Source organism: Vibrio sp. L85 (genome assembly GCF_963871815.1).
GTDB classification, from domain to species: domain Bacteria; phylum Pseudomonadota; class Gammaproteobacteria; order Enterobacterales; family Vibrionaceae; genus Vibrio; species Vibrio harveyi.
Genome location: NZ_CAWMYL010000012.1, coordinates 115,344 through 209,705, shown reverse-complemented (window position 1 = coordinate 209,705; position 94,362 = coordinate 115,344). Strand labels below are relative to the sequence as shown.

86 protein-coding genes, 1 tRNA gene and 1 other RNA gene (1 of these 88 cut by a window edge) are annotated in these 94,362 nt (G+C 45.7%); 59 read left to right on the top strand and 29 right to left on the bottom strand.

Translation table 11 applies throughout. From position 1 onward, the window contains the following. The first annotated feature begins 76 nt into the window (after positions 1-76). The 4 genes from AACR11_RS03030 (at position 77) to AACR11_RS03015 (ending at position 2,430) form a co-directional block, all read left to right on the top strand. Positions 77-153 (top strand) — tRNA-Trp (locus tag AACR11_RS03030). A gap of 446 nt (positions 154-599) precedes the next feature. Further along, entirely contained in the window at positions 600-932 is a 333-nt protein-coding gene (locus AACR11_RS03025; RefSeq protein WP_005445267.1) for a DUF1904 domain-containing protein, read from the top strand. A gap of 12 nt (positions 933-944) precedes the next feature. Next, on the top strand, positions 945-1,784 hold the full coding sequence (mepA, locus tag AACR11_RS03020; protein WP_005445269.1) for a penicillin-insensitive murein endopeptidase: 840 nt from the start codon (positions 945-947) through the stop codon (positions 1,782-1,784). Between the two features lie 337 nt (positions 1,785-2,121). Beyond that, positions 2,122-2,430, top strand: a complete 309-nt coding sequence (locus AACR11_RS03015; protein WP_005445270.1) for a hypothetical protein — start codon at positions 2,122-2,124, stop codon at positions 2,428-2,430. A 41-nt stretch (positions 2,431-2,471) separates the two neighbouring features. Here the strand turns inward: AACR11_RS03015 and AACR11_RS03010 are convergent, their stop codons facing one another. The 3 genes from AACR11_RS03010 to rdgC form a co-directional block, all read right to left on the bottom strand. Further along, positions 2,472-2,726 carry a YfhL family 4Fe-4S dicluster ferredoxin gene (locus tag AACR11_RS03010; RefSeq protein ID WP_005445273.1) on the bottom strand — a complete coding sequence of 85 codons (255 nt, stop codon included), beginning with the start codon at positions 2,724-2,726 and terminating at the stop codon, positions 2,472-2,474. A 2-nt stretch (positions 2,727-2,728) separates the two neighbouring features. Beyond that, positions 2,729-4,129 (bottom strand): prephenate-dependent tRNA uridine(34) hydroxylase TrhP, encoded by a 1,401-nt coding sequence (gene trhP, locus AACR11_RS03005; protein ID WP_005440369.1) that lies wholly within the window; start codon positions 4,127-4,129, stop codon positions 2,729-2,731. 166 nt (positions 4,130-4,295) lie between these two features. Then, positions 4,296-5,210: a recombination-associated protein RdgC gene (rdgC, locus tag AACR11_RS03000; RefSeq protein ID WP_005445276.1), complete on the bottom strand. Its 915-nt coding sequence runs from the start codon at positions 5,208-5,210 to the stop codon at positions 4,296-4,298. Positions 5,211-5,434: 224 nt separating this feature from the next. On the opposite strand from rdgC, the gene phoB reads away from it, so the two are divergent. The 3 genes from phoB to AACR11_RS02985 are packed head-to-tail and all read left to right on the top strand — an operon-like array spanning position 5,435 to position 8,428. Further along, complete coding sequence (gene phoB, locus AACR11_RS02995) at positions 5,435-6,124, top strand: phosphate regulon transcriptional regulator PhoB (RefSeq protein ID WP_005424836.1); 690 nt, start codon at positions 5,435-5,437, stop codon at positions 6,122-6,124. 40 nt (positions 6,125-6,164) lie between these two features. Then, positions 6,165-7,463: a phosphate regulon sensor histidine kinase PhoR gene (gene phoR / locus AACR11_RS02990; RefSeq protein ID WP_005445279.1), complete on the top strand. Its 1,299-nt coding sequence runs from the start codon at positions 6,165-6,167 to the stop codon at positions 7,461-7,463. Continuing rightward, positions 7,463-8,428 carry a PstS family phosphate ABC transporter substrate-binding protein gene (locus tag AACR11_RS02985; protein WP_029789222.1) on the top strand — a complete coding sequence of 322 codons (966 nt, stop codon included), beginning with the start codon at positions 7,463-7,465 and terminating at the stop codon, positions 8,426-8,428. Before phoR ends, AACR11_RS02985 begins: the two co-directional genes overlap by 1 nt. 34 nt (positions 8,429-8,462) lie before the next feature. On the opposite strand, the gene ppx is transcribed toward AACR11_RS02985, so the two are convergent. Both ppx and ppk1 read right to left on the bottom strand, forming a co-directional pair. Beyond that, positions 8,463-9,968: an exopolyphosphatase gene (gene ppx, locus AACR11_RS02980; protein ID WP_029789221.1), complete on the bottom strand. Its 1,506-nt coding sequence runs from the start codon at positions 9,966-9,968 to the stop codon at positions 8,463-8,465. Continuing rightward, a complete protein-coding gene (gene ppk1, locus AACR11_RS02975) occupies positions 9,952-12,042 on the bottom strand; it encodes a polyphosphate kinase 1 (protein WP_029789220.1) in 2,091 nt (696 codons plus the stop codon). The genes ppx and ppk1 overlap by 17 nt, the downstream gene beginning before the upstream one ends. 211 nt (positions 12,043-12,253) lie before the next feature. Here ppk1 and AACR11_RS02970 point away from each other — a divergent pair, with 211 nt between their 5' ends. Genes AACR11_RS02970 through phoU form a run of 4 tightly spaced genes read left to right on the top strand, consistent with a single transcriptional unit; the run spans position 12,254 to position 17,711 of the window. Continuing rightward, entirely contained in the window at positions 12,254-14,458 is a 2,205-nt protein-coding gene (locus AACR11_RS02970; protein WP_029789219.1) for an ABC transporter permease subunit, read from the top strand. Between the two features lie 27 nt (positions 14,459-14,485). Next, positions 14,486-16,159: a phosphate ABC transporter permease PstA gene (pstA, locus tag AACR11_RS02965; protein WP_009697661.1), complete on the top strand. Its 1,674-nt coding sequence runs from the start codon at positions 14,486-14,488 to the stop codon at positions 16,157-16,159. A 2-nt stretch (positions 16,160-16,161) separates the two neighbouring features. Beyond that, entirely contained in the window at positions 16,162-16,980 is an 819-nt protein-coding gene (gene pstB / locus AACR11_RS02960) for a phosphate ABC transporter ATP-binding protein PstB (protein ID WP_029789218.1), read from the top strand. 32 nt (positions 16,981-17,012) lie between these two features. Continuing rightward, positions 17,013-17,711, top strand: a complete 699-nt coding sequence (gene phoU, locus AACR11_RS02955) for a phosphate signaling complex protein PhoU (RefSeq protein WP_005440349.1) — start codon at positions 17,013-17,015, stop codon at positions 17,709-17,711. A gap of 3 nt (positions 17,712-17,714) precedes the next feature. On the opposite strand, the gene AACR11_RS02950 is transcribed toward phoU, so the two are convergent. From AACR11_RS02950 to AACR11_RS02925, 6 genes are all read right to left on the bottom strand, one after another. Beyond that, positions 17,715-18,194: a hypothetical protein gene (locus AACR11_RS02950; RefSeq protein ID WP_009697662.1), complete on the bottom strand. Its 480-nt coding sequence runs from the start codon at positions 18,192-18,194 to the stop codon at positions 17,715-17,717. Between the two features lie 53 nt (positions 18,195-18,247). Continuing rightward, positions 18,248-18,886 carry a YadA C-terminal domain-containing protein gene (locus AACR11_RS02945; protein ID WP_005445292.1) on the bottom strand — a complete coding sequence of 213 codons (639 nt, stop codon included), beginning with the start codon at positions 18,884-18,886 and terminating at the stop codon, positions 18,248-18,250. Positions 18,887-19,024: 138 nt separating this feature from the next. Then, entirely contained in the window at positions 19,025-19,957 is a 933-nt protein-coding gene (locus AACR11_RS02940) for a LysR family transcriptional regulator (protein ID WP_005445294.1), read from the bottom strand. 9 nt (positions 19,958-19,966) lie between these two features. Next, on the bottom strand, positions 19,967-20,743 hold the full coding sequence (ppk2, locus tag AACR11_RS02935) for a polyphosphate kinase 2 (RefSeq protein WP_005445296.1): 777 nt from the start codon (positions 20,741-20,743) through the stop codon (positions 19,967-19,969). A gap of 66 nt (positions 20,744-20,809) precedes the next feature. Continuing rightward, a complete protein-coding gene (locus AACR11_RS02930) occupies positions 20,810-21,553 on the bottom strand; it encodes a copper homeostasis protein CutC (RefSeq protein WP_009699460.1) in 744 nt (247 codons plus the stop codon). Between the two features lie 275 nt (positions 21,554-21,828). Next, complete coding sequence (locus tag AACR11_RS02925; RefSeq protein ID WP_005445301.1) at positions 21,829-22,437, bottom strand: peroxiredoxin C; 609 nt, start codon at positions 22,435-22,437, stop codon at positions 21,829-21,831. A 200-nt stretch (positions 22,438-22,637) separates the two neighbouring features. Between AACR11_RS02925 and AACR11_RS02920 the strand changes: the two genes are divergently transcribed. The 3 genes from AACR11_RS02920 (at position 22,638) to aceA (ending at position 27,259) form a co-directional block, all read left to right on the top strand. Further along, positions 22,638-23,543 (top strand): hydrogen peroxide-inducible genes activator, encoded by a 906-nt coding sequence (locus AACR11_RS02920; RefSeq protein ID WP_005440336.1) that lies wholly within the window; start codon positions 22,638-22,640, stop codon positions 23,541-23,543. A gap of 606 nt (positions 23,544-24,149) precedes the next feature. After that, positions 24,150-25,778, top strand: coding sequence for a malate synthase A (aceB, locus tag AACR11_RS02915; RefSeq protein ID WP_005424786.1), 1,629 nt, complete (start codon positions 24,150-24,152; stop codon positions 25,776-25,778). 167 nt (positions 25,779-25,945) lie between these two features. Continuing rightward, positions 25,946-27,259 carry an isocitrate lyase gene (gene aceA / locus AACR11_RS02910; RefSeq protein WP_005440333.1) on the top strand — a complete coding sequence of 438 codons (1,314 nt, stop codon included), beginning with the start codon at positions 25,946-25,948 and terminating at the stop codon, positions 27,257-27,259. 101 nt (positions 27,260-27,360) lie between these two features. On the opposite strand, the gene AACR11_RS02905 is transcribed toward aceA, so the two are convergent. Together AACR11_RS02905 and AACR11_RS02900 are read right to left on the bottom strand one after the other, a co-directional pair. Continuing rightward, a complete protein-coding gene (locus AACR11_RS02905) occupies positions 27,361-27,807 on the bottom strand; it encodes a CBS domain-containing protein (protein WP_114145690.1) in 447 nt (148 codons plus the stop codon). A 234-nt stretch (positions 27,808-28,041) separates the two neighbouring features. Continuing rightward, entirely contained in the window at positions 28,042-28,263 is a 222-nt protein-coding gene (locus AACR11_RS02900) for a hypothetical protein (protein WP_017818882.1), read from the bottom strand. A gap of 260 nt (positions 28,264-28,523) precedes the next feature. Between AACR11_RS02900 and AACR11_RS02895 the strand changes: the two genes are divergently transcribed. The 7 genes from AACR11_RS02895 to AACR11_RS02865 all read left to right on the top strand — a co-directional run bounded on the left by AACR11_RS02895 (position 28,524) and on the right by AACR11_RS02865 (position 36,491). After that, on the top strand, positions 28,524-29,693 hold the full coding sequence (locus AACR11_RS02895; protein ID WP_029789216.1) for a trypsin-like serine protease: 1,170 nt from the start codon (positions 28,524-28,526) through the stop codon (positions 29,691-29,693). A gap of 235 nt (positions 29,694-29,928) precedes the next feature. Further along, complete coding sequence (gene queA, locus AACR11_RS02890) at positions 29,929-30,981, top strand: tRNA preQ1(34) S-adenosylmethionine ribosyltransferase-isomerase QueA (protein ID WP_009699969.1); 1,053 nt, start codon at positions 29,929-29,931, stop codon at positions 30,979-30,981. Between the two features lie 207 nt (positions 30,982-31,188). Beyond that, positions 31,189-32,325 carry a tRNA guanosine(34) transglycosylase Tgt gene (gene tgt / locus AACR11_RS02885; protein WP_009697666.1) on the top strand — a complete coding sequence of 379 codons (1,137 nt, stop codon included), beginning with the start codon at positions 31,189-31,191 and terminating at the stop codon, positions 32,323-32,325. Positions 32,326-32,502: 177 nt separating this feature from the next. After that, positions 32,503-32,832, top strand: coding sequence for a preprotein translocase subunit YajC (gene yajC / locus AACR11_RS02880; protein WP_005424903.1), 330 nt, complete (start codon positions 32,503-32,505; stop codon positions 32,830-32,832). A gap of 21 nt (positions 32,833-32,853) precedes the next feature. Continuing rightward, complete coding sequence (gene secD / locus AACR11_RS02875; protein WP_005447728.1) at positions 32,854-34,710, top strand: protein translocase subunit SecD; 1,857 nt, start codon at positions 32,854-32,856, stop codon at positions 34,708-34,710. A gap of 14 nt (positions 34,711-34,724) precedes the next feature. Continuing rightward, positions 34,725-35,672 (top strand): protein translocase subunit SecF, encoded by a 948-nt coding sequence (gene secF, locus AACR11_RS02870; RefSeq protein WP_005447727.1) that lies wholly within the window; start codon positions 34,725-34,727, stop codon positions 35,670-35,672. A 480-nt stretch (positions 35,673-36,152) separates the two neighbouring features. Further along, positions 36,153-36,491, top strand: a complete 339-nt coding sequence (locus AACR11_RS02865) for a hypothetical protein (protein WP_033001357.1) — start codon at positions 36,153-36,155, stop codon at positions 36,489-36,491. A gap of 71 nt (positions 36,492-36,562) precedes the next feature. On the opposite strand, the gene suhB is transcribed toward AACR11_RS02865, so the two are convergent. After that, complete coding sequence (gene suhB, locus AACR11_RS02860; protein WP_005447724.1) at positions 36,563-37,366, bottom strand: inositol-1-monophosphatase; 804 nt, start codon at positions 37,364-37,366, stop codon at positions 36,563-36,565. Between the two features lie 231 nt (positions 37,367-37,597). Between suhB and trmJ the strand changes: the two genes are divergently transcribed. From trmJ to AACR11_RS02755, 21 genes are all read left to right on the top strand, one after another. After that, the gene (gene trmJ / locus AACR11_RS02855) at positions 37,598-38,317 is read left to right on the top strand and encodes a tRNA (cytosine(32)/uridine(32)-2'-O)-methyltransferase TrmJ (RefSeq protein WP_009697671.1); all 720 of its coding nucleotides are present in this window, start codon (positions 37,598-37,600) and stop codon (positions 38,315-38,317) included. 125 nt (positions 38,318-38,442) lie between these two features. Further along, a complete protein-coding gene (iscR, locus tag AACR11_RS02850; RefSeq protein ID WP_005381720.1) occupies positions 38,443-38,949 on the top strand; it encodes a Fe-S cluster assembly transcriptional regulator IscR in 507 nt (168 codons plus the stop codon). Between the two features lie 28 nt (positions 38,950-38,977). Then, positions 38,978-40,192, top strand: a complete 1,215-nt coding sequence (locus tag AACR11_RS02845) for an IscS subfamily cysteine desulfurase (protein WP_005447719.1) — start codon at positions 38,978-38,980, stop codon at positions 40,190-40,192. Positions 40,193-40,229: 37 nt separating this feature from the next. Then, positions 40,230-40,613: a Fe-S cluster assembly scaffold IscU gene (gene iscU, locus AACR11_RS02840; RefSeq protein WP_005424883.1), complete on the top strand. Its 384-nt coding sequence runs from the start codon at positions 40,230-40,232 to the stop codon at positions 40,611-40,613. A gap of 73 nt (positions 40,614-40,686) precedes the next feature. After that, positions 40,687-41,010 (top strand): iron-sulfur cluster assembly protein IscA, encoded by a 324-nt coding sequence (iscA, locus tag AACR11_RS02835; protein WP_005424893.1) that lies wholly within the window; start codon positions 40,687-40,689, stop codon positions 41,008-41,010. Positions 41,011-41,065: 55 nt separating this feature from the next. Continuing rightward, a complete protein-coding gene (gene hscB, locus AACR11_RS02830) occupies positions 41,066-41,581 on the top strand; it encodes a co-chaperone HscB (protein WP_005447715.1) in 516 nt (171 codons plus the stop codon). A gap of 21 nt (positions 41,582-41,602) precedes the next feature. Next, on the top strand, positions 41,603-43,456 hold the full coding sequence (hscA, locus tag AACR11_RS02825; protein ID WP_029789213.1) for a Fe-S protein assembly chaperone HscA: 1,854 nt from the start codon (positions 41,603-41,605) through the stop codon (positions 43,454-43,456). Positions 43,457-43,469: 13 nt separating this feature from the next. Next, a complete protein-coding gene (gene fdx / locus AACR11_RS02820; protein ID WP_005424889.1) occupies positions 43,470-43,808 on the top strand; it encodes an ISC system 2Fe-2S type ferredoxin in 339 nt (112 codons plus the stop codon). A 44-nt stretch (positions 43,809-43,852) separates the two neighbouring features. After that, positions 43,853-44,047 (top strand): Fe-S cluster assembly protein IscX, encoded by a 195-nt coding sequence (gene iscX / locus AACR11_RS02815; protein WP_005424887.1) that lies wholly within the window; start codon positions 43,853-43,855, stop codon positions 44,045-44,047. A 172-nt stretch (positions 44,048-44,219) separates the two neighbouring features. Beyond that, positions 44,220-45,518 carry an aminopeptidase PepB gene (gene pepB, locus AACR11_RS02810; protein WP_029789212.1) on the top strand — a complete coding sequence of 433 codons (1,299 nt, stop codon included), beginning with the start codon at positions 44,220-44,222 and terminating at the stop codon, positions 45,516-45,518. Positions 45,519-45,618: 100 nt separating this feature from the next. Continuing rightward, the gene (ndk, locus tag AACR11_RS02805) at positions 45,619-46,044 is read left to right on the top strand and encodes a nucleoside-diphosphate kinase (RefSeq protein WP_029789211.1); all 426 of its coding nucleotides are present in this window, start codon (positions 45,619-45,621) and stop codon (positions 46,042-46,044) included. Between the two features lie 210 nt (positions 46,045-46,254). Next, entirely contained in the window at positions 46,255-47,382 is a 1,128-nt protein-coding gene (locus AACR11_RS02800; protein ID WP_079325528.1) for a bifunctional tRNA (adenosine(37)-C2)-methyltransferase TrmG/ribosomal RNA large subunit methyltransferase RlmN, read from the top strand. 419 nt (positions 47,383-47,801) lie between these two features. Continuing rightward, positions 47,802-48,767: a cytoskeleton protein RodZ gene (rodZ, locus tag AACR11_RS02795; RefSeq protein WP_029789210.1), complete on the top strand. Its 966-nt coding sequence runs from the start codon at positions 47,802-47,804 to the stop codon at positions 48,765-48,767. Between the two features lie 5 nt (positions 48,768-48,772). Beyond that, the gene (gene ispG / locus AACR11_RS02790) at positions 48,773-49,891 is read left to right on the top strand and encodes a flavodoxin-dependent (E)-4-hydroxy-3-methylbut-2-enyl-diphosphate synthase (protein ID WP_005424674.1); all 1,119 of its coding nucleotides are present in this window, start codon (positions 48,773-48,775) and stop codon (positions 49,889-49,891) included. A 55-nt stretch (positions 49,892-49,946) separates the two neighbouring features. Beyond that, positions 49,947-51,215: a histidine--tRNA ligase gene (gene hisS, locus AACR11_RS02785; protein ID WP_005447704.1), complete on the top strand. Its 1,269-nt coding sequence runs from the start codon at positions 49,947-49,949 to the stop codon at positions 51,213-51,215. Positions 51,216-51,341: 126 nt separating this feature from the next. Next, complete coding sequence (locus tag AACR11_RS02780) at positions 51,342-51,956, top strand: YfgM family protein (RefSeq protein WP_009697674.1); 615 nt, start codon at positions 51,342-51,344, stop codon at positions 51,954-51,956. Between the two features lie 12 nt (positions 51,957-51,968). Continuing rightward, the gene (gene bamB, locus AACR11_RS02775; RefSeq protein ID WP_005447701.1) at positions 51,969-53,129 is read left to right on the top strand and encodes an outer membrane protein assembly factor BamB; all 1,161 of its coding nucleotides are present in this window, start codon (positions 51,969-51,971) and stop codon (positions 53,127-53,129) included. 181 nt (positions 53,130-53,310) lie between these two features. Then, positions 53,311-54,807, top strand: coding sequence for a ribosome biogenesis GTPase Der (gene der / locus AACR11_RS02770; RefSeq protein WP_009697676.1), 1,497 nt, complete (start codon positions 53,311-53,313; stop codon positions 54,805-54,807). A gap of 94 nt (positions 54,808-54,901) precedes the next feature. Then, the gene (locus AACR11_RS02765; RefSeq protein WP_029789209.1) at positions 54,902-55,771 is read left to right on the top strand and encodes a metal-dependent hydrolase; all 870 of its coding nucleotides are present in this window, start codon (positions 54,902-54,904) and stop codon (positions 55,769-55,771) included. Between the two features lie 294 nt (positions 55,772-56,065). After that, a complete protein-coding gene (locus AACR11_RS02760) occupies positions 56,066-57,070 on the top strand; it encodes a GGDEF domain-containing protein (RefSeq protein ID WP_017818888.1) in 1,005 nt (334 codons plus the stop codon). A gap of 72 nt (positions 57,071-57,142) precedes the next feature. Further along, positions 57,143-57,367 (top strand): zinc ribbon domain-containing protein, encoded by a 225-nt coding sequence (locus AACR11_RS02755; protein ID WP_074051091.1) that lies wholly within the window; start codon positions 57,143-57,145, stop codon positions 57,365-57,367. On the opposite strand, the gene xseA is transcribed toward AACR11_RS02755, so the two are convergent. Then, entirely contained in the window at positions 57,364-58,695 is a 1,332-nt protein-coding gene (gene xseA, locus AACR11_RS02750; RefSeq protein WP_029789208.1) for an exodeoxyribonuclease VII large subunit, read from the bottom strand. The genes AACR11_RS02755 and xseA overlap by 4 nt on opposite strands. Positions 58,696-58,926: 231 nt before the next feature. Between xseA and guaB the strand changes: the two genes are divergently transcribed. The 5 genes from guaB to AACR11_RS02725 all read left to right on the top strand — a co-directional run bounded on the left by guaB (position 58,927) and on the right by AACR11_RS02725 (position 66,430). Further along, positions 58,927-60,390 carry an IMP dehydrogenase gene (gene guaB / locus AACR11_RS02745; protein ID WP_005447694.1) on the top strand — a complete coding sequence of 488 codons (1,464 nt, stop codon included), beginning with the start codon at positions 58,927-58,929 and terminating at the stop codon, positions 60,388-60,390. Positions 60,391-60,516: 126 nt separating this feature from the next. Continuing rightward, a complete protein-coding gene (gene guaA / locus AACR11_RS02740; protein ID WP_005447693.1) occupies positions 60,517-62,070 on the top strand; it encodes a glutamine-hydrolyzing GMP synthase in 1,554 nt (517 codons plus the stop codon). Between the two features lie 164 nt (positions 62,071-62,234). After that, positions 62,235-63,758 (top strand): Na+/H+ antiporter NhaC family protein, encoded by a 1,524-nt coding sequence (locus tag AACR11_RS02735; protein ID WP_029789207.1) that lies wholly within the window; start codon positions 62,235-62,237, stop codon positions 63,756-63,758. Between the two features lie 201 nt (positions 63,759-63,959). Then, on the top strand, positions 63,960-65,654 hold the full coding sequence (locus AACR11_RS02730) for a chitinase (protein ID WP_079325524.1): 1,695 nt from the start codon (positions 63,960-63,962) through the stop codon (positions 65,652-65,654). A gap of 182 nt (positions 65,655-65,836) precedes the next feature. Further along, positions 65,837-66,430, top strand: a complete 594-nt coding sequence (locus AACR11_RS02725) for an acetate uptake transporter (protein WP_005447690.1) — start codon at positions 65,837-65,839, stop codon at positions 66,428-66,430. Between the two features lie 125 nt (positions 66,431-66,555). Here the strand turns inward: AACR11_RS02725 and AACR11_RS02720 are convergent, their stop codons facing one another. Continuing rightward, positions 66,556-68,103, bottom strand: coding sequence for an alanine/glycine:cation symporter family protein (locus AACR11_RS02720; RefSeq protein WP_005447683.1), 1,548 nt, complete (start codon positions 68,101-68,103; stop codon positions 66,556-66,558). A 307-nt stretch (positions 68,104-68,410) separates the two neighbouring features. Further along, complete coding sequence (locus AACR11_RS02715) at positions 68,411-69,667, bottom strand: D-amino acid dehydrogenase (protein ID WP_029789206.1); 1,257 nt, start codon at positions 69,665-69,667, stop codon at positions 68,411-68,413. A gap of 104 nt (positions 69,668-69,771) precedes the next feature. Here AACR11_RS02715 and AACR11_RS02710 point away from each other — a divergent pair, with 104 nt between their 5' ends. Then, on the top strand, positions 69,772-70,668 hold the full coding sequence (locus AACR11_RS02710; protein WP_029789204.1) for a LysR substrate-binding domain-containing protein: 897 nt from the start codon (positions 69,772-69,774) through the stop codon (positions 70,666-70,668). Positions 70,669-70,797: 129 nt separating this feature from the next. On the opposite strand, the gene AACR11_RS02705 is transcribed toward AACR11_RS02710, so the two are convergent. After that, a complete protein-coding gene (locus AACR11_RS02705) occupies positions 70,798-72,447 on the bottom strand; it encodes a mechanosensitive ion channel family protein (protein ID WP_029789203.1) in 1,650 nt (549 codons plus the stop codon). Between the two features lie 201 nt (positions 72,448-72,648). Between AACR11_RS02705 and AACR11_RS02700 the strand changes: the two genes are divergently transcribed. The 7 genes from AACR11_RS02700 (at position 72,649) to sufE (ending at position 79,690) form a co-directional block, all read left to right on the top strand. Continuing rightward, positions 72,649-73,917, top strand: a complete 1,269-nt coding sequence (locus AACR11_RS02700) for an O-acetylhomoserine aminocarboxypropyltransferase/cysteine synthase family protein (protein ID WP_009697684.1) — start codon at positions 72,649-72,651, stop codon at positions 73,915-73,917. A gap of 228 nt (positions 73,918-74,145) precedes the next feature. Then, positions 74,146-74,517, top strand: coding sequence for a Fe-S cluster assembly scaffold SufA (gene sufA / locus AACR11_RS02695; RefSeq protein WP_005447677.1), 372 nt, complete (start codon positions 74,146-74,148; stop codon positions 74,515-74,517). A gap of 48 nt (positions 74,518-74,565) precedes the next feature. Then, on the top strand, positions 74,566-76,041 hold the full coding sequence (gene sufB / locus AACR11_RS02690) for a Fe-S cluster assembly protein SufB (RefSeq protein ID WP_029789202.1): 1,476 nt from the start codon (positions 74,566-74,568) through the stop codon (positions 76,039-76,041). A 6-nt stretch (positions 76,042-76,047) separates the two neighbouring features. Beyond that, a complete protein-coding gene (gene sufC, locus AACR11_RS02685; RefSeq protein ID WP_005447675.1) occupies positions 76,048-76,794 on the top strand; it encodes a Fe-S cluster assembly ATPase SufC in 747 nt (248 codons plus the stop codon). Further along, the gene (gene sufD / locus AACR11_RS02680; protein ID WP_029789201.1) at positions 76,769-78,049 is read left to right on the top strand and encodes a Fe-S cluster assembly protein SufD; all 1,281 of its coding nucleotides are present in this window, start codon (positions 76,769-76,771) and stop codon (positions 78,047-78,049) included. The genes sufC and sufD overlap by 26 nt, the downstream gene beginning before the upstream one ends. Continuing rightward, entirely contained in the window at positions 78,046-79,269 is a 1,224-nt protein-coding gene (gene sufS, locus AACR11_RS02675; protein WP_029789200.1) for a cysteine desulfurase SufS, read from the top strand. Before sufD ends, sufS begins: the two co-directional genes overlap by 4 nt. A 13-nt stretch (positions 79,270-79,282) precedes the next feature. Further along, positions 79,283-79,690, top strand: a complete 408-nt coding sequence (gene sufE / locus AACR11_RS02670) for a cysteine desulfuration protein SufE (protein ID WP_005447670.1) — start codon at positions 79,283-79,285, stop codon at positions 79,688-79,690. A gap of 19 nt (positions 79,691-79,709) precedes the next feature. On the opposite strand, the gene AACR11_RS02665 is transcribed toward sufE, so the two are convergent. Then, entirely contained in the window at positions 79,710-80,096 is a 387-nt protein-coding gene (locus tag AACR11_RS02665) for a hypothetical protein (protein ID WP_223295799.1), read from the bottom strand. Positions 80,097-80,299: 203 nt separating this feature from the next. Between AACR11_RS02665 and AACR11_RS02660 the strand changes: the two genes are divergently transcribed. Both AACR11_RS02660 and AACR11_RS02655 read left to right on the top strand, forming a co-directional pair. Then, entirely contained in the window at positions 80,300-81,628 is a 1,329-nt protein-coding gene (locus AACR11_RS02660; protein ID WP_029789198.1) for an aspartate aminotransferase family protein, read from the top strand. Then, positions 81,622-82,467 carry a 3-keto-5-aminohexanoate cleavage protein gene (locus AACR11_RS02655; protein ID WP_029789197.1) on the top strand — a complete coding sequence of 282 codons (846 nt, stop codon included), beginning with the start codon at positions 81,622-81,624 and terminating at the stop codon, positions 82,465-82,467. Before AACR11_RS02660 ends, AACR11_RS02655 begins: the two co-directional genes overlap by 7 nt. Positions 82,468-82,767: 300 nt before the next feature. Here AACR11_RS02655 and AACR11_RS02650 read toward each other — a convergent pair whose 3' ends face one another. The 6 genes from AACR11_RS02650 to smpB form a co-directional block, all read right to left on the bottom strand. After that, positions 82,768-84,135, bottom strand: coding sequence for a Na+/H+ antiporter NhaC family protein (locus AACR11_RS02650; RefSeq protein WP_005447666.1), 1,368 nt, complete (start codon positions 84,133-84,135; stop codon positions 82,768-82,770). Positions 84,136-84,314: 179 nt separating this feature from the next. Then, positions 84,315-84,890: a DedA family protein gene (locus AACR11_RS02645; protein WP_029789196.1), complete on the bottom strand. Its 576-nt coding sequence runs from the start codon at positions 84,888-84,890 to the stop codon at positions 84,315-84,317. 145 nt (positions 84,891-85,035) lie between these two features. Beyond that, positions 85,036-87,078 (bottom strand): FUSC family protein, encoded by a 2,043-nt coding sequence (locus tag AACR11_RS02640; RefSeq protein WP_029789195.1) that lies wholly within the window; start codon positions 87,076-87,078, stop codon positions 85,036-85,038. Positions 87,079-87,177: 99 nt separating this feature from the next. Beyond that, positions 87,178-88,071, bottom strand: a complete 894-nt coding sequence (locus AACR11_RS02635; protein WP_029789194.1) for a LysR family transcriptional regulator — start codon at positions 88,069-88,071, stop codon at positions 87,178-87,180. 137 nt (positions 88,072-88,208) lie between these two features. Next, positions 88,209-88,576: a transfer-messenger RNA gene (gene ssrA / locus AACR11_RS02630) on the bottom strand. A gap of 68 nt (positions 88,577-88,644) precedes the next feature. Further along, the gene (smpB, locus tag AACR11_RS02625; RefSeq protein ID WP_005440253.1) at positions 88,645-89,130 is read right to left on the bottom strand and encodes an SsrA-binding protein SmpB; all 486 of its coding nucleotides are present in this window, start codon (positions 89,128-89,130) and stop codon (positions 88,645-88,647) included. 118 nt (positions 89,131-89,248) lie between these two features. Here smpB and AACR11_RS02620 point away from each other — a divergent pair, with 118 nt between their 5' ends. Both AACR11_RS02620 and AACR11_RS02615 read left to right on the top strand, forming a co-directional pair. Then, positions 89,249-89,692, top strand: a complete 444-nt coding sequence (locus AACR11_RS02620; protein WP_005447659.1) for an SRPBCC family protein — start codon at positions 89,249-89,251, stop codon at positions 89,690-89,692. After that, on the top strand, positions 89,682-90,038 hold the full coding sequence (locus AACR11_RS02615) for an RnfH family protein (RefSeq protein WP_005447657.1): 357 nt from the start codon (positions 89,682-89,684) through the stop codon (positions 90,036-90,038). Before AACR11_RS02620 ends, AACR11_RS02615 begins: the two co-directional genes overlap by 11 nt. A 135-nt stretch (positions 90,039-90,173) precedes the next feature. Here the strand turns inward: AACR11_RS02615 and bamE are convergent, their stop codons facing one another. From bamE to nadK, 4 genes are all read right to left on the bottom strand, one after another. After that, entirely contained in the window at positions 90,174-90,533 is a 360-nt protein-coding gene (gene bamE, locus AACR11_RS02610; RefSeq protein ID WP_005447656.1) for an outer membrane protein assembly factor BamE, read from the bottom strand. Positions 90,534-90,782: 249 nt separating this feature from the next. Beyond that, positions 90,783-92,447, bottom strand: coding sequence for a DNA repair protein RecN (gene recN / locus AACR11_RS02605; protein ID WP_005447655.1), 1,665 nt, complete (start codon positions 92,445-92,447; stop codon positions 90,783-90,785). A gap of 168 nt (positions 92,448-92,615) precedes the next feature. Next, complete coding sequence (locus AACR11_RS02600; protein WP_005447654.1) at positions 92,616-93,803, bottom strand: DUF3103 domain-containing protein; 1,188 nt, start codon at positions 93,801-93,803, stop codon at positions 92,616-92,618. A gap of 242 nt (positions 93,804-94,045) precedes the next feature. After that, on the bottom strand, positions 94,046-94,362 hold the 3' end of the coding sequence (gene nadK / locus AACR11_RS02595) for an NAD(+) kinase (RefSeq protein WP_005447653.1). It continues 568 nt past the right edge of the window; 317 of the gene's 885 nt are visible here — the last part of the coding sequence; its start codon lies beyond the right edge, outside the window; its stop codon occupies positions 94,046-94,048.

The following is a 94,362-nucleotide window of genomic DNA, read 5'->3' as shown; positions in this document are numbered from 1 at the left end:
CACGCCGGGGGTCGCGGGTTCGAGTCCCGTCCGCTCCGCCACTTATTCGAGAGTCGTCTCATTAAACACGAATTACAGGGGTGTAGCTCCAATTGGCAGAGCAGCGGATTCCAAATCCGCGTGTTGGGAGTTCGAATCTCTCCACCCCTGCCATATTTAAGGCTCTAGCAGAAATGCTAGAGCCTTTTTCGTATATGAAGGAAAGAGTACCAGTCTAGCTGGAAGAGTAGCAGATTCCCCTAATGCCCAAATAGTGCGTGTTGGGAACTGAGCCGCCAGCCTGCTTGGTAGCAAGCCATATCGAATTTCCGGAGTGCCGGTCCAATCTACCCCTGCCATCTTGTAAAGCCTCAGCAGAAATGCTGGGGCTTTTTTCGTTTTTGTCTTTTCAGACTAACTCAGAGTGCTTGCTCGATAATTTACTCGAATCTGTGAGTTGCCAGCCTAGTTCTTCTGGGATCTTCTAAGTCTTCAACAGAAGTCCTGCAGCTTCTCCGCATCTTCGTTATTTAAAGTGAGTGTTGCTAGAAGCTAACGTGATAAGAGGTCGACTTCCTGTTATTATCGGCGCTGAATTCTAATAATTAGGAAGCAAGTCTATGCCACATCTTCGATTTAGAGCGGTCGAGCCACAAGCGGTTCAAGCGCTATCAAAACCACTTACTGACGAACTACAGCCTCTTATGGACTGCCCTCGCGAAGATTTTACGTTCGAATATATCTACAGTACATTTTTCAGCGAAGGTGAAGTAAGTGCTGCTTATCCTTTTGTTGAAGTTTTATGGTTCGATCGCGGTCAAGAAACGCAGAACAAGGTTGCAAAAGCAATAACTCAACAAGTACGTGGTATTGTGGGTGAAGATATCGATGTTGCGGTAATTTTCTCTGCACTCTCTCCTAAAGGCTACTATGATAATGGTGACCACTATTAAGGAATGAGCGTGATGAAGCTGAGTCTTTCTTTTTGTTTAAGTTTTCTATTCTCAGCTTCTCTTTATGCAACTCCGTGGGAGCAGGTCTCTGGTCCCACAAATAACACTTCTTCCTCTATCGGCAGTTATGCCAATGGCTGTCTAGACGGCGCATCTCCACTTCCTTTGGATGGTATTGGTTACCAAGTGCTACGTAGCAAAACGAAGCGTTACTATGGGCACCCACATACGATCAGTTTCATTCAAGAACTAGCAAAAAAAATGAATCAAGATTTAAGCACAACGTTGTTGGTTGGTGACTTGTCATTGGCTCGTGGCGGGCGTTTCTCTTCTGGACATTCTAGTCATCAAACAGGTTTAGATATCGATATCTGGTTGCGTCTAGCCGATGAACCTTTGTCGTACAATGAGCTCCAGCTGCCTAAACCAATGAGCGTAGTTGATCTTAAAAAATATAAGATTTTGGAAAACCGTTGGGAAACTCGACACTTTGAATTGATTCGTAGCGCAGCGCAAAGTGAGGGTGTAGCTCGTATTTTTGTTCACCCAGTGATAAAAGAGCAACTTTGTAAGCAGGAAGGGGGAAAAGACAGGGGGTGGTTACGCAAAGTTCGCCCTTGGTGGGGGCATCATTATCACTTCCACGTTAGATTAAACTGTCCGGAGTCGAGTGCTAACTGCATCAACCAGGCTCCTCCTCCAGTGGGTGATGGTTGTGGAGCTGAACTTGCGAGTTGGCAACCTAAAGCTACGCCACCTCCCGTGGCTAAAAAGACAGTCAAAACGACGCCCAAGCCTAAGAAGAAAAAGATAATGCCTGCACAATGTCAGCCATTGCTTACTAAGAAGTAAAGGGTAATTCCTTCCTATCAAGCTGCGATTAAACCTACTAGGTATCTCCATTATGAAACTGGAGAAAGATCATTCTTTTGTCTACAGTGAATAATACCAGTATAAAAACTAACCTAATTAGTTTTGGTGGCATATTACAGAAATCTAAATTAAACAAAGGGTTATGTGGTTTTTCTTGTGGTTATAACTCTGGTTTTACAAAGATCTTTTCGTCGCGATTCTCTGGTTTCTTAGCAATATGTCTGTTGGTTGGTGAAAGACAAATGGCAACGCAGACAAGTGTATTGAGGTGGGGATGGAGACTTTCCCCATCTAAGAGTTAATCAAGGACAAAACCATGACTATGATTTGTGCAAAAGAATTTGCAGAGTGGTTAAGACACAGATTTAGCAGTGAGAATAAGGGAGTCTATCTGACTCGAGAGGATGTTAATCACCTGACAGGACGTCAGCGTCTTGACCCGGGATTTGTTAATGATGTGCATTACGAACTAATGCAATATGGGATGGCTTTCGTTACGGATACGAGTCGAGAGAATTTCTATTTGATACCTGTCTCACAAGCTGAAAATTGGCGTGAAAGGCTAGAGTATCATTTCGAGAAAGAGCTCTTCTGCAACATTATTCCTATCGAGAAATCAGGTTAAAAAAAGGTTCAACTTTGAGCGCAAAGTTGAACCTCTTTCAATTACGCTAGCCCTTGAATAATCACGAACTTCTCTAGCAATTGCTCTTCAGTCTCGACATGATTTGGGTCGGTAATAATGCACTTCGTAATTGGACACACCGACTGACATGTTGGTTTTTCGTAGTGACCTTTACACTCTGTACATAGAGCAGGGTCAATTTCGAAAATGCTGTCACCCATAGTAATTGCACCATTAGGGCACTCAGGGTCACACATGTCGCAGTTGATGCACTTATCGGTAATAAGTAGTGCCATGATTACTTACCAGTTGGGTTACGGGTATCCTGACCTGCATTTAAGTTACGCATCAACAGACCGTATTCCAGATCCATGTCTTCTGGAACCGGGATAAATACAAAGTGACCGTTACCTTTTGCGTCTTCAATTGATTCTGACTTACGGTTTTCCATCGCTTCTAGCGTGAAGATTACGTTGCCTTTTGGCGTCATTAGCTCAAGGCTGTCACCAACGATGAACTTGTTCTTCACTTCAACTTCTGCCATGTCACCGCGACGTTTGCCAGTGAATTCACCAACAAATTGTTGTGCGTCAGATACAGAGTAACCGTAATCGTAGTTCTGGTAGCTGTCGTGAGTGTGACGACGTAGGAAACCTTCTGTGTAGCCACGGTGAGCTAGGCTTTCTAGCGTACCCATTAGGCTCTCATCGAATGGACGACCAGCAACTGCGTCATCAATCGCTTTGCGGTAAACCTGAGCAGTACGTGCACAGTAGTAGAATGACTTGGTACGGCCCTCGATCTTCAATGAGTGAACACCCATCTTAGTTAGACGTTCTACGTGTTGGATTGCACGCAGGTCTTTCGAGTTCATGATGTAAGTACCGTGCTCGTCTTCGAACGCCGCCATTTTTTCTTCTGGACGGTGACTTTCAGAAAGCAATACCACTTCGTCAGTTGGTTTGCCGCGACCGATAGTGGTTTCTGGGCGTTCGTCTGCGACTTCGATTGCTTGAGCTTCGTTTGGATCGAACGCTTCAACAATTTGACCGGCGTCGTTTTCTTTACCTTCTTCGACTTTATATTCCCAACGGCATGCGTTAGTGCAAGTACCTTGGTTAGGGTCACGCTTGTTGATGTAACCGGACAGTAGGCAGCGACCAGAGTAAGCCATGCATAGAGCACCGTGAACGAAAACTTCTAATTCAGTTTCAGGACAATGCTCGCGAATTTCTTCGATTTCTTCTAGAGAAAGCTCACGAGAAACGATCACGCGCTCAACACCGTTAGCAGCCCAGAATTTAACAGTTGCCCAGTTTACTGCGTTCGCCTGCACAGACAGGTGAATTGGCATTTCTGGGAACGCTTCGCGAACCATCATGATGAGACCTGGATCAGACATGATAAGTGCGTCTGGACCCATTTCTACCACTGGTTTAAGGTCACGGATGAAAGTTTTAAGCTTAGAGTTGTGCGGTTGGATGTTGCATACCACGTAAAGCTTTTTGCCTAGGGCATGCGCTTCGTTGATACCGATTTGTAGGTTTTCGTGGTTGAACTCGTTGTTACGTACGCGAAGGCTGTAGCGAGGTTGACCAGCGTATACTGCATCTGCGCCGTAGGCGAATGCGTAACGCATGTTTTTAAGGCTACCTGCTGGAGATAGTAGCTCTGGTACGAATGCTTTCTCTGTTGTCATTGCTCAATTCTCTTAATATCTGATCACAAGTCAGGCCAATTCCACCTCATGGAAATGGGGCGCAAATTTTACGTCAAAATGTGACCTGTGACTAGGAGAATTATGTTTTAGATAAACAAACGCCCTCAAAAAAAGTGAGGGCGTTATGGTTAATCTTTGTACGAAATTAAGCGTTAGGGTTTGGCAGACCGCCCAATGCTTCGTATAGATTTGGTAGGAAAGCGCTGAACTCGCCACACATTAGAGAGAAGTCTGCGTCGAAGCGAGCAGCCTGATCTTCGCGTGGGATATCATCGTTTTGGTCTTTTAGTTCATCAGAGAACTTCAGACGTTTGATGCCAGAATCTTCTGCCATGATGAATTCGATACGATCTTGCCAGTTCAGTGCTAGCTTAGTCACCACTTTATCTGCAGCGATGTGGTTGCGGATTTCATCGGTTGTAAGCTCTTGCTTCTTACAACGAATCACGCCGCCTTCTTCTAGCACAGACTTAAGCTCTGCTTCGTCCATCATTGTGATGCCTTGTGGTGTATCACCAGTTTTTACCCATTCAGTTAGAGTTGTTTCGATCGCAACTTCTGGGATTGCTGGTACAACAGGCAGGCTACCCATTGTCTTACGTAGTAGTGCCAATACGTCTTCTGCTTTTTTGTAGCTGCTTGCATCAACAAGGATGAAGCCTTCTTTTGGCATAATCAGCACGTAAGTGTGGCTGCTACGGCTGAACGCACGTGGCAGGAGGTCCATTACGATGTCATCTTTCAGGTTGTCTTTCTCTTTCTTTTTAAGAGGACGACCTTCCTGTGCTTCCATTGCTTCTACTTTTGCATTTAGTGAGTCTTTGATCACTGAAGCAGGCAGCATTTTTTCTTCTTTCTTAGCGCAAATCAGAATGCGGTTTTCAGAAACGTGCGTCATCATGTCGCCATTTCTACCCATCGCGCTAACCCAGCCAAACTTTTGCTTATCTTGGCTTCCACAAGGGGTGAATCGGAACTCGGCTAGTTGAGTTTCCAGTTGATCGGCGTTGAAGTTAACCTCGCGGTTAACGCGGTATACCAGACAGTTTTTAAACCACATAAATCTTCTCTAGGCTTGATGACAAGGGACTAATCATAGGGAATTTTCCCGGCGTTGTCCTAATTGAATTGAAAAAGATCATGATGAATCTCAAAAGAAAGTTATATGAAAATTTGTTTTCAAAGGTCACAAAAGTGTCATAATTGGTAGTAATAATGCTTATGCATAGAGGGGCGCTTTGTCCTTTAAATTCATTAGCTCAACTAACATAAGGTTATTCAATTATGTCTAGAAGGATTCTGGTTGTTGAAGACGAAGCTCCGATTCGTGAAATGCTATGCTTCGTGCTTGAACAGAAAGGTTATCAAGCAGTAGAAGCAGAAGATTACGACTCTGCGGTAACCAAACTGGCTGAACCCTTCCCGGATTTAGTGCTACTAGACTGGATGCTACCAGGTGGCAGTGGTATTAACTTTATCAAACACATGAAGCGCGAAGAGTTAACTCGCAACATTCCCGTTGTGATGCTGACAGCTCGTGGTGAAGAAGAAGACAAAGTGCGCGGCTTAGAAGTTGGCGCGGATGACTACATCACCAAACCTTTCTCACCAAAAGAGTTGGTTGCTCGCCTTAAAGCCGTCATTCGCCGCGTAACACCGACTGCGCTCGAAGATGTGATTGATGTACAAGGTCTGAAGTTGGATCCTGTTTCTCACCGTGTGACCGCAAATGATGAAGCGGTTGATATGGGACCAACAGAGTTCAAAATGTTGCACTTCTTCATGACGCACCAAGAGCGTGTTTACAGTCGTGAACAACTACTAAACAATGTTTGGGGCACCAACGTGTATGTAGAAGACCGTACCGTTGATGTACATATTCGTCGTTTGCGTAAAGCGCTTGAGGCCGCAGGTCACGACAAACTCATCCAAACCGTTCGTGGCGCAGGATACCGTTTCTCGACGAAGGCATAACATCGCTAGCAGCTTATCAATACCATTTCTGGAGTAATGAGTGGTTGAAAGATTGACTTGGAAAAAGCTGGCCTGGGAGCTGGCTTTTTTTTACACCCCTTGGGTGATAATAGGTTGGATATTCGGTTATATGCCGTGGTTGCTTTTGGCGGCCACGGCTTTGCAGCTTGTATGGCATTTGCATAATCAGGTGCGCTTGTCGGCTTGGCTGTGGGATGAAAAGCGTCTTACGCCACCGTCAGGTAGTGGCAACTGGGAATCGTTATTCAACGGTTTATACCGATTGCAACAACGTCAGCGTCGTAAGCGTAAAGAGCTTACCAATTTGATTCGCCGTTTCCGTAATGGTGCTGAATCGCTGCCGGATGCGGTGGTGGTGTTTCGTGCTGAAGGTAACATTGTGTGGTGTAACAAGCTCGCGCAGCACCTTTTGGGTTTCCACTGGCCGGAAGATTCTGGGCAGCCTATTTCTAACCTTATTCGTACTCCAGATTTTATTAAGTACATCAACAAGCAAGACTTCTCAGAGCCGTTAGAAATGCGCTCACCATTGAATGTCGAGCGAATGTTGGAACTGCGTATCGTGCCATATACTGAAGGCGAACACCTGATGGTGGTACGTGATGTGAGCCAACTTAAACAGCTTGAAGGTATGCGTCGTAACTTCTTCGCTAACGTATCTCATGAGCTTCGTACACCGATGACGGTACTTCAAGGCTACCTTGAGATGACGGAAGATCCAGACATGATTGTTGGCCCGATGTGGACCAAAGCGCATGGGGTGATGACAGAGCAGCTTAACCGCATGAACAGTTTGGTGAATCAGCTTCTGACGCTGTCTAAGATTGAAGCGGCACCTATGCATGAGTTGGAAGATGTGGTCAATGTCCCTAGCATGTTAGAAGTGCTAGAGAAGGAAGCGGTAAGCCTAAGTGGTGATGATCAGCATCAGTTGAAGTTCGACGTGGATTCTAGCCTGCGTGTGCTCGGTGATGATGACCAACTGCGTAGTGCGATCTCTAACTTGGTGTACAACGCAGTGAAATACACACCACCTGGTGCACACATAAACGTACGTTGGTATCAAACCGCACAAGGTGCTTGCTTAGAGGTGGAAGACAGCGGTGATGGTATTGAGCCACAACACTTACACCGATTGACCGAACGTTTCTATCGCGTCGATAAAGCTCGTTCACGAGATACCGGTGGCAGTGGTCTTGGCTTAGCCATCGTGAAGCACGCGTTGAGCCACCATGACTCTCATCTCGAAATTTACAGTGAAGTTGGTGTCGGCAGTAAGTTCTCCTTCATCCTACCTAGTCGTTTAGTGGTGAAGTAATGAGTGTCGTATCCAAAGCAATTAAGAAAATCACTCTAGCCACGCTGATGCTTTCCTGCGTGGCTGTTGCACAGGATAAACCGCTGCCGAATTATCAAAAGACGACTGGCATAGCCGGTAACTTATTGTCTGTCGGCTCAGATACGTTAGCAGGCATGACTACGCTTTGGGTGGAAGAGTTTAAATCTATCTACCCGAACATTAATGCTCAGGTACAAGCGTCTGGCTCATCGACTGCGCCACCGGCGTTAACAGAACAAACTGCGCAATTCGGTCCAATGAGTCGCTCAATGCGTATGCGTGAGATCGAAGCATTTGAGCGGGTGCATGGTTACAAGCCAACGGCGCTTCGTGTTGCGATTGATGCGATTGGTATTTTTGTGCACCAAGATAATCCAATCAAAGGGCTTAATTTCCATCAGTTGGATGCGATGTTTTCCGCGACTTTACGCTGTGGCGAAAGTGAGTTCATCACCAACTGGCGTGAGTTAGGCATCAAAGCTGAGTGGGCGAAACGTAATTTGCAGCTGTTTGGTCGTAACTCGGTATCGGGTACGTACGGTTATTTTAAAAGTAATGCCTTGTGTGGCGGTGATTTTAAAACTCGTGTGAACGAGCAACCGGGATCGGCGTCAGTGGTGCAGTCTGTGGCATCAACGATCAGTGGTGTAGGTTATTCAGGCGTAGGCTATCGCGTGGCGGGTGTTCGTTTAGTCCCAATTGCGAAAACAGGCACAGATTACGTTAGCCCTGTGCGTGAAAATATCATTTCAGGTAAGTACCCACTATCGCGCTACCTCTATGTATACGTGAATAAACATCCGGACTATCCGTTAAGCCCAATTGAAGCTGAGTTCATTCGCTTTATGTTCTCAGCTCAAGGGCAAGCGCTGGTCGCGAAAGACGGTTATGTTCCCATTACTGCCGATTTCGCTGCAGAGGAATTAAAAAAGGTCGGTTTATAAGCCGACCTTTTTCTTTATCTCATTGAGTTCGTAGTTAGAAGTTCAATGTCCATCCTGCGCTTTCCCAGCGTTGCTGTTCTTCCTGCAAATCTGCATCGAGCAGTTTGTTATTCTCCAACCAATCTTCCTCTGCGCAAGTAAGTACCCACTTATCTTCTTCTATCGATAATGTCAGCTCTGGTAGCGGGTCATCATTGCGTTGACCGTTGACCACAATGGCTAGGCGTAGAATTTTAATTAAGTTGATGATGTCACTCTCTTTGTAGAGGTTGAACTCTGGGAACTCATTCAACTTGAAGGATTTACGTTGGAAGCGAGCTAAGGTCGCCAATACCAATTGCTGTTCGCGGTTAAAGCCCGGTAAGTTGGAGTGCAGAAGAATGTAGAATGAATGACGATGGAAACCGCGCAGACTGATGCTCAAGCCGACTTCATGCAGCAAAGCCGCCCATTCCAGTAAATCAAACAACTCACTTTTCTTCTTGATACCTAGTTCAGAACGAACATTGCACAGCATCTCTCTTGCATGACCTTTTACGCGTGCAGCGTGTTCGATATCAACGCGATGCTGTTTTGCTAGGTTTTCTGTGGTGCGCATACGAATATCAGAACGAGCGAAGCGTTCTTCCATCTCGTAGAGCAGACCTTCACGTAAGGCACCATCCGAGAAGAACATCTGGTTGATTTTTAGTGATTGGAAGATGGCAGATAAAATGGCTACACCAGCGGCAAAGACTGGTTTACGTTCGTCGGTCAGACCAACTAGTTCAATATCATCAATGGACTCAAATTCGCACAATGTGTCGATGAGCTTACCCAAACGCTTATTGGTGATCAGCCCATCTTCATGACCCAATCCAATCAAGACTTCACGAATCGCTTTAATCGTACCAGAAGAGCCGAGGGCAATATCCCAGCCTTTCTTGCGGTATTTTGCAGCAATGGACTCCATGCGTTGCTCTGCGGCGAGAATCGCTTTGCTGAAGTTCTTCCGTGACAGTTTGCCATTATTGAAGAACTGCTCGGTAAAACTCACACAACCCATTTGCTTACTGTTGAGAAGCTCTGGCTCAAACTCTTGACCAATGATCATCTCGGTACTGCCGCCACCGATATCGACAACTAACTTGGAGTTAGACTCCGCTTGGGTGTGCGCGACGCCGAGATAGATGAGGCGAGCTTCTTCCTCGCCCGGAATGATTTCAATTGGGAAAGGCAGCACCTCTTTGGCTCGTTTTATAAAGAGGTGGGCGTTGTTAGCACGCCTTAAAGTGTGGGTGGCTGCAATTCTTACGTTTGAAGCTTCAAAGCCTTGCAAGCGTTCGGCGAACATTGCGAGGCACTCAAGACCTCGCTCCATTGCAGCATGGCTAAGATTGAGCTCTGAATCGAGTCCGGCAGCTAAGCGCACTCGCTGTTTATGGCGGCTGACTAATTGCAGGTCACTTCCAACAACTTTCGCCACCACCATATGGAAGCTGTTCGACCCAAGGTCAATGGCTGCGATATGGCGTACATCTTGTTCAAGTATCTGAGGCATCTGCTTTTTGTTTTCTTGTTTGCTTCTCTATATTTTTAAGATAGTCGTAGATGGCAACTTGTGAGCGAACTTTTTTACGATTACCTCGCGGCACGTAGCTGTTGCTCATCTCTTTATCTATCAAACGAGCCTTTACTGTATCGGTAAAGTGAATGTTAGTTATATCAATAATACGCTGTTTCAAACGTGGATCACGAACCGGAGCGGCAACTTCTATACGATGATCGATATTTCGCGTCATCCAGTCCGCTGATGAAATATAAACCTGCGGGTCGCCATCATTATGGGTGATCACGACACGAGGGTGCTCAAGGAAGCGATCAACAATACTGATGATGCGAATGTTCTCGCTCACGCCCTCAATACCCGGGACGAGTGAACACATACCGCGGATGATCATATTGATTTTCACCCCGGCATTGCTTGCCCCATAGAGTTTATTGACGATGCCCTTGTCGACTAAGTTGTTCACTTTGATCGTCAGTGCTGCTTTCTTGCCAGCTTTTGCGTTGGCAATCTCCCCATCAATCAGACGGTAGAGTTGTTTACGCGAATTGCGTGGTGAAACGATGAGATGATTAAACCTGACTGGGCGATATGGATTCTCGATATAGCCAAACACGTTACGAACTTCATTGGTGATTTCCTGATCTGCGGTTAGCAGAGCAAAGTCGGTGTAGATACGTGCGGTTTTCTCGTGGAAGTTACCTGTTCCTATATGCGCGTAACGTACGATTTCACCTTCTTCGCGGCGGCTGATCAGGAGCAGTTTTGAGTGAATTTTCAATCCCGGCGCACCAAAGATAACGTGCACGCCCGCATCGGTGAGAACTTTTGACCACTCGATATTGGCTTCTTCATCAAATCGGGCTTGCAGCTCCACCACCACAGTTACGCTTTTGCCATTGTGGACTGCATCGATCAGTGAGTTCATCAAGCGTGAATCTTTGGCAACGCGGTAAATGTTAATCTTAATTGCCAATACTTTAGGATCGAAGGAAGCTTGGCGAACCAGTTCAGATATGTGATCAAAGGTGTGATAAGGGTAGTAGAGCAAAATGTCTTTGGCTTTGATCGCATCGAAACTGTTGGCATAGCCTTCGAAGTCGGCACATTTCATCGGTGGCATGGGTTTGTTTTCTAGGTACTCACGACCAACATTTGGAAAGCCAATGAAGTCTTTAAAGTTGTGGTAACGACCACCGGGAATCAAACTGTCGTAGTTGGAGATTTGCAGTTTGCTGCACAAGAAATCGAGCATCTCTTGCGGCATTTCACGCTCGTAAACAAAGCGCACTGGCATAGCGGTTAAGCGTTGGTTCACCCCTTCAGACATCTGTTCGAGCAAGCTGTATTCGATCTCTAGGCGCAAATCGTATTCGGCATCGCGGGTCATCTTCATCGCGTAGCCATTTAGCTCGTCATAATCGAAGAAGCCTTTAAACAGCTCATCCAGACAGTAACGGATGATGTTGTCGAGCAGAATGATGGTCTTGCGACGTTTGCCTTTTTGCTCCGGAACCATAACGAAGCGGGGTAGGTGGTCAGTTGGGATTTCGAGTAAAGCGTATTGGGAATGATCGTCTTTGCGCAGATCAACGGTAATGTAGGCGTATTCGTCTTTAAGAAACTGCAACACATCGATGTCATCTTTAATCAATAGCGGGGTGATGTGTGGCATGACTTCTTTGCGAAAGTACTTGGTGATCCAGCGCTTTTGGGTGTCATCTAACTGGTTTTCGTTAACCAAGAAAATGCGGCGTCGCGCCATTTCGCGGATCAAATCACCGTACAGTTCGTCAAATTGTTCGTTAAGCCTCAATGCTTTGGTTTGCATCTTAGTTAACAAGTGCTTAGAGTTATCGCTTCCACCTCGTTCTTGGCTGATCAAGATCCGACGTTTTACGTCTGCAAAGCGAACCTTGTAGAACTCATCTAAGTTATTGGAAAAGATCCCCAGAAAACGAATACGTTCGATTAGGGGGACGGTTTTATCAGCGGCTTCTTGTAATACTCTCTCGTTAAAAGACAACCAACTAAGTTCTTTTTCTATATAGAGTTTTTCTGCGCTCATAACCTTACCTAGCCTAAAATGAAGTAAATCCGCACTCATCTGTGGGATAAAAAAGATGAGCCTGAACATTATGAGGTTTACGTTACAGATTTATTTCATAACACGGTCTGCATAAGAGTTGTATTCTTTTCAGTTGTTTAATGTGATCTGTAATATAATTGTCATCTTAACGACATATTCTAGTACTAAGTCAAAAAGGGTAGAGAGATCAATGGCACAAGCCGAGTTTTCATTGCAGGAAAAAGATAAAAAACGATTGATCAAAGATCGTTTGGTTCGATTTGCAGTGACATCCGGTGGTGTAGGCGTTCTTGCTGCTCTTGTGTTGATCTTTGTTTACCTTGCAATGGTGATCATCCCTCTGTTTTCTGATGCAGAGATCGAAACCAATTATGCCGCTCGTGCTACCCAAAGCGGGAAGCCACTCGCAATTTCCGTTGATGATTACTCTCAAATCGGTTTGGTGTTAACCCAATCCGGTGAAGTGCGTTTTCTTCCTCTCGATGATTCCAGTAAACCTGCGCTGTACACTCAGCAAATAGCCAACAACCCAGTGGCGTTTTCTCAGTCTGCACCGGGGTTAGGTTGGTATGGTTTGGTTGATGACCAAGGTAAAGCGCACATCTTCAAGCCGGAATTTAACGCTACGCTGCGTGAAAACACTCGCCCACCAGAAGTCGTGCCGTTTCGAACTTCAATGGACATGCAACTGACAGATGCATCCGATCCAGTTAAGAAGTTTGTTTTTAGTGCTTCTACGCAAACGCCAACCCTTGTTTGGCAAACACAAAGTGGCGTGCTAAAAGCGCGTTGGCAAGTTCCTCAATTATTAGATGCATCGCCTGTTACCCATGATTACACCTTCTCTTCAGGTTTTGATGCGCCAGACCAAATGCTGCTGACGCCAGATGGCAATAACCTTTACTTGCGCAATGGTTCAGAGCTGATTGTCTTGGTGAAAGGTGACAATAAGTTCTCAGTGCGTGAAGTGATCGATCTGACTCAGGGTGATAAAAAGCACTCTGTGAGAACGATGGATTTGTTGGCTGGGGCGTATTCTCTGCTTGTTACGCATAACGATGGTCGTGTATCGCAATGGTTTGATACGTTGCAGGGCGATCAGCGAACTTTGACTCACATTCGTGACTTTAAGTTGGCGTCTGAGCTGAAGTATTTACTTCCCGATTCACACCGCAAAGGTTTCTACAGCTTTTACACCAACGGTACGTTGCAAAGCCACTACACCACCAGTGAGAAATTGGTACTGTTTAAGCGTGCCTACAAACAAGCGCCAGTGATGGCAGGGATGTCGAATAACGAGCGCTACCTGATAACATGGCAAAACGACGAATTGAATGTTGCGTTTGTTGATAACCCGTACCCAGAAGTCTCTCTGTCTTCTTTATGGCAAAAGGTTTGGTATGAAGGTTACCCAGAGCCTGAATTTGTGTGGCAATCCACCTCAGCCAGTGATGACTTCGAGGCGAAATTCAGCTTAGTGCCAATTGCGTTTGGTACTATCAAGGCGGCGATGTTCGCGATGCTTTTCTCGGTACCGCTGGCTGTACTGGGCGCAATTTATACCGCTTACTTTATGTCACCACGTATGCGTCGCGTGGTGAAGCCATCAATCGAATTAATGGAAGCTTTGCCTACGGTTATCATTGGTTTCCTTGCCGGACTTTGGTTCGCCCCGATTGTGGAAGACCATTTGATTACCGTCGTGGTGATGCTGTTTGTTTTGCCTCTGAGCACCATGGTGATGGGCGGTCTATGGGCATTGATCCCACAACCGATACGTAATCGCCTTCCTAACGGGTGGCATGCTTTGGTATTGATGCCTTTGCTTCTGCTGTTGATCGGTTTGGGTGTGTGGGTATCACCAATGCTTGAGCAAGCCTTTTTTGGCGGGGACATGCGCTTGTTTCTGACTGACCATGGCATTGGCTTTGACCAACGTAACGCGCTGGTGGTTGGTTTGGCTATGGGCTTTGCGGTTATTCCAACGATTTTCACCATTGCCGAAGATGCGATTTTCTCTGTGCCGAAACACTTATCGGATGGTTCATTAGCACTTGGCGCGACGCCATGGCAAACGCTGATTTATGTGGTTCTGTTAACAGCCAGTCCGGGGATCTTCTCGGCAATCATGATGGGACTTGGTCGCGCTGTGGGCGAAACCATGATTGTATTAATGGCGACGGGTAATACACCATTAATGGATTGGAACGTACTAGAGGGTTTGCGTAGCTTGTCGGCGACCATTGCGGTTGAATTGCCAGAGTCGGAAGTAGGCAGTTCGCACTACCGATTGTTGTTCCTATCGGCATTAATTTTGTTTGTCTTCACCTTTGCGGTGAACGCCTTGGCGGAATGGGTTCGTCAAAGACTAAGAGATAAATATCGTGCGTTGTAATCAGTTAACGAAAGAGCGAGTAATAGCGTGTTAAATTGGATTCGTTCTGGCGCACCTTGGATTTGGTTAACCGGGGGAGCGGTAAGCATCAGTCTGCTTTCTGTCCTCGGTTTATTGCTATTGATTGGCTGGAAGGGGCTTACTTACTTCTGGCCTGCGCCACTTTATCAATGGAATGTTGCTGCGCTGACTCCGGTGCAGGGCGAAGTGCTGCATGAAAATTCGATTCTGGTTGGTCAGGTTTACGAGCGCAGCTTTGTGCCAAGAAGTTACCTACCAGAAGAAGCGGCGAATAAACTCGCGGATGACGAAGAGTTTGCGACGCGCCTAAACATCAAAATTGCCAACCGTGAATTGTACCCAGCGGACTTTATTTCTGTGTTGAGAATGCAGTTGGATGATCCAACTACGCCGGGCGAATGGGCAGTGATTGAACGCAGCAGCGGTGGCTACTTCTTCGGTAAGTTTGTTGCCTTCCAAGATGGTAACACGCGTTACGAAAATGACATTCAAAAGCTTTTGGATCAAAAGCTCGATGATGCCGAAACCTTGCATCACGAAATCGACATGCTGGTGGATGACCAAGTAAAAGACTTGGGATGGCAGTTAGAGCAGCTTCGCTTAGATAAACGTAAGCACGAGCTTAACGACACCATCACTGAAGACTTTTTAGCAAACAACAGTCAGCGTAAAGCAGAAATTGAAGCAGAGTTAGCCAAGCTAGACATGCAACTTGACGGGCTGCGCTTGGGCTTCTCTGATTATGCGCTGATTGTCGAAGACATGACTGGGACTCAAGTTTCGATTCCATTAGAAGACATTTTGGACTACTGGTATCCAAACCAAATGTCACTGCCTGAAAAGGTTGCCCATTGGGGAAAGCAGGTTTGGAAGTTCTTATCCGAAGACCCTCGTGAATCGAACTCAGAGGGTGGTGTTTTCCCAGCGATTTTCGGGACGGTTTTCTTGGTTATCATCATGTCGATCATCGTAATGCCATTGGGTGTGATTGCGGCGATTTATTTGCATGAATATGCCAAGAATAATGCCCTAACTCGGGTGATCCGTATTGCGGTGATTAACCTTGCAGGTGTTCCTTCTATCGTTTACGGCGTATTTGGTTTGGGCTTTTTTGTTTATACCATTGGTGCCTCAATCGATAACCTGTTTTACGCCGAGCGATTACCTGCTCCAACCTTTGGTACGCCGGGCTTGTTGTGGTCTGCATTGACGCTAGCAGTCTTAACGCTACCTGTGGTGATTGTTACCACAGAAGAAGGTTTAACCCGTATTCCGAGCTCCGTTCGTCATGGTTCGTTAGCCTTGGGCGCAACGCAGTTCGAAACGCTTTGGCGTGTGGTTTTGCCTATGGCAACCCCTGCGATAATCACTGGTTTGATTCTTGCGATTGCTCGCGCTGCGGGGGAAGTGGCGCCATTGATGCTGGTGGGGGTCGTGAAGTTAGCTTCTAGCTTACCGGTGGATGGGCAATTCCCTTACGTGCATTTAGACAGAAAATTTATGCACCTAGGCTTCCACATTTACGATGTCGGATTCCAGACCTCTAATATCGAAGCTGCGCGTCCGTTGGTTTACGCGACTTCCTTCTTACTCGTGACGGTTATTGTCGGACTAAACTTAACAGCAATCAGTATTCGTAATAATCTGCGAGAGAAATACCGAACTTTAGGACAAGATTAAGCATGTTTAACTTTGATAATACATTGGGTTATGAGCCGCCATTGGATGTGCACAACCTGACGGATGAACAAACGGCTATCTCGATCGAGAACCTTAATCTTTTCTATGGTCAGGCTCAGGCGCTGCATGATATCTCCATGCGCATCCCTAAAGGACGCGTAACCGCATTCATCGGACCGTCAGGTTGTGGTAAATCCACATTGCTGCGTTGTATCAACCGAATGAACGATTTAGTCGAAGGTTGTAAGGTGACAGGAAAAGTACGTTTGCACGGTAAGAATGTGTACAACCCAAGTGTGGATGTTGCCATGCTGCGCCGCCGAGTAGGCATGGTATTCCAGCGCCCAAACCCATTCCCTAAGTCAATTTACGAAAACGTGGTTTACGGTCTTCGTCTACAAGGGGTGAAGAACAGTCGCATGTTGGACGATGCGGTCGAGCGTTCACTGCGTTCTGCGGCATTATGGGACGAAGTAAAAGATCGTCTACATGAAAACGCATTTGGACTTTCTGGTGGCCAGCAGCAGCGTTTGGTGATTGCACGCGCCGTTGCGATTGAGCCAGAAGTACTATTATTGGATGAACCGACATCGGCGTTGGATCCAATCTCAACTTTAACTATTGAAGAGCTTATCAACGAGCTCAAGACTCAATATACTGTGGTTATCGTTACCCATAACATGCAACAAGCAGCGCGCGTCAGTGACCACACTGCATTCATTCATATGGGTAAGTTGATTGAATACTCGGATGCGGATTCGATCTTCACCTCTCCAATGAAGAAACAAACCGAAGATTACATTACCGGTCGTTACGGTTAAGCCGCGACCTTTCAAGGATTAAAAGGAAAGCCATGCACTTTGGACGTCATATCTCAGGACAATTTAACGTAGAGCTAGAATCGATTCGTACCCATGTACTCACCATGGGAGGCTTGGTAGAACAGCAGTTGTCGTATGCTATTCAAGCCTTGCACAAGGAAGACATCGAACTGGCGCGTAAAGTTGTGCGTGATGATCACAAAGTTAATGCGATGGAAGTGTCGATTGATGACGCTTGTACTCGCATCATTGCTAAGCGTCAGCCTACAGCAAAAGACTTACGCTTGATCATGGCTATCATTAAGACCATCACAGATCTTGAGCGCATTGGTGATGTTGCAACACGTATTGCCTATGTGGCGATTGAAAGCCCATCATCGAAAGAGCGCCAATTCCAAGTCTCGTTAGAGCCTTTATGTCGTCAAGCAATCCAAATGTTACACCAAGTGCTTGATGCGTTTGCTCGTATGGATGTAGAAGCCGCAGCAGAAGTACACAAGCTTGATGATAAGTTGGATGCGGAATACGAAGCGGTGATTCGTCAGTTGATGACTTACATGATGGAAGACCCGAAAAACATTCCACATATTCTGCAAGTGATGTGGTCGGCGCGAGCCATTGAACGCGTGGGTGACCGTTGCCAAAATATCTGTGAATACATTATCTACTTCGTGAAAGGAAAAGATGTACGCCATCTAGGTGATCAAAGCATCGATGACGTATTGAAGTAAGTCTTAGAGGCGCAAACCAAAGCCTAGAGAAAAGTTAATGGCAGTGTCTGTGTAGGTGTGTGTTTTATCGTTCATGAAAACGTCTAAATCCGCACCTGCTCGAACTGATAATATTGGGTTAACTTGATATACGTAAGCGCCACCAATACTCAATCCGTTCGCATCTCTTCGTTCATTGCGATACGTTCCATCGTACTGCGCTAATCCTAAGCTCGCTTGAAATCCCATCTGTGGTTGATGACCAAATAAGTGTTGAAAGCCAATACGGTAGGCGTCAATGGTTTCATCATAATTACCGCTCTTATAAGTAATCTGAGAGTAATCAAAATACAGCGCATCAAAGCCCGCAATATCGGTCGCCCCCAATTGGATACCTGCCCCTCGAAATGAGCCAATTTTAACTTCTGGAGAGACATAAATACCTGAAGCTTGGACACTAATAGGAGCGAGAATAAGGGCAGCGAGAAAGAATTTGCGTTTCATAGAGTTACCTAAATAAAAGCCTTCCTTGGCTATGAACTTATTGAGTGCAGTTTTTACTTAAAGCTAATTTGAACACCAACGCCGCCAGCAACGTCAGATGAAGAATATTTGCCTGATGATTCATAGTGGAATGTGCCTGACAGGCTTACTTGATCACTTAGACCGTACGCACCACCAATCGCTACTGCTTCTTTACTACCAGAAAAACCCACACCGGCACCGATTGCCAGTTCACCATTGGTTGCGTAAGGGCGAGCGTTGGTCACTGCGTGTAGACTTGCGCGAATACCATCCATTTGTTCTGCTTGTTGGTTTAAGCGGTAGTCGTATTCTGCGGCTAAGCCTTCTAAGTGGTTCAGGCGGTCATCCGTCGGGTTATTTTCAATAGGGTTTGATGGCAGTTGCGGTGTTGGACGCTCTGGGACTTCAGGAATACCGTTGTCTGGTTCAGGAAGCGTTGGGTGCTCTGGTGCTGCTTCGATTGGTGGTGTTGGTGATTGATCTGGATGTGGACGATCTGGCACTCCAGGAACACCGTTATCAACTTCTGGTAGAACAGGTTGCTCTGGCACACCTTGAATTGGGTTGGTTGGAATGCCTGGGTGTGGACGATCCGGGATAACAGCTGCAATTGAGCTGAAAGAAGCAAGAAGGGTGCAAGCAGCGGTAAGCTTTACAATTTTTTTAGTCATGTCTGAACTCTCAATAAGTAAACGAGGGACAGCATCCTTACTGTAAGCAATCGCTTTTTGTCATTTCCCTTAAAAGCAGGGCTATCTTATTGAGAAGTATGATTTATGACTAAATGGCTATCATTATCTCAGTGATAATCAAATCTTATCACCCTGTGATTTTAGGCCTTGTTGAATAAGCTCTGTTAACCATTTTACTAGTGGGTTATTCCGGTTTCTCACATGCATATGAGCGTGAATAGACTTCATTTGTGGTTGACCATCAATCGTGACATCAACGGCTCTTAATCCCGGAAATTGCTCTACCGGAAGTAAATTGGAGTGAGGTAAATACATGTCGGTGTGTTTGACGACATCAAGTATTGCAGAGACCATTTCTGAGCGAAAGCCAATGCTGTGTTCAATGCCCATTTCGGTAAGAAGCTCAGATGCGTAACTGAACTTGTCGTTCCAACCTGGGGAAATCAAAGAAGCAATTGGGTATCCGCCAAGATCATGTGGCTCAACATGAGTCTTGGTGATTGGGTGATCTTCACGGACAAAAATACGCCCTTTCAAATCCAGTAGCTTCGGCGTGTAGATCTCTTTATTGGTCAGAAGTAACTCGTAATTTACTCCCATCAGTGTTTCACCTTTCAAGATCTCATCAACCGTGCTGTTCGACCAACCAACTAATTCAAGTTGAGCATTAGGGGCTAACGCTCTCATTTGTTCGAAGAGGAAACCGGGCAAGCAAGTCATTGTGATTGGTGCCAGTGCAATTCGAATTTTGTTGTCCACTTCGGCAGGATCAAACTGATGAGAGCGATTAACTGCGGCAGCTAAACCATCGAGATGGGGGGTAATATCATTGGCAAGAGATTCGGCGAACGGTGTCGGTTCAAGACCAGTTTTGACCTTCACAAACAGCTCATCATCGAAGTGATTACGTAGCTTTTGTAATGCCTGACTGATCGCTGGCTGAGAGACAAACAAGCGCTGTGATGCTTTACGCATGTTTCGCTCTTGCATCAAAACCATAAAGGTCTTGAGCAGATTCAGGTCAAGGGTGTGAAACAGGTCTTTCGCCATGATACATCTCTAATATTTATCAGGAACGAAGGTTTGATCGTCGATAGGCGCACGGACATAACCTTCTTTATTCAACTCTGGCAATTCGATAACTGGATGCTCAAGTTCTTCGTATTCGACTTGACTAAGCAGATGGCTGATACAGTTCAATCGAGCTTTCTTTTTATCATCAGAAGGGACTACCCACCAAGGACAGTTTTTCGTATCTGTGTAGGCAAACATCTTATCTTTTGCCTCTGAATATTCTGCCCAGCGATTGCGTGATTCCAAATCCATTGGGCTGAACTTCCAGCGTTTAATTGGGGTGTTGATGCGTTCTAGAAAGCGCTTTTCTTGCTCTTCATCGGAGACCGAAAACCAGTACTTAATTAAGATGATGCCAGAGCGCTGAAGCATGCGTTCAAACTCCGGGCAAGAACGGAGAAACTCTTCATATTGATCTGGGGTACAAAAGCCCATGACTTTCTCTACGCCGGCACGGTTGTACCAACTGCGGTCAAACAGTACGATTTCTCCAGCAGCAGGCAGGTGTGCCACATAACGCTGGAAGTACCATTGTGTTTTTTCTTTCTCTGTTGGGGCGGGAAGGGCTGCGATACGGCAGACACGAGGGTTGAGTTTTTCAGTGATGCGTTTGATGGTGCCACCTTTGCCAGCGGCGTCACGTCCTTCAAAAAGTACCACGACTTTAAGCCCTTTGTGTTTGACCCACTCTTGGAGCTTAACCAACTCAATTTGCAGTTGTTCTAGTGCTTCTTCGTATTCCTTTTTCTTCAGTTTCGCCATGTATCCTCCCGTCCTTAGTTATCAATATGTTAGCACTCAATAACCAAAGACGGGATTTGAAAGCTCTTAATTGAGAGCTGTTACCATGTTCGCGATAGCATCGGTGTTGGTGACTGGAATCGAAAAATCATCTATATCGGCAGCGCCCATTTTGCTTTGCTCGGCAATAAAGGTCATGTGACTTGGGCGAGTTGTCTTGCCAGATAAATGCACTTCAGTGATTTTGGCTTGTTCAACGATCTGACCAACATTGTCCGCATTCACACCGGCGCCCGCCATGATCGCAATGCGTCCTTGTGCTTGTTCAACTAAGGTTTTAAGCACATCGATACCTTGCGGCGCCGAAGGCGCAAGACCGGAGGTTAAAATACGTTCACAACCTAAGCTGATCACTTCTTCTAACGCTTTTTCAGCGTCGCGACACTGATCAAAGGCACGATGGAAGGTCACGCCTAAGCCAAGCGCTTGAGCAAATTCACACAGCGCAGTTGCGTACGGCATATGAATATTGCCGTCTTGAGTGAGCACGCCGAGTACGACACCATTCAAGCCTGCTTGTTTAGCGGCTTCAATATCCCAACGCATCATTTCGATTTCTTCCTCACTGTAGAAGAAGTCGCCTTGGCGAGGGCGAATCATCGCGTAAACCGGAATAGTAGAGCGTTTAGCGACTTGCTGCATAAAGCCATAGCTTGGGGTTAAGCCACCCAATGCAAGTGAAGAGCAGAGTTCGATGCGGGTTGCACCACCGGCAATCGCGTTGTGGAGAGATTCAATGTTATCAATACAGACTTCAAGCTGAGTGTTCACTAGGTTGTCCTGAATTATTGTAATTACAGCAAATACTAGCAGGACGAAAGGGGAGAATCTGTACTGAGATGGAGGGAAATAGAGGTAAACTTTTTGCGTGATGCTTGCCTCTTTTGCTTTTCAAAAATGCAGATAAAAAGAAAGCCCAGAGTGAACTCTGGGCTTTTTTATGACTTTACTTAGACTGATTGGCGTTTGCGGTTTTTCCGCTATAGCTTTTTGCTTTATATATACATCCAACCAACACGCCCGTTGAGCTTGGGCTATGTAGTCTATTACTTGCTTAGGTCGTCTGCGTGCTCAGATAGGAACGCTGCAACACCTTTTGGAGATGCGTCCATACCTGCTTTACCTTCTTCCCATTGTGCAGGACATACTTCGCCGTGCTTCTGGTGGAAGTTTAGTGCATCAACCATGCGTAGCATTTCGTCGATGTTACGACCTAGTGGTAGATCGTTAACTACTTGGTGACGTACAAGACCTTCTTCGTCGATTAGGAAAGAACCACGGAAAGCAACGCCTGCTTCTGGGTGCTCTACATCGTACGCTTTACAGATTTCGTGTTTAACGTCAGCAACTAGAGGGTATTTAACTTGACCGATACCGCCATCTTCGATAGCAGTGTTACGCCATGCGTTGTGAGAGAACTGAGAATCGATAGAAACACCGATTACTTCAACACCTTTAGCTTGGAAATCAGCTAGACGGTTGTCGAATGCGATTAGCTCAGATGGGCAAACGAAAGTGAAATCTAGTGGGTAGAAGAATACTACTGCTTTCTTACCTTTAGTGAATTCTGCAAAGTTGAAGTTTTCAACGATTTCGCCGTTACCTAGAACAGCTGCTGCAGTAAAGTCAGGGGCTTGACGACCTACTAGTACCATTTTTTTGCTCCTAAAAAATTTGGTTTGATCCAAACCTACATTCAGTTATTTAGGTTTGGTCCTTGTTTGTGCGAGACAAACTATAGTACAGATTGTAGTATTGAAAAAAGCGAAATAAATAGATTGAGTTCATCGAAAAAAGCGATAATAACGAAACTATTATCTCGATCACTGGAACAGCAATAGATACAAATAGAATTATGAATAAATGGCCTAGCTTGAAGCAGTTACACTATTTGGTCACTCTGCATGAAACTCGACATTTTAGTGATGCTGCTGAGCGTTGTTTTGTCAGTCAATCTACCTTAAGTAAAGGCATCCAAAACCTTGAAGAGTTGATTGGTTGCCCGCTTTATGAAAAGAAAGATAAAAAAAGCCCATTAGTTTTCACCCAAGCTGGTGAGATGGTGGTGCAACATGGTCGAGAACTGCTCGCTAAAGGGCAAGATCTTGTTGAACTGGGGCGTCTATGCCAAGGCGATGATATGGAAGGGCAGCTTAAAGTAGGCTGTATTCCGACCATTGCTCCGTTCTTATTGTGCGACCTTGTTCAGGAGGTGAACTACCGCTTCCCTCAATTAAACCTTCTATTAAGAGAAGACACGACGACTAACTTGCTGCAAGCACTTCGCCACGGTGAGTTGGACGTGTTGATTCTGGCTCTGCCTGTAGAGATAGAAGGAATGGAAAGCCGAGTAGTGGGACAAGACCCGTTCCGCATGGTGATCAGTGCCAATCAAGCGGATTCCGTTCCTGTGCCGATCCGTTATGCAGACTTGCCAGATGAATCCGTCTTCTTATTAGAGAAAGAGCACTGTCTTACAGAGCACGCGGTTTCAGCATGTAAGTTGACGGACAAAGAGAAGATCAACCCATTCACCGCAACCAGTCTTCATACATTGGTGCAAATGGTAGCGAATGGTCTGGGCACCACGTTTATTCCGCAAATGGCGATTGATCATGGTTTGCTACATAACCAGAACTTAGTGGTGATCGACCCTCCTGGTCAGCAAGCGTATCGCGATATTGGTTTGGTTTGGCGTCCGAGTTCGTCACGATCAAACACTTTCAATCAATTGGCAGAAGTCGTCTCTGAACTGCTTTAGCTATTAGTATTAGCCTGCTACTCCCGATCTAATATCAAAAAGCGCACTGGAAATAGTGCGCTTTTTAGCATTTTATTCTGCGCGTGAACTTTGACTTGTAAAATTTTACAGATGAACTTTCATGAAGCTTTCATAAAATAGTGAAATTTCACAATGTTAATTTTACACAACTGCCTATGTAACGCGTTTAAGTCGCGTTTGATTTCCTCTTCCTAGCCCTTGTGAATACAAGGATTTTTCTCTTGCCTCACTATTCATACACTTGTTTGAATTCAAAAATGACCTGTAAAATTAATGTAATTTAATTACGTAATAACTTACAAATTAAACTCAAAAATCAAACACTTGTTTGATACCGAATAAAACTTTGAATTTAACGTTTTGTTTACTTGAGGGGTTTCGCTTAAACCTTTGTTGAGTTAGCTTAATTAAAGGCTTGTAAGACTTATGTCTAGATTGAAAAAGCAATTCAGGTTGCGCAATGTATAGACACAACGAAGCGAAGTGAACACCAAATCGAAGGATGTAATTTGTTGTTCATAACTTACAAATGTAGCTTTAGGCTGACTGCCCAAGATGGATAAAGCACGTTAAGGATGAATGATTATGCTTGCTCAGACAGAACAAAAAACACAACAACTAAAGCAAACCCAAGGCATGCTTGAGGTGAATGGAGTCGTTGCTCCTGAACATCAAGCAATTTTCCCTGTTGAAGCCCAAACCTTTTTATCTCTACTGTGTGAAAAATTTGCCGGACGTGTTGAACAGTTGCTGGAAGCACGAGAAGAGAAGCAAGCACGCATCGACGCTGGTGAATTGCCAGACTTTCTACCAGAGACACAAGACATTCGTGAAGGAAGCTGGAAGATCCTTGGAATCCCGCAAGATCTGCAAGATCGCCGAGTGGAGATTACAGGACCGACTGATCGCAAGATGGTGATTAACGCACTGAATGCGAATGTAAAAGTGTTCATGGCAGACTTCGAAGATTCGATGTCCCCTGCGTGGAGTAAAGTGCTGGATGGTCAAATCAACCTGCGCGACGCTGTTAATGGCACTATCAGCTACACCAACCCTGGCAATGGCAAACACTATCAGCTGGCAGAAGACCCTGCGGTGTTGATCTGCCGTGTTCGCGGACTGCATTTAAAAGAAAAACACGTAACGTGGCACGGTCAGATCATTCCAGGTGCGCTATTCGATTTCGCTCTGTACTTCTACAACAACTATAAAGCGCTACTGAAAAAGGGAAGCGGTCCTTACTTCTACATCCCGAAACTGCAATCGCATCATGAAGCGAAGTGGTGGAGCGAAGTGTTCCATTTCACCGAAGAGTATTTCGGTTTGGATACAGGTACCATCAAAGCGACAGTGCTGATTGAAACCTTACCAGCCGTATTCGAAATGGATGAGATTTTGTTCTCTCTGAAAGAGCACATCGTTGGTTTGAACTGTGGTCGCTGGGATTACATCTTTAGCTACATCAAAACACTGAAAAACCACCCAGACCGCGTACTTCCGGATCGCCAAGTGGTGACCATGGATAAGCCATTCCTCAACGCTTACTCAAGATTGTTGGTGCGTACCTGTCATAAACGTGGCGCATTTGCGATGGGCGGCATGGCAGCCTTTATTCCGGCTAAAGACCCACAAGAAAACCAAAAAGTACTGGATAAGATCCACAACGATAAATCGCTAGAAGCTAACAACGGTCATGACGGTACTTGGGTTGCTCACCCAGGGTTGGCAGACACCGCAATGGAAGTATTCAGTGCCACACTGGGGCAGCGCACCAACCAATTGGACGTGAGCCGCTCAGAAGACGCACCAATCACCGCCGCAGAGCTGCTTGAACCGTGTGAGGGTGAGCGCTCAGAAGAAGGTATGCGCCACAACATCCGCGTTGCGCTGCAATATATCGAAGCTTGGATTTCTGGCAACGGTTGTGTGCCGATTTACGGGCTGATGGAAGACGCAGCAACGGCAGAAATCTCCCGTGCTTCTATCTGGCAATGGATTCAACACGGCAAGTCGCTCGACAACGGATTGAAGGTCACTAAAGAGCTGTTCGAACTCTATCTGAAAGAAGAGATTGAAGTCGTGAAGCAAGAAATTGGCGAGCAGCGTTACCAAGCAGGTCGATTTGAAGAAGCGGCAGACTTGATGGCAAGGCTCACCACAAGCGATGAACTGACCAACTTTTTAACCATTCCAGGTTATGACTACTTGGATTAACCCAAAGATTTAGAACACTCAATTTATTGAACTAATACATGTTTATTTAACTAATACGTGTTTGTTTAACGATTACGTGAAAGATTCGAGGCAGATAAGGATGTACTGCCTGAGAACGGAAAACTCAACGCACATGCACAAGTGCACATTATAAGAGGGATAGACCAATGACTAACTTAACTCGCCGCCAACAAATTGAAGCTCTGGAAAAAGATTGGGCAACCAACCCACGCTGGAAAAACGTAAAGCGTACTTACACAGCAGAAGAAGTGGTAGAACTGCGTGGCTCTATGGTGCCTGCGAACACAATTGCACAACGTGGTGCTGACAAACTTTGGTCACTGGTCAACGGTAGTTCAAAGAAAGGCTACGTAAACTGTCTTGGTGCACTGACGGGTGGTCAAGCCGTACAGCAAGCAAAAGCAGGTATTGAAGCGATTTACCTATCAGGTTGGCAGGTAGCGGCGGACAACAATACCGCTTCGACGATGTACCCAGATCAATCTCTGTACCCAGTAGATTCTGTACCGTCGGTAGTAAAACGCATCAATAACTCATTCCGTCGTGCAGACCAAATTCAGTGGTCAGCAGGTAAGTCACCAGAAGACGAAGGCGGTATTGATTATTTCCTACCAATCGTAGCGGATGCGGAAGCAGGCTTTGGTGGCGTACTGAATGCTTACGAGCTAATGAAATCGATGATCGACGCAGGTGCGGCAGGTGTTCACTTTGAAGACCAACTAGCATCTGTGAAGAAGTGTGGCCATATGGGCGGTAAAGTACTGGTTCCAACTCAAGAAGCAGTGCAAAAACTGGTAGCAGCTCGCCTAGCAGCGGACGTTGCTGGCACGACAACACTGGTAATCGCACGTACCGATGCAAACGCAGCAGACCTACTAACATCTGACTGTGACCCATACGATAAAGACTTCATCGAAGGTGAGCGTACTCAAGAAGGTTTCTACCGTGTACGTGCAGGTATCGACCAAGCTATCTCTCGTGGTCTAGCTTACGCGCCATATGCAGATCTAATCTGGTGTGAGACAGCAACGCCATGTCTAGAAGAAGCACGCAAGTTTGCAGAAGCGATTCATGCAGAGTACCCAGACCAATTGTTGGCATACAACTGTTCGCCTTCATTCAACTGGGAGAAGAACCTAGACGCAGAAACCATTGCTAAGTTCCAACAAGAGCTGGCTAACATGGGCTACAAGTACCAGTTCATCACGCTAGCTGGTATTCACAACATGTGGTTCAACATGTTCGAACTGGCACACGCTTACGCACAAGGCGAAGGCATGCGTCATTACGTTGAGAAAGTTCAGCGTCCTGAGTTTGAAGCGGCAGAAAAAGGCTACACGTTCGTAGCGCACCAACAAGAAGTTGGTACGGGCTACTTCGATAGAATGACCAATACAATCCAAGGTGGTAACTCATCAGTGACAGCACTGACAGGTTCTACTGAAGAAGACCAATTTTAATCATCATAGAGTCGACTATTACTACGTTAGTAATGACATCTTTGAGCGGCGATTGAGCCGCTCTTTTTTTGTCTACGATTCGAGAAAAACGTAGTGGCGTATTAATCCGCTTCCATTTCTTCCGGCTCGGTTTCTTCTTGCAGCTCTAACAAGTTAATTGCAATAGTCACAAAGTCTGTATCAGTGATGATGCCGACCAAGTGACCTTTATTGACCACTGGCAAACAGCCGACTTTATGCTTTTGCATATAGATTGCGCTTTCTTTTAAACCTGCCCTTGGTTCGGCAGTCATGATGTTGGTGTGCATCATTTGGTAAAGCGGAGTATCGAGGGTAAAAGATTGTTCTGCCTCATCTGGGTGCAAGCAGGATTCTTGTGCGGCAAGAATATCGCGTTGAGTCACCAAGCCTTTTAAGTGTTTATTGGCATCAACAACCGGAATATGTCGAATATCAAGCGCGTCCATCATACTTTTTGCGTCACGTAATGTGTGCTCACGCAGCAAGGTATGAGGGTTGCGAGTCATCATGTCTTCAACCTTGATCATAGAGACCTCCAGCGGCATTGTCCTTCTCTTAAATATAGAGAATATTTTGCTGTATATCTGGGAGCTAACTCGTTTTTCACTAATAAAATAATACGATTAGATGGAGATCAATCAGAGGTGAAAATGGACTGGTGTTTTCCATAAATCCAGCTACTCATTTAGGGCGATGTTAGGATGTAAGCGCTACCATAAATAACCAAAGCTAAGGCGTTGAAACCTTAGCTTTGGTTACTCTTAACGTTGCTTGAAATGCACACAGATAAGACCATACGCTTTCGCATCGACACAGCGACCAATGTAGTGTTTACCAGGTACGTTCACAGCGCAGTGGCGAGGGACTTGTTTTAAGGCACAAGCTTGTTGCTGAGCTCGAAACAAATTTGTTCTCTCATCGCCAAAACTGCTGGCAGAAAACAACAATATTGAAGCACTCAAAGTGGCTAGAAAGGTCTTCATACTTACCTCAATTTATCATCAAAGAGCGTATCGCTCACTCTCAATATAGTCGCCCTTATCTCTATTGATAAGTTTGTTTTTAATTGGTAGTTGCAGGGTGGAAACTCAATGCGAGTCAGTTTGCACTTTTGACTGATAAGGTGTGTAGACCGCAGTTAATCCAATGAATTGAATCGCACATTTTTACTTGCTTGATTTTCCAAGATAAGCCTGTGGAAGAAGATACGCTCAGGCTTACCAGATTGAAGATAACAACCTAAATGAAACGAACAACGTGTAACAAACTCATTGCGCTGACAGTAGCGGCATTCAGCATGCAATCTGCTCAGGCAATTGTGCTAGGAGATGAGCAAACCGACCCGGTAGATCGCGTGACTTTACGAGCAAGTAACATGGCAGAGTTCCCGTTGTGTGGCGGCACTATGCTGACTGAACGATGGGTGTTGACTGCGGCACACTGTGTGGTGATGGGGCAGGGAACCAACGAAGCGAGCTACTATGTGACTCCGCCGGGAGAACTGTCGGTGAATGCCAACGTTTATGAACTTAACTCTGCTGGGCTGGATAACTTCTATCCTGTGTCTCACGTTGTGGTTCACCCCGACTACACGCGGATTTCAAAGGCTGAGATTGACAGCAATGGCAATGTGAAACCTATCAAAACGGGTTTAGACTCAGACATCGCGTTATTGTATCTCACACGCCCAGTAGCAAATGCACGCTTTGCTGACTTAGCGAATAAAACTGATATGGAGAATATCGAAGCGCGTCTGGCAGCGGATTGGAACGATAACGACCTGACCAATCAACGTGTCGAAAACGTGCAAGTATTTGGGTGGGGAACCACTCAGCCGGATGCATCTGAACCTTCCAATACGCTCAAAACTACCATCAGTACATTTTTACCTATCGATAAATGTTATGAGCGTTTAGAAATTGGCAGCAGTTTTCCGGGGATCATTGATTCCAGAGAGAACCAAACCAAAATCTGTACACTACCAACGAAAAACCGAGTGTTAGAACCGGATAGCCATACTCAGTATGGCAACTCCGCGTGTAAAGGTGATAGTGGTGGTCCGCTGGTGGATGTGGCGACGGGCAAACAGATTGGAATTGTTAGTGGTGCGCCTCTTATTCTGCCTACGTGTGGCTCTTTGACGATCCCAAGCTTCTACACCAAAGTGAGCCAATATTACGATTGGGTGCAGTCTTACATCACCGCCGGTGGCCCACCGAGCAGTTACATCATTGAGCCGAATTTCATCAAAGAAGCGAATAGTGGAAGTGGTGGTGGGGAAGAGGAGTGCCACGATGGCATTGCGACCAACAATTGTGATTTCAGAGGTTCTGAGGACGACGGTGGTAGCCTAGGCGCTTGGCTATTCGGCTTATTGGTTCCACTGGTGTGGGCGCGCCGACGCAAAAGTTAAACGATCAACGACTGATAAACATTTTAAAAAGCAGCGAACTTCGCTGCTTTTTTTATGCGCGTCTGTTTTGCGTCTTTCACGTTTTATTACACTCTTGGTGAAAGCTTTTACAGTCAATCTAGGGGGATTTGCTTGCTATTGCAGCATGTAAACATATACTAGTCTGCTGCGAAAAACTCGTCGCAATTTTATCGTCGTCTTTGACGTGATTTGACCAATAGATAAGACAAGTAACATGCAAGTATCAGATTTCCATTTCGACCTTCCAGATGAACTCATCGCTCGCTACCCTCAACCAGAGCGTACCGCTAGCCGACTGCTGCAAATGGACGGCAATACTGGTGAACTTATTGATGGCACGTTTACCGATGTGCTGGAGCAGGTTCAAGCCGGTGACCTAGTGGTTTTCAACAATACTCGCGTGATTCCTGCGCGTTTGTTTGGTCGTAAAGAATCAGGCGGTAAGCTAGAGGTGTTAGTGGAGCGCATGCTCGACGAGAAAAGCATTCTGGCACACGTTCGTTGTTCGAAATCGCCAAAACCAGGTACAACGATCTTTGTTGGTGAAAACGATGAATACTCAGCACAAATGGTCGCTCGTCATGATGCACTGTTTGAACTGAAATTTAATTCTGATAACACGGTACTAGAGATTCTGGAAGAAATTGGTCACATGCCACTTCCTCCATACATCGACCGTCCAGATGAAGACGCGGATAAAGAGCGTTACCAAACGGTTTACAACCAAAAGCCTGGTGCGGTTGCTGCGCCAACGGCGGGTCTTCACTTTGATGATGTTCTGCTTGAAAAAATCAAAGCGAAAGGCGCTGAGTTTGCATACGTTACTTTGCATGTGGGAGCGGGTACGTTCCAGCCAGTTAAAGTGGATGACATTAATGATCACCACATGCACGCAGAATACGTTGAAGTACCACAAGACGTAGTGGATGCGATTAACGCAACTAAGGCGCGCGGTGGTCGCATCATCGCTGTAGGTACAACGTCTGTTCGCTCACTAGAAAGTGCAGCGCAAGACGCGCTTAAGAAAGGCACAGAACTGGTTCCATTCTTTGGCGATACTGAAATCTTTATCTACCCTGGTTACGAGTACCAGCTGGTGGATTGCTTGATCACCAACTTCCACTTACCTGAATCAACCCTGATCATGTTGGTAAGTGCGTTTGCAGGTTACGAGAACACCATGAATGCTTACAAGCACGCGGTGGAAAACAAATACCGTTTCTTCTCGTACGGTGATTCAATGTTTATTAAAAAGAAGACCGCATAATGTTTTGACCCCTCTCTAGCCCTCCTCTCAAAAAAGGGTGAGGCTAGGAGGGGGAGAAAGTTAACGATTTACGAGTGCTAGCAGTAAGCTAGGAAATAAAGTGGAATCTCTGCTTTGTCTCTCGCACGGAAAAGCGACCGCTCCTTAAAATAGGGTTTACCACCCTGGATAAATAGTCAGACTGTTTCTCTGACACCCGGAGGCATCGTGAAATTAAAATTCGATCTTAAGAAGAAAAACGGCAATGCACGTCGTGGTCAATTGACCTTCGAACGTGGCACTGTTCAAACTCCTGCGTTCATGCCAGTAGGTACTTACGGTACCGTTAAAGGCATGACACCAGAAGAAGTGAAAGGTACTGGTGCAGAAATCCTGCTAGGTAACACTTTCCACCTATGGCTACGTCCTGGTCAAGAAGTGATGAAAATGCACGGTGACCTGCACGATTTCATGAACTGGCACGGTCCTATTCTTACCGATTCAGGCGGTTTCCAAGTATTCAGTCTAGGAAAAATGCGTAAGATCACTGAGAAAGGTGTTCACTTCCGTAGCCCTGTAAACGGTGACAAGATTTTCATGGACGCGGAAAAGTCGATGGAAATCCAAAAAGACCTAGGTTCTGACATCGTAATGATCTTCGACGAGTGTACGCCATACCCGGCGACACACAACGAAGCGAAAAAATCGATGGAAATGTCACTACGCTGGGCACAACGCTCACGTGATCACTTCAACAAACTAGAAAACCCGAACAACCTATTTGGTATCGTTCAAGGTGGTGTTTACGAAGATCTACGTGATGTGTCTATCAAAGGTCTGACAGAAATCGGCTTTGATGGTTACGCAGTTGGTGGTCTTGCAGTAGGCGAACCGAAAGAAGACATGCACCGTATTCTTGAACACACATGTCCACAACTTCCAGAAGATAAGCCTCGTTACCTAATGGGTGTAGGTAAACCGGAAGATTTGGTTGAAGGTGTTCGTCGTGGTATCGACATGTTTGACTGTGTAATGCCAACGCGTAACGCGCGTAACGGTCACCTATTTGTGACTGGTGGTGTGATCAAGATCCGTAATGCGAAACATAAAACGGATACAACTCCGCTAGATCCGCATTGCGACTGTTACACTTGTCAGCACTACAGCAAATCGTACCTTCACCACCTAGAGCGTTGTAACGAAATCCTAGGTGCTCGTCTGAACACTATCCACAACCTACGCTACTACCAGCGTCTGATGGAAAGCATTCGTAAGGCGATTGATGAAGATCGTTTCGATGAGTTTGTTACTGAATTCTATGAGCGTCGTGGTCGTGAAGTGCCACCGCTTGCAAAAGAGCAGTAATTGACAGATTAAAAGAATTAAAGCCTTTGGCATGTTGCCAGAGGCTTTTGCTAATAAAGTAGGCTAACGTACGTTATTTTTGAGAAGGTGATCTCTATTACTTAATCTCAAACTTGAATCTAAATTACGAAAGCCCAACTTGTTGGATTATCAATAAAATATAATGAGGATGTTTTAATGTTTATTTCTCAAGCTCACGCAGCAGCAGAAGGCGCACCAGCAGGCGGCGGTTTTGAAATGCTAATCATGCTAGGCATGTTCGCGGTGATCTTCTACTTCATGATCTACCGTCCGCAATCTAAGCGTGTTAAAGAACACAAGAACCTAATGTCTTCTATGGGCAAAGGTGATGAAGTTCTAACAAGCGGCGGTCTAGTGGGTAAAATCACTAAGATTGCTGAAGACAACGATTTCATTTCAATTGAGCTAAATGCAAACAATGAAGTTGTAATCAAGAAAGACTTCGTAACTGCAGTGCTACCAAAAGGTACGCTAAAGTCTCTATAAAACAGCTAAAGGATCCTCGCTGTGCTAAACCGTTATCCATTATGGAAGTACTTGATGGTATTTTTTGCCATCATCACCGCTGCGTTGTACGCACTTCCAAATATCTACGGTGAAGATCCGGCTATTCAAGTTACAGGGGCGCGTGGCGCCTCTGTAGATATGTCAACGCTGGATGCTGTCACCAAAGCTCTTGATAAAGAGCATCTCTCTCATAAATCCATTGCTCTCGAGAATGGATCAATCCTTGTTCGTTTCAATGACACTGACACTCAAATCAGTGCCCGCGATATCATCAGCGAAGCGCTTGGCAAAGATAAAATTGTTGCACTAAACCTTGCTCCATCTACGCCAGATTGGCTAGAAGCAATCGGTGCGTCGCCACTTAAGCTAGGTCTTGACCTGCGCGGTGGTGTTCACTTCCTAATGGAAGTTGACATGGACGCGGCGATGGAGAAGTTGGTTGGTCAACAAGAAGAAGCTTTCCGTAGCGAACTTCGTGAAGCTAAGATCCGTTACCGTGCAATCCGTCCTTCTGGTACAGAAGGTGTGGAAGTACTGCTACGTAATGAGGAGCAGCTAGCGGAAGCGAAAGCAACGCTAGAAAAGAATCACCCAGACATGAACTTTGTCGACTCTGATTCTAATGGTCGTTACGCGTTGATTGCCACCTTTACCGAGCAACGTTTACAAGAGATACGTAACTACGCAGTTGAACAAAACATCACGATTCTTCGTAACCGTGTTAACGAACTGGGTGTTGCTGAACCATTGGTTCAACGTCAAGGTGCTAGTCGCATCGTAGTTGAGCTACCAGGTGTTCAAGACACAGCTCGTGCGAAGGAAATTCTAGGTGCTACAGCAACACTAGAGTTCCGCGAAGTTGACGATAAAGCTGACCTATCAGCGGCGGCAAATGGTCGCGCGCCAGCAGGTAGCGAAATCAAGATGGACCGTGATGGTCGCCCAGTTGTGCTTAAGAAGCGCGTTATTCTTGGTGGTCAAAGCATCACGGATGCAAGTTCAAGTGTTGATGAATACGGTCGCCCACAAGTTAACATCTCGCTAGACAGCGAAGGTGGCAACAAAATGTCCGCGTTCTCTAAGAAGAACATCGGTAAGCTAATGGCTACCGTGTTTGCAGAATACAAAGACAGTGGTCGTCGTACGCCTGAAGGCAAAGTTATCCTTGATAAGCATGAAGAAGTTATCAACCAAGCAACGATTCAATCGGCTCTTGGTCGTAACTTCCGTATCACGGGTATCGACTCTGCAGCAGAAGCGCACAACCTAGCACTTCTACTTCGTGCTGGTGCACTAATCGCACCGATCTCTATCGTTGAAGAACGTACCATTGGTCCATCAATGGGTCAGCAAAACATCGATATGGGTATCCAAGCATGTATCTGGGGTATGGTTGCGGTAATGCTGTTTACGCTGCTTTACTACCGTGGCTTCGGTCTGATTGCTAACATTGCATTGATGGCAAACTTGGTTCTTATCATTGGTGTAATGTCGATGATTCCAGGCGCTACCATGACGTTGCCAGGTATTGCCGGTATCGTCTTAACCGTCGGTATGGCGGTCGATGCGAACGTGCTGATATTCGAGCGTATCCGTGAAGAGCTTCGAGATGGACGCAGTCCTCAGCAAGCGATACACCAAGGTTACGCAAACGCATTCAGTACCATTGCCGATGCGAACATCACAACGCTTATCACTGCAATCATTCTATTTGCAGTGGGTACAGGCGCAGTGAAGGGCTTCGCGGTAACACTATCTATCGGTATCTTAACTTCAATGTTCACCGCTATTGTGGGTACACGTTGTATCGTGAACCTGATTTACGGTGGCAAACGCGTTGATAAATTGTCGATCTAAGGCTGGGAATTAATATGTTTCAAATTCTAAAAGCAGAAAACACGATCGGCTTTATGCGTTGGTCGAAAGTCGCGTTCGTATTCTCCATCTTTATGATCGCTGCTTCTATCTTCACGCTATCAACCAAATGGTTGAACTGGGGTCTAGACTTTACTGGTGGTACGCTAATCGAGGTAGGTTTTGAACAACCTGCAAACCTTGAAGAAATTCGCGCAGCACTAGATTCAAAAGGCTTCGGCGATGCGACAGTTCAAAACTTCGGTAGTGCTCGTGAAGTGATGGTTCGTCTTCGTCCACGTGACGACGTTTCAGGTGAAACGCTAGGCAACCAAATCATTGGTGCGATCAAAGAAGGTACTGGCGAAAGCGTAGAAATGCGTCGTATTGAATTCGTAGGTCCAAACGTTGGTGATGAGCTAACAGAAGCGGGCGGTCTGGCGATCCTTGTATCGCTAATCTGTATCCTGATTTACGTATCGATGCGATTTGAATGGCGTCTAGCGGCTGGTGCGGTAATGGCACTGGCACACGATATCATCATCACGCTGGGTGTATTCTCATTCCTACAAATCGAAGTTGACCTTACCATCGTAGCGGCGCTACTAACGGTAGTCGGTTACTCGCTCAATGATACCATTGTTGTATTCGACCGGATTCGTGAAAACTTCCGTAAGATGCGTAAGGGTGAACCTTCGGACATCATGGACGCTTCAATTACTCAAACATTGAGCCGTACTTTGATTACGTCTGGTACGACGTTGTTCGTGGTAATTGCACTGTTTATGCAAGGTGGTGCGATGATTCACGGCTTTGCAACAGCGCTATTACTAGGTATCACTGTTGGTACTTACTCTTCTATCTACGTAGCATCAGCGCTAGCGCTAAAACTGGGCATTCAGAAAGAGCACTTGATGCCACCTCAAGTAGAAAAAGAAGGTGCAGAGTTCGACGAGATGCCATAAGGCAGATTGAGAACCGAAAACAAAAACCGCTGAGCAGTCAGCGGTTTTTTTTATGCTTGATAGATTTGATTGTTTCACTTTTCTTTGAAGTATTTCCAGCTTGAATTGTAGTTTTTTGATTGAGTTGAATATCGGAAGTATGTTCAACAATTTCGGGGGGAAATAATGTCAAGGCAAGCTGAAATAAAAGTACAGTTACTGAAGTTTGTAGAGATTTCTTACAAACACTATAAAGGCGTTACCACCAAGCTAGTTACTGGGCAGGTAAATGTCCGAGAGCTTTTAGAGCAGTGCGAGTGGGGGCTTTGTAAGTACAGATTTAAGCCGAGTAAAATTGATCAAGCGCTCCGTGAAGCTTGGGTTTAGTTGATGATGCTAAATAGAATTCTACCTATTCCGGTTTTACTCAGTGTTTCAGGGCCCTGCATAGCAAGCCCACTCCACGATACTTACCTTGATATACGCAATAATTTATACAAGATGCAGTATATCGAGGTGGTAGAAGCTATGGCAGGACCAAACCTATCGATTGAAGAGCTAAATAGTATTAAATCTCACCCAATAAAATTTGGTCATCAATTTCCATTTTTATCATCCATCCCATCAAGTTTGGTTACGGAGCTGTCTTACTTTGAAGCATACAGTGAGGATGGAGGCGTTGGGTGTCTTTCCGTTAACGGATTTGGAGATGTATACCAGCCAGTCACGGTTTCGTTGCAGTTTCTAATGAATGAACAAGTATGGAAGGTTAAGCACGTAAAAATAGACCACTTACCTGACTACGACCGTTTCTATAAACAGGCAGATTGTTCGATATAAAAAAGCCCCGCTCAATGAGCGGGGCTATTCAAAAGTCATCAGCGTGACGGGCTTAGTATGACTTCAGAATCTTACTTAAGGATCGCGCTGTTGCCGTTTTCGCGAACGTGCTTAAGGATAGATTTCACGCCACGAGCACTAGAAGCAACAATGTTACCAGACTTCATGTAGTCAGTACCGCCAGCGAAGTCAGTTAGGATTGCGCCAGCTTCACGAGCGATAAGCTCACCTGCAGCCATCTGCCAAGGTTTTAGACCTAGCTCAAAGTAACCATCTACACGACCAGCTGCCACATAACATAGGTCAAGAGCAGAACAACCGCTACGACGGAAGTCAGCACACTCAGTGAATAGAGAACCTACGATCTTGATGTAAGACTCAGAGTGTTGCTTCTGTTTGAATGGGAAACCAGTCGCAAGAACAGTACCGTGTAGGTCTTTAAGTTGAGTAACACGGATACGAGCGTTGTTTAGCTGAGCGCCAGCACCGCGCTGTGCAGTGAATAGCTCGTTTTGCATTGGATCGTATACACAAGCCACTTCAGTTTTACCTTTGAAGCGAACCGCGATAGATACTGCGAAAGTTGGGTAACCTTTTACAAAGTTATTAGTGCCATCCATTGGGTCGATGATCCATTGTACGTCTTTATCTTTACCTTCGATAAGACCAGCTTCTTCAGCAACGATGCAGTGCTCTGGGTAAGAGTGCTTGATAGTATCGATGATGATAGCTTCTGCTTCTTTGTCTACATTAGTAACAAAGTCATTAGTGCCTTTTAGCGTAGATTCAATTTTATCTGTGTTTTCTAATGATTTAGCAATGTGATTGCCTGCCTTTCGCGCAGCGCGAATAGCAATGTTTAGCATTGGATGCATACGAATTTCCCAACGGATGTTAAAGAACAATTTAAAGCGGCGGCGAGTATACCAGAGTCAAACGAAAAGGGAAGTGGTTATTTTTTGTGCGCAAGCAAAACGAGTTGTGACAGCTATGTCGATAGAGAAGAAAACAATTGATGAGAATGCGAATAGAAGCCCGCTTCACTCTAGGGTGTATTAGAAAATTATGATAATATCCCTCGGTTTTAATTCAGGTAGCAAACACAGATGTTGGATCAAGTAAAAATCGTACTCGTCGGAACTTCTCATTCAGGCAACATTGGCTCGGCAGCTCGAGCAATGAAAGTCATGGGTTTAAGCCAACTAGTATTGGTTGATCCGCAATGTGAAGTCGATGATCAAACCCTTGCGCTTGCTGCTGGTGCTGGTGATATTGCTCAAAATGCCACTGTAGTAAGTACGCTTGAAGAAGCCATTGAAGATTGTGGTCTTGTTGTGGGTTCAAGTGCTCGCTCACGTACACTTGAATGGCCAATGCTTGAGCCACGTGAGTGTGGAGAAAAGTTTGCAGTTGAAGGGCAAAAGCACCCAGTCGCATTGGTCTTTGGTCGAGAAAGAACCGGTCTAACGAATGATGAACTGCAAAAGTGTCACTATCATGTTTGCATTCCTGCTAACCCTGAATACAGTTCGCTTAACTTAGCGATGGCCGTCCAAACGTTGAGCTATGAAGTTCGCGTTGCACACCTCAACCTAGAGCAAAGCCAATACGCCCCAAGTGAGCCTGAAGAGTATCCACGTCATAAAGAGCTAGAAATGTTCTTTGAGCACCTTGAAAAGGTGATGGTTGATACCCAATTTATCAACAAAGAACAGCCGGGTCAGGTGATGAACAAGCTGCGTCGTTTGTACTCACGTGCACGACCAGAAGCGCAAGAGTTGAATATTCTGCGCGGTGTTTTGACGGCGATCGAAAAGAAACTCTGAACAAATAATAACCACTTTAGGTGTAAGGATGAATACCTGACTAAAATAGTCAAATAAATACTTGACCGTTTTAGTCAGGTATGGAAAAATCCTAATCATTACAAACCATGTGGATACGGTGTGGTATGAAACTTACATCTAAAGGAAGATATGCGGTGACAGCCATGCTGGATGTGGCACTGCATTCGCAACAAAACCCAGTACCTCTTGCAGATATCTCAGAGCGTCAAGGGATCTCGCTCTCATACTTAGAGCAGCTTTTTTCAAAATTGCGTAAAGCAGGTCTTGTAGCCAGCGTTCGTGGTCCTGGTGGTGGTTACCGACTTGGAGCAGACGCGCACAGCATTGCCATTGGCACTGTGATTGCCGCGGTTGATGAGTCAGTAGACGCAACCAAATGCCAAGGCAAAGGCGATTGCCAGGGTGGTACTCGTTGCTTAACTCACACCCTATGGCGTGACCTGAGCTCTCGTATTAGTGACTTCTTGAATAACATTACGCTCGGTGAGCTAATGACAGACAATGAAGTTTTAGAAATTTCTGATCGTCAGGACATTGATCTGGCGGTAACTCATGGGCTTTCAAACAAAAATACAACCGCCGCGCCCATCGGTGTAAACGTCCGCTCTTAGCGGTCAGCATTTTACATTGGAGTAGAGAATGAAACTGCCGATTTATCTTGATTATTCCGCTACATGTCCAGTAGATCCTCGTGTTGCTGAAAAAATGGTTCAGTACATGACAATGGATGGCACATTTGGCAACCCAGCTTCGCGTTCGCACCGTTACGGCTGGCAGGCAGAAGAAGCTGTAGATACTGCTCGTGAGCAAATTGCTGACCTTCTAAATGCAGATCCTCGCGAAATCGTATTCACATCTGGTGCGACAGAGTCTGACAACCTTGCTATCAAAGGTGCAGCACATTTTTACTCTAAGAAGGGTAAACACGTAATCACTTGTAAAACAGAGCATAAAGCGGTTCTTGACCCATGTCGTCAACTAGAACGCGAAGGCTTTGAAGTGACTTACCTAGAGCCAGAATCAAACGGTCTGATCGATCTAAACAAACTTCAAGCAGCGATGCGAGAAGACACTGTTTTGGTATCAATCATGCACGTTAACAACGAGATTGGTGTAATCCAAGACATCGCTGCAATCGGCGAACTATGTCGTGAACGTAAGATTGTGTTCCACGTGGATGCGGCACAGTCTGCGGGCAAACTGCCAATCGATGTTCAAGAATTGAAAGTTGACCTAATTTCACTGTCTGCGCACAAAGTATACGGTCCTAAAGGCATTGGCGCACTTTACGTACGTCGTAAGCCTCGTATCCGTCTGGAAGCGCAAATGCACGGTGGTGGTCATGAGCGTGGTTTCCGTTCGGGTACACTTCCAACTCACCAAATCGTGGGTATGGGTGAAGCGTTCCGTGTAGCGAAGGAAGACATGCAAAAAGATTACGATCACGCGCTAGCACTTCGTAACCGTCTTTTAGATGGCGTTAAAGATCTAGAAGCAGTAACGGTGAACGGTGATCTTGAACAGCGTGTTCCACACAACCTAAACGTGAGCTTTGCATTCGTAGAAGGTGAATCTCTACTGATGTCACTGAAAGACCTAGCAGTATCTTCTGGTAGTGCTTGTACATCAGCGAGCCTAGAGCCATCTTACGTTCTTCGTGCACTTGGTCTAGACGACGAATTGGCGCACAGCTCAGTACGTTTCTCATTTGGTCGTTTCACGACTGAAGCAGAAATTGATTACGCAATTGAACAAATCCGCGTTGCAGTGACTAAGCTACGCGACATGTCTCCTCTATGGGATATGTACAAGGAAGGGGTTGATCTGAGCACTGTTGAATGGGCTCACCATTAATCTCACGGACTGAATAGAGGATTCGAGGTAATTTATCATGGCATACAGCGAAAAAGTAATTGATCACTACGAGAACCCACGTAACGTTGGTTCGTTCGATAAAGAAGACCCATCAGTAGGCAGCGGCATGGTTGGCGCACCAGCTTGTGGTGACGTAATGAAGCTTCAAATCAAAGTGACGCCAGAAGGCATCATTGAAGACGCGAAATTCAAAACATACGGTTGTGGTAGTGCAATCGCTTCAAGCTCACTAGTAACTGAGTGGGTAAAAGGCAAGTCTATCGACGAAGCGGCATCTATCAAAAACTCTGAGATTGCAGAAGAGCTAGAGCTTCCACCAGTGAAAGTTCACTGCTCAATCCTTGCGGAAGACGCAATCAAAGCAGCGGTTGCTGACTACAAGAAAAAACACCAGGAATAATTATTCCGTATATAATGGGAGCCCTTGAAATGCTCCCATTCCAAAACGTAATTTAGACAGACTAAGGTGCAGTATGGCCATCACAATGACAGAATCAGCGGCAAGTCGCGTAAAAGCATTCCTAGATAACCGAGGTAAAGGTATCGGTTTGCGTCTTGGAGTGAAGACGACAGGCTGTTCCGGCATGGCTTACGTTCTTGAGTTTGTTGATGATCTAAACGAAGAAGATGAAGTTTTTGAACTGTCGGATGTAAAGATCATCATTGATAAGAAAAGCCTAGTATACCTAGACGGTACTGAGCTGGATTACGTTAAGGAAGGGTTGAATGAAGGTTTTGAATTCAACAACCCTAACGCGAAAAGTGAATGTGGTTGTGGTGAAAGCTTCAACGTCTAATTGACTGTCCTTCTGGGCAAGCGAGTCCAGAAGGCTTTACTAGGACCCGATCTTAATGAATCACTTTGAATTATTTGGGCTACCAAGTCAGTTTCAGCTGGATGGTAGCCTTCTTTCTTCTCAGTTCCGAGAACTACAAAAACGCTTCCACCCAGACAACTTTGCGACTGCCTCAGAGCGTGATCGCTTGATGGCTGTTCAAAAAGCAGCGCAAATCAACGATGCGTATCAAATACTTAAGCATCCAATCTCTCGCGCTGAATACATATTGGCAGAAAACGGCACAGAAATTCGTGGTGAGCAACAAACCATGCAAGACCCGATGTTCCTAATGGAACAAATGGAACTGCGTGAAGAACTGGAAGATATTGCTGACAGCTCTGATCCTGAATCAGCGCTTTTTGACTTCGATTCTAAGGTCAGCAAAATGTACAAACAGCATTTGGCGAGTGTAGAACAAGAACTTGACCAAGGTCTTTGGGCGGAAGCTGCAGACCGAGTTCGTAAACTCAAATTCATTGCCAAGCTAAAGAACGAAATTGAACTGGTTGAAGACAAGCTCCTCGGCTAGTTAGCGCGACAAGGACCCATCATGGCATTACTTCAAATCGCAGAACCGGGCCAAAGCTCGGCACCTCATGAGCACAAGTTAGCAGCGGGTATCGACTTAGGTACTACCAACTCTTTGGTTGCGTCTGTTCGCAGCGGTGACGCAAAAACACTGAAAGACGATCAAGGTCGTAGCATTTTGCCTTCTGTGGTGAACTACGCACAGGACTCGGCTTTAGTTGGTTACGAGGCAAAAGCAAAAGCAGAGCAAGAACCAGAAAACACCATTATTTCGGTAAAACGTCTGATTGGTCGCTCACTAAAAGACATTCAAGCTCGCTACCCATCTTTGCCTTACCAATTTAAAGAAAGCGACAACGGTCTGCCTATTTTGCAAACTGCGCAAGGTGACAAGAACCCGATTGAAGTGTCTGCCGATATTCTTAAAGCACTAGGCAAACGTGCAGAAGAGACACTCGGCGGCGAGTTAGCTGGCGTGGTTATTACTGTTCCTGCTTACTTTGATGATGCTCAACGTGCTGGTACAAAAGATGCGGCGAAATTGGCGGGGCTTCATGTGCTACGTCTGCTTAACGAGCCGACAGCTGCAGCGATCGCTTACGGCCTAGACTCTGGTCAAGAGGGCGTGATTGCGGTTTACGATCTAGGTGGCGGTACGTTCGATATCTCCATCCTACGTTTGTCAAAAGGCGTATTTGAAGTATTAGCAACAGGTGGTGATTCTGCGCTAGGCGGTGATGATTTTGACCACCTATTAGCGGATTACCTAATGGAGCAAGCTGGTCTAGAAGCGCCGCTTTCTGCTGAGAAAAACCGTGCACTACTGAACATTGCAACAGCAACTAAGATTGCTTTCTCTGAGCAAGACAGTGTTGATGTTGATGTATTTGGTTGGAAAGGTTCTGTGACTCGCGAGCAGTTCGAAGATCTGATTCGTCCGCTAGTGAAGAAAACCCTGATGTCTTGCCGTCGTGCATTGAAAGATGCGGATGTGGATGCGGAAGACGTACTTGAAGCGGTTATGGTTGGCGGTTCAACTCGCACATTGCTTGTTCGTGAAATGGTAGGCGAATTCTTCGGTCGCACACCACTGACAAGCATTAACCCAGATGAAGTTGTTGCAATCGGCGCGGGTATTCAAGCAGATATCCTAGCGGGTAACAAACCTGACTCTGAGATGCTGCTTCTGGACGTTATTCCTTTATCTCTTGGTATTGAAACCATGGGCGGCTTGGTTGAGAAAATCATTCCACGTAACACCACTATTCCTGTGGCTCGTGCGCAAGAGTTTACGACGTTCAAAGATGGTCAAACGGCAATGAGCGTGCACACCGTACAAGGTGAACGAGAAATGGTGGATGACTGTCGTTCACTGGCTCGTTTCTCATTAAAAGGCATTCCACCGATGGCGGCTGGTGCTGCACACATTCGCGTGACGTACCAAGTGGACGCTGATGGTCTATTGTCTGTCACCGCGATGGAAAAGAGCACGGGTGTTCAAGCTGAAATCCAAGTGAAACCTTCTTACGGTCTAAGCGATGATGAAGTCGCAAACATGCTTCGTGACTCGATGACTTACGCGAAAGAAGATATGCAGGCTCGTGCGTTGGCTGAGCAGCGCGTAGAAGCGGATCGTGTGATTGAAGGCTTGATTGCAGCGATGCAAGCTGATGGTGATGAACTACTATCAGACCAAGAGAAACAAGACCTAGTTAAAGTGATTGAAGCGCTGATTGCACTGCGCAACGGCGAAGATGCAGACGCCATCGAGCAAGGCATCAAAGACACCGACAAAGCAAGCCAAGATTTTGCGTCGCGCCGTATGGATAAATCAATTCGAGCTGCACTGTCAGGTCAGTCAGTTAATGATATATAAGAGATAAGTAGTTATGCCTAAGATTATTGTATTACCGCACGAAGATTTGTGCCCAGAAGGTGCAGTGTTGGAAGCAAACACTGGTGACACTGTTCTAGATGTTGCACTAAAAAACGGTATCGGTATTGAACATGCATGTGAAAAATCATGTGCATGTACAACTTGCCACGTGATCATTCGTGAAGGTTTTGACTCGTTAGAAGAGAGTGAAGAGCTAGAAGATGACATGCTAGATAAAGCATGGGGTCTTGAGCCTGAATCTCGCCTTGGTTGCCAAGCAAAAGTAGCGGATGAAGATTTGGTTGTTGAAATTCCAAAATACACGCTAAACCACGCGTCGGAAGATCACTAATACTATCTCCCCAACATAGGGGCGAAGCAAAAGGAAGATGAGCAATGAAATGGACAGATTCTCGCGATATCGCGATTGAGCTTTGTGACAAGTTTCCCGACTTAGATCCTAAAACCGTACGTTTTACCGATCTTCACCAATGGATCATGGAGTTGGATGAGTTTGACGATGAGCCAAACCATTGTAATGAAAAGATTCTAGAAGCGGTTATCTTGTGCTGGATGGACGAAGCAGACTAATGCTCAATTCGGCGGTAAAACGCAGCAGAGTTAACAATTCTCACTAAAAAAAGCGGACCTTTAGGTCCGTTTTTTTATCAAGTTGACATTTTTACCCTACATAATGCTAACATCCGTTAGTTATTAAAAAAGAAGAGGCGTAGGCAACGCCGTTATAAGACAAGGAGAAACCATGTCTACACAGATGTCTGTATTTCTTAGCCAAGAACCAGCGGCACCACATTGGGGCGACAAAGCACTGCTTTCTTTCGCTGAGAATGGCGCAACCATTCACCTAGGTGAAGGTCACGATCTTGGTGCGATTCAACGTGCAGCGCGTCAACTCGATGGCCAAGGAATTCGTTCAGTTTTACTTGCTGGTGATAACTGGGATTTGGAGAGCGTTTGGGCATTCCACCAAGGTTACCGCAACCCGAAAAAACACGGCACACTAGAATGGGGTGAGCTTTCTGAGCAAGATCAAGCAGAGCTTCACGCTCGCATCACTTCTACGGACTTTACTCGCGATATCATCAACAAAACTGCAGAAGAAGTGGCGCCACGTCAATTGGCAACCATGGCAGCTGAATTCATCAAATCTATCGCGCCACAAGGTACAGTAACGGCTCGTATCGTTAAAGATAAAGATCTGCTTTCTGAAGGTTGGGAAGGTATTTATGCCGTAGGTCGTGGCTCTGAGCGCACATCGGCAATGCTGCAACTTGATTACAACCCAACAGGCGATGAAAACGCACCAGTCTTTGCATGTCTAGTAGGTAAAGGCATCACCTTTGATTCAGGTGGTTACAGCTTGAAGCCATCAAACTTCATGACAGCAATGAAAGCGGATATGGGCGGTTCAGGTACGATTACTGGCGGTCTTGGTCTTGCTATTCTTCGTGGTCTTAATAAGCGTGTAAAGCTTATCCTTTGTTGTGCGGAGAACATGGTCTCTGGTCGCGCACTTAAACTGGGCGACATCATCACTTACAAAAATGGTAAGACCGTTGAGATCATGAATACCGACGCAGAAGGTCGTTTGGTTCTTGCTGATGGTCTTATTTACGCAAGTGAGCAAAACCCTGAACTGATCATTGACTGTGCGACCCTAACGGGCGCAGCGAAGAATGCACTAGGGAACGATTACCATGCATTAATGAGCTTTGATGATGAGCTTTCTCATCAAGCGCTAACGGCGGCAAACCAAGAGAAAGAAGGTCTGTGGCCACTGCCTCTTGCTGATTTTCACCGTGGCATGCTGCCGTCAAACTTTGCTGACCTATCTAACATCAGTTCTGGCGATTACTCACCTGGCGCAAGTACAGCTGCAGCATTCTTGTCTTACTTTGTCGAGGATTACAAGAAAGGTTGGTTGCACTTTGACTGTGCAGGCACGTACCGTAAGTCAGCGTCTGATAAGTGGACTGCAGGCGCAACAGGCATGGGTGTTCGCACACTTGCTCGTTTCTTGAACGAACAAGCAGCAAAATAAGACTTTTACCAGTGCAGACACCCCGTCTGTACTGGTATAACTAAGAGAGACGCAAGTCACTCATATAAAACTATTATTACAAGTACAAAAAGGAAACTTTATGGCTCTAGAAAGAACGTTTTCAATTGTTAAGCCCGACGCTGTAGAACGCAACCTGATTGGTGAAATCTACCACCGTATCGAAAAGGCGGGGCTACGTATCGTTGCTGCAAAAATGGTTCATCTGACAGAAGAACAGGCGAGCGGTTTTTACGCAGAACATGAAGGCAAACCTTTTTTCCCTGCACTGAAAGAGTTCATGACATCTGGTCCTATCATGGTTCAGGTTCTTGAAGGTGAAGGTGCAATCGCACGCTACCGTGAGCTAATGGGCAAAACAAACCCAGAAGAAGCAGCATGTGGCACTATCCGTGCCGATTACGCACTAAGCATGCGCCATAACTCTGTTCATGGTTCGGATAGCCCTGAGTCAGCAGCTCGTGAAATCGAGTACTTCTTCCCAGAGTCAGAGATTTGCCCTCGCTAATCTTGTACTAATTTGCTTCCTAAGCCTCGGATCTTTCCGGGGCTTTTTCTTATCTGTTACTTAGAAAGAATGAATGATAATAATTGGCTAAAATTTAATCATTAAGATTTTAATGCCTTAGCGAAGTCGGGGTCTTACAGCCCTTGTTGTAGCTGCATAAAGGCTGTACAATTCGCGCCCTTATTCTTGTTTCAGTCATTGAGAGGCAACATGACCACTGAAAAAATCAATCTACTCGACTTTGATCGCAAGGGCATGCGTCAATTTTTCGCGGAAGAGCTAGGCGAAAAAGCGTTCCGTGCTGATCAGGTTATGAAGTGGATCTACCATTTCGGTGTTGATGACTTCGATAACATGACGAACATCAACAAGAAACTACGTGAAAAACTGCAGTACAAGTGTGAAATCAAAGCACCAACGGTAGCAGAGGCTCAACATTCTTCAGACGGCACAATTAAGTGGGCGATGAAGGTGGGTGACCAAGACGTAGAAACGGTCTACATCCCAGAAGATGACCGCGCAACATTATGTGTGTCTTCTCAGGTTGGTTGTGCGCTGGAGTGTAAGTTCTGTTCAACCGCTCAACAAGGTTTCAACCGTAACCTAAAAGTATCTGAAATCATTGGTCAGGTATGGCGTGCTGCACGTGAAATCGGCTTACAGAAAGAAACGGGTCGCCGTCCAATCACTAACGTAGTGATGATGGGGATGGGTGAGCCACTTCTTAACATGAAGAACCTTATCCCTGCGCTTGAAATCATGCTTGATGATCTTGGTTTCGGTCTTTCTAAGCGTCGAGTTACCGTATCAACGTCAGGTGTTGTTTCTGGTCTTGATCAGATGACCGGTAAAATTGATGTAGCATTGGCGATTTCTCTTCATGCACCAAACGACAAGCTACGTAGTGAAATCATGCCGATCAACGACCGTTGGGATATCCAAGATTTTCTCGCGTCTGTTCGCCGTTACATCGCGTCTTCAAATGCTAACCGCGGTAAAGTTACGGTAGAGTACGTGTTGCTTGATCATGTGAACGATGACATGGACCACGCACGTGAGTTGGCAGAGCTGATGAAAGATACGCCATGCAAGATCAACCTGATTCCATTTAACCCGTACCCAGGTTCACCTTATAAGAAACCAAGTAACTCACGTATTGACCGTTTCCAAAAAACATTGATGCAATATGACTACACCGTAACGGTTCGTAAAACACGTGGTGATGATATTGATGCTGCGTGTGGTCAGTTAGTCGGTGATGTTATTGACCGTACGAAACGTACCGCAGCTTTAAAAGCAGCACGTGGTGCTGAAACTATCGATGTAAAAGCGGTTTAAGACGCCAAGAATAAAGAAATAGCCAGAGCCTTATGCTCTGGCTATTTTGTTTATTACAAGTGGATTGTCATTTGATGCTGACAGACTGAACGGTGCTAATTTTACTTTGCTGTGTCAATTTTTGGACAAAAGCTTGAGCTATCTGTTAATTTGAGAGCAAAGAGTTTTTGTCTTCGTTAAACATTCGCTTATCATGGTGAGTGAAATATAACTACGACATTGACTATTCTCAGTATTTTTTCCAATACGCTTTGCTGAACCATTGCAAGACGAGCATTCTTACTCTGACTACTGAGAATTTCTAAAAGATTATTTTTGGTTAACGCGTTTAGGCTAGCTATCTTTAAGTGAGGCTTAATTAGAACAAAAACGAAAATAAATAACTGCGTTAGCCACCAAACAGATTAAATACCGCCATTATGACAGAACACGAAAAGACTAATGAAGTGCCGCTTTCTATGGAAGCAGGCACAATACTAAAAAACAAACGCGAATCTTTAGGCATGACTCAGAAGCACGTTGCTGATCGCCTTAGACTTCGCGTTTCTGTTATTGAAGACATTGAAAACAATCGATTTGAAGAACAACAGGTCACGACATTCACGCGTGGCTATTTGCGTTCGTATGCAAAGCTTGTTGGTCTTGATGAAAAGATTGTTTTGGCAGCTTTAGAGCAAACATCTGAAGTTCATGTGAAGCCGCAAGAAACAGAGATGCAAAGCTTCTCTCGTAAAACCAAGCACGAGAAACACAACAGCCGAATTATGTTGCTGACTTGGGCAATCGCGATCGTGATTACCGGTATCTCCGCGGCATGGTGGTGGCAAAACCAACAAGAGAATAGCCTTACACAGTTGAGTTCTGAAACGGCAGAAACAGAACATATTGCCAATGATGCTGATATCGATCAGATGAGCGCAGATGAGCTAATCGCAAGCACTCCAGCTGAAATTGCTCCTGTATCTGCTGCGCCAGCGGTTGTTTCTGAAGCTGATACGACAATGAGCGCGACTGATGAGGGGATGGCTGAGTCAACAGTAATTCCGACAGCTGAAGCTGTTGAGGAAACCGCTCAAGAGCCAGTTGCGGTTATCGAAGATGCTCAAGCGGCAGAAGAGCCAGTAATTCCAGTTATTCCAGAAGGCATGACGTTACTGACTATGAAATTTAAAGCTGATTGCTGGATTCAAGTTAAAGACGCAAACGGCAAAACACTGGTAAGTGGTACTCGCAAACCGGGTCAAGATGTAGAACTTGCCGGAAAAGCACCGTTTAAAGTGATATTAGGCGCACCTGAAGGCGTAACAATGACATTTGCAAGTGAACCTGTCGACCTTTCTGGGTATACTTCAGGCAAAGTAGCTAGATTCACTTTACCGTTATAAATATTATGCAACACGAATCTCCAATTATTCGTCGTAAATCGACGCGTATTTATGTGGGTGATGTGCCAATTGGTGATGGTGCACCAATTGCTGTACAGTCAATGACAAACACTCGCACGACTGATGTGGAAGCCACAGTCGCACAAATCCGAGCATTAGAAAAAGTGGGTGCAGACATTGTACGTGTTTCTGTTCCTACCATGGATGCGGCGGAAGCCTTTAAGCTTATCAAACAGCAAGTGTCAGTGCCGCTCGTTGCGGACATCCACTTCGACTACCGTATTGCACTGAAAGTGGCAGAGTACGGTGTTGACTGTTTGCGCATTAACCCAGGTAACATTGGCAACGAAGAGCGTATTCGTTCGGTTGTTGATTGTGCCCGTGACAAAAACATCCCAATCCGTATTGGCGTCAACGGTGGCTCTTTAGAAAAAGATCTGCAGATGAAATACGGTGAGCCAACGCCAGAAGCATTGGTGGAATCGGCGATGCGTCATGTGGATCATCTAGATCGCCTTAACTTTGACCAGTTCAAAGTTAGTGTGAAAGCGTCGGATGTATTCCTAGCGGTGGATTCATACCGCCTATTGGCAAAGCAGATTGACCAGCCACTACACCTCGGTATCACCGAAGCTGGTGGTGCAAGAGCTGGTGCTGTGAAGTCATCGGTTGGTCTTGGTATGCTTTTAGCTGAAGGCATCGGTGATACGCTACGTATCTCGTTGGCGGCAGATCCGGTAGAAGAGATCAAAGTTGGCTTTGATATTCTTAAGTCTCTGCGTATTCGCTCACGTGGTATCAACTTTATTGCCTGTCCAAGCTGCTCACGTCAGGAATTCGACGTGATTAACACAGTAAACGCATTGGAAGAGCGCCTAGAAGACATCATCACACCTATGGATGTGTCTATCATCGGCTGTGTCGTAAACGGCCCAGGTGAAGCTGAGGTTTCACACCTAGGTCTGGCAGGCAGCAACAAGAAGAGCGCATTCTACGAAGACGGCAAACGTCAGAAAGAGCGTTTTGACAACGATGATCTAGTGAATCAGCTAGAAGCGAAAATCCGTGCGAAAGCATCTGTATTAGATCAAGCTAACCGCATCGATATCAAACAAGAAGATTAATCTCATAACTTGAGCACACTAAGTGTGCTCGGGTTACTAAGCGACGGTAATAATTGTGGCAAAGAAAATCCAAGCAATCCGAGGCATGAACGATTGCCTTCCAACTCAGTCTCCGCTGTGGCAAAAACTTGAAAACGCAGTAAAAAGTACTGTGAGCGCATACGGCTATAACGAAGTGCGCATGCCAATCGTTGAAGAAACAAACCTATTCAGCCGTGCGGTTGGTGAAGAGACTGATGTCGTTTCAAAAGAAATGTACACTTTTGATGATCGTAACGGAGACAGCCTAACACTTCGCCCTGAAGGTACGGCGGGTTGTGTGCGTGCATGTATTCAAAACAGTCTGATCAACCGTGACGAACAGCGTCTGTGGTACATGGGACCTATGTTCCGCCATGAGCGTCCGCAGAAAGGTCGTTACCGTCAATTCCACCAGTGTGGTGTTGAGGTGTTCGGTCTAAATGGTCCAGATGTTGATGCTGAGCTTATCATGATGACTGCACGTCTATGGCGTGAGCTGGGAATCAATGAGCATGTTCGTCTTGAGCTTAACTCTATCGGTTCTCAAGAAGATCGCGCAGACTACCGCACGGCACTGGTTGCATTCCTTGAGCAACATATCGACGTGCTAGACGAAGATTGTAAGCGTCGCATGCACACGAACCCACTGCGAGTTCTGGATACGAAGAACCCTGATGTTCAGGCTATTTTAGGTGATGCACCTCGCCTTTCTGAGTACTTAGGTGAAGAATCTAAAGCACACTTCGCAGGTCTATGTGAACTTTTAGACGCTGCAGGTATCGAATACACAGTTAACGAGCGTCTAGTTCGTGGTCTGGATTACTACAACCGCACGGTATTTGAATGGATCACTGAGAGCCTAGGTGCTCAAGGTACAGTATGTGGCGGTGGTCGTTACGATGGTCTTGTAGAACAATTGGGTGGCAGTGCAACACCAGCCGTTGGCTTTGCTATGGGTCTAGAGCGCCTTGTACTGATGCTAGAAACGCTAGAGCTAACAGACGTTCGTCGCAGTGTAGATGTTTACGTTGTGACAGCAGGCGAAGGCACAATGATGGTTGGTATGAAGCTAGCAGAACAGCTTCGTGAAGCTATTCCAGGCGTTCGTGTGATGAGTCACTTCGGTGGTGGTAACTTCAAGAAACAGTTTAAGCGCGCAGATAAAGTCGGTGCTGTAGTAGCATTGGTTCTGGGCGAAAACGAAGTTGCAGAAAACACCGTAGTACTAAAAGACTTGGTGGGTGGTGAGCAAGAGACTTACAACCAAACAGAAGTTGCTGAGAAGATCGCAGCACTGATTTAAGTCTTTTAATAAGCTAAAGATTAAAATCCTAATTCGTAATAGTAAGGCTCCCAAGATAGGAGCCTTTCGACGAAATAGGAACAATGGCAGCCTCGCTGTCATTTACATGTTTTAAGAGGACAGGAAGTGGAACTTTACGATACTGAAGAACAACAAGTTGAAGCCATTAAAGACTGGTGGAAGGAAAACGGCAAAGCCGTCATCATCGGTGCGGTTGTTGGTTTAGGTGGTCTATTTGGCTGGCGTTACTACCAGGATTCTGTGATTCAGGCGAGTGAAGCAGCTTCTCAAAGCTACACAACAGTAATGAACGCCCTGCAAACCAAAGGTGCAGACGCACAAGCAGATATTCAAGCGTTCATCGACTCAAACAAAGTTAAAGAATACTCAGTACTTGCTGCGCTTCAGTTAGCAAAAGTACAAGTAGATGCCAAAGATCTTTCAGCTGCACTTGAGCAACTTAAGTGGGCTCAAAGCAACACTAAAGATGCCGCGCTAACTCCACTTATCAGCTACCGTATTGCGCGTATTGAAGCAGAAATGGGCAACTTTGACGCTGCAAATGCAGAACTAGGCAAAGTAACTGACGCTGCATGGACGGGTCGTATTGCAGAACTTCGTGGTGATATCGCTCTTCGTCAAGGTGACAAAGAGGCAGCATACACGGCATACACTGAAGCTCAACAAGCTGCAGATGCTAGCCCTGCACTACAAATGAAATTGGACGACCTGGCGAAATAAGGACCGCATTGGATGAAAAGAGTCTTTAAGAAAGCCTTGTTAGGGGCATTAACAGTGGGAATTCTGGCTGGTTGTGCTGGCGAGGAAGATACCATTGTCATGGCTCCATTGCCTCAGGTAGACAGTCAGTTTACGCCAAGTGCGGAATGGTCAACGTCGATTGGTGATGGCGTAGGTCATTATTTCTCGAAGCTGTCTCCTGTTGTTGCTAACGACACATTGTTTGTTGCAAGTCGTGATGGTCTAGTCAAAGCATTAGATCCAGAAAACGGTAAGCTCAAATGGCAAACTGATCTAGAAGAAGATGTGATTGCACGCCTTTCTGGTGGTATCACAGCTGCGTATGAACACCTTTACATTGGTTCTGAAAATGGTGAAGTGATTGCACTTGACCAAGAAACCGGTGATATCATCTGGCGTATCGAAGTAGGTGGTGAGGTGTTAGCGAAACCCGTCGCTGACTCTGGTTTGATCATTGTAAATACTAGCCGAGGCACTTTGATTGCTTTGGATGAAAGTACTGGTGAGCAACGCTGGGCGCTGAGCACAGAAGTTCCAAACCTAACGCTGCGTGGCGATAGCACGCCAACGGCTATTGGTGGTGGTGTATTCTGGGGGACAGCAAACGGTCGACTAGCTGCGGCAATTGTTGAACGTGGTCAATTGATCTGGCAACAACCAGTAGGTACTCCAAAAGGTGCTACGGAAATCGATCGTCTTGTAGACGTTGATTCTTCACCGATTGTACTGGGCGGCACTCTTTTCACTGTTGGTTACAACGGTCAACTTATTGCAATCGACTTACGTTCTGCAAATCCAATTTGGAAGCGTAACTACTCGTCAGCAACTGATATTGCTACAGACGGTAGCCGTATCTTCGTGATCACAGAAAAAGATCACGTAGTTGCAGTAGATGCACGCAGCGGTACAGAGCTTTGGGAAAACAGCAAGTTGGAATACCGCCAGCTTACTGCCCCAGTGATTGTTGATAACTATCTAGTGGTAGGCGACACATTAGGTTACCTACACTGGATGGATCGTTCGACTGGCGAATTCGTTGCACAACAATATGTCGATGACAGTGGTTTTGCTGTTGGTCCGACACTATTGTCTGATGGTTACGTGATTACAACTCGCAATGGCGATGTAAAGAAACTAACCATCAACGAATAATATCGTGATATAATTCACATTCGGCTCCTGGCTGGTAACAGTTAGGAGCCGTTTTGTTGTTTGAAATTTTTATTTATTAACCGTTATTCCTGACGTGGTTATAGGTAAAAAGCTGGTTTGATTTGGCATCAAGCAAGTCGTTACCTATAACTACAGAAGAAAGATTATTGTAGAGGTTGTTATGGTACCTGTTGTTGCTCTTGTGGGGCGTCCGAACGTAGGTAAATCTACACTATTTAACCGATTGACACGTACGCGTGATGCGTTGGTTGCGGACTTCCCTGGCCTAACGCGAGACCGTAAATATGGCCAAGCTCGCCTTGGCGAAGAACATGAATTCATCGTTATTGATACCGGCGGTATTGATGGCACGGAAGAAGGTGTAGAAACAAAGATGGCGGAACAATCGTTAGCAGCGATTGATGAAGCTGACGTAGTGCTATTCCTTGTTGACGGTCGTGCTGGATTAACACCATCTGATGAAGCGATTGCCGCGCATCTGCGTAAAATCGAAAAACCAGCAATGCTGGTAGTAAACAAGATCGATGGTATTGATGCTGATGCTGCTTGTGCCGATTTCTGGCAACTTGGTGTTGATGACATGTACCAAATCGCTGCGGCACACGGTCGTGGTGTGACAGCATTGTTGGAACGAGCGTTAGCGCCATTTTTCGATGATCTTCTAGCAAGCGAATCTGAAGAAGGTGAGATTGAAGATCTGACTGAATTCGAAGATGAAGAGCTAGCGATTGAAGATTACACCGAAGAAGATGCTGAAGCGGAGTTCAAACGTTTGCAAGACCAGCCAATCAAATTGGCAATCATTGGTCGTCCTAACGTTGGTAAATCAACACTAACAAACCGTATTCTTGGTGAAGAGCGCGTCGTGGTATACGACATGCCAGGCACCACTCGTGACTCTATCTATATCCCAATGGAACGTGATGGTCGTGAATACGTGTTGATCGATACTGCAGGCGTACGTCGTCGTGGTCGTATCAACGAAACAGTAGAGAAGTTCTCTGTTGTTAAAACACTGAAAGCCGTAGAAGACGCAAACGTGGTTCTATTGGTTATCGACGCGCGCGAAAACATTTCTGATCAAGACTTGAGTCTACTTGGCTTTGCATTGAACGCAGGTCGTTCAATCGTACTAGCCGTGAACAAGTGGGATGGTCTAGATAACGAAGTGAAAGAGAACGTGAAGAAAGAACTCGACCGCCGTTTAGGTTTCGTTGATTTTGCACGTATTCACTTTATCTCTGCGCTTCACGGTACAGGCGTTGGTCACTTGTTCGAATCGATTCAAGAAGCGTACAAGTCAGCAACGACACGCGTTGGTACTTCTGTTCTAACTCGTATCATGAAGATGGCAACAGACGATCACCAACCGCCAATGGTCCGTGGTCGCCGTATCAAATTAAAATATGCGCACGCGGGTGGTTACAACCCACCAATCGTAGTTATTCACGGTAATATGGTTCGCGATCTACCAGATTCGTACAAGCGTTACTTGATGAACTACTTCCGCAAGTCTCTGGAAATCATGGGTACACCAATCCGTATTAACTTCCAGAACAGCGATAACCCGTACGAGAACCGTACAAACAAGCTGACTCTTTCTCAAGAGCGTAAGCGCAAACGTATGATGTCTGCAGTGAAGAACCGCAACAAGTAATCGCCTAAGATTTTATGAATACCCAAGTTTCGACTTGGGTATTTTTTTATAAGCAGATTTTTGCTCGAACCAATGCATTAGAAGTATGACTAACATGACGATCACAGCTACCAAAACTCGCTTCTGTCATCAAACTTGGCAACTGGAAGCACCAGTACAACTTTCTCACTCCACTGAAGAAGTCACTTACGTTGTTACTGAGGAGACCCCTTTTCATCCTGTCAGCCACATTTGGCCAGATCATCCTGCTGACAAAGGCACACTAACTATTAAGGGCATGAGCTTTGAAGTGGTCGATTGCCAAGTTGGTGCGGTAGAACTTGCGAGTGGAAAGTTGTTCGTCGGTACTGAAATTCCGGTAAAACGTGATACGGAAGGGTGGGTGTTTGTTGTGGTACATGTGTTGCCACGTACAGAAGCTATTGCCGTTGGTGACGCTGCATTACTAGAAGTAGATAAGGAATACCAACTGTCACTGAGTCGTGGTCATAGTGCTGGGCACATCGCATACCTTGCGCTCAACAAGGTACTTGCACAAAACTATTGGCGTAAAGATGCAGATCGTAAAGACCCACATGGTAATTATGACTTCAACAGCTATGCCCAAGAGACCAGCTTTGTTACCTCAGATAAATGTCTGGATACCTATCGTTTAGGTAAAACACTCCGTAAAAGGGGGTTAAACAGTGCAGATATGCTGTCTGACCTAAAAAGCATCGAACAACAGGTGAATGTTCTGTTGAGAGATTGGCTAAAAAGGGACGTTGCGATCACCATCGATTGCCATGGTGAACACCTTACCGATTCACGTTACTGGCAGTGTGATTTAGGCGAAGGTGAAATCGCTGTCATCCCTTGTGGGGGAACGCATGCGAGCCATTTGAATGACTTTGGTTCTATCCAAGTAACATTGGTGGAGATAGACTCACAAACCATCGAAATGCACACCGATGTAATTCGCTAATTTAGCTTTTTGATCCTTTTATTATATTCTGTTTTATTGTTTTGTTGCTCGGAAGTGTGGTTTTAAGTTCTATTTTAAATTGAAAGACAGAATATGTAACTTATGCTTTCGGTGTGTGGTTATATAAATATTCTTTTAAGGGGTGATCGCTGATCAAAAGGGTAATATCCGATGATCAGCATGCGATCTTTTATAGTGCCGCGTTCGCATAATGTGAGTTAGTTACCTGTGTCATATTAATAGATTTATTATATTTCAGGTTAATAAACATAATAACGATATGATTACGCCATTATGGATAAAGATAGACTGTTAGATGCTCACCGAGCAGTCAATCGTCTTTTAGGTAAGCTTGCTCTGGGAATGGAACGCGATAGCCTCAACAATGAGGTTATTAAGTTAAGTGAACACCTATTCGGTAAGAGGCAAGCTTCCATACTTCGATTGCACCCCGATACCAATACATTGCACTTGGAATTTGCTCCGCATTTACCTGATTTCTACAACCAAGCTATTGAAGGAGTCCCCATTGGACCAAAGGTCGGGTCTTGTGGTGCTGCTGCATTCTTAAAACAAACTGTGGTTGTTAGCGATATCGATCATCATGTTAACTGGGCACCTTTTCTTAAACTCACTCAACAAGCCCAACTTCATGCGTGCTGGTCAGTGCCGATTATTGCATCGGATGGTCATGTTCTGGGGACATTTGCTATTTACAGTAACGCCCCTTCCAAGCCTCACCCTTATGAACTTGAAGTGCTCGAAATGCTAGCTGCTTTGTATGCCATTGCGCTAGAGAAATACCGTTTAGAAGAACAGCTTCATTTTCATGCCAGTCGAGATCCTCTCACGCACTGCTTTAACCGTCGTGCTCTGTTGTCAGAAGTTGACCGGAAAATAAACGGTAAATGTGGTCGTAATGCCTTAGTCGCCTGTTTCTTCGTTGATATTGATGAGTTTAAGTATATTAATGACCGATTTGGTCATGAGACTGGTGATCAAGTTTTAGTACTAGTAGCTGAACATTTAAAACAAGCTTTTCGCTCTTGCTCGGTGATCGGACGTTACGGTGGTGATGAATTTGTCGGTTTTTGTTGTTTCCCAGATGAGCAGACCTACTTTCACTTTGTTTCTCGTTTAGCGGATGAGCTTAATCAGATTTACCAATTAGAAGAATATCAAGTCAAAGCCAGCATTGGCGCTTCTTGTAGTACAGCTAGTGAGCGTGCAGTGTTGCAGCAGCTTATTCAACAAGCTGATGTTGCTATGTATCAGAACAAGCGTGCTAAGCGAGCGTGATAAAGATCAAGGCGTTAAGCTGGCTTATGATTAGACTGTAAGTCAGTGAATTGAAGTTATTTAGAGGAAGTTATGCAACCAAATATTTGCCCAACTTGCAACGTAGAACTGGAATGGACTGGGCAATATCACTGTAATCAGTGCGACTCAGATTATAAGAAGGTAGGGTTTTGCCCAGATTGCGATGCGGAGTTAGAAAAACTACAGGCTTGTGGTGCGGCAAACTATTTCTGCAATAGTTGTAATGAACTCAAATCGAAATCACGTGTTCGATTTGAGTTTCAAAAAGTCAGTTAATTAACCGTTGAGCGAAGCTCACCATCAGATAAGCGGGTGACTAAAACGTCGCCCGTTTTTACATCCTTTGCTTGGGTAACAACCTGACCTTGCTCAGTCTGAGTAATTGAGTAGCCACGTTTTAGTGTTGCCAGTGGGCTTACCGTATCTAGCTTCTCTGCCGCGATTGCCAGTTGGTGACGCATAGTCAGTAACTTGCGAGCCATTGCATCCATTAGCTTTTGCTCAACGCGGTCAAGCTTCGACTTCTGCTCAGCCAAATGTTTTACTGGTGAGTTCAGTTGTAGGCGATGATGTTTGCGTTCTACCGCTTGTTGGCGTGTCGTGATGAATCGTTGCATCGCGCGTTGTAGGCGCATGTCCAACTCATCAAGTTGTTGTGTCTGGCGCTGCAATTGATAGCTTGGGTGCTGGCGCTCTAAACGATGCATTAATCGAGCGGATTGCTGTTTCTGTTGTGCCAGGTAGTAACGCATTGCACTGGCTAGCTTATGTTGGCGAGTCACCAAAGCTTGATCTTTGTGGCTGTTATCGCGGCTTACCAATTCAGCCGCCGCTGATGGGGTCGGTGCCCGCATGTCAGCGACAAAGTCAGCAATCGTCACGTCAACCTCATGACCAACTGCACTGATGATAGGAATTTGGCTTGCAGCAATAGTGCGAGCAAGGATTTCGTTGTTAAAGCACCAAAGGTCTTCTAACGAACCGCCACCACGACCAACAATCAATACATCACATTCGTCACGACTGTTTGCACGGCCGATTGCCTGCGCAATTTGAATCGCGGCTTCTTCACCTTGCACCATGGTTGGGTAAACCACCACGGGTAGGGAAGGATCACGACGTTTCAATACGTCTAAGATGTCGTACAGTGCTGCACCGGTTTTTGAGGTGATCACACCAACGCGTTTTGGGTGCTCAGGTAAAGGCTGCTTATTGGTTTGAGCAAACAAACCTTCTGCTGCCAATTTCATCTTAAGTGCTTCGAACTCTTGTTGCAGACGACCATCACCTTCAGGCTGCATGCTCTCAATGATCAATTGATAGTCACCACGAGGCTCGTACAGAGACAGACGTGCTTTAACTAATACTTGATTGCCGTTAGCTGGTTTGAAAGTGACGCGACGATTGTTACCACGGAACATGGCACATTTAACTTGAGCGCGAGAATCTTTAAGAGTGAGGTACCAGTGACCAGAGACGGGAGCTGAAAAGTTGGATATCTCTCCGACAAGCCAGACGATCCCCATTTCGTTTTCGAGCAGCAGACGCACTTCGGCATTGAGACGAGAAACAGTGAAGATGTTTTGATTGGTCTGGGAGAGCACAGCTAATTCCGTAGACGTGAGTATGGAAATTAGCGGCAATATAATACATATCAAGGGGGTAATTGCAAGAAAAAAATTAAAAAATTTGTGGTCAAGCGATTGCGTTAACCGTATAATCCCTCCGCAATATCTAATCCAAATGTAGCCAACAACCTAAAACTGGTTACCCTCATTACGCGAAACGATGAGATTGGATTGTCTTTTTACTCCTCTAATTGTGAGATATTGCAAATGCTAAGAATTGCCAAAGAAGCGCTGACATTCGATGACGTACTACTCGTGCCAGCTCACTCCACCGTTCTCCCAAACACAGCTGATCTTCGCACTCAGTTGACTAAGAACATCACCCTAAACATCCCAATGATTTCAGCGTCTATGGACACTGTTACAGAAGCTCGTCTAGCTATCGCGCTAGCGCAAGAGGGTGGCATTGGCTTTATCCACAAAAACATGTCTATTGAGCAGCAAGCTGCTGAAGTTCGTAAAGTTAAGAAGTTTGAAGCTGGTGTCGTTTCTGATCCAGTAACTGTTAGCCCTGAAGCGACTATCGCTGACGTGGTTGCACTGACTGAAAAACACGGCTTCGCTGGTTTCCCTGTAATCACAGAGAACAACGAGCTTGTAGGCATTATCACTGGTCGTGATGTGCGCTTTGTTACTGACCTTTCTAAGAAAGTGTCTTCAGTAATGACAGCAAAAGAAAACCTTGCAGCAGTAAAAGAAGGTGCAACACGTGAAGAAGTGCAAGAGAAGATGCACGAAGCACGCGTTGAGAAAGTATTGGTTGTGAACGATGAGTTCCAACTAACCGGTATGATCACTGCGAAAGACTTCCACAAAGCAGAACGTAAACCAAACGCATGTAAAGATGAGCGCGGTCGTCTACGTGTTGGCGCAGCCGTTGGTGCTGGCGCTGGTAACGAAGAGCGTGTTGCTGCTCTAGTTGAAGCGGGCGTTGACGTTCTACTTATCGACTCTTCACACGGTCACTCTGAAGGTGTACTAAACCGTATCCGCGAAACTCGCGCAGCTTACCCAGATCTAGACATCATCGGCGGTAACGTTGCGACAGGTGCTGGTGCTAAAGCACTTATCGAAGCGGGCGTTAGCGCTGTGAAAGTGGGTATCGGTCCTGGTTCAATCTGTACTACTCGTATCGTAACGGGCGTTGGTGTTCCTCAAGTAACAGCAATCGCAGACGCAGCAGAAGTGGCTAACTCATTCGGTATCCCAGTTATCGCTGACGGCGGTATCCGTTTCTCTGGTGACATCTGTAAAGCAATCGTAGCTGGCGCATCATGTGTGATGGTTGGTTCAATGTTCGCAGGTACAGAAGAAGCACCGGGTGAAGTGATTCTTTACAACGGTCGTTCTTACAAGTCTTACCGTGGTATGGGCTCTCTTGGTGCGATGTCTCAAGGTTCATCTGACCGTTACTTCCAGTCTGATAATGCAGCAGACAAGCTAGTACCAGAAGGTATCGAAGGTCGTATCGCATACAAAGGTCGTCTAAAAGAAATCGTACACCAACAAATGGGCGGTCTACGTTCAAGCATGGGTCTTACTGGCTCTGCAACGATTGAAGATATGCGTACTAAAGCTGAATTTGTTCGTATCTCAGGTGCGGGCATGGCTGAATCACACGTACACGACGTTCAAATCACTAAGGAAGCTCCAAACTACCGTCGCGGTTAATTTTTACTGTTGTAAAAATAAAACCTATACACTCGACGTAAACGTTTGCTTTTTTCCTTGAAGCATTAATAAGAGGCGAGTACACTCGCCTCCGTTTTAATAACCTAGCTTATAAGACTGCTCAAAATGACTAAAAATATTCATGACCAACGTATTCTGATCTTGGACTTCGGTTCTCAGTACACTCAGCTAGTAGCGCGCCGTGTACGTGAAATCGGTGTTTACTGTGAACTGTGGAGCTGGGACGTTGAAGAAGCGGATATTCGTGAATTCAATCCAGACGGTATTATCCTCTCTGGTGGTCCAGAAAGCGTAACGGAAGATAACTCTCCACGCGCTCCTCAATATGTATTTGACTCTGGTGTGCCAGTATTAGGTGTATGTTACGGCATGCAAACTATGGCTGAGCAGCTAGGTGGTAAAGTAGCGGGTTCTACAGAACGTGAATTTGGCTACGCACAAGTTAAAGTTTCTGGTGAATCTGCACTATTTAAAGATCTTGAGCTAACTCAAGACGTGTGGATGAGCCACGGTGACAAAGTAGTAGAAATTCCTGCTGACTTCGTGAAAGTTGGTGAGACAGACACATGTCCGTACGCTGCGATGGCGAACGAAGAGAAGAAGTACTACGGTGTTCAGTTCCACCCAGAAGTAACGCACACGAAAGGCGGTCTACAAATGCTAGAGAACTTTGTTCTTGGCGTATGTGGCTGTGAGCGTCTATGGACTTCTGAATCTATCATCGAAGACGCGGTTGCTCGTATTAAAGAGCAAGTGGGTGACGACGAAGTTATCCTAGGTCTATCTGGTGGTGTTGATTCATCGGTAGTAGCGATGCTAGTTCACCGTGCAATCGGCGACAAGCTAACGTGTGTATTCGTAGATAACGGTCTTCTTCGTCTAAACGAAGGTCAACAAGTAATGGATATGTTCGGCGACCAATTTGGTTTGAACATCATCAAAGTTGACGCTGAAGAACGTTTCCTAAAAGCACTTGAAGGCAAATCGGATCCAGAAGAGAAGCGTAAGACAATCGGTCACGTATTCGTAGACGTATTTGATGAAGAGTCTAAGAAGCTGAAAAACGCGAAATGGCTAGCTCAAGGTACGATTTACCCAGACGTTATCGAATCTGCTGCATCTAAGACTGGTAAAGCGCACGTGATCAAATCACATCACAACGTGGGCGGTCTTCCAGATGACATGGAAATGGGTCTTGTTGAGCCACTACGTGAGCTGTTTAAAGATGAAGTTCGTAAGATCGGTCTAGAGCTTGGTCTTCCGTACAACATGCTTTACCGCCACCCATTCCCGGGTCCTGGTCTAGGTGTTCGTGTTCTTGGTGAAATCAAGAAAGAGTACTGTGACTTGCTACGTCGTGCAGACGCTATCTTCATTGAAGAGCTACACGCTGCAGACCTATACAACAAAGTATCTCAAGCGTTCACGGTATTCTTACCAGTTCGCTCTGTAGGTGTAATGGGTGATGGTCGTAAGTACGATTGGGTTGTATCTCTACGTGCGGTAGAAACTATCGACTTTATGACTGCACATTGGGCACACCTACCATACGACTTCCTAGGTAAGGTTTCTAACCGTATCATCAACGAAGTTGACGGTATTTCTCGCGTGGTTTACGACATTTCTGGTAAGCCACCAGCGACAATCGAATGGGAATAATTTCCTGTTAGATATACCAAATTAAAAACCAGCCTTCGGGCTGGTTTTTTTATGCCTGAAAAGTGTGAACGCAGGTCTCAACTTTTTTATTAGAAAATATATACATGCGAGATTGTTGAATGTATATTCATTTTTAGTGTTTAAATATTAAAGTTGGTATTGCTATGGAACAGGCAGAAGTTACCTCCCTCATCCCCATCATTATTACGTTAGTCCTTGCGCTCACGACAAGAAACGTTGTTGTCGGTCTTTTTGCTGGCGTTGTTAGCGGTGTGGCTATGTTAGAAGGCACATTCGTTGACAAAGGTCCGCTCGATTCGTTTAGCGCACTGATGAAAAGTTACCTGTTGCCGCAACTGACTGACAGTTACAACGCAGGTGTCATCCTTCTTTTGGTTTTCATTGGTGGTTTTGTTGCCTTGATGGAGAAATCTGGCGGTGGCGTGGCGTTCGCTAAAAAGGTCACTCAGTGGGTTGCAAGCAAATGCCAAGCACAGCTTTCTGCTTGGTTTGGCGGCGTTGTTATTTTCTTTTCAGACCTTGGTACACCGTTAATTGTTGGTCCTGTCTTTCGTCCTCTTTTTGATAAACTGAAAGTCTCTCGCCAGAAGCTAGCCTTTATCATCGATTCAACTTCATCCCCAGTGGCGATCCTCATCCCTTTCATCGGTTGGGGCGTTTATATCATGAGCCTGATTCAAAAAGAGTTTGCTGCACTGGATGTAGGTATCAGTGATTGGGATGCTTTTATTGGCGCGATCCCTTACCAGTTTTATGCCTTTTTAGCGATCGCGATTGTTCCGATTGTCTCTTTCTTCAAGCTGGATTTTGGACCAATGGCGAAAGCCGAACAGCTTGCAGAGCAGGGTTCTGATTTTGGAAAAGTGCAAGATTCATTAAATGCGTTTGAGCATAAAAATGCAAAAACAAGTTTTGTTTGGGCACCGCTGCTCGTCATGCTAGTTGTGCTTTGCTCGATTCTAGTGCCTCACGGTTTTCCATTTCAGAAAGTCGCAGGCTCGACCTTCCGTGCTGCATTGTCGTCGGCGTATTTCTTTGCTGCAATTACCCTAATTAGCTTGATGGCGTTTTATGGCGTGAGAAAACTCTCTGATGGCATTCAGGTTTACCTAAAAGGGATGTCGAACATGATGTCCGTTGCGGTGATTTTGGTTCTTGCTTGGTCATTGAGTTCGGTTGGCAAGGAGCTTGGCGCAGCGGCGTACATTGCAGAACAAGCGCAGGCTGGTTTCCCTTATTGGTTATTGCCAGCGGTGGCATTTTTGTTAGCTGGTATTATTTCGTTCGCAACAGGATCGTCGTGGGGGACATTCGCTATTATGATGCCGTTGGTTATCCCAACTGCAGTTGCGATTGATGCACCATTGTTGGTGTGTATTGGTGCGGTTCTGTCTGGCGGTCTATTTGGTGATCACTGTTCGCCAATTTCTGAAACCACCATCTTGTCTTCGACTGGTGCTGGTTGCGAGCAGTACGAACACTTTAGAACTCAATTTCCTTATGCGGTGCTTAATGGTGCCATTGCCCTAGCAAGTTTTCTTGTCGCCGGGGTAATGGCTTCGCCTGTGATTGTACTGGTGGCGGTTGTGGTTCAGTTTGCTGTCTATTTATTGCTTTCTAAACAGAAATCTTCGCAGGCTTTAGAGTCGATAACAGCCAACCAATAACCAAGAATAAAAACGGGGGAAGGTTCTCCCGTTTTGTTTTGAGTCAAGGTAACAGTTTTTGTGATACCCGCTGTGTAACAGTATTTATTTATAAACTTTGCGTCGCAGAATGAATGGGCTTTACTCGGCGTTTTTTCTACATGATCCACTATGTGTCTAGTTATTCCTTGTATATTGTATTGATAAATACGGAGATTAGACATGTTTGCACTCAAACATCTGCCTCTTGCATTAAGCTGTGTGCTCGCGGCACAAGCTCATGCCAGTATGAATATCCAACCTGATCCTCAAAACCCGAATGGCTACGTGATCGCTCGTGGTGACATTCAAGCGGTTGAGCAAAGCAAAACATCTGACCCAATGTATGCCACCTGGGCACAGGCGTTAGAGACTCGCCCGAACAGCGTTGTAGAAGCTATCGTACCGGGCGCAGCAGGTAACCCAGAAAACGTTAAACGTGTTGAACGTGTATTCCCCGAAAGTGAGTGGGACTTCCTAACGCAAATGGCTGCGCCTGAATACACTTATACTCGTTTCTTACGTGCAATAGGTAAGTTCCCTGCATTCTGTGGTGAGTACACCGATGGTCGAGACTCTGACGCAATCTGTAAGAAATCCATCGTGACAGCATTTGCGCATTTTGCTCAAGAAACTGGTGGTCACATTGCGGTTGATAACGTATCAGACAACCCACTTGCATTAGAAGAGTGGCAGCAGGCACTCGTGCATGTACGCGAAATGGGATGGTCTGAAGGTCAAGAGGGTTACACCACAGGCTGTGGTCAGAACGATTGGCAAAATAAGCGCTGGCCATGCGAACCTGGTCAAGGGTATTTTGGGCGTGGTGCCAAACAGCTTTCTTACCACTTTAACTATGGCGCATTCTCTGAAGTCATGTTTGATGGCGATGCATCGGTGCTGCTGAAGAATCCGGGTTTAGTCGCTGACTCTTGGTTGAACTTGGCTTCTGCAATTTGGTTCTTCTTAACCCCTCAAGCGCCAAAACCAGCGATGTTACACGTAATTGATCGTACATGGGTGCCATCGCAACGTGAGATCGATGCGGGCATTGGTTACGGTTTTGGTACCACTATCAACGTCATCAATGGCGGTATTGAATGTGGCGAGCAAAACAAAGACAAAGGTCAGCCTGTTAACCGTATTCGTTACTGGGAAGGTTTAGCAGCGCATTATCAAATTCCTATCGAAGCTGATGAAACCAATACTTGTTGGCAACAAACGCCGTACGGTAGCTTAAACCTTAACGGTGCGACTGATGTGCTTTACACCAACTGGGATGGTAACTGGAAGTACTACTCAGATCGCCCTGGGGGTCATTCATTTGAGTGTGAATTGGTTGGCTTCCAAACCGCATATTCGGCTCTGGTAGCAGGAGATTACGAGAAATGTGTTACCAACTTCTACCAATCTCACGCGGGTTGGCCTGAAGTACGCATTGTCGACAAACTAGACCCAGTCGATCCGGTTGACCCACCTGTAGGTGGTGTTGCTGCATGGGATGCTGGCAAGGTTTATAACACAAGCGACCAAGTCTCTTACAAGGGGGCGGTATATGAAGCTAAGTGGTGGTCACAAGGCAATGAGCCGACCAAAGGTGACCCTTGGAAGCTCGTTTCGGGCACGCCAACCGAGCCACCAACGACTGAACCTCCTGTGACAGAGCCACCAGTAACTGAGCCTCCAGTAACCGAACCACCGGTGACGGAGCCTCCTGTTTCAGGGGACTTTATCGCATGGGAACCAGGTGTCACTCAAGTAGCCAATGGTGACAAAGTGACTTATCAAGGTAAGTGTTTTATTGCGAAAAATGGTCCGGGTGTATGGGAAACGCCAACCCAGAGTAACTGGTTCTGGGATGAGATCTCTTGCCAGTGATTGAACAATAAATAGTCTAAGTATCTATAAAGACTCTGCTTTTTAGTAGGGTCTTTTTTTATTCATTTGATTGCCTATTTGTGCAATCTAAGTTTCCAATAACGTCTTTTCTCTTTTGTTTTTTAGTCCATTAAAATTCGCGCGCAATTTTTATCAACATTTTTGAAAACAGGTACGCTTACATGTCTACTAAACTGGCTAACCCAGCGCCGCTAGGCCTAATGGGTTTCGGTATGACCACGATTCTGCTTAATATCCACAACGCAGGATTCTTCCCAATTGACTCAATGATCCTAGCAATGGGTATCTTCTACGGTGGTCTTAGCCAAGTTCTTGTTGGCATGATGTGCTTCAAACGTGGTGATACTTTCGGTACGACTGCATTTACGTCTTACGGTCTGTTCTGGCTAACACTGGTTGGCCTAATCGTAATGCCTTACATGGGTCTTCCTGCAAGCCCAGCACACTTTATGGGTTGGTACCTACTGCTATGGGGTATCTTCACTGGCTTCATGTTTATTGGTTCTCTATGCTACCCAGTAGCGAAGCAAGTCGTATTTGGTTCTCTTACTATCCTGTTCTTCCTACTAGCTGCACGTGACTTTACTGGTAGTGAGCTGATCGGCACTATCGCAGGCTTTGAAGGTATCTTCTGTGGTGCAAGCGCAATCTACTTCGCAATGGCTCAAGTACTAAACAACGAGTACGGTCGCACGGTTCTTCCAATCGGCGAAAAGCAAAAGCCTCAAGTTGCAACGCAAGAAATCGCAGCATAATCGCTTCGAATTGAATGCAAAAGAAAAGGGTTAGCCACTGGCTAACCCTTTTTTAATGTCCTTTTCGGACCACTGCTTTTTCTTATATACCCGCCAACCTGCTGGGGGAGGAGGTTAATGAGGCATTAGGTAGATGGTTGTTCTACTGTTTCTGCCGTGTCACTATCCGCTGTAGGCGCCTTGCCTGTTTTACGTTTGTACTTTTCTTCCCAGTAGTCAGCACCTTTGATACCAAGCGCAACAGGGTTGAATGTGTACTCTGTAACCCCACGTTTTTGCTGCTCTTCATAATCAGCTAGAGCTTTTAGTGCTGGCTTAGACATGAAGAAGATGATCAGAATGCCGACAATATTTAGCCATGCCATTAGACCTACGCCTACGTCACCCATTGCCCACGCAAGGTTAGCTGTTTTAACCGTACCGTAGAATACCGCGGAGATCAGAATGACCTTCAAGATAAACATCAGACCGTTTACTTTTACTGTGCGACGGATGTAAGCGATGTTGGTTTCTGCGATGTAGTAGTACGCCAAAATCGTTGTAAAGGCGAAGAAAAACAGAGCAATCGCGATGAATGGTTTACCCACACCCGGAAGGGCACTTTCAATCGCCATTTGCGTAAATACAGGACCATTTGCACCGATATCTGCTGGAAGGTTCTGTACTAAGAACGCACCTTCGACTGCACCGTGTACGTTGTACGCACCCGTGATAAGAATCATAAATGCGGTTGCTGAACACACTAGCAGTGTATCGATGTAGATAGAGAACGATTGAACCAGACCTTGCTGTGCTGGGTGATCAACACTTGCTGCTGCTGCTGCGTGAGGACCAGTACCTTGACCTGCTTCGTTAGAGTAAACACCACGTTTTACACCCCAACCAATCGCAGCACCAATACCCGCCATCGGTGTGAATGCATCACCAATGATCATGCCAACAATACGTGGAATTTCACCGATGTTAAGTAGGATGATAACGAATGCTGTGATGATGTACGCCAGAGCCATGAACGGAACTACGATTTGAGTGAAGTTCGCGATTCGTTTCACACCACCAAAGATAATGAAAGCAAGAATGACACAGACAACCGTACCAGTGAAAATTTTAGCGAAACTGAAGGTACCAATAGCGGTTTCAATCATGTCACCTGAGCCAAATGCTGCTTCTACTGCGTTACCAATACTGTTCGATTGAACGCCAGGAAGTAGAACACCACATGCAAAGATGGTTGCGATAGCGAAGATCCAAGCGTACCACTTTTGACCCATTGCTTTTTCGATGTAATAAGCTGGACCACCGCGGAATTCGCCTTCGTCTTCTTCTTTATAAATCTGTGCGAGTGTTGATTCTGCGTATGCGGTTGCTGCGCCAAAGAAGGCGACAACCCACATCCAGAAAACAGCACCTGGACCACCGAAACCGATAGCGGCTGCAACACCTGCAATGTTACCTGTACCTACACGGCCAGATAGTGAAACGGCCAAAGCCTGAAATGATGAAATCCCCTTGGTTGAACTCTTACCAGAAAGTAGCAAGCGCCACATTTCAAAGAAGTGACGAATCTGCACAAAGCGCGTCATGATCGAGTAGAACAAACCAGCGCCAAGGCACAAATAAATCAGTACCGGACTCCAGATAATTCCATTCAGAAAATCAACTAATGACTGCATGAGTATTTTCCCTGTTTGTTATGGTTGTGGTTGTTTTTCGTACAACACATTACCCTTTTTTGTAATGCAATTGTTAACCTTTTTGACTAAAAATCCTTTGTAGCGTGATGATGAACACAGAATGGTTAAATATTGTTAAAAATTGGTTCTTGTTATGTTTGTGTGTGGTTTTTATTGGAAATGACAATGAATTGATTGAATATGCAGCACATTGTCATGAAAATATGCTGCGAGATATGGAAGTTATATCTTCTGAATGCTATTCAACATGTGGAATAATGTTCTATTTGAAATGGTTTGCAGGTGTTTAGGCGTAACGGCTTAGGCTCAATTCTGAGTGATTTGTTACTTTGCTTTCTGCACCGATCATAATGTCGGCAAGGAGTTGTCCTGACCCACAAGCCATGGTCCAACCTAGCGTTCCATGTCCGGTATTCGTGAATAAATTGTCGTAAGGGGTCGCACCAATGATGGGTGTACCATCGGGCGTCATGGGGCGAAATCCTGTCCAAAATTCGGCTTGAGTGAAATCGGCACTTTGCGGAAATAAATCTCGAATCACCATTTCAATCGTATTCTTGCGCTTTTGCGGTAATGAAGGATCAAAGCCCGCAAGTTCAGCGGTCCCTGCGACCCGGATGCGATCGTCAAAGCGTGTCATTGCCACTTTATAGGTCTCATCCATGACGGTAGATCGCGGTGCAAATTGTTCACATTCAATCGGAACCGTCAGTGAATACCCTTTGACGGGATAGATCGGAATATCAATCTCAAGCTGCTTGAGTAACGCCGTTGAGTAACTGCCCGAAGCAAGTACAAACTGGTCTGCTTTAAATAAACCGCGATCCGTTTGGACACCCATGACCTTTTTGCCTACGGTAACCCAATTACTTACCTCTGTATTGAATTCAAACCTGACACCATAAGCTTTCGCCAGCTTAGTTAACTGCTGACAAAACTGGAAACAATCTCCGGTTTCATCATCGGGTAGGTACAACCCACCGACCAGTTTTTCTTTTACTAACGCTAACCCAGGCTCTTGTTTGATGCAGTGCTCGACGTTCATTAGCTGAAAACGTGTACCGCTTTGTTCTAACAACTTAAGGTCTTTTTCTATGGCGTCTAACTGCTGTTGAGATCGAAATACTTGTAACGTCCCGAGTTGGCGACCTTGGTATTCAATCGCATGATCACGTCTTAGCTGCTCTAAACAAGTGCGGCTGTGATTGGCGATGGATAGCATTCGTGCTTTGTTGATCTGATAGCGAGATAAGGTGCAATTAGACACCATTTTCGTAGCCCAGCGGATAAGCTCTGGGCTGAGAGACGGTTTTATTTTGAGTGGGGCATGCTCTTCGGTTAGCCATCTCACGGCTTTGAGTGGAATGCCTGGGGCTGCCCATGGTGAGGAGTAGCCGTAAGAGATTTGTCCTGCATTGGCGAAGCTGGTTTCCATCGCACTGCTTGGTTGGCGATCGATCACGGTGACCTGATAACCTGCTTGAGCTAGATACCAAGCTGAGGTCAAACCGATAACACCACTACCTAATACGATGACTTCCATTGATGTGCTCCACACATTTTAGATGTGCGCAGTTTGTCTTCTTTACCTTTTGTTAACAATCGATATAAATTACATCCAGCGTTTAGAAAAACTATAGGCTCAGGATGAAAAGTAGTGTCGTAAGTGGATTGTGGTTATTTAGCCAAGTAGCGGAACACAACAGTTTTACTAGTGCAGCAAAGGCATTGCACTTGACGACAGGCGCAATTAGCCAGCAAATTATCCAGTTGGAAGAGCAACTAGGCTTTACTTTGTTTGAACGCCATTCGCGAGGAATTAGGCTGACACCTAAAGGTTTGCAGTTATCTCAGACTTCGCAATTTCACTTCTCTGAACTTAGGAAAGCACTTGAAGAGCTACAGATTGAAAAGCCCCACAATGAAATTCGCCTCAAACTGACACCTTCTTTTGCATTTAAATGGCTGGTTCCTAGGCTTGAAAGCTTCCACCTAAATAACCCCGACCTGCAAGTACAGATTTTTGCAGAGGGAGCGCTTGTGAATAGTGAGCTGAAGGATTACGACGTTGCAATTGACTATGGTCCGCACCCGTATCGAGACAAAAACGCGAAGCGGATTCTTGATGAGCAACTTCTTCCAGTGATGAGTGTCAAATACCTTGAGGATCATGGGTGGCTAAAAACACCTAAAACGACACCAGAGCAATGGCGAGATGCGACGTTATTGCACGATGCTATGCCATGGGATAAAGCGCCGCGTGACTATGAGTGGCTCTATTGGGCATCAAGTATGGGGCTGGATTTTAAAACGGATTCTGGGCATTTCTTTAATCGAACGGATATGGCGATGTCCGCAGCTGAAGCCGGCGTTGGTATTGCGATGGCACGTATGGCGCTGGTGGAGGATGAACTTAAAAATAGTCGTTTGGTCTCACCATTTGAACCCGTTGATGCCAACGCAGGGTACTACTTGATCGTTAACACGAAAAGCGAACCAACCGAACGATTTAAAAAGTGGCTTTTACAACAAGTCCGGTTGTAACTACCGAGAGTTATGTTTGGTTCATGTGTTTAAGAAGCCACAATGAGTGAACACAGAAGATTAACAATGCGGAGTTATAACCTCAGATAAACCGCCTCTTACGAGGCGGTTTTTTTATGCATTTAAGCTTTATGCGTTTTGAGGTACGGCTTGAACCGGCGTGGGTGCCGTGGTCAGTTGTACAGAATCTGCTGTGAGATACGTGGTAGTGGAAGGGAAAGCAAATTGAGCTCCTTCTGCCGTAATGATCTTATCAATCAGCATCAGAAGTTCTTGTTGCAGGTTAAGGAAGGTTTCCCTATTTGTGGTGTTTAAATGAGCGAGAACCTCAATATCCAGACTGTACGCATTGAAGGCACTAAAGTGAACTCGAAGGGGAGAATCTAAAACATCTGGATGTTCTTGGAGTAATGCCGTGATTTTCTCTGTAATGAGCTGTAATTGCGCCATGCTCGTCTCATAGCGCAACCCGATAGTCGCTTTGAAAGGATAACGGTCACGGCGGCTATAGTTGATGATCTCTCGCTTGATAAGGTCACCATTAGCAATCGTGATTTGCGTTCTGTCTTTTGCTCTGATGCGTGTTGAGCGCACTCCTATTTGTTCTATGACTCCTGACTGGCTGCCAATTTGGCAGTAATCTCCAACTGACAAGGATTTATCTAAGAACAAGATAACCCCACCGATTAAGTTCTCCATAGTTGGACGGATAGCGAGCGCGATTGCCATCCCCCCTAAACTCAACCCCGTCACGATGCCGTAAACGGGAACGCCCAAGCGATTCAAACCATAACCAAGGCAAGCAATAGCGGCCATCGAACCCAGCAAAGTACCGATAATTTGTGTCAGGCTTTGGCGCAGTGTGGTGTTAGTGCGTTGTTTACTCATTAGTAGGCGACACGTTTTGTAAATCAACAGATAAGCGACTTGGCTGAGCAATAGCCAACAAATGAGCTCTATGACGATATTGAGTGTCGACATTAGTACGCCAGTTAAATTGAGTTGGTAGTCTGCGAGATAAAGAAAACCGCTTAGTGTGAGTACGGCAAGTATCGCTTTTGAAATTGGCGACTGGATATGGTTGTAGAGTAAAGCAAGCACAGAGATGGTCGCAGAAAGAGACAACGCCAGCCCTAACCATTGCCAGATTGCTTGGTCGCCATATTCCAGCATAAATACGCTAGGTAATGCTTCTACGAGGTGAAACCATGTTGGCGGAATAAGTCTTCCCGCGCTTAGCGAGTAATATTGATAGTAATCTAAGCTAGCTCCGGAATGAGAGGGTAAGTGTTTAACCAGCAAATAATCACTGTACAAGCCGTGCACGGTTTGCTCGGAAAAACGATACTGACCATCAGGTTGCTTGATCAACTCTAACCCCGTATCTGGAATTTGCCAGCGGGTTAGGGTGTTGCTATCGGGAATGAGAGATAAGTCTGTAGGTGGAGCTCGGTCGAGTATTTCCTTCATCAACATGACAGATTCAATAGCGACTCGAGTTTGGCTAGATTCTGGGACTTTAGACAGATCGAAGGCTTGCGTTGCTTTATCGAACAACGCGTAAATACGTTGTCGGTTTTGCTCTGTATTTTGAGCTGGATCTTCAATGATTTCGGTTAGTTGCTGATTGGCTTGTGACACCAAAGTATCAAAGCTTGTGAGTGCTTTTCGAGGGCTAGAGAGATCGGGAGGTGCGAGGGGGAAAGTCTCATTTGCCTGAGTGAAGAAAGCGAGAAGCACCAAACACCCAACGATCATCCATGATGTGATTGTTTTCATAACATTATCCTAGCCTTATGATTATTGGATAAGTTTAGTCAATGATTTTCATATGCGGAAAAAGCTAACGTTGTTATTCCTCTCTTTTGGACCATCTGAACAGAAATAATCCACTCCCCTGTGACTTGAACTGCTTTTCTTTGTTGAAAAAATCGGCAATATAAAAGAATAACCATTCACTCAATAGTTCAGGGAAGATGCATGAAAGACGAAACACTCTCGATCCATTTTGGCTACGAAACCGACCCAACAACCAAATCAGTAGCGACACCGATTTACCAGACGGTAGCGTATGAGTTTGATAATGCGCAACATGGTGCGGATTTATTCAATCTTGAAGTTCCGGGCAATATTTACACTCGTATTATGAACCCAACCAATGACGTGTTGGAAAAACGCATGGCAGCGTTGGAAGGGGGGATTGCTGGTTTGGTTGTGAGTGCAGGTAGTGCGGCAATTAACTACGCTATTCTCACGCTCGCGCAAGCTGGCGATAACATCGTTTCTACTCCTCAATTATATGGTGGTACTTACACCTTGTTTGCGCATATGTTGCCAAACCAAGGTATTGAAGTGCGTTTTGCCAAGGACGATAAGCCTGAAAGTCTTGCTGAGCTTATCGATGAGAATACCAAAGCGGTTTACTGTGAAAGCATCGGTAATCCGGCAGGGAACATCATAGACCTAGAACGTGTTGCCGAACTGGCTCATGCGCAGGGCGTGCCTGTGATTGTAGACAATACGGTCGCAACTCCAGTGCTATGCAAGCCAATCGAATTTGGTGCCGACATCGTGGTTCATTCGCTCACTAAGTATGTTGGTGGGCATGGTACGACGCTGGGTGGCATCATCATTGATTCTGGGAAGTTCCCGTGGGCACAGCATAAAGATCGCTTCCCAGTATTTAATCAGCCTGAGCCTTCTTACCACGGCGTGGTTTACACCGAAGCATTTGGTGAGGCGGCTTTTATTGGTCGTGCTCGTACCGTTCCTTTGCGTAATACTGGTTCTGCTTTGTCACCAATGAATGCCTTTATGTTGATGCAGGGGCTGGAAACGCTGTCGCTGCGTATGGAGCGTCATACCGAAAATGCGCTGAAAGTCGCGGAATACTTAAGCCAGCACGAGAAAGTGAGTTGGGTAAGCTACGCGGGTTTACCTACGTCGGAATTCTATCCATTGGCAGAAAAATACATGCAAGGTAAACCATCAGCGATATTGTCGTTTGGCTTGAAAGATGGTTATGAAGCTGGTGTGCGCTTTTACGATGCATTGAAGATCTTTAAGCGTTTGGTAAACATTGGTGACGCAAAATCGCTTGCATGCCATCCGGCGTCGACTACGCATCGTCAATTGAGTGAAGCGGAGCAAAAGCAAGCGGGTGTATCCCCAGAGATGATTCGCTTGTCCGTTGGTATTGAACACATTGATGACATCTTGGTAGACCTTGAACAAGCCCTTAATGCTTAATTATTGAATTAAAAGTGAAAAGCAGCTCTTTGATAGGGCTGCTTTTTAAAGACACCGTCGATATTCAACTTTCATTTCAGCCCCCGTTTCTTTTTCAAATCCCATTTCGTTTTCTATTCCAAATTGTGACCGAGCAGCATGCCTTAATCCCATAAATTCATTATGGTTGAATGGATAAATGATAATAACTATCATTCTCAGTGTTTGTTTTTAAATAGGTGAATAGTCATGTCGGGACTCAACTCAGTAGACAGCTTCGATCCAAGCAGCAGTTGGCAAGGGCTAACTCTGACCGATAAAGCTGCCAATCAAATTAACAAGCTGCTCGAAAAAGACGAATCTCTATGTGGCTTGCGACTCACAATTAAGCCTTCAGGTTGTGCGGGCTATGCGTATGTACTGTCCACCGTGGATGAAGTCATCGCTGACGATCTTGTATATGAGCATTTAGGCGCCAAGTTATTTGTGCCTCTTGATGCCATGCCTTATCTCGATGGAACAGAAGTGGACTTCATTTCACAAGGGTTGAACCAGATGTTCCAGTACAACAATCCTAAAGTACAAAGTGCTTGTGGTTGTGGTGAAAGTTTTAATGTGTAAAAGCGAGCACTGCTCTAGGGCAGTGGCTGGTTTTAAATGGTACCGACAATGACACAAAGTGGTATTGAGATCCAAGAAGATGTTCAAGCTTGGGTTGATGATGATAGTTACAAACAAGGGTTCTACAGCAATATTGCGACAGACCAGTTAGCAAAAGGCATCAATGAAGATGTTGTACGTGCGATTTCTGCCAAAAGAAACGAACCTGAATGGATGCTGGAGTTCCGACTTCGGGCGTTTCGAATTTGGCAAACCATGGAGGAACCGCATTGGTTAAAAGCGCACTACGACCCGCTTAACTATCAAGATTATAGCTATTATTCCGCGCCATCTTGTGGTCAGTGCGATGATACTTGTGCTGGCGATGAAGCATCACTAGACCCGGAGTTTTTGACTAAAGAAGTCGAACAAGCTTTTGACCTGCTGGGTGTGCCAGTTCGTGAGGGAAGCGAAGTCGCTGTTGATGCAATTTTTGACTCCGTATCGGTCAAAACCACGTACAGTGAAAAATTGGCAGAGAAAGGCATCATTTTTTGCTCATTCAGCGAAGCGATTCACAAGTACCCTGAGCTAGTACAAGAGTACCTAGGGACAGTCGTCCCGCCAGAAGATAACTTCTTTGCAGCGCTAAATGCTGCCGTTGCGTCGGATGGCACCTTCGTTTACATCCCCAAAGGTGTTGAGTGTCCTATGGAGCTCTCGACCTATTTCCGGATCAATGCTGCAAAAACAGGTCAATTTGAACGTACGATTTTGATTGCTGATGAGGGCAGCTATGTCAGCTATATCGAAGGATGTTCGGCACCATCGCATGATAATTACCAGCTGCATGCGGCGGTGGTAGAAGTGATCGTCCTCAAAGATGCTTACGTGAAGTATTCGACCGTACAAAACTGGTTCTCAGGCAAAGATACCAACGGCGGTATCCTCAACTTTGTGACCAAGCGAGCGCTGTGTAAAGGCAGTGGTTCAAAGATGTCTTGGACTCAATCCGAAACGGGATCTGCCATTACATGGAAGTACCCAAGCGTCATTCTCCAAGGGGATAACTCGATCGGTGAGTTTTATTCCATCGCGTTAACGTCGGGTAAGCAGTTGGCCGACACTGGCACTAAGATGATCCATATCGGTAAAAATACCAAGTCCACCATCATCTCAAAAGGCGTCTCCGCTGGGCACAGTGAAAACAGCTACCGCGGATTAGTGAAGATCTTACCGAGCGCTGAAAATGCGCGAAATTTCACTCAATGTGACTCGATGCTCATCGGTCCGGATTGTGGGGCGCATACCTTCCCTTACGTTGAAGTAAAAAACAACTCCGCTCAGGTCGAGCATGAAGCAACCACAACCAAAATTGGTGAAGACCAACTGTTTTACTGTTCACAACGAGGCATCGCTGAAGAGGATGCGATCTCAATGATTGTGAACGGTTTTTGTAAGGATGTGTTTTCCGAATTACCGCTGGAGTTTGCCGTAGAAGCACAAAAATTATTGGCAATCAGCTTAGAACACAGCGTTGGATAATGAAAAATGTTAACAATTAACAACTTAAAAGCCCAAATTGAAGAACAAGAAATTCTAAAAGGAGTCAATCTTCAGATTAACCCTGGAGAAATTCACGCCATCATGGGACCAAACGGTTCCGGTAAAAGCACGCTGGCAAGCACGCTCGCGGGACGTGAAGACTACGAAATTACCGATGGATCTGTCGATTTCAACGGCAAGGATTTATTGGAATTAGATCCTGATGAACGTGCAGGCGAAGGCGTGTTCTTGGCATTCCAATACCCTGTCGAAATTCCGGGAGTGAGTAACCATCTCTTCTTACAAGCATCAGTGAATGCGGTGCGAAAATACCGTGAACTTCCGGAATTGGAACGCTTTGAACTTGCGGATTTAATTGAGGAGAAAATTGAGCTTCTCAATATGCCGAAAGACTTACTTTCTCGCTCGGTAAACGTCGGCTTTTCTGGCGGAGAAAAGAAGCGTAATGACATCTTGCAAATGGCGGTACTTGACCCACAACTTTGCATTTTGGACGAGACCGATTCTGGATTAGATATTGATGCACTTAAAGAAGTTGCTAATGGCGTAAATAGCCTAAAAGACGGCAAGCGTTCTTTCATCATTGTGACCCATTACCAACGCATTCTTGATTACATCAAACCTGACTTTGTGCACGTGCTGTATCAAGGAAAAATCATCAAATCGGGTGATTTCTCTATGGTGGCTGAGTTAGAGGAGAAGGGCTATGGTTGGCTCACCGGAGAGGAGTAATTGTCTATTGCCATTCAGTGACTATTTAAAGCCTCGTCTGATTGAGTTAGATGAGGTTGCCAAATACCATTGGCAAGCCGCGTTAGCACAAGGATTACCGACTCGTCAGCATGAAGATTGGAAATACACCTCGCTTGAAGGCTTCGATGCCATTGATTTTTCCAGCCAGCGTGAGACTGATGTATCGATGGCTTTCGTTCAGGCTCACAAGCTTGATATGGATGCAGAAAGGTTAGTATTTGTGAACGGTCAGTTCCAACCTAATTTGAGTGATATTGATGGCGAGGCATTTCGACTTTCTTTACTTAATGGTGATGCAAAACAAGCGTTGCCTGCCGCGATTGCACCAGAAATCTTTTTGCATCTCACGGAAGCATTTTCCGATACGACTTTGTTGATTGAGGTCGATGCCAAACATACCGTAGACAAGCCTATTTACTTGATGCAAATTGAGTCTCGACCTCAAGGTGGTATGGCACATCATCGCGTACACCTAAAAGTCGGACAAAGTAGCGAAGTTAAAATTGTTGAGCACCTTCTTTCTGCTTGTCATGGCAATCGTGTGGCAGCAAGTTATTCCGGTTCGCGGCTTACGATGGAGGTTTCGGACAACGCTGAACTTACCCATTACAAGCTCTGCTTGGGTTCTGCGGAACATTACCATTTTGCTCACAATGATCTTTTCGTTGGACGAGATGCAAATGTATCAAGCCAGACCTTTTTGCTCGCTGGTCAATTGACGCGCCACCACACCAGCTGCCAGTTAAATGGCGAAAATACAGAGATTGAAATCAACAGCCTAGCGCTACCTAGCCATCAGCAAACGTACGACACGCGTACTTACCTTGAACACAACAAAGGGCATTGCACGAGTCAGCAACTGCACAAAATTATTGCCAGTCAGCAAGGCAAAGCAGTATTTAACGGCATGATCAAAGTCGCCCCAAACGCGCTCAAAACTGACGGACAAATGGACAATCACAACTTGTTGCTAAGTAAAGCGTGTGAGGTCAACAGTAAGCCTCAACTGGAGATCTATGCGGACGACGTGAAGTGCAGTCACGGTACTACCACAGGAGCATTGAGCAAAGAGCAGGTGTTTTATTTGCAGGCTCGCGGATTACCAAAGCACCAAGCTGAACAATTGATCACCCTTGCCTTTGCCGCGGAAGTCGCAGAGGCGATTGATATTGACGTTATTCGTACGCTGGTTTTACAGCATATAGAGTCCAAGCTAGCAGAGGTAAATGCATGAGCTCTTCCATAACAGCGCAACGAGCACACTTTCCAACCTTACATCAGGAAGTGAACAACAAGTCTTTGGTTTACTTAGACAGCGCAGCAAGTGCACATAAACCATCGGTCGTGATTGAACGAGTCGACACCTTTTATCGACATGAAAACGCAGCGGTTCATCGTGGAATCCATCATTTGAGTGCTCATGCGACAGACTTGATGGAACAAGCGCGTGATAAGGTTCAGCAATTCCTTAATGCCAAGCAGCGTGAAGAGGTGGTTTTTGTTCATGGAACCACGCATGGCATTAACCTTGTTGCGAATGCTTATGCGAAAGCGCAGTTGACGGAAGGCGATGAGATCATCGTGTCTGAGATGGAGCATCACGCCAATATCGTGCCTTGGCAAATGCTAGAACAAGACATCGGGATCAAAGTGGTGGTGTGGCCGCTAGAGCTTGATGGAAGCTTGAGTTTGGATACGCTGAAAATGCTGATGACTGGGCGTACTCGCTTATTAGCGGTCACCCACGTCTCTAATGTGCTTGGTACTATTAATCCGGTCAAAAATATCATCGAGTTGGCTCATCAGAATGGCACCCGAGTGCTGGTAGATGGGGCACAAGCAGTGATGCACCAAGCGGTCGATGTACAAGAAATTGACTGCGACTTCTATGTATTTTCAGGGCATAAGCTCTATGGCCCGACAGGAGTTGGGGTGTTATACGCGAAGAAAGAGCTGCTTGATATTATGCCTCCGTGGGAAGGTGGTGGTGCGATGATAAAAGAGGTCGATCTGTACCAAGGGACCACTTATAACGAAGCGCCATGGCGTTTTGAAGCTGGCACTCCTAATGTTGCTGGCATTATCGGTTTAGGGTGTGCGATTGATTATGTGCTCGATCTTGGGTTTGAAGCGATTGGTCGCTATGAACAAACATTGGTTGACTACCTCTACGATCAACTAAAGACGGTACCAGACATTGTCATTTATGGTCCTCAAGAGCGCTGCGGCGTAGTGTCATTCAACCTTGCACAAGTGCATGCCTTTGATGTGGGTAGCTTTTTAGATAAGTACGGTGTTGCGATTCGAACGGGACATCATTGCGCTCAACCTCTGATGAAATACTACCAAGTACCTGCGATGTGTCGTGCATCGGTTGCTTTATATAATAATCAACAAGATATTGATGTTTTGGTTTCTAGTCTAAAACGTATCCATACCTTGTTAGTCGGATAGGAAAGAGAAAGCAGTGGACCAAAAACAATTAATTAAAAACTTCAATCGATGTATTGATTGGGAAGATAAGTACTTATACATCATTTCGCTTGGCGAGAAGTTTGCTCGTTTACCAGAAGCGTTACAGACTGAGCAGACGGCCATTTACGGCTGTCAAAGCCAAGTATGGATTCAGGTACAAGTAGAACAAGGAAAAGTGCAATTGTTGGGTAGCAGCGACGCGGCTTTAGTGAAAGGGCTTGTCGCTGTGGTGTGCTTGTTATTGCAAGATAAAACACCGAAGCAGTTGTTGGAGACTAACATTAAAAGCATTTTTGCTGAGTTAGGTTTACAGCAACAATTAACTCCGGCCAGAAACCAAGGCATTGAAGCTATGGTTAAGAGTATCTTTAAGCAAGTTCAAGCGCTAGAAATGGCGTGATTTCTGCAGAGCTTCTGTGTTAGGTAATGGACGAGCGTTTGGCAAAGTCAGTGCGAAGGATCTTGGCTTTGTCCATCACGTCATAGCCTTTGTAGAGTTGACAAGTGAGATTGAGTGAATCAAGCGCGTAGGCTTTGCATTGGGAGCGGCAGCAAAGCTCGTTATTGGTGTCATTCAATTCAGCCATCATTCTGGTGTAGAGCTTTTTTAGGCAAAGTAGATAACTCATATCATCACCGCTATCACGAGCAGTCAGGGCGACGTCGAGACTCGCATGATAATACTCTGATAACCGTTTTTCAGACGGACCATGACGATTAAGATTCATCTCTGCAAGAAAGAACTCTGAAGTGGCCGTTTGTAATCTATCCTTATAGTCGTCAATCTCTGAAGTTAACCATGTCATCACGCAATCCATAAAACACCTTCCATCTGTTACTAGATCTTAATGATAATTATTATCATTTATAAATCAAGGCTTCTTATACGTTTTTATCGTTACTCCAGCGGTCTATTCCAAATGCTCATCGCGGTGCACTTTTCTTACCTTGCGTATAAATCGCATCTTCCTGACTATGCTTAGCAAATAGTCACGAGGAAGGGACGCTCATGTCTTATGTGTTTCACCGCCATTGTCACGCCAAGTTGCCTACTATTGCCAGAGGGGAAGGGGTTTATCTGTTCGATAGCCAAGGTAATCAATATCTCGATGCTTGCGGTGGCGCTGCCGTATCAAACCTTGGGCACAGCCACCAAGCTGTTAAACAAGCCATGCTCGATCAAATCGAAAAAGTACCTTTTGCTCATACTGGCTTTTTTACTAGTGAAGTAAGTGAGCAGTTGGCTGAGTTGATTTGCCAGCAAATGCCATCGCAATTCAATCACGTCTACTTAGTCAGTGGGGGCTCTGAAGCGGTTGAATCTGCACTAAAGATGGCAAGACAATACTTTGTGGAATGTGGTAAGCCAGAGAAAAAGCAGTTTATTGCTCGCCTGCAAAGTTATCACGGTAATACGCTTGGTGCGTTGGCTGTTGGTGGTAACGAATGGCGGCGTGAGCCTTTTAAACCCATTTTGCACCCAAGCCATCACATTGCGCCGTGCTATGCCTATCGTCATCAAAGAGAAGGTGAATCAGAGCTCGATTATTCACTGAGAGCTGCCAATGAACTTGAAGCTAAAATTTTAGAACTGGGCTCGGATAACGTCATGGCATTTGTTGCAGAGCCGATTGTTGGCGCAACAGCTGGCGCAGTACCTGCCACTCAAGGTTACTTCAAACGAATACGAGAGATTTGCGATCGCTATGATGTGTTGCTGATCATGGATGAGGTGATGTGTGGCGTTGGACGTAGCGGTAGCTTTTTTGCTTTTGAACAAGAGCAAGCCGTCCCAGATTTAGTCTGCATGGCGAAAGGATTAGGTGCGGGTTATCAACCTATCGGAGCCGTTGTTGCCAATGACAGAGTCTATCAAGCAATCGCGTCTGGTAGTGGCTTCTTTCAACATGGACATACTTTTATGGCGCATCCCGTCGCATGCGCAGCTGCCGTTGCAACCATTCAGACCATCGGTGACCAAAAGCTCCTGCAAGCCGTCAACCAACAAGGAGCAATGTTAAAAAGAGAACTCGAGTCAGCACTTTCAGACTTCCCGTATATTGGGGATATTCGTGGTAAAGGGCTGTTTCTTGGCATTGAACTTGTGGCAGACAAAGTAAGTAAAATCCCTCTGCCTAATTCAATTTTGGCAGACAAAAAGATCAAACATCAAGCGATGAAAAATGGACTGATGTGTTACCCAATGGGTGGCACGATTGATGGTGTCAATGGGCATCATATCCTTCTTGCTCCGCCTTTTATCATCGAACGAAGCCACATCGACGAGCTGGTGGAAAAGCTCACTCGTACACTCAGAGAGGTGTCGAAAACATGGTAATAAATTCCCCAATAGAAAGAGCTCGAATCGCGATTATTGCTGCGCCTAATGGAGCGAAAAAAAACAAGCAAGACCATGCTCAATTGCCGATGAATACTGAAGAAATGGTTGCCGAGGCGAAAGCATGTCAAACGGCAGGGTCTACCATGATCCATTTGCACGCGAGAGATGTGCAAGGCAGGCATTCTCTAGAGGTTGATGACAACTTAGAAATCTACCACGCGGTGAAAGCTGCGGTTGGGAATTCGATGATAGTTCAGCTCACAACTGAGGCTGTTGGTATGTATTCACCACAACAGCAAATGGCGCTGATCAAAGCGGTAAAACCAGAAGCCGCCTCTTTTGCTTTGCGTGAACTGATTCCTGATGAGCAGAGTGAGGAGCAAGGTCTTATCTTTTTTGATTGGGTCGCTGATCAGGGCATTCTCAGCCAAATCATTTTGTATGATCAGGCAGACATCGAGCGCTATTTCTCCCTAAGAGAGCGAGGCGTTTTACCAAAGCAAAACCAACACGCGTTAGTGGTACTTGGTCGATATCATGAGGCTCAACAATCTTCGCCATGGGATTTACGGGCACTGCATTTGGAGCGCTTTATCGAAGAGAACGTTAGATGTGCCGTGTGCGCATTTGGCGCGAGAGAGCAAGACTGTTTAACCCATGCAATGTTACTGGGATTGGATGTTCGGGTAGGCTTTGAGAACAACCATTTGAGTTCGGATGGTCAGCTCGCGAAAAGCAATGCAGAGCAAGTTCGGCGATTAAAAGAGATTTGTGAATTGCTCGATGTGCCCCTGCATGATGCGGAGAGTTTTCGCCTTAGCCTGAGTGGTAGTTGATTTGAGAGATTCCCGACTCAGTCGTTCCTCCTTCTCGAGAGTAACGGAGTTAGCCTTGGTTGATGCTTGGTTTTACATAGCGTCACATTCCTAATGTAACGAAGGAGCAATTAGGACACCTCTGTTTACGAGTTACTCTTCTAACTGGGGATTTGTTCGGTTCGACGTTTACCTCAGCCAGTTAGATGCTCAGTCCCTCACCATGTCATTCCCTAGAGCGACGAAGGAGCGAGTAGGGAATCGCTTCTTTTCTTAAGACACAAAAAAGGCTCCAATCGGAGCCCTTCTTCAAAGTTAATTTTAGCTTTCAGTCTGAGGGACAGGCTGACGTGCCGGATGCTTGATAAACACCGCCACGATAGCTGCAATTGCAAGCGCGAAACAGTAATAAGAGTTCGCGACAACTTCTAGTGGAGAAAGGTTAAATACCGAGCCCAATAGCAGAACTTGCGCACCGTATGGCAATACACCTTGGATAACACACGAGAAAATGTCCAACAAACTTGCAGAGCGACGCGGTGAAACGTTGTTCTCTTCTGCTAGTTGGCGAGCCACGCTACCTGATACGATGATGGCAACGGTGTTGTTGGCGGTACAGGTATTCACCATCGAAACCAGACCAGCAATACCTAGTTCACTTGCACGACCATTTGCTTCTTTCGAGTGGCTAGAGCCAAACGTACGGATGATGCCGCTCACTAGGTTAGTTAGAAACGCGAGACCGCCTTGGCGACGCATAAGCTCACTCAGACCACCAATCAGCATGGATAGCAGGAAGATCTCTTGCATGTTACCAAAGCCAGAGTAGATGTCTTGCGCGAAGTTGGTTAGACCGTAATCATCGATAGAAGACAAGCTCACGCCGCCTGCCAAAACGATACCAATAGTAAGCACGACAAACACATTCATGCCTGATACAGCAAGGATAAGAATCGTCACATATGGCAGCACTTTCAACCATTCAATAGGACCGGTTTCTGGTACTTGAGTCGCTGTGCTGTTGAAGGCGAAGATCACAAGCGCAACCAGTGCTGCTGGTAGTGCGATACGGATGTTCTCTTTGAATTTGTCCTTCATCTCACAGCCTTGAGAACGGGTTGCCGCAATCGTGGTGTCTGAGATGATCGAAAGGTTATCACCAAACATTGCGCCGCTAAGCACTACACCAGCAGTCAATGGAAGACTCATACCTGCTGATTGAGCAATGCCCAGAGCAACAGGCGCAACTGCTGCGATGGTACCCATTGAGGTGCCCATCGCTGTCGCAATAAATGCAGAAATCAGGAAGATACCCGGCAAGATCATGCTGGTTGGAATCGCAGAAAGACCAAGGTTAACTGTCGCATCTACGCCGCCAGACGCTTTTGCAACTGCAGCAAAGGCACCGGCAAGCAGGTAGATCATACACATCGCGATGATGTCTTGATGACCAACGCCACGCATAAAGTGTTCGATAGAGCGATTGAGTTTGTCTTTGCTTAGGATGAGCGCAAGGATCACAGCAGGCAATACCGCGATAGGCGCTGGCAGTTGGTAGAAGGCGAAATCAACGCCTTGCAAGGATAAGTAAGTGCCCACGCCAATAAACAGCGCAAGGAATAGCACTAAAGGTAAAAGTGCGACCGCTGATGGTGCGATTGCTTTATTAGAATTTTTAGAACCAGACATGTGAACGACAACATAATCAACAAATAAGGCGAGCAGACTAATCTGACACCAAAGACTTGTCAACGTCTAGACGTCTAAATGGCTGGTTATTTTTAATCGAAAAGACCAAGAAAAAAGGCTCACATAACATATCTTATTGATACTGTGAGCCTTTGTAGAATTTTACTTGTGTAGAGTATTTATGCTTTTTTTCGTTTGAGGAGTGCGAAGATCATCAGTGAGAACAACAACGCTGCGCTCGACCAAACCACGTAGCGATGCTCGGTATAGAACTGGCTGAGAACGCTTAGATGCTCAAACGCAAAGTTAGTGAGCAAACTGAACACGGCAACCCAAATGGTGGTTGCAAGGGCGTTGCCCAATAAGAACTCTTTACGCGACATCTTAGCAATGCCACAAGCAAGCGGCATAAACTGTTTCATTCCTTCAATAAAGCGGCTGACAACCAAGCAAGCAGGACCATACCTCTGAATTGTATTTTGTAGCTTCAGCATTTTAGGGCCAGAAATATAGCCTTTCTTGTCTAACCAACCTTCAAAGTAATAGCCAATCAGGTAGCCGCACGTGTTGCCAAAAAAGCAACTCAACCAAGAGACTATCATCACTAGGCTAAGGTTCATGACATGCTCAGATGAGATGATAGACGCCGCAATCATCAGCGATTGCCCCGGCATCGGAATGCCAATACCTTCAAGAAAGATGCTGACGATAAGGGCGAGATAGCCATATTGCTCAAGCAGCGGCTTCATCGCCATCAGTAAATCATTAATGTGTTCCAAATGCTTTCCTCTAACCAAAGTGGAACGAAGCTGGAGTGATACTCCTGTTAGTTAGCTTGGTCAATCGACGTTGTTCTCAAATAGTCAAATCTGACATTCCGTTGATAATAGTGGCGCGTATTTAGTCTTTTAGGTTACGCCTTACTAAGTCGTGCATTTGCTTAATCGTCATCAATGCTAACCAGATGATCTCTTCGACAGAGCGCTGTCCTGCGGTCGAGGAGGGATGATTGGCATCGGTTTTATTGCTCAGTGCTGGCAGCTCATGAACACGATTGTCACGAATCGTACTGATCAACGCATCCATCGCATCATGAATCAGGCGTTCTACTTGCAATGAACCTTGGTAATGGGTGCCCCCTCTCACTAGAGGGATCAGCAAGCAGAGGTAGTGACTCAACAAGCGATAATGGCTCAACATATCTTCATAATAATGCGGATCGGCGCGAGTGTGCCTTGGCTCTTGCTGCATCTCGTTGTAAATCAGTTCAAGATCGCTTTCTGCAGTGAGCATGGCGGCACGTTGCTTAGTGAGCGCCATGTGATCACGTTGCTCTGTGTCGACTTGTAACTGCTCATAGCAATACACAAATAAGCTTTTTGAACTATCGAGCGCTTTTAATGCTTGGGTATGAATCTCCTTACCTCGCCACTGCGGCCACAATAAGCCATAACCGAGTAGGACAATTGCGCCACCGACGACATTGTCGATCAAGCGCGGAGCGGCAAAGTCGAGCCCCTGGTGTGCCATGGTTTGATAAACCAAAATCAACAGCGCGGTAATACAGCCAATCGCCAGCGAGTAATGGCGCATAATATTGAGCATTGCGATGGGTAATAGGACCGCGATTAATACAAACAAGATGGTCGTTGGTACGCCAAGATGAATCAAGGAGGTGGCGAAGAGTACCCCAAGTGCTGTGCCTAAACAGCGTTGCCAAGTTTTACTTCGGGTTGCCAAGAAACTCGGTTGAATGACCATCAACATGGAAATCAACACCCAATCCGGGCGAATCAATTCAAAGTATTCAGCAATCCCAGCTCCAAGAGCGAACATCAAACCAACGCGAGTCACATGGCGCCAAATTGGGTTGCCTCGACTTGGCAAACGAAAAGACAGCTCGAATGGTTGCACCTCAAAGGAGCGTTCATAAGCGGGCTCATTGAGCTCAATACGACGAGAAATATGCTTTACCGCGTATGCCCAGTAGCGAAAGCGAGGTTGGTCTTCTAGCTTCACCGCCTCAATCAAATCATGGGCTTCCTGCTCTAGTGAGCTCAAGTGTTTCATCTCTTCATGCGTGTTATGTAAAAGCTGCTTGGCTTTGTGTCTTAATCTTTGCTGGCAGTGTTGGCTCCAAACCAAGAGCAGATCTCGTTTCGGTTTGCTGGATTGAAATTGCTTAAGCAGATCAGGGTTGCTGGTATGGCTGCTCAAGACGACTTCAAATGTATCGAGCGCCAAAAACAAAGCCTGACGTAGAGAGTTGGCGTCTTCATGTTTCGAGCGAAAAGATTCTGATTGCAGTGCTTGTTGGAACAGTTCAATCAACTGATATTTGATGCGTCGTTTCGGAGCATCGGTTTCGCTTCCAAGTAAGAAAGCTTGGCGATATTGAATGTAGTCCGCTAGCGTCTCGTAAATCGCAGAAAGACAAACACGCAGCGCGTAATGTTTCCATAAGGCAAACCAAAGCCAACTGAACAGCGCAAAAGTGAGTGGTCCCAACACCAACATAGGATAGAGACCAAGTACCGCGCTGGAATTATGTAGTGACAAGCTCACGACCGCGATCAGTAAGCTCGACATGCCAAGACGTCCCCAAAATGGACCATTCACTGCTGTACTTGCCAATATTGCTCCCATAACGCCGTAAGTCAGCCACAGCGGTAAGCCCATATTCAGCAGAGCATAACTGATGACGAGCGTAATGCTCCATGTAAAAGCGGTAATCGCAAAGCGTGTCCAGCGTCTAGGACCGGCAGTGTCTAAACCGCTGATCAATGCTGCAGGCATGGTCATTAAAGCTGTCATGGCGAGATTGATTTGGTTGAATAGCACACCCAATCCCATGAATAGGACAATCGCGCTGGTGGCACGCAAACCAAGGTTGAAAGAAGGGGAGTACCAGATTTTACGCAGAAAGGCAGGAGATAACGTCATAAACCCTCATTACAGTTGGCAACATCTTCAGTGTAACGCGAATATCTTTAGATGCACTGGCTTCAACCACAGTTTGAAAAATTGAAGCGGAGTCGTTATCTAACCGACGCCTTTTCCAAGTTGAGTAAATAGCCAATCATTGAACAGCGAGACTTTTCGCGCCGCTAGACGGTAGTTCGGCACAAATACGTAATAGCCATAATGGCTATGCATACGCAATTGTTGGATGTGGTAGACCTCATCTCTCGACATCGCCTGCTGCACCATAAAATCAGGCAGGAGGGCAAGACCTTTACCAAGCTTTACCGCTTCATAAGAGAGATAGAAATGCTCATGACCGACAGGGTGATAATGAATCGCGCTTCGCAGAGATTGCTCTAGTTTGAACTGCTCCCACAACTGCGGGCGCGTTGTTTGAGGAATAAAAGCGAAATCCGTAATGGATTGTTTGTCGTTACACGTTGAAGAACTTGATGAGCCCGTTAGCAGCAGCGTTTCTTGACGCAACAATCGACCATGTTCGTAGTGACTAGAGAGAGGAAGGCAACGGATGGTGATGTCGCTGTCTACATCCAACTGATTTATTGGACCATCACTGGTGCGAACTTTAACGCGGATGTCAGGATGGATTTGATGGAATTCATCAATGTTTGGCACCAACCACAAACTGGCGAAAGAAGGCGTAACATCGACCACCAGTAACTCTTGCTCTGTATCGGTTTGAATTAAGCTCGCCGTCGCATGTTGGATGATCTCCAACGCTTCGGTCACCTTGGGCAAGTAACGTTTTCCTTCTTCGCTGAGCTCAATACCATTGATACCACGCTGAATCAAAGGTAACCCAACCAGTTGCTCTAACGTCGCAATTTGTTTGCTCACGGCACCTTGAGTTACGCACAAACTCTCTGCCGCTTTAGAAAAACTCAGATGGTTAGCAACTGCAACAAAGGTTCGCAGCGCACGAATAGAAGGGTACTCACTGCCTTTTAGCATAAACTCATGTCCATTGATGAATGCTTAACCACAGACTAAGAGATTTTGGCTAGGAATCAAAGCGATGAGTTGAGGGGAAATACGAATCGCAGATACAAAAAGGGCCAACCCTTTCGAGTTGGCCCTTTCCAAACGTTTGGTGGAGCTGGCGGGAGTTGAACCCGCGTCCGAAAACCTTTCATCATTGGTACTACATGCTTAGTCGATCTTTAAATTCACCACCCACCTGCGAACCGACACGCTAATGAATGACTATCCTGAATTAAAATTCGCCGTTCATCTCTCAGGCGGGAGAATCCGGGCTAGCGCGTTTGGGTTTGATCCCTCGTTGGTCCCCGTCTTACGTGCGGAAGCTAGGGCGAGAGAGCTCTGAGCAGGTTATTAAGCTGCTAGTGCGTAGTTTTCGTCGTTTGCGACTATTTTTTTGCGGTTTGTTAACGAGGCCTACCGCACCTCGGCATGCACCTCAGACTTCTGAATTCCCGTCGAATCCTAAATCAGCCCCAGAGGTAATATCGGCATAGTAACAGAAAAGCCTAAGCTGTCCAGTACTATGCGTCTAAGTGGTCAAGTTTAACGCAGTGAACTCTTCATCACGCGTGCTTTTTCACGAGCCCAGTCTTTTTCTTTCAGATCGGTACGTTTGTCGTGAAGTTTTTTACCTTTCGCAACACCGATTTTGATCTTCACCCAAGAGCGAGACCAGTACAGTGACAATGCGGCTAGCGTCATACCTTCACGGTTGATGCGACCAAGAAGGTTGTCGAGTTCACGACGACTCATCAATAGTTTGCGCACACGTGTAGGGTTTGCGACAACGTGAGTAGAAGCTTGGTTAAGAGGCGTGATGGTCATTCCGCTGACAAAAGCTTCTCCGTCACGCATGAAAACGTAGCTTTCAGCGATATTGGCTTTACCTTGGCGAAGTGCTTTCACTTCCCAGCCTTGTAGCTCCAAGCCTGCTTCAATTTCATCGTCAATGAAGTATTCGTGGCGAGCTTTTTTATTCAGCGCGATAGTGTTGCTACCCGCTTTTTGCTTTGATTTTTTCTTTACCATAATGGACTCATTATACGGGTTGGATATGGGTTAGGAAATCCTTTTATTTGCGCTATCGTGGAATAAAAGTAGAATTGGCACAAGCCTTAAACATGTACGCGTATCGATAGGAGTGTGTATGAAGCAAATCAGCCGTTCTGCCTTGGTGTCTTTTAGTGCAGAGCAGATGTTCGATCTGGTCAATGATGTTTCTAAGTATCCTGAGTTTCTACCTGGTTGTTCAGGTTCACGAATCATTGAGTCTTCGGACGATGGTATGGTGGCTTCTGTCGATGTAGCAAAAGCAGGTATCAGTAAGACATTTACAACCTCTAACGAGATTATTCCGGGTCAAGCGATCATGATGAATTTGGTCGATGGTCCATTTAAGACACTGCGTGGTGGTTGGATCTTCACTGCTTTGGATGAGCAGGCGTGTAAAGTGGAACTGAAGCTTGAGTTTGAATTCTCAAGCAAGATGATCGAAATGGCTTTCGGCAAGATTTTTAATGAGCTAACCAATAACATGGTGAATGCTTTTACCAAACGCGCGAAACAGGTGTACGAGTGCTATGAGTATTGAGTCGGACATGATTCACGTGGAAGTGGTTTATGCGCTTCCTCAAGAGCAGCGTGTATTCAATTTGGTGGTAAACAATCAAGCAACGGTTGAAGATATTATCCGCCAGTCAGGTGTGCTTGAGCTATACCCTGAGATTGATTTGAAGAAGAATAAAGTCGGTGTTTACAGCCGTAACGTGCGATTAGATGCAACGGTACGCGACAAAGACCGTATCGAGATTTACCGCCCACTATTGGCAGATCCAAAAGAGATTCGTCGTAAACGAGCGGAGCAAGCAAAAGCCGCTGGTAGTGCAGACCCTGTGACAGGCGGTAAGCCCAATGCTTTGAGAAAAGCTGAGGAATAATGCTTTTGATTACGAACAACACCTCCCAATTGGGAGGTGTTGTTTTTTGTGAGGCTAACTTTCCTTGCTCTGTTGAGCAGAAATAAAAAAGCCTCCGTCAGGAGGCTTTAAGAATACTGTGAAAATAAAGGTTGTTTACTGAATCTTCTCGTAAAATGCATCGCTTTTCGGGTAGTCACCAGTGATGTCTGCCAGCGTGCCTTGGTCGTTAAACTGAACGATAAGATCTTTTTGCACTGAGTCACCGTGACCAGGAGTGTGGTGGTAAATGTAGTACCACGTATTCGGGTAGCCATTTTCAACCAACATAGGTGAACCAAGAACGTAGCGAACCTGTGCTTTAGTCATCCCAAACTTTAATTTATCAACCGCACTTTGTTCTACGTAGTTGCCTTGGTTGATATCAATGCGATAAACCAGTTTTTCCAATACCGAACATCCTGTCAGCAATGTCATTGCTAATGGTACGGCAACTAACCACTTCTTTAATTGCATAATAATTTCTTAGTAACCTTTAAAATACTGCGCTGATAATAAACAAGCTCGACGCAGATGTAAAAAGCTATGCGTCGTATGGTAGGGAATCTGACAACGAATTTTGAGTTGAGTTGCATTTATTCGCTGAGATTGAACAATAATTGGCGGAACATTGCGCATTCGTTTAGCGAAAAGCAAAAGTACTGGGGCAGTTGAAATGGGAGAGAGCCACTGAACTGATTGATATGCGGTGGCTCAGTAATAATCTTAAGCGGCGATAAGCAGTTCTTTAGCATTTGCCAATGTGGAATCTGTAATTTGACTACCACCAAGTAGACGAGCTAATTCTGCCACACGTTGCTCTTTATCTAGTGAGCGCATTTGTGTTTCAGTTTGACCACCTTTGGTGTGTTTTGCGACAAACATTTGCTGATGACCACAACCTGCGACTTGAGGTAAGTGGGTGACACACATTACTTGGGTCGACTCTCCTAGTTTGCGCAGCATCTTACCGACAACAGCGGCGGTTGGACCACTGATACCTACGTCTACTTCATCGAAGATCAAGCTTGGAGTATCTACTTTCTGCGCGGTGATCACTTGGATGGCTAATGAGATACGTGATAGCTCACCACCCGATGCCACTTTAGCGATGGGTTGCAATGGCTGACCTGGGTTGGTTGAAACCAAGAAGCAGACGCTGTCCATTCCCAGCGGTGATGGGTGGGTATTTTCGTTGTTCACTTCAATGCTGAATACCGCTTTCTCCATGCTCAATTCGTGCATGCTTTGTGTGATCAGTTTGTTCAACTCTTTTGCGTAGCGACTGCGTGATTTGTGCAGTTTTTCCGCTTGGGTCAAGAAGCTTTGATATTTTTGTTCAACTTCTTGAGCGAGTTCATCCAAACGTTCATCAGAGCAATCGAGCGCTTCGATTTGAGCCAACAGATCTTGATGGTGTTGATATAGCTCATCAGGCATAACGTGGTGTTTACGAGCCATTGACATCACTTTAGAAAAGCGTTCTTCGACATAAGCCATGCGACCCGGATCGACATCAATGCCATCAAGGTAGCTGCGAAGTTCGTTTTTAGTTTCTTCTAGCTGGATCATTGCTTCTGCCAGCATATTTGGTAGCTCTGCTAATTTCTCATCCAATTCAGCTAATTGAATTAGGGAGTGATTGGCCGATTGCAAAATACCAAGCGCATTGACTTCTTCACCTTCGTAAATAAGTTCGATGGCTTGCTGACAGGTAGCGGCAAGTTCACCGCTATTGGACAGTCGTTTGTGCTCTTGTTCGAGCTCTGCGAATTCTTCTTCACCTAGCGATAACTCATTCAGTTCTTTGATTTGGTATTCGAGCAACTGCTTTTGTGCCTGATTTTGCTGGCTGTTCTCTTTTAGTTGCTTGAGGTTATTGTCTGCCTGACGCCAATGCTGGTAAGCACTGCGTGTGCCTTTTAATAGGTTTAAATGTCCTGCATATTGGTCAAGCATTGCCATTTGGTGCTCGCTCTTCATCAATTGATGATGTGCGTGCTGTCCATGGATGTTGATCAACAACTGCCCAAGAGATTTGAGTTGTGAAAGTGGGACTGGGCTGCCGTTGATGAAGGCTCTAGAGCGACCTTCTTTGGTGATGATGCGACGCAAGATACACTCGCTGCCATCAAGCAGGTCGTTATCTTCTAGCCAACGCGTTGCGTGTAGATTGTTATCCAGTAAAAAGGCAGCGCTGACTTCTGTTTTCTCTTCGCCTTGGCGCACCATACCTGCATCGGCACGTCCGCCTAAACAAAGACCTAACGCATCAATTGCAATAGACTTACCTGCACCTGTTTCACCAGTAATGGTGGTCATGCCCTTTGAAAGCTCGAGCTGTAAAGACTTAACAATCGCAAAATTATTAACACTTAGATGAGCCAGCATTTTTATTTACCTGTATAACTGAACAATACTGTATAAGAAAACAGTATATACTGTTTCTTTATACAGTAAAGTCAGGTGCGGTATTTTTTCTTAAAGAAGCGGCTTTTTGTGATGAAGAGAAGAAAAATAGGTCGTGCAAAATGCAACGACCTATTTAAATTGAACAAGTTACGGACGAGTTGGGTTAATGGTGAGCGGTTCTAATGTGACGACTGCATTGACTCCCGCGCCAGGATGGTCGACGTAAGATGTGTCTTGCATCAGGGTGTAGTAAACATCAACGAAATCGTCATCATTGGTCAGAACCCCATCAGGAATTGCATCAATGATCTTGTTGGTGATCTGAGGAATAATGGCATACGCCTGCACCTCTGGATCTGGAATCGCCTTTAATACTTCTTCAGCAACTTGAACGAGCAGTTTTGCCAACTGTTTGTAATCCGTACCGTCATCTTGTTCCATCAATACAATGTCAGCCGCGCCCCAACGGTAACGAGACCAATGAATGATGATTTGATTCGGGTAATAGTCTTTGTTGTCATAATCCAAATATGGAAGCTCGACTAAATCTAACGTCGGCTCGTCGCGGCTTGGGTTCACCCCTGTGACGATGGCGTAGATTTCTGCTTTACCCGAGATCCATGGTTCTTGGTCATCAGAAAGACGGATCTTCTTCAGTTGTGTAGTCTGAATCGGTTGAACTGAACTTTCAGCGCTAGCGAGAAGTGGGGAATTAACTTGCTGCTTGTCCGCTAGGTATGGCTGAACCATCGTGGCTTGACCCAAGCTCTTCATCTCAGCTTGCATCGCTTGCAGACCTGCTTTTAGTTCTGCAGAGCTGTTATTGTCGACAACCAATACTGGTACGTCAGGAAGCTGATAGACATCGAGCTGGTGGATTTGACCATATACATCGTACGCTTCGATATACTGCCATTGCGAGTCATCACCGCTTGGCTCGAAAGCGAATAGGGGATCGACTTTCCCTTCTTGCCATACATTTAGCATCTCTTCATTCGCTAGACGGACTTCTAGCAACTGATCTGAGTATTGTTCGATGCCTTTCCATGTGCGGATTTGGTTGTCGGCTTGTACAAGCTGTTTACTGAAAGCAGCTTGAGGCGTTTGTTCAACAAAGGAAGATACTGGGACGCTAGTGTGCTCCGCGGTAATGTCCCGACGTAGCATTGGTTCCATGCTGGTATAGCTCTCACTAAGTTGCTGAGCGAGTGCGCGTTTTGTGTTGGTTATATCCTCGGCTTTTGCGTTTGATATATTGTTAACCTTTGCCTCCTCAGACTGGCAGCCCATAAGCGCTAAAGTACTGAGAGCGGACAATATAATTGTTTTTTTCATAGTGTGTCCTTTGAGATAGTTTGTATGAAATAGAGTTAATATTCTATTCATGGCAAGAATATCACCAGACACCTATCATTCAATTTGCTCTCCAAGATTTGTATAAAATCTGCCCACAAGATCAAATTTTATAAATCTAGATTTAGTAGGTTTTTATTTTGTGTCGCCTTAATCGGGATAGAGTAGAAAGCTGAAATATGAGCAAAGAAAAAAGGTTGATGCTTTCACACCAACCTTTATTGCTAAAACAGTTTGCTCGACCATCCAAGCTTATTTCTTAGTACGTGATAGTAGCTATAGTCTTTCGGGTGGATAAGTTTGAGAACGTTCGGGCTCTGGTAGATATGTATTTCATCACCTGGAGAGACGGGGAGCGAAACTTGTCCGTCACAACTTACTTCCTGAGTACCGCGGTTTTCTGGTGACACGACCAGTTTGATACGACGTTTGCCATCGACGACTAATGGGCGGCTAGACAATGTGTGCGGGAACATTGGCACTAAAGAAATCGCGTTTAAGCTTGGTGACAAAATAGGTCCACCACCTGACAGGGAGTAAG

Bases quoted from the DNA above. Each gene is read 5' to 3' on its own strand.
- secF (WP_005447727.1), top strand. From the start codon at position 34,725: ATGTTTCAAATTCTAAAAGCAGAAAACACGATCGGCTTTATGCGTTGG.
- der (WP_009697676.1), top strand. From the start codon at position 53,311: ATGGTACCTGTTGTTGCTCTTGTGGGGCGTCCGAACGTAGGTAAATCT.
- guaA (WP_005447693.1), top strand. From the start codon at position 60,517: ATGACTAAAAATATTCATGACCAACGTATTCTGATCTTGGACTTCGGT.
- AACR11_RS02760 (WP_017818888.1), top strand. From the start codon at position 56,066: ATGGATAAAGATAGACTGTTAGATGCTCACCGAGCAGTCAATCGTCTT.
- ndk (WP_029789211.1), top strand. From the start codon at position 45,619: ATGGCTCTAGAAAGAACGTTTTCAATTGTTAAGCCCGACGCTGTAGAA.
- AACR11_RS02865 (WP_033001357.1), top strand. From the start codon at position 36,153: ATGCAGTATATCGAGGTGGTAGAAGCTATGGCAGGACCAAACCTATCG.
- trhP (WP_005440369.1), bottom strand. From the start codon at position 4,129: ATGACAACAGAGAAAGCATTCGTACCAGAGCTACTATCTCCAGCAGGT.
- AACR11_RS02640 (WP_029789195.1), bottom strand. From the start codon at position 87,078: ATGACGTTATCTCCTGCCTTTCTGCGTAAAATCTGGTACTCCCCTTCT.
- sufC (WP_005447675.1), top strand. From the start codon at position 76,048: ATGTTAACAATTAACAACTTAAAAGCCCAAATTGAAGAACAAGAAATT.
- AACR11_RS02735 (WP_029789207.1), top strand. From the start codon at position 62,235: ATGGAACAGGCAGAAGTTACCTCCCTCATCCCCATCATTATTACGTTA.
- AACR11_RS02900 (WP_017818882.1), bottom strand. From the start codon at position 28,263: ATGAAGACCTTTCTAGCCACTTTGAGTGCTTCAATATTGTTGTTTTCT.
- hscA (WP_029789213.1), top strand. From the start codon at position 41,603: ATGGCATTACTTCAAATCGCAGAACCGGGCCAAAGCTCGGCACCTCAT.
- rodZ (WP_029789210.1), top strand. From the start codon at position 47,802: ATGACAGAACACGAAAAGACTAATGAAGTGCCGCTTTCTATGGAAGCA.
- AACR11_RS02985 (WP_029789222.1), top strand. From the start codon at position 7,463: ATGAGTGTCGTATCCAAAGCAATTAAGAAAATCACTCTAGCCACGCTG.
- aceA (WP_005440333.1), top strand. From the start codon at position 25,946: ATGACTAACTTAACTCGCCGCCAACAAATTGAAGCTCTGGAAAAAGAT.
- ppk2 (WP_005445296.1), bottom strand. From the start codon at position 20,743: ATGGCGAAACTGAAGAAAAAGGAATACGAAGAAGCACTAGAACAACTG.
- iscA (WP_005424893.1), top strand. From the start codon at position 40,687: ATGGCCATCACAATGACAGAATCAGCGGCAAGTCGCGTAAAAGCATTC.
- sufA (WP_005447677.1), top strand. From the start codon at position 74,146: ATGTCGGGACTCAACTCAGTAGACAGCTTCGATCCAAGCAGCAGTTGG.
- AACR11_RS02720 (WP_005447683.1), bottom strand. From the start codon at position 68,103: ATGCAGTCATTAGTTGATTTTCTGAATGGAATTATCTGGAGTCCGGTA.
- sufB (WP_029789202.1), top strand. From the start codon at position 74,566: ATGACACAAAGTGGTATTGAGATCCAAGAAGATGTTCAAGCTTGGGTT.
- AACR11_RS02715 (WP_029789206.1), bottom strand. From the start codon at position 69,667: ATGGAAGTCATCGTATTAGGTAGTGGTGTTATCGGTTTGACCTCAGCT.
- yajC (WP_005424903.1), top strand. From the start codon at position 32,503: ATGTTTATTTCTCAAGCTCACGCAGCAGCAGAAGGCGCACCAGCAGGC.
- ppx (WP_029789221.1), bottom strand. From the start codon at position 9,968: ATGCCTCAGATACTTGAACAAGATGTACGCCATATCGCAGCCATTGAC.
- AACR11_RS02710 (WP_029789204.1), top strand. From the start codon at position 69,772: ATGAAAAGTAGTGTCGTAAGTGGATTGTGGTTATTTAGCCAAGTAGCG.
- AACR11_RS02970 (WP_029789219.1), top strand. From the start codon at position 12,254: ATGGCACAAGCCGAGTTTTCATTGCAGGAAAAAGATAAAAAACGATTG.
- smpB (WP_005440253.1), bottom strand. From the start codon at position 89,130: ATGGTAAAGAAAAAATCAAAGCAAAAAGCGGGTAGCAACACTATCGCG.
- AACR11_RS02635 (WP_029789194.1), bottom strand. From the start codon at position 88,071: ATGCTAAAAGGCAGTGAGTACCCTTCTATTCGTGCGCTGCGAACCTTT.
- AACR11_RS02645 (WP_029789196.1), bottom strand. From the start codon at position 84,890: ATGGCGATGAAGCCGCTGCTTGAGCAATATGGCTATCTCGCCCTTATC.
- rdgC (WP_005445276.1), bottom strand. From the start codon at position 5,210: ATGTGGTTTAAAAACTGTCTGGTATACCGCGTTAACCGCGAGGTTAAC.
- queA (WP_009699969.1), top strand. From the start codon at position 29,929: ATGCAAGTATCAGATTTCCATTTCGACCTTCCAGATGAACTCATCGCT.
- AACR11_RS02665 (WP_223295799.1), bottom strand. From the start codon at position 80,096: ATGACATGGTTAACTTCAGAGATTGACGACTATAAGGATAGATTACAA.
- hscB (WP_005447715.1), top strand. From the start codon at position 41,066: ATGAATCACTTTGAATTATTTGGGCTACCAAGTCAGTTTCAGCTGGAT.
- AACR11_RS02615 (WP_005447657.1), top strand. From the start codon at position 89,682: ATGAGTATTGAGTCGGACATGATTCACGTGGAAGTGGTTTATGCGCTT.
- AACR11_RS02895 (WP_029789216.1), top strand. From the start codon at position 28,524: ATGAAACGAACAACGTGTAACAAACTCATTGCGCTGACAGTAGCGGCA.
- AACR11_RS02905 (WP_114145690.1), bottom strand. From the start codon at position 27,807: ATGATCAAGGTTGAAGACATGATGACTCGCAACCCTCATACCTTGCTG.
- AACR11_RS02940 (WP_005445294.1), bottom strand. From the start codon at position 19,957: ATGGCGAAAGACCTGTTTCACACCCTTGACCTGAATCTGCTCAAGACC.
- iscX (WP_005424887.1), top strand. From the start codon at position 43,853: ATGAAATGGACAGATTCTCGCGATATCGCGATTGAGCTTTGTGACAAG.
- aceB (WP_005424786.1), top strand. From the start codon at position 24,150: ATGCTTGCTCAGACAGAACAAAAAACACAACAACTAAAGCAAACCCAA.
- pepB (WP_029789212.1), top strand. From the start codon at position 44,220: ATGTCTACACAGATGTCTGTATTTCTTAGCCAAGAACCAGCGGCACCA.
- AACR11_RS02950 (WP_009697662.1), bottom strand. From the start codon at position 18,194: ATGAAACGCAAATTCTTTCTCGCTGCCCTTATTCTCGCTCCTATTAGT.
- AACR11_RS02700 (WP_009697684.1), top strand. From the start codon at position 72,649: ATGAAAGACGAAACACTCTCGATCCATTTTGGCTACGAAACCGACCCA.
- AACR11_RS03015 (WP_005445270.1), top strand. From the start codon at position 2,122: ATGACTATGATTTGTGCAAAAGAATTTGCAGAGTGGTTAAGACACAGA.
- phoU (WP_005440349.1), top strand. From the start codon at position 17,013: ATGCACTTTGGACGTCATATCTCAGGACAATTTAACGTAGAGCTAGAA.
- suhB (WP_005447724.1), bottom strand. From the start codon at position 37,366: ATGCATCCAATGCTAAACATTGCTATTCGCGCTGCGCGAAAGGCAGGC.
- AACR11_RS02845 (WP_005447719.1), top strand. From the start codon at position 38,978: ATGAAACTGCCGATTTATCTTGATTATTCCGCTACATGTCCAGTAGAT.
- ppk1 (WP_029789220.1), bottom strand. From the start codon at position 12,042: ATGAGCGCAGAAAAACTCTATATAGAAAAAGAACTTAGTTGGTTGTCT.
- sufD (WP_029789201.1), top strand. From the start codon at position 76,769: ATGGTTGGCTCACCGGAGAGGAGTAATTGTCTATTGCCATTCAGTGAC.
- AACR11_RS02755 (WP_074051091.1), top strand. From the start codon at position 57,143: ATGCAACCAAATATTTGCCCAACTTGCAACGTAGAACTGGAATGGACT.
- AACR11_RS02925 (WP_005445301.1), bottom strand. From the start codon at position 22,437: ATGGTACTAGTAGGTCGTCAAGCCCCTGACTTTACTGCAGCAGCTGTT.
- iscU (WP_005424883.1), top strand. From the start codon at position 40,230: ATGGCATACAGCGAAAAAGTAATTGATCACTACGAGAACCCACGTAAC.
- mepA (WP_005445269.1), top strand. From the start codon at position 945: ATGAAGCTGAGTCTTTCTTTTTGTTTAAGTTTTCTATTCTCAGCTTCT.
- trmJ (WP_009697671.1), top strand. From the start codon at position 37,598: ATGTTGGATCAAGTAAAAATCGTACTCGTCGGAACTTCTCATTCAGGC.
- AACR11_RS02725 (WP_005447690.1), top strand. From the start codon at position 65,837: ATGTCTACTAAACTGGCTAACCCAGCGCCGCTAGGCCTAATGGGTTTC.
- AACR11_RS03010 (WP_005445273.1), bottom strand. From the start codon at position 2,726: ATGGCACTACTTATTACCGATAAGTGCATCAACTGCGACATGTGTGAC.
- fdx (WP_005424889.1), top strand. From the start codon at position 43,470: ATGCCTAAGATTATTGTATTACCGCACGAAGATTTGTGCCCAGAAGGT.
- AACR11_RS02660 (WP_029789198.1), top strand. From the start codon at position 80,300: ATGTCTTATGTGTTTCACCGCCATTGTCACGCCAAGTTGCCTACTATT.
- pstB (WP_029789218.1), top strand. From the start codon at position 16,162: ATGTTTAACTTTGATAATACATTGGGTTATGAGCCGCCATTGGATGTG.
- AACR11_RS02765 (WP_029789209.1), top strand. From the start codon at position 54,902: ATGACGATCACAGCTACCAAAACTCGCTTCTGTCATCAAACTTGGCAA.
- phoB (WP_005424836.1), top strand. From the start codon at position 5,435: ATGTCTAGAAGGATTCTGGTTGTTGAAGACGAAGCTCCGATTCGTGAA.
- bamE (WP_005447656.1), bottom strand. From the start codon at position 90,533: ATGCAATTAAAGAAGTGGTTAGTTGCCGTACCATTAGCAATGACATTG.
- AACR11_RS02730 (WP_079325524.1), top strand. From the start codon at position 63,960: ATGTTTGCACTCAAACATCTGCCTCTTGCATTAAGCTGTGTGCTCGCG.
- guaB (WP_005447694.1), top strand. From the start codon at position 58,927: ATGCTAAGAATTGCCAAAGAAGCGCTGACATTCGATGACGTACTACTC.
- AACR11_RS02945 (WP_005445292.1), bottom strand. From the start codon at position 18,886: ATGACTAAAAAAATTGTAAAGCTTACCGCTGCTTGCACCCTTCTTGCT.
- bamB (WP_005447701.1), top strand. From the start codon at position 51,969: ATGAAAAGAGTCTTTAAGAAAGCCTTGTTAGGGGCATTAACAGTGGGA.
- recN (WP_005447655.1), bottom strand. From the start codon at position 92,447: ATGCTGGCTCATCTAAGTGTTAATAATTTTGCGATTGTTAAGTCTTTA.
- iscR (WP_005381720.1), top strand. From the start codon at position 38,443: ATGAAACTTACATCTAAAGGAAGATATGCGGTGACAGCCATGCTGGAT.
- ispG (WP_005424674.1), top strand. From the start codon at position 48,773: ATGCAACACGAATCTCCAATTATTCGTCGTAAATCGACGCGTATTTAT.
- AACR11_RS02920 (WP_005440336.1), top strand. From the start codon at position 22,638: ATGAATAAATGGCCTAGCTTGAAGCAGTTACACTATTTGGTCACTCTG.
- AACR11_RS03025 (WP_005445267.1), top strand. From the start codon at position 600: ATGCCACATCTTCGATTTAGAGCGGTCGAGCCACAAGCGGTTCAAGCG.
- AACR11_RS02620 (WP_005447659.1), top strand. From the start codon at position 89,249: ATGAAGCAAATCAGCCGTTCTGCCTTGGTGTCTTTTAGTGCAGAGCAG.
- AACR11_RS02655 (WP_029789197.1), top strand. From the start codon at position 81,622: ATGGTAATAAATTCCCCAATAGAAAGAGCTCGAATCGCGATTATTGCT.
- sufS (WP_029789200.1), top strand. From the start codon at position 78,046: ATGAGCTCTTCCATAACAGCGCAACGAGCACACTTTCCAACCTTACAT.
- AACR11_RS02705 (WP_029789203.1), bottom strand. From the start codon at position 72,447: ATGAAAACAATCACATCATGGATGATCGTTGGGTGTTTGGTGCTTCTC.
- AACR11_RS02600 (WP_005447654.1), bottom strand. From the start codon at position 93,803: ATGAAAAAAACAATTATATTGTCCGCTCTCAGTACTTTAGCGCTTATG.
- AACR11_RS02650 (WP_005447666.1), bottom strand. From the start codon at position 84,135: ATGTCTGGTTCTAAAAATTCTAATAAAGCAATCGCACCATCAGCGGTC.
- AACR11_RS02800 (WP_079325528.1), top strand. From the start codon at position 46,255: ATGACCACTGAAAAAATCAATCTACTCGACTTTGATCGCAAGGGCATG.